This window comes from Corynebacterium sp. LaCa_205, assembly GCF_057458085.1.
Map to the genome: position 1 here is coordinate 1,822,773 of NZ_CP190931.1, position 114,615 is coordinate 1,937,387.

Annotated in this window: 109 protein-coding genes (1 of these 109 cut by a window edge); 33 read left to right on the forward strand and 76 right to left on the reverse strand. The window is 59.9% G+C overall.

Going from position 1 to position 114,615, the window contains the following annotated elements; genetic code table 11:
• Together ACP8J1_RS08815 and ACP8J1_RS08820 are read right to left on the reverse strand one after the other, a co-directional pair.
• On the reverse strand, positions 1–489 hold the 5' portion of the coding sequence (locus ACP8J1_RS08815) for an ABC transporter ATP-binding protein (RefSeq protein ID WP_023021005.1). 153 nt of this gene lie to the left of the window's left edge; only the first 489 of its 642 coding nucleotides appear in the window; it begins with the start codon at positions 487–489; its stop codon lies off the left edge, out of view.
• A gap of 133 nt (positions 490–622) precedes the next feature.
• On the reverse strand, positions 623–1,210 hold the full coding sequence (locus tag ACP8J1_RS08820) for a YdcF family protein (protein ID WP_023021004.1): 588 nt from the start codon (positions 1,208–1,210) through the stop codon (positions 623–625).
• Between the two features lie 54 nt (positions 1,211–1,264).
• Between ACP8J1_RS08820 and ACP8J1_RS08825 the strand changes: the two genes are divergently transcribed.
• Positions 1,265–3,289 carry a TPM domain-containing protein gene (locus ACP8J1_RS08825; protein ID WP_034655472.1) on the forward strand — a complete coding sequence of 675 codons (2,025 nt, stop codon included), beginning with the start codon at positions 1,265–1,267 and terminating at the stop codon, positions 3,287–3,289.
• A gap of 60 nt (positions 3,290–3,349) precedes the next feature.
• Here the strand turns inward: ACP8J1_RS08825 and ACP8J1_RS08830 are convergent, their stop codons facing one another.
• Genes ACP8J1_RS08830 through ACP8J1_RS08840 form a run of 3 tightly spaced genes read right to left on the reverse strand, consistent with a single transcriptional unit; the run spans position 3,350 to position 5,681 of the window.
• Positions 3,350–3,790: a hypothetical protein gene (locus tag ACP8J1_RS08830; protein ID WP_005326457.1), complete on the reverse strand. Its 441-nt coding sequence runs from the start codon at positions 3,788–3,790 to the stop codon at positions 3,350–3,352.
• Positions 3,790–4,299, reverse strand: a complete 510-nt coding sequence (locus tag ACP8J1_RS08835; RefSeq protein ID WP_005326456.1) for a hypothetical protein — start codon at positions 4,297–4,299, stop codon at positions 3,790–3,792. The genes ACP8J1_RS08830 and ACP8J1_RS08835 overlap by 1 nt, the downstream gene beginning before the upstream one ends.
• Positions 4,300–4,301: 2 nt before the next feature.
• On the reverse strand, positions 4,302–5,681 hold the full coding sequence (locus tag ACP8J1_RS08840; RefSeq protein WP_005326454.1) for a glycine--tRNA ligase: 1,380 nt from the start codon (positions 5,679–5,681) through the stop codon (positions 4,302–4,304).
• A gap of 184 nt (positions 5,682–5,865) precedes the next feature.
• On the opposite strand from ACP8J1_RS08840, the gene ACP8J1_RS08845 reads away from it, so the two are divergent.
• Entirely contained in the window at positions 5,866–6,156 is a 291-nt protein-coding gene (locus tag ACP8J1_RS08845) for an ArsR/SmtB family transcription factor (RefSeq protein ID WP_005324221.1), read from the forward strand.
• A 70-nt stretch (positions 6,157–6,226) separates the two neighbouring features.
• On the forward strand, positions 6,227–6,646 hold the full coding sequence (locus ACP8J1_RS08850; protein WP_005326453.1) for a Fur family transcriptional regulator: 420 nt from the start codon (positions 6,227–6,229) through the stop codon (positions 6,644–6,646).
• An 80-nt stretch (positions 6,647–6,726) separates the two neighbouring features.
• Here the strand turns inward: ACP8J1_RS08850 and ACP8J1_RS08855 are convergent, their stop codons facing one another.
• Genes ACP8J1_RS08855 through era form a run of 3 tightly spaced genes read right to left on the reverse strand, consistent with a single transcriptional unit; the run spans position 6,727 to position 9,253 of the window.
• Positions 6,727–7,482, reverse strand: a complete 756-nt coding sequence (locus ACP8J1_RS08855; protein ID WP_005326452.1) for an isoprenyl transferase — start codon at positions 7,480–7,482, stop codon at positions 6,727–6,729.
• A gap of 10 nt (positions 7,483–7,492) precedes the next feature.
• Positions 7,493–8,209, reverse strand: coding sequence for a DNA repair protein RecO (recO, locus tag ACP8J1_RS08860; RefSeq protein WP_005326451.1), 717 nt, complete (start codon positions 8,207–8,209; stop codon positions 7,493–7,495).
• Between the two features lie 6 nt (positions 8,210–8,215).
• Positions 8,216–9,253 carry a GTPase Era gene (gene era, locus ACP8J1_RS08865; RefSeq protein ID WP_005326450.1) on the reverse strand — a complete coding sequence of 346 codons (1,038 nt, stop codon included), beginning with the start codon at positions 9,251–9,253 and terminating at the stop codon, positions 8,216–8,218.
• A gap of 326 nt (positions 9,254–9,579) precedes the next feature.
• Between era and ACP8J1_RS08870 the strand changes: the two genes are divergently transcribed.
• The gene (locus ACP8J1_RS08870) at positions 9,580–9,969 is read left to right on the forward strand and encodes a hypothetical protein (RefSeq protein WP_005324208.1); all 390 of its coding nucleotides are present in this window, start codon (positions 9,580–9,582) and stop codon (positions 9,967–9,969) included.
• 82 nt (positions 9,970–10,051) lie between these two features.
• Here ACP8J1_RS08870 and ACP8J1_RS08875 read toward each other — a convergent pair whose 3' ends face one another.
• The 9 genes from ACP8J1_RS08875 to hemW all read right to left on the reverse strand — a co-directional run bounded on the left by ACP8J1_RS08875 (position 10,052) and on the right by hemW (position 18,525).
• Complete coding sequence (locus ACP8J1_RS08875) at positions 10,052–11,068, reverse strand: formamidase (protein ID WP_005326447.1); 1,017 nt, start codon at positions 11,066–11,068, stop codon at positions 10,052–10,054.
• A 371-nt stretch (positions 11,069–11,439) separates the two neighbouring features.
• On the reverse strand, positions 11,440–12,288 hold the full coding sequence (pdxY, locus tag ACP8J1_RS08880) for a pyridoxal kinase PdxY (RefSeq protein ID WP_005326446.1): 849 nt from the start codon (positions 12,286–12,288) through the stop codon (positions 11,440–11,442).
• A 52-nt stretch (positions 12,289–12,340) separates the two neighbouring features.
• Positions 12,341–12,958 carry an rRNA maturation RNase YbeY gene (ybeY, locus tag ACP8J1_RS08885; RefSeq protein ID WP_005326445.1) on the reverse strand — a complete coding sequence of 206 codons (618 nt, stop codon included), beginning with the start codon at positions 12,956–12,958 and terminating at the stop codon, positions 12,341–12,343.
• Positions 12,955–13,935 (reverse strand): PhoH family protein, encoded by a 981-nt coding sequence (locus ACP8J1_RS08890; RefSeq protein WP_005326444.1) that lies wholly within the window; start codon positions 13,933–13,935, stop codon positions 12,955–12,957. Before ACP8J1_RS08890 ends, ybeY begins: the two co-directional genes overlap by 4 nt.
• Before the next feature lie 23 nt (positions 13,936–13,958).
• Complete coding sequence (locus ACP8J1_RS08895) at positions 13,959–14,717, reverse strand: 16S rRNA (uracil(1498)-N(3))-methyltransferase (protein WP_023021001.1); 759 nt, start codon at positions 14,715–14,717, stop codon at positions 13,959–13,961.
• Positions 14,717–15,868 (reverse strand): molecular chaperone DnaJ, encoded by a 1,152-nt coding sequence (gene dnaJ, locus ACP8J1_RS08900; protein WP_023021000.1) that lies wholly within the window; start codon positions 15,866–15,868, stop codon positions 14,717–14,719. The genes ACP8J1_RS08895 and dnaJ overlap by 1 nt, the downstream gene beginning before the upstream one ends.
• A gap of 69 nt (positions 15,869–15,937) precedes the next feature.
• A complete protein-coding gene (gene hrcA / locus ACP8J1_RS08905; RefSeq protein ID WP_023020999.1) occupies positions 15,938–16,987 on the reverse strand; it encodes a heat-inducible transcriptional repressor HrcA in 1,050 nt (349 codons plus the stop codon).
• 10 nt (positions 16,988–16,997) lie between these two features.
• Positions 16,998–17,276, reverse strand: a complete 279-nt coding sequence (locus tag ACP8J1_RS08910) for a hypothetical protein (protein ID WP_232212607.1) — start codon at positions 17,274–17,276, stop codon at positions 16,998–17,000.
• A gap of 109 nt (positions 17,277–17,385) precedes the next feature.
• A complete protein-coding gene (gene hemW / locus ACP8J1_RS08915; protein ID WP_023020997.1) occupies positions 17,386–18,525 on the reverse strand; it encodes a radical SAM family heme chaperone HemW in 1,140 nt (379 codons plus the stop codon).
• 147 nt (positions 18,526–18,672) lie between these two features.
• On the opposite strand from hemW, the gene ACP8J1_RS08920 reads away from it, so the two are divergent.
• From ACP8J1_RS08920 to ACP8J1_RS08930, 3 genes are all read left to right on the forward strand, one after another.
• Positions 18,673–20,067: a hemolysin family protein gene (locus ACP8J1_RS08920; RefSeq protein ID WP_023020996.1), complete on the forward strand. Its 1,395-nt coding sequence runs from the start codon at positions 18,673–18,675 to the stop codon at positions 20,065–20,067.
• The gene (locus tag ACP8J1_RS08925; protein WP_023020995.1) at positions 20,067–21,125 is read left to right on the forward strand and encodes a CNNM domain-containing protein; all 1,059 of its coding nucleotides are present in this window, start codon (positions 20,067–20,069) and stop codon (positions 21,123–21,125) included. The genes ACP8J1_RS08920 and ACP8J1_RS08925 overlap by 1 nt, the downstream gene beginning before the upstream one ends.
• A gap of 220 nt (positions 21,126–21,345) precedes the next feature.
• Positions 21,346–22,218 carry a hypothetical protein gene (locus ACP8J1_RS08930; protein WP_023020994.1) on the forward strand — a complete coding sequence of 291 codons (873 nt, stop codon included), beginning with the start codon at positions 21,346–21,348 and terminating at the stop codon, positions 22,216–22,218.
• Between the two features lie 241 nt (positions 22,219–22,459).
• Here the strand turns inward: ACP8J1_RS08930 and ACP8J1_RS08935 are convergent, their stop codons facing one another.
• From ACP8J1_RS08935 to ACP8J1_RS08945, 3 genes are all read right to left on the reverse strand, one after another.
• On the reverse strand, positions 22,460–23,809 hold the full coding sequence (locus ACP8J1_RS08935) for a hypothetical protein (protein ID WP_486696580.1): 1,350 nt from the start codon (positions 23,807–23,809) through the stop codon (positions 22,460–22,462).
• Between the two features lie 365 nt (positions 23,810–24,174).
• Positions 24,175–24,855, reverse strand: coding sequence for a hypothetical protein (locus ACP8J1_RS08940; protein WP_023020992.1), 681 nt, complete (start codon positions 24,853–24,855; stop codon positions 24,175–24,177).
• Between the two features lie 251 nt (positions 24,856–25,106).
• Positions 25,107–26,939, reverse strand: a complete 1,833-nt coding sequence (locus ACP8J1_RS08945) for an AMP-dependent synthetase/ligase (protein ID WP_023020991.1) — start codon at positions 26,937–26,939, stop codon at positions 25,107–25,109.
• Between the two features lie 94 nt (positions 26,940–27,033).
• Here ACP8J1_RS08945 and malQ point away from each other — a divergent pair, with 94 nt between their 5' ends.
• Positions 27,034–29,157, forward strand: coding sequence for a 4-alpha-glucanotransferase (malQ, locus tag ACP8J1_RS08950; RefSeq protein WP_034655940.1), 2,124 nt, complete (start codon positions 27,034–27,036; stop codon positions 29,155–29,157).
• Positions 29,158–29,192: 35 nt separating this feature from the next.
• Here malQ and ACP8J1_RS08955 read toward each other — a convergent pair whose 3' ends face one another.
• A complete protein-coding gene (locus ACP8J1_RS08955) occupies positions 29,193–29,432 on the reverse strand; it encodes a hypothetical protein (RefSeq protein ID WP_023020989.1) in 240 nt (79 codons plus the stop codon).
• A complete protein-coding gene (locus ACP8J1_RS08960) occupies positions 29,425–29,640 on the reverse strand; it encodes a hypothetical protein (RefSeq protein WP_023020988.1) in 216 nt (71 codons plus the stop codon). The genes ACP8J1_RS08955 and ACP8J1_RS08960 overlap by 8 nt, the downstream gene beginning before the upstream one ends.
• Positions 29,641–29,678: 38 nt before the next feature.
• Between ACP8J1_RS08960 and ACP8J1_RS08965 the strand changes: the two genes are divergently transcribed.
• Positions 29,679–30,983 carry a carboxylesterase family protein gene (locus ACP8J1_RS08965; protein WP_302517991.1) on the forward strand — a complete coding sequence of 435 codons (1,305 nt, stop codon included), beginning with the start codon at positions 29,679–29,681 and terminating at the stop codon, positions 30,981–30,983.
• Positions 30,984–30,996: 13 nt separating this feature from the next.
• Here ACP8J1_RS08965 and idi read toward each other — a convergent pair whose 3' ends face one another.
• Positions 30,997–31,533: an isopentenyl-diphosphate Delta-isomerase gene (gene idi, locus ACP8J1_RS08970; protein WP_023020986.1), complete on the reverse strand. Its 537-nt coding sequence runs from the start codon at positions 31,531–31,533 to the stop codon at positions 30,997–30,999.
• Positions 31,530–32,078 (reverse strand): hypothetical protein, encoded by a 549-nt coding sequence (locus tag ACP8J1_RS08975; RefSeq protein ID WP_005324173.1) that lies wholly within the window; start codon positions 32,076–32,078, stop codon positions 31,530–31,532. The genes idi and ACP8J1_RS08975 overlap by 4 nt, the downstream gene beginning before the upstream one ends.
• A gap of 190 nt (positions 32,079–32,268) precedes the next feature.
• Between ACP8J1_RS08975 and ACP8J1_RS08980 the strand changes: the two genes are divergently transcribed.
• From ACP8J1_RS08980 to ACP8J1_RS08995, 4 genes are all read left to right on the forward strand, one after another.
• The gene (locus tag ACP8J1_RS08980) at positions 32,269–34,179 is read left to right on the forward strand and encodes an ABC transporter ATP-binding protein (protein ID WP_023020985.1); all 1,911 of its coding nucleotides are present in this window, start codon (positions 32,269–32,271) and stop codon (positions 34,177–34,179) included.
• 52 nt (positions 34,180–34,231) lie between these two features.
• Positions 34,232–35,362 (forward strand): MalY/PatB family protein, encoded by a 1,131-nt coding sequence (locus ACP8J1_RS08985; RefSeq protein ID WP_034655943.1) that lies wholly within the window; start codon positions 34,232–34,234, stop codon positions 35,360–35,362.
• A gap of 203 nt (positions 35,363–35,565) precedes the next feature.
• Positions 35,566–36,966, forward strand: a complete 1,401-nt coding sequence (gene brnQ / locus ACP8J1_RS08990) for a branched-chain amino acid transport system II carrier protein (protein WP_023020983.1) — start codon at positions 35,566–35,568, stop codon at positions 36,964–36,966.
• A gap of 197 nt (positions 36,967–37,163) precedes the next feature.
• Positions 37,164–38,183: an LLM class flavin-dependent oxidoreductase gene (locus ACP8J1_RS08995; protein ID WP_023020982.1), complete on the forward strand. Its 1,020-nt coding sequence runs from the start codon at positions 37,164–37,166 to the stop codon at positions 38,181–38,183.
• Here ACP8J1_RS08995 and ACP8J1_RS09000 read toward each other — a convergent pair.
• Positions 38,180–38,716 (reverse strand): hypothetical protein, encoded by a 537-nt coding sequence (locus ACP8J1_RS09000; RefSeq protein ID WP_023020981.1) that lies wholly within the window; start codon positions 38,714–38,716, stop codon positions 38,180–38,182. The genes ACP8J1_RS08995 and ACP8J1_RS09000 overlap by 4 nt on opposite strands.
• A gap of 202 nt (positions 38,717–38,918) precedes the next feature.
• Here ACP8J1_RS09000 and ACP8J1_RS09005 point away from each other — a divergent pair, with 202 nt between their 5' ends.
• From ACP8J1_RS09005 to ACP8J1_RS09030, 6 genes are all read left to right on the forward strand, one after another.
• Complete coding sequence (locus tag ACP8J1_RS09005) at positions 38,919–39,683, forward strand: GntR family transcriptional regulator (RefSeq protein ID WP_023020980.1); 765 nt, start codon at positions 38,919–38,921, stop codon at positions 39,681–39,683.
• 39 nt (positions 39,684–39,722) lie between these two features.
• Positions 39,723–41,303, forward strand: a complete 1,581-nt coding sequence (locus ACP8J1_RS09010; RefSeq protein ID WP_232212608.1) for an ABC transporter substrate-binding protein — start codon at positions 39,723–39,725, stop codon at positions 41,301–41,303.
• Positions 41,300–42,268 (forward strand): ABC transporter permease, encoded by a 969-nt coding sequence (locus ACP8J1_RS09015; RefSeq protein ID WP_023020978.1) that lies wholly within the window; start codon positions 41,300–41,302, stop codon positions 42,266–42,268. The genes ACP8J1_RS09010 and ACP8J1_RS09015 overlap by 4 nt, the downstream gene beginning before the upstream one ends.
• Complete coding sequence (locus ACP8J1_RS09020) at positions 42,268–43,089, forward strand: ABC transporter permease (protein ID WP_023020977.1); 822 nt, start codon at positions 42,268–42,270, stop codon at positions 43,087–43,089. The genes ACP8J1_RS09015 and ACP8J1_RS09020 overlap by 1 nt, the downstream gene beginning before the upstream one ends.
• Entirely contained in the window at positions 43,086–44,543 is a 1,458-nt protein-coding gene (locus ACP8J1_RS09025) for an ATP-binding cassette domain-containing protein (protein ID WP_302517980.1), read from the forward strand. Before ACP8J1_RS09020 ends, ACP8J1_RS09025 begins: the two co-directional genes overlap by 4 nt.
• 67 nt (positions 44,544–44,610) lie before the next feature.
• Positions 44,611–46,302 (forward strand): FUSC family protein, encoded by a 1,692-nt coding sequence (locus tag ACP8J1_RS09030; protein WP_023020975.1) that lies wholly within the window; start codon positions 44,611–44,613, stop codon positions 46,300–46,302.
• On the opposite strand, the gene thpR is transcribed toward ACP8J1_RS09030, so the two are convergent.
• From thpR to ACP8J1_RS09045, 3 genes are all read right to left on the reverse strand, one after another.
• The gene (gene thpR, locus ACP8J1_RS09035) at positions 46,299–46,841 is read right to left on the reverse strand and encodes an RNA 2',3'-cyclic phosphodiesterase (RefSeq protein WP_023020974.1); all 543 of its coding nucleotides are present in this window, start codon (positions 46,839–46,841) and stop codon (positions 46,299–46,301) included. The two genes, ACP8J1_RS09030 and thpR, sit on opposite strands and share 4 nt — an antisense overlap.
• Positions 46,842–46,844: 3 nt before the next feature.
• Entirely contained in the window at positions 46,845–46,967 is a 123-nt protein-coding gene (locus ACP8J1_RS09040) for a hypothetical protein (RefSeq protein ID WP_255342548.1), read from the reverse strand.
• A gap of 85 nt (positions 46,968–47,052) precedes the next feature.
• A complete protein-coding gene (locus ACP8J1_RS09045) occupies positions 47,053–48,447 on the reverse strand; it encodes a YeeE/YedE thiosulfate transporter family protein (RefSeq protein WP_023020972.1) in 1,395 nt (464 codons plus the stop codon).
• 173 nt (positions 48,448–48,620) lie between these two features.
• Here ACP8J1_RS09045 and ACP8J1_RS09050 point away from each other — a divergent pair, with 173 nt between their 5' ends.
• Complete coding sequence (locus ACP8J1_RS09050) at positions 48,621–49,001, forward strand: hypothetical protein (RefSeq protein ID WP_023020971.1); 381 nt, start codon at positions 48,621–48,623, stop codon at positions 48,999–49,001.
• 24 nt (positions 49,002–49,025) lie between these two features.
• Here the strand turns inward: ACP8J1_RS09050 and ACP8J1_RS09055 are convergent, their stop codons facing one another.
• From ACP8J1_RS09055 to ACP8J1_RS09080, 6 genes are all read right to left on the reverse strand, one after another.
• On the reverse strand, positions 49,026–49,679 hold the full coding sequence (locus ACP8J1_RS09055; protein WP_023020970.1) for a response regulator: 654 nt from the start codon (positions 49,677–49,679) through the stop codon (positions 49,026–49,028).
• Entirely contained in the window at positions 49,676–50,887 is a 1,212-nt protein-coding gene (locus ACP8J1_RS09060) for a sensor histidine kinase (protein WP_023027889.1), read from the reverse strand. Before ACP8J1_RS09060 ends, ACP8J1_RS09055 begins: the two co-directional genes overlap by 4 nt.
• Positions 50,888–50,953: 66 nt before the next feature.
• Complete coding sequence (locus ACP8J1_RS09065; protein ID WP_023020968.1) at positions 50,954–51,619, reverse strand: response regulator; 666 nt, start codon at positions 51,617–51,619, stop codon at positions 50,954–50,956.
• Positions 51,616–52,227: a hypothetical protein gene (locus ACP8J1_RS09070; RefSeq protein ID WP_023020967.1), complete on the reverse strand. Its 612-nt coding sequence runs from the start codon at positions 52,225–52,227 to the stop codon at positions 51,616–51,618. Before ACP8J1_RS09070 ends, ACP8J1_RS09065 begins: the two co-directional genes overlap by 4 nt.
• Positions 52,224–53,444, reverse strand: coding sequence for a sensor histidine kinase (locus tag ACP8J1_RS09075; RefSeq protein ID WP_023020966.1), 1,221 nt, complete (start codon positions 53,442–53,444; stop codon positions 52,224–52,226). The genes ACP8J1_RS09070 and ACP8J1_RS09075 overlap by 4 nt, the downstream gene beginning before the upstream one ends.
• A 42-nt stretch (positions 53,445–53,486) precedes the next feature.
• A complete protein-coding gene (locus ACP8J1_RS09080; protein WP_023020965.1) occupies positions 53,487–54,863 on the reverse strand; it encodes a M20 metallopeptidase family protein in 1,377 nt (458 codons plus the stop codon).
• Positions 54,864–55,020: 157 nt separating this feature from the next.
• Between ACP8J1_RS09080 and ACP8J1_RS09085 the strand changes: the two genes are divergently transcribed.
• Positions 55,021–56,010 (forward strand): HNH endonuclease signature motif containing protein, encoded by a 990-nt coding sequence (locus tag ACP8J1_RS09085; RefSeq protein WP_034655946.1) that lies wholly within the window; start codon positions 55,021–55,023, stop codon positions 56,008–56,010.
• Between the two features lie 79 nt (positions 56,011–56,089).
• Here the strand turns inward: ACP8J1_RS09085 and efeB are convergent, their stop codons facing one another.
• The 4 genes from efeB to lepA form a co-directional block, all read right to left on the reverse strand.
• Positions 56,090–57,370, reverse strand: a complete 1,281-nt coding sequence (efeB, locus tag ACP8J1_RS09090; protein ID WP_023020963.1) for an iron uptake transporter deferrochelatase/peroxidase subunit — start codon at positions 57,368–57,370, stop codon at positions 56,090–56,092.
• Positions 57,370–58,533, reverse strand: coding sequence for an EfeM/EfeO family lipoprotein (locus tag ACP8J1_RS09095; RefSeq protein WP_023020962.1), 1,164 nt, complete (start codon positions 58,531–58,533; stop codon positions 57,370–57,372). The genes efeB and ACP8J1_RS09095 overlap by 1 nt, the downstream gene beginning before the upstream one ends.
• 3 nt (positions 58,534–58,536) lie before the next feature.
• Complete coding sequence (locus ACP8J1_RS09100) at positions 58,537–60,501, reverse strand: phospholipase C (protein WP_023020961.1); 1,965 nt, start codon at positions 60,499–60,501, stop codon at positions 58,537–58,539.
• Positions 60,502–60,760: 259 nt separating this feature from the next.
• On the reverse strand, positions 60,761–62,611 hold the full coding sequence (gene lepA, locus ACP8J1_RS09105) for a translation elongation factor 4 (RefSeq protein WP_023020960.1): 1,851 nt from the start codon (positions 62,609–62,611) through the stop codon (positions 60,761–60,763).
• Positions 62,612–62,629: 18 nt separating this feature from the next.
• On the opposite strand from lepA, the gene ACP8J1_RS09110 reads away from it, so the two are divergent.
• Together ACP8J1_RS09110 and rpsT are read left to right on the forward strand one after the other, a co-directional pair.
• Complete coding sequence (locus ACP8J1_RS09110) at positions 62,630–63,166, forward strand: type II toxin-antitoxin system PemK/MazF family toxin (RefSeq protein ID WP_023031165.1); 537 nt, start codon at positions 62,630–62,632, stop codon at positions 63,164–63,166.
• A gap of 228 nt (positions 63,167–63,394) precedes the next feature.
• Positions 63,395–63,658 carry a 30S ribosomal protein S20 gene (gene rpsT / locus ACP8J1_RS09115; RefSeq protein ID WP_023020958.1) on the forward strand — a complete coding sequence of 88 codons (264 nt, stop codon included), beginning with the start codon at positions 63,395–63,397 and terminating at the stop codon, positions 63,656–63,658.
• Positions 63,659–63,741: 83 nt separating this feature from the next.
• Here rpsT and ACP8J1_RS09120 read toward each other — a convergent pair whose 3' ends face one another.
• Complete coding sequence (locus tag ACP8J1_RS09120) at positions 63,742–64,320, reverse strand: TetR/AcrR family transcriptional regulator (RefSeq protein WP_023020957.1); 579 nt, start codon at positions 64,318–64,320, stop codon at positions 63,742–63,744.
• 331 nt (positions 64,321–64,651) lie between these two features.
• Between ACP8J1_RS09120 and ACP8J1_RS09125 the strand changes: the two genes are divergently transcribed.
• A complete protein-coding gene (locus ACP8J1_RS09125; RefSeq protein ID WP_023020956.1) occupies positions 64,652–65,494 on the forward strand; it encodes a DNA adenine methylase in 843 nt (280 codons plus the stop codon).
• The gene (locus ACP8J1_RS09130; RefSeq protein WP_023020955.1) at positions 65,487–66,839 is read left to right on the forward strand and encodes a type II restriction enzyme; all 1,353 of its coding nucleotides are present in this window, start codon (positions 65,487–65,489) and stop codon (positions 66,837–66,839) included. The genes ACP8J1_RS09125 and ACP8J1_RS09130 overlap by 8 nt, the downstream gene beginning before the upstream one ends.
• Here ACP8J1_RS09130 and ACP8J1_RS09135 read toward each other — a convergent pair.
• The 22 genes from ACP8J1_RS09135 to ACP8J1_RS09240 form a co-directional block, all read right to left on the reverse strand.
• A complete protein-coding gene (locus ACP8J1_RS09135) occupies positions 66,836–67,483 on the reverse strand; it encodes a LysE family translocator (protein ID WP_023020954.1) in 648 nt (215 codons plus the stop codon). The genes ACP8J1_RS09130 and ACP8J1_RS09135 overlap by 4 nt on opposite strands.
• Complete coding sequence (locus ACP8J1_RS09140) at positions 67,480–67,869, reverse strand: ankyrin repeat domain-containing protein (RefSeq protein WP_023020953.1); 390 nt, start codon at positions 67,867–67,869, stop codon at positions 67,480–67,482. The genes ACP8J1_RS09135 and ACP8J1_RS09140 overlap by 4 nt, the downstream gene beginning before the upstream one ends.
• 10 nt (positions 67,870–67,879) lie before the next feature.
• On the reverse strand, positions 67,880–68,857 hold the full coding sequence (gene holA, locus ACP8J1_RS09145) for a DNA polymerase III subunit delta (RefSeq protein ID WP_486696588.1): 978 nt from the start codon (positions 68,855–68,857) through the stop codon (positions 67,880–67,882).
• Position 68,858: 1 nt separating this feature from the next.
• A complete protein-coding gene (locus tag ACP8J1_RS09150) occupies positions 68,859–70,271 on the reverse strand; it encodes a ComEC/Rec2 family competence protein (protein WP_023020951.1) in 1,413 nt (470 codons plus the stop codon).
• Between the two features lie 18 nt (positions 70,272–70,289).
• Complete coding sequence (locus tag ACP8J1_RS09155) at positions 70,290–71,000, reverse strand: ComEA family DNA-binding protein (protein WP_023020950.1); 711 nt, start codon at positions 70,998–71,000, stop codon at positions 70,290–70,292.
• A 99-nt stretch (positions 71,001–71,099) separates the two neighbouring features.
• Positions 71,100–71,975: a DegV family protein gene (locus ACP8J1_RS09160; RefSeq protein WP_023020949.1), complete on the reverse strand. Its 876-nt coding sequence runs from the start codon at positions 71,973–71,975 to the stop codon at positions 71,100–71,102.
• Positions 71,975–72,673 (reverse strand): histidine phosphatase family protein, encoded by a 699-nt coding sequence (locus ACP8J1_RS09165; protein ID WP_023020948.1) that lies wholly within the window; start codon positions 72,671–72,673, stop codon positions 71,975–71,977. Before ACP8J1_RS09165 ends, ACP8J1_RS09160 begins: the two co-directional genes overlap by 1 nt.
• A 6-nt stretch (positions 72,674–72,679) precedes the next feature.
• Complete coding sequence (rsfS, locus tag ACP8J1_RS09170; protein ID WP_179387589.1) at positions 72,680–73,123, reverse strand: ribosome silencing factor; 444 nt, start codon at positions 73,121–73,123, stop codon at positions 72,680–72,682.
• Between the two features lie 146 nt (positions 73,124–73,269).
• Positions 73,270–73,887: a nicotinate-nucleotide adenylyltransferase gene (gene nadD / locus ACP8J1_RS09175; protein WP_023020946.1), complete on the reverse strand. Its 618-nt coding sequence runs from the start codon at positions 73,885–73,887 to the stop codon at positions 73,270–73,272.
• Between the two features lie 9 nt (positions 73,888–73,896).
• Positions 73,897–74,844, reverse strand: a complete 948-nt coding sequence (locus ACP8J1_RS09180) for a cutinase family protein (RefSeq protein WP_023020945.1) — start codon at positions 74,842–74,844, stop codon at positions 73,897–73,899.
• An 11-nt stretch (positions 74,845–74,855) separates the two neighbouring features.
• The gene (locus tag ACP8J1_RS09185; RefSeq protein WP_023020944.1) at positions 74,856–76,124 is read right to left on the reverse strand and encodes a glutamate-5-semialdehyde dehydrogenase; all 1,269 of its coding nucleotides are present in this window, start codon (positions 76,122–76,124) and stop codon (positions 74,856–74,858) included.
• A gap of 72 nt (positions 76,125–76,196) precedes the next feature.
• The gene (locus ACP8J1_RS09190) at positions 76,197–76,532 is read right to left on the reverse strand and encodes a hypothetical protein (protein WP_023020943.1); all 336 of its coding nucleotides are present in this window, start codon (positions 76,530–76,532) and stop codon (positions 76,197–76,199) included.
• On the reverse strand, positions 76,532–77,437 hold the full coding sequence (locus ACP8J1_RS09195; protein ID WP_023020942.1) for a D-isomer specific 2-hydroxyacid dehydrogenase family protein: 906 nt from the start codon (positions 77,435–77,437) through the stop codon (positions 76,532–76,534). The genes ACP8J1_RS09190 and ACP8J1_RS09195 overlap by 1 nt, the downstream gene beginning before the upstream one ends.
• The gene (locus tag ACP8J1_RS09200; RefSeq protein WP_023020941.1) at positions 77,437–78,366 is read right to left on the reverse strand and encodes a D-isomer specific 2-hydroxyacid dehydrogenase family protein; all 930 of its coding nucleotides are present in this window, start codon (positions 78,364–78,366) and stop codon (positions 77,437–77,439) included. Before ACP8J1_RS09200 ends, ACP8J1_RS09195 begins: the two co-directional genes overlap by 1 nt.
• Positions 78,367–78,399: 33 nt before the next feature.
• Positions 78,400–79,632 (reverse strand): glutamate 5-kinase, encoded by a 1,233-nt coding sequence (gene proB, locus ACP8J1_RS09205; protein WP_034660157.1) that lies wholly within the window; start codon positions 79,630–79,632, stop codon positions 78,400–78,402.
• Positions 79,633–79,692: 60 nt separating this feature from the next.
• Positions 79,693–81,225 carry a GTPase ObgE gene (obgE, locus tag ACP8J1_RS09210; protein ID WP_023020939.1) on the reverse strand — a complete coding sequence of 511 codons (1,533 nt, stop codon included), beginning with the start codon at positions 81,223–81,225 and terminating at the stop codon, positions 79,693–79,695.
• A 1,802-nt stretch (positions 81,226–83,027) separates the two neighbouring features.
• Complete coding sequence (locus ACP8J1_RS09215; RefSeq protein WP_023020938.1) at positions 83,028–83,162, reverse strand: hypothetical protein; 135 nt, start codon at positions 83,160–83,162, stop codon at positions 83,028–83,030.
• A gap of 36 nt (positions 83,163–83,198) precedes the next feature.
• The gene (locus ACP8J1_RS09220) at positions 83,199–83,378 is read right to left on the reverse strand and encodes a hypothetical protein (RefSeq protein ID WP_023020937.1); all 180 of its coding nucleotides are present in this window, start codon (positions 83,376–83,378) and stop codon (positions 83,199–83,201) included.
• Positions 83,379–84,798: 1,420 nt separating this feature from the next.
• Positions 84,799–84,858, reverse strand: a complete 60-nt coding sequence (locus ACP8J1_RS09225; protein ID WP_232212622.1) for a hypothetical protein — start codon at positions 84,856–84,858, stop codon at positions 84,799–84,801.
• 775 nt (positions 84,859–85,633) lie between these two features.
• Positions 85,634–85,912 (reverse strand): 50S ribosomal protein L27, encoded by a 279-nt coding sequence (rpmA, locus tag ACP8J1_RS09230; RefSeq protein WP_005324079.1) that lies wholly within the window; start codon positions 85,910–85,912, stop codon positions 85,634–85,636.
• A gap of 42 nt (positions 85,913–85,954) precedes the next feature.
• Complete coding sequence (gene rplU / locus ACP8J1_RS09235) at positions 85,955–86,260, reverse strand: 50S ribosomal protein L21 (protein ID WP_005324077.1); 306 nt, start codon at positions 86,258–86,260, stop codon at positions 85,955–85,957.
• A gap of 226 nt (positions 86,261–86,486) precedes the next feature.
• A complete protein-coding gene (locus ACP8J1_RS09240) occupies positions 86,487–90,323 on the reverse strand; it encodes a translation initiation factor IF-2 N-terminal domain-containing protein (protein WP_023020936.1) in 3,837 nt (1,278 codons plus the stop codon).
• A gap of 202 nt (positions 90,324–90,525) precedes the next feature.
• Here ACP8J1_RS09240 and ACP8J1_RS09245 point away from each other — a divergent pair, with 202 nt between their 5' ends.
• Positions 90,526–91,293 carry a hypothetical protein gene (locus ACP8J1_RS09245; protein ID WP_034655483.1) on the forward strand — a complete coding sequence of 256 codons (768 nt, stop codon included), beginning with the start codon at positions 90,526–90,528 and terminating at the stop codon, positions 91,291–91,293.
• Here ACP8J1_RS09245 and arsB read toward each other — a convergent pair.
• The gene (gene arsB, locus ACP8J1_RS09250; RefSeq protein WP_023020934.1) at positions 91,290–92,354 is read right to left on the reverse strand and encodes an ACR3 family arsenite efflux transporter; all 1,065 of its coding nucleotides are present in this window, start codon (positions 92,352–92,354) and stop codon (positions 91,290–91,292) included. The genes ACP8J1_RS09245 and arsB overlap by 4 nt on opposite strands.
• 109 nt (positions 92,355–92,463) lie before the next feature.
• On the opposite strand from arsB, the gene ACP8J1_RS09255 reads away from it, so the two are divergent.
• Positions 92,464–92,814, forward strand: a complete 351-nt coding sequence (locus ACP8J1_RS09255; protein WP_023020933.1) for an ArsR/SmtB family transcription factor — start codon at positions 92,464–92,466, stop codon at positions 92,812–92,814.
• A 13-nt stretch (positions 92,815–92,827) separates the two neighbouring features.
• On the opposite strand, the gene ACP8J1_RS09260 is transcribed toward ACP8J1_RS09255, so the two are convergent.
• The 7 genes from ACP8J1_RS09260 to ACP8J1_RS09290 all read right to left on the reverse strand — a co-directional run bounded on the left by ACP8J1_RS09260 (position 92,828) and on the right by ACP8J1_RS09290 (position 100,945).
• The gene (locus tag ACP8J1_RS09260) at positions 92,828–94,132 is read right to left on the reverse strand and encodes an exonuclease domain-containing protein (protein WP_023020932.1); all 1,305 of its coding nucleotides are present in this window, start codon (positions 94,130–94,132) and stop codon (positions 92,828–92,830) included.
• A gap of 161 nt (positions 94,133–94,293) precedes the next feature.
• The gene (gene ndk, locus ACP8J1_RS09265) at positions 94,294–94,704 is read right to left on the reverse strand and encodes a nucleoside-diphosphate kinase (protein WP_005324068.1); all 411 of its coding nucleotides are present in this window, start codon (positions 94,702–94,704) and stop codon (positions 94,294–94,296) included.
• Between the two features lie 78 nt (positions 94,705–94,782).
• Complete coding sequence (locus ACP8J1_RS09270) at positions 94,783–95,094, reverse strand: hypothetical protein (protein ID WP_023020931.1); 312 nt, start codon at positions 95,092–95,094, stop codon at positions 94,783–94,785.
• 55 nt (positions 95,095–95,149) lie between these two features.
• Positions 95,150–95,662, reverse strand: coding sequence for a DUF4233 domain-containing protein (locus ACP8J1_RS09275; RefSeq protein WP_023020930.1), 513 nt, complete (start codon positions 95,660–95,662; stop codon positions 95,150–95,152).
• The gene (gene folC / locus ACP8J1_RS09280) at positions 95,659–97,194 is read right to left on the reverse strand and encodes a bifunctional tetrahydrofolate synthase/dihydrofolate synthase (RefSeq protein WP_023020929.1); all 1,536 of its coding nucleotides are present in this window, start codon (positions 97,192–97,194) and stop codon (positions 95,659–95,661) included. Before folC ends, ACP8J1_RS09275 begins: the two co-directional genes overlap by 4 nt.
• Positions 97,194–99,914 carry a valine--tRNA ligase gene (locus ACP8J1_RS09285; RefSeq protein WP_034655486.1) on the reverse strand — a complete coding sequence of 907 codons (2,721 nt, stop codon included), beginning with the start codon at positions 99,912–99,914 and terminating at the stop codon, positions 97,194–97,196. Before ACP8J1_RS09285 ends, folC begins: the two co-directional genes overlap by 1 nt.
• Positions 99,915–99,994: 80 nt before the next feature.
• Positions 99,995–100,945 (reverse strand): malate dehydrogenase, encoded by a 951-nt coding sequence (locus ACP8J1_RS09290; protein WP_023020927.1) that lies wholly within the window; start codon positions 100,943–100,945, stop codon positions 99,995–99,997.
• Positions 100,946–101,314: 369 nt separating this feature from the next.
• Between ACP8J1_RS09290 and ACP8J1_RS09295 the strand changes: the two genes are divergently transcribed.
• On the forward strand, positions 101,315–102,079 hold the full coding sequence (locus ACP8J1_RS09295; protein ID WP_023020926.1) for a TetR/AcrR family transcriptional regulator: 765 nt from the start codon (positions 101,315–101,317) through the stop codon (positions 102,077–102,079).
• Positions 102,080–102,095: 16 nt separating this feature from the next.
• Here ACP8J1_RS09295 and clpX read toward each other — a convergent pair whose 3' ends face one another.
• The gene (gene clpX, locus ACP8J1_RS09300; RefSeq protein WP_023020925.1) at positions 102,096–103,391 is read right to left on the reverse strand and encodes an ATP-dependent Clp protease ATP-binding subunit ClpX; all 1,296 of its coding nucleotides are present in this window, start codon (positions 103,389–103,391) and stop codon (positions 102,096–102,098) included.
• Positions 103,392–103,617: 226 nt separating this feature from the next.
• Here clpX and fabG point away from each other — a divergent pair, with 226 nt between their 5' ends.
• Complete coding sequence (gene fabG / locus ACP8J1_RS09305) at positions 103,618–104,385, forward strand: 3-oxoacyl-ACP reductase FabG (protein WP_023020924.1); 768 nt, start codon at positions 103,618–103,620, stop codon at positions 104,383–104,385.
• Between the two features lie 98 nt (positions 104,386–104,483).
• Here fabG and ACP8J1_RS09310 read toward each other — a convergent pair whose 3' ends face one another.
• From ACP8J1_RS09310 to ACP8J1_RS09335, 6 genes are all read right to left on the reverse strand, one after another.
• Positions 104,484–104,738 (reverse strand): hypothetical protein, encoded by a 255-nt coding sequence (locus tag ACP8J1_RS09310; protein ID WP_023020923.1) that lies wholly within the window; start codon positions 104,736–104,738, stop codon positions 104,484–104,486.
• 170 nt (positions 104,739–104,908) lie between these two features.
• Positions 104,909–105,199 carry a hypothetical protein gene (locus tag ACP8J1_RS09315; protein ID WP_023020922.1) on the reverse strand — a complete coding sequence of 97 codons (291 nt, stop codon included), beginning with the start codon at positions 105,197–105,199 and terminating at the stop codon, positions 104,909–104,911.
• A gap of 3 nt (positions 105,200–105,202) precedes the next feature.
• A complete protein-coding gene (locus tag ACP8J1_RS09320; RefSeq protein ID WP_023020921.1) occupies positions 105,203–106,501 on the reverse strand; it encodes an inorganic phosphate transporter in 1,299 nt (432 codons plus the stop codon).
• Between the two features lie 320 nt (positions 106,502–106,821).
• Positions 106,822–108,324: a peptide MFS transporter gene (locus ACP8J1_RS09325; protein ID WP_023020920.1), complete on the reverse strand. Its 1,503-nt coding sequence runs from the start codon at positions 108,322–108,324 to the stop codon at positions 106,822–106,824.
• 237 nt (positions 108,325–108,561) lie between these two features.
• Complete coding sequence (locus tag ACP8J1_RS09330; protein ID WP_005324052.1) at positions 108,562–109,185, reverse strand: ATP-dependent Clp protease proteolytic subunit; 624 nt, start codon at positions 109,183–109,185, stop codon at positions 108,562–108,564.
• Positions 109,186–109,205: 20 nt separating this feature from the next.
• Positions 109,206–109,805, reverse strand: a complete 600-nt coding sequence (locus ACP8J1_RS09335) for an ATP-dependent Clp protease proteolytic subunit (RefSeq protein ID WP_005324051.1) — start codon at positions 109,803–109,805, stop codon at positions 109,206–109,208.
• A 138-nt stretch (positions 109,806–109,943) separates the two neighbouring features.
• On the opposite strand from ACP8J1_RS09335, the gene ACP8J1_RS09340 reads away from it, so the two are divergent.
• The 4 genes from ACP8J1_RS09340 (at position 109,944) to nrdF (ending at position 114,531) form a co-directional block, all read left to right on the forward strand.
• Entirely contained in the window at positions 109,944–110,624 is a 681-nt protein-coding gene (locus tag ACP8J1_RS09340; protein ID WP_302517940.1) for a metal-dependent transcriptional regulator, read from the forward strand.
• A gap of 115 nt (positions 110,625–110,739) precedes the next feature.
• The gene (gene nrdI / locus ACP8J1_RS09345) at positions 110,740–111,207 is read left to right on the forward strand and encodes a class Ib ribonucleoside-diphosphate reductase assembly flavoprotein NrdI (protein WP_005324049.1); all 468 of its coding nucleotides are present in this window, start codon (positions 110,740–110,742) and stop codon (positions 111,205–111,207) included.
• 50 nt (positions 111,208–111,257) lie between these two features.
• Complete coding sequence (gene nrdE / locus ACP8J1_RS09350; protein WP_005324048.1) at positions 111,258–113,453, forward strand: class 1b ribonucleoside-diphosphate reductase subunit alpha; 2,196 nt, start codon at positions 111,258–111,260, stop codon at positions 113,451–113,453.
• A 52-nt stretch (positions 113,454–113,505) separates the two neighbouring features.
• Complete coding sequence (nrdF, locus tag ACP8J1_RS09355) at positions 113,506–114,531, forward strand: class 1b ribonucleoside-diphosphate reductase subunit beta (protein ID WP_023020918.1); 1,026 nt, start codon at positions 113,506–113,508, stop codon at positions 114,529–114,531.
• The last annotated feature ends 84 nt before the right edge of the window (positions 114,532–114,615 follow it).

Genomic DNA, 114,615 nt, shown 5'->3' on the forward strand with positions numbered 1-114,615 from the left:
CGGTTCGTCTGCGAAAACGAGTTGGGGCTTTTTGGACATTGCAGTTGCTATGGCCGCGCGTTGGCGTTGTCCCCCTGAAAGCTCGTGCGGTAGAGAGGCTCCGTATTCACTCATATTGAGTTGAGCTAGCAAAGAGCTATTAGCGTCCGAGTCCGCAGTGGCTCCGCTTAGCCCTTGTGCGAAGGAAAGGTTTTCGTCGATTGTCAAACAGGGCACTACGCCGGAATCTTGAAACACTATTCCCATCGATTTAGCTCGAAGCCTATCTCTATTTCGAGCAGAAGAGCTCCATAAATCATGTCCGAAAATACTGACGGTTCCTGATGTTGGCTTCTGGAGTCCAGAGATAACGCGAAGCAGCGTGGATTTGCCGGACCCAGAGGCGCCTCGAATCCAAGTGAGGGTACCTGGCTCATGCACAGAGTCGATAGAGAATAGCGGGCTACTTTTCCTGCTTAGCTTTACAGACAGGTTCTCCAGTTTTAACACGCTTTCCTCCTGAGGCTTCGTAGCATTTCAGCGCTGACCAACATGGCTCGGTGTTATTTCCTGATGTAGTGGAAAAGAAACCCTTCTCCCCTAGAAATGCATCGGCAGCTTAAAAAATATCATGCGATGCTTCTTATCGCCGGGGAAAAGAATCCCTATCTTCCTGCTCAATCGTCTGATGCCGCAGCTTCTGATTCGGGCGCAACACCCGCTCCACGCGGTAGAACCCATTGCGCAGTGCGGCGGCACCGCGCGGGGGCAAAAGTTCTGCTACCAGCGCGTAGGCCACGCCACCGGTTTCGTGGGCAAGATAGCGCCACCAGGGTGTGGAAAAGCGTGCGGCAGGGTAATACGGCGTGCCGGATACGGTGGCTTTTAGTCCTTCCTGGCGGGCGATGAGTGCGGTGCGCAGGCGGTGGAGGGGATCGGTGATGATGGTGGCGTCGGCAAGCGCGAAGGCTTCCTTGACCGCCTTCAGGGAGCTGCGGGTATCCATCCCCTCCTCCACCGCGTGGACGGTCAGGTGCGGGAAATGCTCGCGCAGAAAGGTGCGGCCGACGCCGGCCTCGGTAAACCTATCGCCGGGCAGCTTGCCGCCCACGGTAATGACTTCCAGGCCCTCGGCCGTGGCTAGCTCGCCGGCGTGGCGCAGGCGTCCGGCAAGGATGCGGGAGGGCCGGCCGTCATATTGGGCGGTGCCTAAAACAATTACGTACTTCACTGCCCCATCACACTACCCGCCGAAGAGCTAAGTGGAGCCGGTAAAGTGGTGGGCATGAATTTGAGTGCACGTTTGGGCCGCGCGGCCATCGCCGCTTTCATCTTGGGCTGCACCTCCATCGGTGCGGGGCCTGCCTTTGCCGCTGAAAACACCATCGTGGCGCAAGGCACCGGTACGGCCACCCTCACGGAGAAGGTTACCGATGACGCGGGCGTTTTAAGCACCCAAGAAAAGGCTGAGCTGAGAGAAAAGATTGGCCAGCTGCAAAAGGATGAGCACCGGGTCCTCTTTGTCTACATCACCAATAAGCTAGATACGGATCCGGAAAGCTATGCCGCCCAAGTGGTCAAGGACAAGGGGGAAAACTCTGCGGTGTATGTCCTGTCCGTCGATGACCGCAAAATGGGCGTGCAGACCGGCAAAGCTTGGCCCAAAGGCCGGCTCGACCAGATGTATGACGCTGCCTATGACAAGCTGACCAGCGATGAGTACGGTGCTTCCGCCCTCGCGCTTGCCGACGCCGCCCTGGGCAACACCAGCAGCTCCAACTCTTCCGATTCTTCCGGCCTAGCGTGGCTGGGCGGTGGCGCGGCCGCCATTGTCGCCGCCGGTGGCGGAATCATGTACTACTCCCGCCGCAATACTAAGAAGAATAAGGCGCAAACGCTCGAGTCGGCCCGCGAAATCGCCCCGGGCGATACCGATCAGCTCAACCGTTTGTCACTTGAGACCTTGGACCAGTTGGCGCAGGAAGAGTTGGTCTCGACCGATGAGTCCATTCGCCGCGGCAAGGAGGAGCTCAATATCGCGCTTTCGGAGTTTGGTCCAGAGCGCGTGCGCCCGTTTACCAAGGCGATGAACCACTCTACTTCTACCCTGCAAAAGGCCTTCCACCTACGCCAGCGCCTCGATGATGCCGTTCCGGAGTCCCCGGCCGAACGGCGCCAGATGCTCGTGGACATCGTCTCTTCCTGTGGTCAGGCCGATGATGCCCTGGATGCGCAGGCCGCGGAATTTGCCCAGATGCGCGACCTACTTATCCACTCCGATGAGAAACTGGACGAGCTCACCCAGCGCACTGTGGGCCTGCGCGCCCGCCTACCGGAGGCCGAATCCACGTTGGCTCGGTTGAAAGGCAACTATGACGAGCACGTTTTGTCCTCCATTGCCGATAACCCGGAGCTTGCCGCCGCTTCGCTTGATGAAGCAGAAAAACTGCTAGAAAAGGCCCGCGGGGTCCAGGCCCAGCCGGCCGGTCAGCAGGGCCCGCTGGTGGGGCTCATCCGCGATAGTGAACATGCCTGCGCGATGACGGATCGCCTAATTTCCGGCGTGGAAAACGCGGAGGAGAATATCGCCACCGCCCGCGGCAACCTCGAGTCCCTCATTGCCGAAGTCGAAGGCGAAATCGACGAGGCCCGCGAGCTCGAGCGCCAAGGCAAGGCGCAGGGAACCACGGCGGATTGGAACGCGCTCGAGGAACTGCTCGGTCGCGCTGGCTCCGCAGTCACTGAGGCCAAGGCCCAAGGCCAGCAGGATCCATTGGGCCAGCACACCGCACTTACTTCTATTGACACGCAGCTGGATGAGGCGCTTGACCGCGTGCGGGAAAAGACCTCCACCCACGCGCGCCAACTTGATCTCTTCCGCCAGCAGATTTCCGTGGCGGAATCTAATATCCAGGCTGCGGAGGACCTCATTTCCTCCCGCGGGCGCATCATCGGCTCGGGCGCACGCACCGCGCTTGCCGACGCCAAACGTCTCCACGCCCAAGCCCTCCACACCGAGCGCAGCGATATCCGCGCCGCCCTGCAGTCCTCCCGCGAAGCGGTAGCCGCGGCCCAGGCAGCGCTGCAGCGCGCCAAGGATGACATCGACGAACACCGTCGCCGCCAGCAGCGCCAGCAGATGGGCAACGCGGCCGGCAATATCGTCACCGGTATGGTCCTGGGCCAAATGCTCGGCGGCGGCCGCGGCTTTGGTGGCGGTTTCGGAGGCGGCGGCTTTGGTGGAGGCAGCTTTGGCGGCGGAGACTTCGGCGGCGGCGACGGAGGCGGCTTCCGCGGCGGCTCCTTCTAGCCGAGCAAAGGCCGCCCCGTCTCACTCTCCGTGGGCGGCGCCTTCGTTGATTGCGCCGGACTAGGTGCGGAGGGAGCGCGGGGTGGCGTCGAGAAGCGCGCAGGCGTAGCTCAAGAACATGGCGTCGAGCTCCGGCAGCTCGCCCACGCTCACGCGCAGGCCATCGCCGGCCGGCGCGGTGCTGGCAACCTCGGCGCCTGTGCCGCGGGCCACGATGCGGCGCTCGCGGCGGAAGGGGTTGCGGCGCTCGAGAAGGTACTCGCGGTCGGCGCAGGTCGCGCGCAGGCGGGTGACGGTAATCCCGGCCTGGGTGACCGAGAAGTCCTCGCCCGCGGCGGTCTGCGCGCGCAGGAAGAACCGCGGGGAGGAAGAATCCAGCGAGGATTCTAAGGTGAGGCGCTCGCCGGCCGTGGTGGCAAGCACACCGTCGCGCACGGAGGCAAGCTCGTGCCCCTCGGCGTTGGTGAGAGCGCCCGCGCGCCAGGTCCACTGGATAGGCATTAGAGGACGAATAGCGCGACGAGGGCGACGATGGACGCCAGGACCAAGGTGATGATCCACGCCCAGGCTTTGCCCTGGGTATTGGCATCCAGGATGACGCGGGTAAACCAGCTCAGACCGGCGATTTCCGCGGTGGTCAGGCCCTCGGCATCGTGCTCGAATTCGAGGATGGCCTTGCGCACGCCGGAATTGCGGGCGGTGAACTGCCCTACCTTTTCATCATCGACGTCATCGATGATCCAGTCGCCGCTGTTTTCGTTGATGAAGGTGAAGGTACGGCCGTTGAGCGATGCCTCTAGGCGCTTATCGCGGCCGGGGCGGCCGGCGAGGCGGTAAATGGAGCCGTCGGCAAGTGTGGCAGAGGCGCCAAGGTCACTGACCTCGGTACGCCAGAAGTGGCCGTCCACCTCCGCGGAATGCTCCGAGAATACGCCCAGCTGCTCCGGGCCTTCCTCGGCCAAGAGCACGGGCTTTGCGCGGTCGGAGCGATCCCAGCTGGTGTAATGCATTACTAGCACCCAATCAGGCGGGCGGCGAGGTAAGCCTCGAGGTCATCGAGCTTCACGCGCTCCTGCTCCATGGTGTCGCGCTCGCGCACGGTCACGGCATCGTCCTCGAGGGTGTCGAAGTCGAAGGTGACGCAGAACGGGGTGCCGATCTCATCCTGGCGGCGGTAGCGGCGGCCGATGGCGCCGGAGACGTCAAAGTCCACGTTCCAGTGTGCGCGCAGCTTATCGGCCAGCTTACGGGCGGGCTCAGAGAGCTCTTCCTTCTTGGACAGCGGCAGTACGGCCACCTTGATCGGTGCCAGGCGGCGGTCCAGGCGCAGGACGACGCGCTTATCGGTGCCGCCCTTGGCGTTCGGAGCCTCTTCCTCGTCGTAGGCATCCACCAGGAAGGCCATCATAGAACGGCCCAGGCCGGCGGCCGGCTCGATGACGTACGGAATCCAGCGCTCGTCATTGGCCTGGTCGTAGTAGGACAGGTCCTCGCCCGAGCCCTTGGCGTGGACGGACAGGTCATAGTCCGTGCGGTTGGCCACGCCTTCCAGCTCGCCCCACTTGGAGCCCTTGAAGCCAAAGGCGTACTCCACGTCCACGGTGCGCTTGGAGTAGTGGGAGAGCTTTTCCTTCGGGTGCTCGTACAGGCGCAGGTTTTCTTCCTTGATGCCCAGGTCCACGTACCAGTTGTAGCGGTCATCAATCCAGTACTGGTGCCACTCTTCGTCCTCGCCCGGCTTGACGAAGAACTCCATTTCCATCTGCTCGAACTCGCGGGTACGGAAGATAAAGTTGCCTGGGGTGATCTCGTTGCGGAAGGACTTGCCGATGTTCGCGATGCCAAACGGCGGCTTCATGCGCGAGGAGGTCATCACGTTCTTGAAGTTAACGAAGATGCCCTGTGCGGTTTCCGGACGCAGGTAGTGCAGGCCTTGCTCATCGTCCACCGGGCCCAGGAAGGTCTTGAGCAGACCGGAGAAGGCCTTCGGTTCGGTCCAGTCACCCGGCTGGCCGGTTTCTGGGTCATTGATATCTGCCAGGCCGTTTTCTGGCTCGTGGCCGTGCTTTTCCTCGTAGGCCTCAATAAGGTCGTCGGCACGGTAGCGCTTGCCGGTGTGGCGGGATTCCACCAGCGGGTCAGAAAAGACCTCGACGTGACCGGAGGATACCCAGACCTGACGCGGCTGGATGACGGAGGTATCTACGCCCACGACGTCTGCGCGGGACTGCACCATGTGGCGCCACCACTGGCGCTTGATGTTTTCCTTGAGCTCTACACCAAGAGGGCCGTAGTCCCACGCGGAGCGGGAACCGCCGTAAATTTCACCTGCCTGGTAGACCAAGCCGCGGCGCTTACACAGGTTTACAACGGTATCGATGACGGATGCCATAAGTTTTCGGACTCCTCTGGTAGGGGACAGTCTTGACAATCTCGTTCAGTCTAACCCGAAGCGCTTCCCGGCGGTGGGATTGGGGCATGAATTTAATCTGAAATAAATACAACGTATTGCAAGTATCGGGTAATATAAGGGTAACCGACAGGTAATAGGTATTTAATTGAAGGTGACATTCCCTATGACGACCACTTACAAGGCCCCAAATACTTCTGCGGCTGCCGGCGTTATCGCTGCCCTTGATTCGCCCCTACGCATCGCAATCATCTCCCGCTTGGCCGAGCGCGATCACTTTGTCCATGAGCTGGTCAAGGCCACCGGCAAGTCCCAGCCCCTTATCAGCCAGCACCTGCGCGTGCTCAAGCAGGCAGGCATCGTGGACTCCGAGCGCAGCGGCCGCGAGGTAACCTACTCGCTCATTGCGCCGCGGGTTTTGGACCTGCTTGCCGACGCCGCCAAGATCGCCTCCTAGCCCCTCCCCTCCTGCATAAAAAGCCGCCTGACTGTGCAGTTATTGAAAAAGCACTGATAATATTGAGGGCATGGCTTTACACGACAGTATTCCCAAGCTAGGCGCGCGCAATACCAAACAGCGCACCGCAGTGGTTGAGGTACTGCGGGAAATGGAGAAATTCGCCTCCGCCAAGGAGATCTACCACGAGCTCCAGGAGCGCGAGGAAAAGGTGGGCCTGACCACCGTGTACCGCACCCTGCAGTCCCTGACCGATATCGATGCAGTGGATGCCCTCCACATGCCCAATGGCGAAACCCTGTACCGCCATTGCGATACCGACGCCCACCACCACCACTTGGTGTGCACCAAGTGCGGCCGCACCGAGGAAATCGACGGCGGCCCCATTGAAAAGTGGGCCACCTCCGTGGCCAAGGAGTACGGCTTCGAGCTCACCGGCCACGATGCCGAGGTCTTTGGCATCTGCAGCGACTGCGCCGCCTCCGCCTAAACGGCCGCACGCCCTCGCGCGCAGCCACTCCCCCTCACCTCAGCCTCCAGTTTCCGGCGGCTGAGGTTTTTCTTTTTGCGCTACTTCTTCACGCCACCGAAGCGGCGGTCGCGCCGCGCATACTCCTCGATGGCGGCGAAGAGGTCCTCCGGAGTGAAGTCCGGGAAGAGTTTGTCTTGGTAAATCATCTCCGCGTAGGCGGACTGCCAGAGCAGGAAGTTTGAGGTGCGCTTCTCACCGGACGGGCGCAGGAAGAGATCCACGTCCGGCATGCTCGGGTCATAAAGATGCTGCGCGATGGTTTCTTCCTTGATATCGCGCGGGTTGAGCTCGCCTGCGGCCACCTGCTTGGCGATGTCCCTAAAGCCATCCACCAGTTCTGCCCTACCGCCATAGTTCACGCACATGGCCAAGGTCATCTTGGTATTGTCCTTGGTCAGCTCCTGGGCGGCCTCGAGCTCCTTAATAACCGAGCGCCACAAGCGCGGGCGGCGGCCGGCCCACACCACGCGCACGCCGCGCTCATTGAGCCACTCGCGCTGGCGGCGCAGCACGTCGCGGTTAAAGCCCATGAGGAAGCGGACCTCTTCAGGGCTGCGGCGCCAATTCTCGGTGGAGAAAGCATAGGCCGAAAGGTAGGGAACGCCGGCGGCAAGGCAGGCATCGACGACGTCAAGAAGCACGGCTTCTCCGCGCCTATGCCCCTCGGTGCGCTTCATACCTTTCTCCTGGGCCCAGCGGCCGTTGCCGTCCATGACCAGCGCAATATGGCGCGGCATGAACTCATCCGGAATATTCGGCGGGGTCAAAGTGCGGTTCGGGTCTGGCGTAATCACGGGCTATATTCTACTGCTCCATAACCTGCAATGCGGAAACATTGCGCTCCATGTGCCACTGCAGGTGCGCCCGCGCTAGGCGGTGCCCCTCCTGCTTCTGCGCATTCGTCGGATTCGTCGGGTGATTATGCGCCAAAAGCCACAGGTGGTGCAGGGTTTCCGGGTCTACCTCCGCAGCACCTGGCGGCCGACATTCGTGGCACGCCGCGCCGCCGGCAGCCGGGTGGAAAGCGTGGTGCGGGCCGGGCCGGTTGCACTGGGCGCAGTTGAAGAGGCTCGGCGCCCAACCGGCATGCGCCATCGCCTGGAGCAAGAAGGCATCCAGCGCCATGGTCGGATCCGCGGTTTGCAGCTGCTCCAAGGTCGCGGTGACGGATTCGTAGAGGTAGGGGTCATGGGCGGCGTCGGCAAACGCAAGGCGCTCGGCCGATTCCAGCACCGCGCACGCGGCCGTGTAGCGCTCATAGTCCTCGATGAGGCGCGCGCCAAAGTAGTCGACCGTATCCGCCTGAGAAATGGTGGCTAGATTCTTGCCCACATACAGCTGGACATCAAGGTTGACGAAGAGCTGCAGGCGCGAACCAAAGCGTGATTTTGCCCGGCGCACGCCTTTGGCCACCGCGCGCACGAGGCCGTGATCGCGGGTAAGCAGGACGATGACGCGATCGGCCTCACCAAAGTCGTAGGTGCGGATGACCACTGCGCGGTCACGATAGTTCTCGCGCATAGTGGTTTAGAACCCGAGTCTACCCAGCGACTTCGGGTCAGACTGCCAATTCTTCAGCACCTTGATGCGCAGATCCAGATACACGTTGTGGCCGAGCAGCTCGATGATCTCCTTGCGGGCATTGCCCACAATGCGACGGAAGCGCAGGCCATCCTTGCCCTCAATAATGCGCTTTTGGCCGGGGCGCTCCAGGTACAAAATGGCATGGATATCCAGCACGCCCTCACGGGTGCGCGACGGCAGCATCTCATCCACCTGCACCGCCACCGAGTGCGGCAGCTCCGCCTTCAAGCCAGACAGGGCGGCTTCACGAATGAGTTCCTCGATGCGCTTTTCCTGGCCCTCATCGGTGATGTGGTCATCCGGGTAGAACTTCGGGCCTTCCGGCAGGTGATCCACGATGACCTGCACTAGCTCATCCAGTTGCACACCCTCCTTGGAGGAAACCGGGATGACTACCGCATTCGGGTCATCCTGGGAGAGCAGCTCGTGCAGGGCCAGCAGCTGCGCGCCAACCTGATCTTTGCTGGCCTTATCCAGCTTGGTGACGATACCGATGATCGGGGTCTTTGGCGCGATGCTGCGCACGTTTTCCAGGATCCAACGGTCACCCGGGCCAATCTTTTCATCAGCCGGGATGGTCAGGCCGATTACATCCACATCGGCATAGGTGTCTTTGACTACCTCGTTGAGGCGCTCGCCCAGAAGGGTCCGCGGGCGGTGCAGGCCCGGCGTATCCACGACGATGACCTGGGCATCATCGCGGTGTACCAAACCGCGAATGGTGTGGCGGGTGGTCTCCGGCTGGTCCGCGGTGATCGCAATCTTCTGCCCCACCAGGGCATTGGTCAGGGTGGACTTGCCGGTATTCGGACGCCCAACAAAGGATACGAAGCCTGAGCGGAATCCCTCCGGGGTATCGGTGTATTGCGAATAATCAAGCGGGACTGCCGTATTCTCGGCGCCTTCCGGCACGGCATCATCGGGGTCTTCTGGCAGACCCTCGAATGCCGCATCAAACTGTGCATCAAAATCAGAACTCATTACCCGCAATAATAGCCCACAGAGTCAAGATCTCCGATTAGTTCGCGGCCAATTCGCACCGGTGAAGCGGCATAGGACTAATCTATGGAGAAACCTCTTCTCTCCAGCGCATACCGCGCTCACTCTCCGAAAGGCTCCTCATGCCCCGCAAATCCCCTGCCCTACTTTTGGGCGCTGCCCTTACTCTCATCCTTTCCGCATGCTCCTCGCCTAATTCCGAGTCACCCGCCGAGACGAGTACTAGTTCTTCGGCTACCTCTTCTTCATCCGCCACCAGTTCTTCAAGTACGGCCTCTTCTGCCGCTACCATCAGCAGCGAAGAGAGCATGGCGGAAGAACCTGCAAAAAGCGCCGCTCCTGAGCCGGAGACCCAGCCTCAAACCGCGGCTGCCGAGCCGGAGCTGCTGTATTGCGATCCGGGAAATTTGACCATCATCGGTACATTTTCCGACGGCACGCAAAGGCCCACAGAGCTATGCGATACTCCCGCTCATCGCCGATCTGCACGCGCAGAAGGAGTGTGCGGCAGTCTAGACGGACGATATAAGTACCCCGAAGAATGGGCCGAGCTGTGCAATGGAGGCCTTCCGCCTTCAGATTCAGATTCGTTGAATGACTATGGCGACGTAGATGCTGGATACACGCCAGAGTCCGACGCAGTGTTAGATACGCCAGCCGATGCCGATACTGGTGCGGTAGAAGGCTACGAGTATTAGCGGGAAAGACCGCACGCTGGACAACGCCAAAGCCCTGCGCCCGTCGAAACGGGTGCAGGGCTTGCCGCTAAATTAGTGAAGCTTACTTAAACTCATCCGGCAGCGGTCCAAGCTGCGGGCCGTCCGGGTAGTACTTCCAGCCATCCTTGATGCGGACGTCGTCAGCCCACGGCAGCTTATACTTGCCCTTAGCCAAGTCCTCGACCCAGGTGAGATAGTTGTCGGTCTTGCCGCCGGGGTAGCCCACGTATCCGCGGTTGCCCAGGTTGAAGATGTTGTTTTCTAGGCCCCAATTGATACGGGCCTTGTCAGCCAACTCTGGGAAGATTTCGGCGGTGACGATCTCGCCGGGATTGCGGTGGCCCTCAGAAATCATGTGGCCGTCGTAATTGCAGACGTTACCTTCACCGAAGTAGTAGAAGGTGTTGTCGTAGCCAGCCAAGTTTACGGATGCGGTGTACATCAGGTTCTGGAAGGCATTCGTCTTATTGGTCATGATCCACTGATCCTGGGTCTGTGTGGAGTAGCCAGAGATGCGGATATAAACGTTGGCGCCCTTGTATGCAGCCTCGCGAGCAAGCTCAGGGAACATGCCATCGTGGCAAATGTTCACGGCAAGCTTGGAGCCCTTCGGGCCGTCGCAAACCGGCATGCCCAGATCGCCCGGGTACCACGGTTCGATAGGAGTCCACGGCTGGAGCTTGCGGTAGTGCAGCGCAATTTCACCATCGGAGTTGATGATGATGGCGGTATTAAATGGCGGCTTTCCTTCCTCATGGTTTGGTTCCATGATGGAGAAGACGCCCCACACGTCATTTTCCTTACAAGCCTGCTTGAACTGATCTACCTTGGGATCATCGAGTCCAATGAGGAATTCATCATAGGACCAAATCTTGGTGTTGAGACCGGAGGAAGAATATTCCGGGAAAACAATAAGGTCGAGGTCTGGGTAACCGGCCTTGGTGGAACCCACCATGCGGCAGATTTCGTCCACGCTAGCCTGGACGTCTTCCGGGGTATTGACCACCGGAACGGGATACTGAATGAGGGCCATCAACAGGCCGTCGGGGGATGCACTGATGCTGCCGGTGCTGGACATGGTGGACTCCTATCGCAAAGTAGATGATGTGACGGGAGCCATATTACTGGCGTTTTGGTAGTACGTCACACTATTCGCCCTGAGAAGTAGTCTCGTATATGAGACTCATCGTGAGCCGCCTTTGATGAAATAAGAGAGCCGAACTGAGGGGAAGGTTTACTCAGCTCGGCCGAAACTCGATAGACCTAGGGGGCGTAGGTGCGGGTTCTTAAGGGAGCAGAGGAGAAAAGTCCAAGGTGATCGGGCCGAATTGAGGGCGAAAAGGCCGATCTGAGGGGTACTTTCCCTCAGATCAGCTCGATCAGAATGGACCTAGCTTTAGTAGGCCAAACTTCACGGAGCCCAACGCGCGAGAGCGGGCCCCGCAGGGTTTAAAGCTCCTCGGCGTCGAACTGCATGCGCGGGTGAGCGAAGACGTCCTGCGCCTGAATGAGGCGGAGCTCGGCAGACTCGGCCTCATAGGTGTTTTCCAGCAGGTCATAGACGGAGGAGGCGGTGCGGCGCAGGGACTCCTTGACGTCGCTGGTCTCGGTGTAGTGGCCGGTAAACAAGGCGGCGGTGACGTCGCCGGAACCATTGCGCTTAAACGGCAATAGAGGCGTGGACACGAGGAAGGCGCGGTCGCCGTCGACGGCAAGCATCTCCACCTGGTCTTCAGGGGTCTCAGGGCGCTTAACGGAGGTAACCAGCACGGTCTTCGGTCCGATTTCCTGCGCCTTCTTTACTGCGGCGAGGGTCTGATCAAGTGTGCCGACCTCGGAATCGGTGAGGTAGCCCAGCTCAAACTGGTTGGGGGTGATGATATCGGCGACGGGCACGACGCGGTCGCGCAAAAGCGGCGGGATCTCATCGGAGACGAAGCAGCCGGACTTGGCATTGCCCATTACAGGGTCGCAGGCGTAGAGGGCTTTGGGGTTGGCAGCCTTGATGCGGCGGACGGTTTCCACGATGGCGTCGGCAATGTCGGCGCCGCCCTGGTAGCCCGAAAGGATGGCGTCGATCTGCGGGAAGGCGCCGCGCTTTTCAATGCCATCGATGATGGAGGTAACGTCGCTGGCTGGAATCATCGGTCCGCCCCAGTCGCCGTAGCCGGTGTGGTTAGAGAAATTCACCGTGTGGACCGGCCATACCTCATGGCCGGCGCGCTGCAGGGGAAAGACGGCCGCGGAGTTGCCAACGTGGCCGTAGGTGACGTGGGACTGGATGGAAAGGATAGTCATAGCTACCCATTGTGCTACGCTGCCCGCGCGCTCACCAAGGAAAAGACAAAAATTATTCCTCGGGGCGATCTTGTGGCTCGCCCACCGCAGGGATTCCGCCGCCGGGAACCTGCTTGTCTAGGTTGGCGCGCTCGGCAGCGTCAGGAAAAGCCTTCGGGCCAGAAGGCTTGGGCTGATAGGAAACGCCGCGCTCGGCTGCGTCGTCGTACCAATCCGCGAGCAGCTCGTTTTGGCGGCCAAACATTTCCTTCTCCTCGGCCGGGGTGGAGTGGTCATAGCCCAGCAGGTGCAGGCAACCATGGACGGTAAGCAGGGCCAGCTCGTGGCCTAGGGAGTGGCCGGCGGCCTCCGCCTGGCGCAGGGCAAACTCGGGGCACAGGACGATATCGCCCAGCATGGCCGGGCCCGGGTCGGCGGCATCGGGGCGGCCGCCACCGGCGATGGCGCCAGGGGTGAGCTCATCCATGGGGAAGCTCATGACATCGGTGGGGCCTTCCAGATCCATCCAGCGCACGTGGAGATCCTCAATGGTCTTCAAATCCACGCAGGTGATTGTGCACTCGGCATCGGGGTTGATGTCCATCGCGCCGAAGGCATAAGAGGCGACGTCAATCAGCATCTCCTCGTTGACGCCTTCGAAGCCGGATTCATTGAGAAACTCGATACTCATTCCATTCCCTCGTATTCAGCGGCTTTCTTATTATCAAAGGTCTCGTACGCATTGACGATGCGCCCGACCAGCTGGTGGCGCACCACGTCCTTGGAGCCCAGGTCCGCGAAGTGGATATCATCCACGTTGCGTAGGATGCGGCGCACGATGCGCAGGCCCGAGACCTGGCCGTGTGGAAGGTCTACCTGCGAGATATCGCCGGTGACCACAATTTTGGAGCCAAAGCCCAGGCGGGTGAGGAACATCTTCATCTGCGCGGGCGTGGTGTTTTGGGCCTCGTCAAGGATGACAAAGGCATCATTGAGCGTTCGGCCGCGCATATAGGCCAGCGGGGCGACCTCGATGATGCCGGCTTCCATGAGCTTAGGAATCATTTCTGGGTCGAGCATGTCCCGCAGGGCGTCGTACAGCGGGCGCAGGTACGGGTCAATCTTGTCATTGAGCGTGCCCGGCAAGAAGCCGAGCTTCTCCCCTGCCTCCACGGCCGGGCGGGTGAGGATAATGCGCGAGACCTGCTTGGTCTGCAGGGCCTGCACGGCCTTGGCCACCGCCAGGTAGGTCTTGCCGGAACCGGCCGGTCCAATACCAAAGACCACCGTATTATCGTCGATGGCCTGCACGTATTCAGACTGGCCCACCGTCTTCGGGCGGACGGCCTTGCCGCGGCGCTTAACGATGTCCGCCGCCAGCGCCGCAGAGACCGACTGCGGCGCCTCCACGGCCACCATGTCCATGGTGTGCTTGACCGTATCGGTGGACACGGCGTGGCCGCGGCGGGCAATGGCCTCGAGCTCATCGAGGATCTTGGCGGCACGGGCCACCTCATAGTCGGGACCGGTGACGGTAACGACATTGCCGCGGGCAAAAAGGTCCGCATCCAGGCGGTTATTGAGCACGCGCAGGTTATCGTCCGCACTACCCAGCACGCTGCTGACGTAGGCGGAATCTAGCTCACATTTCTTCGTGATGATAGGCACGTGCTTTAGGCTACCAGCGCCTGCTACCAACGCTCGGTGCGCATGCCGATTGCCGCGAGCGCCACCATTGCCGCACTCGCCGTGCGCAGCACTTCCGGGCCGAGCTTGATGGGTGTGGCACCGGCTTCTTTGAGGCGATCGAGCTCGGCGTCGCCAATGCCGCCCTCGGGGCCGACGAGCAGGACGACGTCCTCTGTGAGCGGCACGTCTTTGATGGAGGCGGTAGCCTCTTCGTGCAATACGAGCACTGTGGGTGCGTTGGAGGAAGCGCCGTCGCGGCGACCGGTGAGCTCTTGAACGAGCTGCGGGGTGGTCAGCGGGCCGCGCACCTGCGGGATGCGGGCGCGGCGGGATTGTTTGGCCGCGGAATCGGCGGCCGCCTGCCATTTGGCCACCGCCTTCGGCGCCTTCTTACCGTCCCATTTAGCCACGCAGCGATCCGCCTGCCAGGCGATGATCTCATCGGCGCCGGCTTGGGTGGCAAGATCCACCGCGAGCTCGGCGCGCTCGGACTTCGGGATAGCCTGCACCACGCTCACCCGCGGGGTGGGCTCGGGCGCGGTGTCAATGGAGTCGACCGTGCCCTCCAGGGAGTCCTTGCCCGAGGTAGCGGTGATGGTGAGGGTAAGGCGGGTACCGGTGCCGTCGATAAGCTCGAGGCGCTCGCCCTCCCCCATGCGCTTGACCGTCACGGCATGGCGGGCCTCCGGGCCGGAGAAGCTGAAAGCCTCGCCGGTGCGCGCGGCGGAAAGATCCGGGTGGATGAAGACGGGCAGCGACATTAGCGGCGGAACTTATCGCGGAGGCGGCTGAAGAAGGATTCCTCTTGGCCGTCGCCGGTGGTGCGCACGCGCGCGCCTTCGTCGCGGGAATTGCGGATCTTCTCCAGGGCCTCGCGGGTCTTGCGGTCCAGGTCCTTCGGCACAACGACGTCCACGTGGGCAAAGAGGTTGCCGTAGCCATCGGTGCGCAGGCGCGGCATGCCGGCGCCGTCGACCTTGATGGACTCGCCCGGCTGGGTGCCCGGCTCGATGTCGATGGTGAGCTCTTCGCCATTGAGCTGGTCGATGGTGAAGTTGGTACCCAAGGCGGCGTCAATCATCGGCACGCGCACGGTGAGGTTCAGGTCATCGGCGTTGCGCTGGAAGACGGGGTGCTCCTCCGTGTGGACCTCAACGTAGAGGTCGCCGGCTGGGCCGCCGCCGTGGCCGACCTCGCCCTGGGAGGCCATACGAATGCGCATGCCATCATTGATGCCGGCCGGGATATTCACGGTGAGATCGCGGCGCTTCTTCACGCGGCCATCGCCGGCGCAGTGGTTGCACGGATCAGTAATGACCTCGCCGAAGCCCTGGCACTTCGGGCACGGGCGGGTGGTCATGACGTTGCCCAAGAAGCTGCGCTGCATCTCCTGGATTTCACCCATGCCATTGCAGTTATCACAGGTAACCGGCTTGGCCTTGGACTCGGAGCCGGTGCCGCCGCAGCTATCGCACAGCACCGCGGTATCCACGGTGACCTTCTTCTTCAGGCCGGTGTAGGCCTCCTCCAAAGTGATGCGGGTGCGCAGCAGGGCATCGTTGCCCGGCTGGACGCGGGACTTCGGGCCGCGGGAACCGCCGGCACCGCCGCCGAAGAACTCGGCGAAGATATCGCCGAGGCCGCCGCCACCGAAGCCGCCAAAGCCACCGGCGCCGGCACCGCCGCCACCCTGCTCCATGGGGTCGCCGCCCATGTCCACGATCTGGCGCTTTTGCGGATCCAGCAGGACCTCCTGGGCCAGCGCGGCATCGCGGAACTTTTCCGCGGCAGCGTCATCATCCGGGTTCAGATCCGGGTGATACTTGCGGGCCATTTTGCGGTAGGCCTTCTTAATCTCCTGGTCAGTTGCGTTTTTATCAACACCGAGGATGCCGTAATAGTCACGAGCCACTGTAAGAGATATTCCTTCTAATTCGTCTTGTTGGGGTTAACTTGAAAAAATAATGCGCGGCCAGCCAGTTTACTCGCACTGCTCGCCGGCCAAAATTTCGCTCACATACCGTGCAACGGCAGAGACCTTAGAAATTGTTCCCGAGTAATCCATAAAGGTAGGCCCCACCACGCCAAGGCCGCCGAGTGTGGCCACCTCATCGCCGGTGCCGAGGCCATAGCCCGTGGCTACCACGGAGGCTTGGCGCAGCTGGTCTTCCTCGTTTTCCTCGCCGATGACCACGGAGACGTTGCCGAGATCCGGCACGCGGGCGAGCAGCTTGAGGACGACGACCTGTTCCTCTAGCGCCTCAATAATCTTGGGTAAACCTTCTGGAAACTCGCGCGCCACGCGCGTGAGATTGGAGGCGCCGGCCATAATCAGCCGGTCGGAGGGCTGCTCCACCAGGGTCTCGATGAGCGTGGTGGCCACCTTGAGCACGTGGTGGCGGATATCCAAGGGGGCGTCGTCGACGAGGTGGGCAAGTTCCACGGAGGCGTCGCTAAGCGTCTTGCCCACCAGCGCACTATTGACGATGTCGCGCAGGCGGAAGGTCTGGTCTTGGTCGATGATTTCATCGAGCTCCACATTGCGCTGGTCCACGCGGCCGTTATCGGTGATAAGCACCAGCAGAAGGCGCACCGGGGATAGCGCCACTACCTCACAGTGCTTAACACGCGAGACCTTGAGGTTGGGCAGCTGGACGACGGCCGCCTGCTTTGTTACCTGCGCCAATAACTGCACCGAGCGGCGCAGCACGTCCTCCAAGTCGACGCCGCCTTCCAAGAAGTTGAGCATCGCGCGGCGCTCCGGGGCCGAAAGGGGCTTGACCTCGTGGAGGGAATCGACAAAGTGGCGGTAGCCCTGCTGGGTGGGCACGCGGCCGGAGCTGGCGTGCTGCTGGGAGATAAGGCCCTGGGATTCGAGCACGGCCATGTCATTGCGGATGGTGGCCGAGGAGACGCCCAATTGGTAGCGCTCCAAGAGCGACTTAGAGCCAACTGGTTCCTGGGAGGCAATATAGTCCGCCACGATGGCGCGCAGGACTTCCTTGCGGCGGGCATCGGTTGAGGTAGACAATATGGCGCTCCTATTCGCTTCGGCGAATGATAAATTCTTTAAAGTTCGGGACGGTGTACCTGACTTTACCGTGCTCAGGGGAATAAATGAGACCTTTGTTTATGAGCTTAGCCCGCACCGGACCAAGAGCTTTATTATCCTTCCCCAGACGTTCACCGATTTCTTTCGTTTCCGCTGAACCATCGCCTAAGGCTGCCATGGCACTGAGATAGTCTCTTTCAGCTGGCGTAGCTCGATCCCAGCGAGCTTGGAAGAAGCTTGCGCCTGAAGGAACCAGTCCGCCAGTCACGGCAAAAGACTAACAAGAAAATAGCGGAATAACAGGTTTCTCATCGACTGAGTCAAAACTAACTGGTTTGGTTTCTACTGGACTAAGTCTAAAGGTCTGGGAACGAGGATTAGGTTTCTTCGGCGACGAGGAGATCGGTGATGATGCCATCGGCTAGCAGGCGGCCGGGCTTGGTGATGCGTACGCGATCGTCGGCGCGCTCGAGCAGGCCGCGGCCGATAAAGCGCTCGAGGGCGGGGGCGGCGTGGGCATCGAGCCAGGCCTCCGGGATGCCCTCGCGCAGGCGCAGGCCGAGCATGATTTTCTCCATGTGGCGGTCGGCGTCGGTAAGCGTCTCGGTTTCTTTGATGGGCAGCTCGTCGCGACCAAGGGCGTCGATATAGCGCGAGGGATGCTTAACGTTAAAGAAGCGCTCATTGCCCAAATGCGAGTGGGCGCCTGGGCCTGCACCCCACCAATTGCCGTCTACCCAGTAGATGCGGTTGTGCTCGCACTCGCCGCCGGGCTTGGACCAGTTGGAGACCTCGTACCACTCGAAGCCTTCTGACTCGAGGGTGGAGGAAATCATCTCATAGCGCCGTGCCAGCACGTCCTCATCGGGGGTGGGCAGGATACCTTTATTGACCTTGCGCGCCATGCGGGTGCCGTCTTCCACGATGAGCGAATAAGCGCTGACGTGGTCCACGCCCGTCTCTAGCACTCGGTCGAGCGTTTCGCGCACATTGTCATCCGTTTCGGTGGGCGTGCCATAAATCATGTCCAGGTTGACGTGCTCGAAGCCAGCGGCGCGTGCCTCGCGAGCGGCGGCGAAGGCGCGTCCAGGGGTGTGGGCGCGTTCTAGGACTTGGAGAACGCCGGGGGAGGCGGACTGCATGCCGAGGCTGATGCGGGTATAGCCGGCGTCGGCAAGCTGGGCAAAATACTCCGGTGAGGTGGACTCCGGGTTGGATTCGGTGGTGACCTCCGCCCCAGGTTCCAGGCCGAAGGTGGAACGGACGGTGTTCAGGATGCGGCTCAGGCCCTGCCCTCCCAGCAGCGAGGGCGTGCCGCCGCCAATGAAGACGGTCTCGGCCGGGCGGCCCACGCGCGCGGCCGCCAATTCCAGCTCGCGGTCCAAGGCATCCAGGTAGGGCCCGGTGAGATCGCGCGAGCTGCCAAGCTCGCCCGGGGTATAGGTATTGAAATCGCAATACCCGCAACGAGTGGCACAGAAAGGAACGTGGATATACAGCCCGAAGGGTTCAGTCATGGATAAAACCCTAATAGGCCGGGAACAAAATGGCCGAAAGCGGGGTTGAGCATGTAGTATGTTTCCATCTTCCCAAGTAGAAAGGCACCCTCAGTGGAACCTCCGAGTCGATGTCCCTACCTCCTTCTAGGCGGTGGGGAGTAAATCATGTTATCGGCTATTGTGATGATCCTGGCCGGCTTCGTAGTCATTGGCCTCATCATCGTCGCGAACGCATACTTCGTGGCCCAAGAATTTTCCTTTATGTCCGTGGACCGCACGCAACTGCGGACCCAGGCTGCTGAGGGGGATAAGACAGCCCAACGCGCGCTGGCTATTACCCAGCAGACCTCCTTCATGCTCTCCGGCGCGCAGCTCGGTATTACGATTACCGGCCTGCTCATCGGCTATGTGGCCGAGCCGCTCGTAGGCCAAGGACTAGGTACGTTACTCGGCGGCGTCGGTATTCCGTCCGCGGTGTCTGTCACCGTGGGCACCATCGCGGCGCTTTTCATCTCCACGATTGCGACGATGCTGTTTGCAGAGCTCTTCCCTAAGAACTACACCATCGCCGCCCCCATGAAGACGGCGCGCTGGCTGGCCGCATCCACGCAGCTCTACCTGCGACTATTTGGCTGGCTCATCCACTTCTTCGAGTACTCTTCCAATGCCATCCTCAAGGTCTTTGGCATCGAACCGGTGGAAGACGTCGATTCCTCTGCCACCGCCGATGACCTGGAATCCATCGTGGATTCCTCCCACGAGGCTGGCGATCTGGATGAAAATACCTACATGGTGCTCGACCGCCTGCTGGACTTCCCCGAGCACGACGTTGAGCACGCCATGATCCCACGCTCCCGCGTGGACGTCATTGATCCGGACACCACCCTCGGTGAGGTCCGCGAGATGATGTCTACCGACCACACGCGCTACCCCGTCATCGACGATGAGCACAATCCAGTCGGCGTGGTGCATCTTATCGACGTCCTGGGAAGCGACCTTCCCGCCGCCACCAAGGCCACCAGTATCATGCAGGAACCCGTGGTGGTCCCTGAGCTAATGCCGCTGCCGGATGTGGTGGACGAGCTGCGCGATAGTGACCAGAAGATGGCCTGTGTCATCGATGAATACGGTGGCTTCGTAGGCATCGTGACCATGGAGGACTTGGCCGAGGAAATCTTGGGCGATGTCACCGATGAGCACGATATCGAAGAAACCGAGGAAATCACCGAGCAGGACGATTCCCACTGGTTAGTCGACGGCGATACGCCAATTGATGAGATCGAGCGCGCCATCGGCCACGACCTGCCTGAGGGCGACTTCGAGACCGTCGCCGGCCTCATCATCGCCCACTCCGGTGCGCTGCCCGAGGTAGGCGAGGAACACACCATCCAGCTCGAAGCCGAGCCCGATGACTGGGTGGACCACGATGAGGCGCCCGTTCGCTCCATCCGCCTGCGGGTGCAAGAGGTGGACCGCCACGTGCCGTCCGTCCTTGCCATCGAGCTGGTGGAGGATTACTCCGACCACTCCGATGATGACGATGAGAAGGAGGATGCATAATGACCGAATCTTGGTGGTTTAACCTCCTTGTTACCCTGCTCATCATCGCCGCTTCCGGCTTCTTTGTGATTATCGAGTTCTCCTTGATGGGCGCTCGCCGCAACCGTTTGGAAGAGGATGCGGAAAACTCCCGCACCGCCCGCGCCGGCCTGCGCTCGCTCAATGAGCTGACCATCATGCTCGCCGGCGCGCAGCTGGGCATTACCGCCGCCACCTTTGTGCTCGGTGCTGTAACCAAGCCCTGGGTGCACCACCTGCTCATGGCGCCGCTGGAGGCCGCGGGCCTGCCGCTGGGCATTGCCGACGTCGTCAGTTTCCTCCTCGCCCTCTTCATCGTCACCTTCCTCCACCTCGTACTCGGTGAGATGGCGCCGAAGTCCTGGGCGATTACCCACCCGGAGACCGCCCTGCAGTTCATCGCGGTCCCCGCACGTGGCTTCGTGTGGATCTTCCGCCCGCTGCTGAAGTGGATCAACGTCATGGCCAACAAGCTCGTGGCCATGGCGGGCGAAGAGCCCGTCGATCGTGCCGGTGCGGCCGGCTACGATGCCGAGACCCTGCGTACCTTGGTCGAGCATTCCCGCGAAACCGGCGCATTGGATGATGACTCCGCCAACCAGATTTCCGATGTCATCGAGTTGGAAAACTCCACCGTTGGCGCCATGGCCCGCGCCCATGGCTCCGAGGTAGTGCCCCTGCCTTCCGACGCCACCGTGGACGATCTCCAGGACCTCGTCGTGCGCAAGAACATCATGCGCGTACTGGTCTTTCCTAAGGACTCCCGCGTTCCCCGCGTAGTCCACGTGCGCGATACCTTGCTGGCAGCTCCGGAGACCCCGGTCCTCGAGTTCTCCCGCCCCGCCCTGTCCGTGTCTTCTTCTACTACCGTGCAAAAGACCTTGGACCATATGCGGGCCCGCAACGAGCAGCTCGTCATGGTGGGTAAGGCCGATAAGGACAATGCCGTGTGGATCCTTACCTGGGACGACATCATGGGCCAGCTGTGGCCGCAGATTACCGAGCAGCTAGACAAGGTCACCCCTCCCCCGGCCGTCTAAGTCCCGCTCGTCCCCGCCCGCGCCCGCCCCTTTTTGCCGGCGCGGGCTTTCCTATTTCCCGCCCTCGCGCAAGTCCATCCTCTCCTCCTTGTGGACAAGTTCGCCCACGGCTTGCCTCAGCTGCCACTTTGAGCACTTGCCCATCGCAGCCTCCCCGTTATCCACAAGCCCGGCCGTTACTTCCTCGCGCCGGCCAGAAGCGTGCCCTTTGCTTAAAGGCATGACAACACCACTGACCAATATCGATTCCATCCGCGCCAACCACCCCACCTTTTGGACCGACCTGAAAAACGGCACCTACCTTAAGCTCGCACCGCGCATCGCTGTCCGGCGCGATCACTATCATTGCCTCGATTTCCCGTCCCAACTGCGCCTGCGCGCCATCGCCGCCGCTCGCAGCGCTTATACCGCAGTACTCATCTCCAAATCCGCCGCCCGAGTACATGGCCTGTGGGTCATCGCCACGGCCGAGGAACAGATTGAGATGGCACTTCCCACCAATACGCTCCCCCACAAAGACCGCCGCCGCCCCGAGCGCATCTACCGCAAGGCTTCCCTGCCTGAACCTGTCCTCGTGGACGGCACCCGCTGTGTTTCCAAAGCCCGGGCGGTTATCGATATCGCCCGCTACCACGGCTTCCGCGATGGCCTCATCGCTGCGGACTCGGCGCTACGCGCCGGGGTAAGCCGGGAAGAACTCACTCAAGAATTCGCCGGCATGGGAAGGGTGCGCAATAGCCGCATCGTTCGCGCTGTGATCCACCACGCCTCTGAGCTTTCCCGTTCTCCGTATGAGTCCTTTGCCCGCGCCCTTATCATTGAGGCTGATTTCCCGTGGCCTATTTTCTTCAAAGCACAGTTCAAAGCTCTTCCCGGCATCACGCCCGCTCTGTGTATCAACAACGCCTATCTCGTTGACATCGTCTCTGCGAAGGCGCTGCCCCACCAACGCGAGCGTCACCAGCTCCTACGAAAGGCGGGATTCACCGTCCTTTGTTATTCCCCGAGACAGCTCGTCGACCACCCCGACCGTTTTCTGTCCGACCTCACCGCCACCGTCTCCGCTGGGCAGAAGGCCGCCCGTTCCGCTTAAGTCCGCGGTTTCTACCTGCCGCCACATCTGACTTCCTCTCCCCTATCTTTCCCTCCCCTGCCATTCGCGCTCACCGGCAGCACTTTCGCGACGAAATCTGCCGCGCCGGTGAGCGCGAAGGGAGGGTGCGAGAATATTTCTCGGGATGCGACGCAACAATGACTACAGATCGAAAGAGCCTCCCCGAGAACATGCTCGTGGAGGCTTTACCGATTCCAGCTAAAGACCTAAGAGAATGGTCTTACTGGTTGATGCGCCATGGGACGCTGTTCTTCGGCAGCATGCCATGGGTGTAGAGGTAGTCAACGGCAGACAGAATGCCCAGTACCGTGCCGCCACCTACCAGGGCTGCAAGGAAGGAGAAGCCGGCCACGGAAGATAGGTCCGCGTCCTTGCCATCCTTGCCGTTGATACCGTCGCGACCATCGCGTCCGTCACGGCCGTCGCGACCGTCGCGGCCGTCCTGGCCATCTACGCCATCCTGGCCATCCTTGCCGGGAACAACGACAGCCTCGCTGGTAGAAGGCTCGGTGGACTCCTCAGGAGTGGTTTCCTCGGAGGAAGGTTCCTCGGAAGGATCGACCTCAGCAGGCTGATCCTTGGTCTTCTTGCCGTTGAGCATATCGGAGCACAGCTGGCCGGCCGGAGCGTTGACGGCTGCCAGGTCGGAGGCCGCCGTAGAGATATTGTTCAGGGAGTCTTCGATGCTCTTCTGCTGATCCTTGCTCAGCTTCAGGTCGCCAGCGACGTTCGCACCTGGAACCAAGCCGGCGATGGTAACGGCTGCATTAAAGAGCTTCAAGATAACCTTGGTTCCCTTGCCAAAGGTACCGTCTGCGAACTTGAGCAGGCCGGATACGGTCTTCTTAGCGGCATCCGGGTTGTTCATATCAACATCGGCATCGGCATTATCGATACGTCCGATGGCCATGCCTTGGGCACGGGAAAGGTCCCAGGTAACGGTCTTGTCTTTCTCGCCTTCCTTGACCAGCTTGGCAATGCCATCCCAGGTCTTACCGGAAATCTTATCGATGAAATCGGCCGGAACCAGGTCACCGACTACCGGGATGATTTCCCAGACGGTCTTGATAATCTTCTCGCCGCCATCGTAGAAGGCCTTAGCTAGGGCAAGCTTGAGGTCGAGCAGGTTGCCTTCCTTTTCAGGGGCATCAGTCACCTCACAGACCAGCTGGTCCTTCTTTTCGTCTTTAACCACCTTGACGTTCACGTCGCCATTGGAGGCCTCGGTCTGTGCGAGCTCATCAAGAGAGGTCGGCTTTGCAGGCTTCTCGGGGGCCGGAGTCTCGGTGGCTTCCTCGGCACCATCTACAGCATATGGGGTGATGGAATCGGCGGCATCGTCTTCCGCGTCGAGTTCTTTCATCGCCTTATCGCCGGCGTTGTTTTTCTCGAGCAGATTGCCTTCTTCATCGAATTCGATGCCATTGAGGCTTACGGTATCGTCGGTGGTCTTTTCTTCGACGAAGGTAGTGTCCTCGGCAGCGACGGCGGTAGGAACAACGGTAATCGAAGAGAAGGTGGCTACGGCCACTGCGCTGGCAATGAGGCGAGAAGTTCGGCGTGCGCCCATGGTTTGACTCCCTGTAGATATGGTTGAAGAATTTAATTGCGCGCGCCGCGTGTGGATGATGCTAGGGCACGGCGTTCGCGTGGACGGAAAATACCTTACAGCGCACTAAGAGTATTTTCTACTTAAATTTTAAGGGTGACCTAGCAACAACATCGCTGGCCACAGGACCAACCAGCTGAACAGGCATAACGTGGACCATCTGAAACGGCTGTTAACCTAAAATTCTCCTAAATGCCTACCCGAATTGGGGCAGATCCCTCCGGAAATCCACGCATAAATCCACTGGAAACTTCAACGGCCACCGAGAGAGGGAATCTCGGTGGCCGTGAACATCCCCTTGTCTAAAACAAGGAAGCCTCAATAATTTATGCAGTTGTAGCCCGGCGAGCCGCCTCGCGCTTGGCGCGAACCTTTTCCACCACCGCCGCTACGCGGGCACGCTCCTCCAAGAACTGCGGCGGGTTATGCCCTCGCATCGTGCGCACATAGGCCGGGTGGGTATCAAGCACCGTGTGCTTCCACGCTTGCACCGCGATGAGGGCGGACTCGCCGGTGCACTTGTACAGGTGCGGCAGGGAGACCATGTCGAGGTTGCGGGCCACGGCGTCGGTTTGCGCAAGCACGTACTCGACTACCTCGCGCAGGTAATCCGCCACGGCCTGGGTACGGTAACGCAGGGACTGGGCCAGCTCGTGCACCACAATGGGCTTGGAGATGGGGAATCGCTCATCCAGCAGCCGCGGGGTGAGTTGTTCCGGCTCTTCCACGTCGTTCACACCGGAAGAAGCGGCGGAAATCGTGCCGGAGCGCACGCCGGAAACCAATGCTTGGCGCAGGCCCATCAGCTCGCCTACACACCGGCCGGAATCAACGCGAGCATCTTCGACGATATCGCCCAGCTCAGCCAGGCAATCCATGCACAGCTCTTCGTCCCAATCCTCGATGGCTTCAATGAGGTGCTCGAGATATTCTGCGACTTCGTCGCCGATATTATAAATCTCTTGCGTAAGCTCGCGGTGGCGCAGCTCGGCGGCGATTTTGTGCATTGGCTTCGAGCCACTCCTTCCACGGTCCCATTTCTAACCTCTAGTAGAGGTTGAGGTTTGCTGTAACGCTTCACGACTCTATGCGAGATCCACCGCCACGGGCGCGCGACACTCCGAAGCCATTCACAGGTTTATGGCAGGTTCGCCCGCCCAGAGCAGAGGGCGGCGGGGTGAGCTGCACAAGGGGCGTCGCCAAGCAGGGCAAAAAGAAACACCCGAGGACATGTCCTCGGGTGTACCCATCGCGCAGACTAGCGCTTGTACAAATGCTCAATGGCCGCGGCATAACGCTGCGCTACCACGTTGCGCTTGACCTTCATGGTGGGGGTCAGCTCATTTTCTTCCTCAGTAAGGTCAGACTCAAGGATGTAGAACTTCTTGATGCCCTCCGCGTGGGAGACGGTGGCATTGACTTGGTTGATGGCGTCCTGCAACTCCGCGCGCAGGGTGGGGTCGGTGGCTAGCTCACGCATCGAGCGGTTTTCCGGAATATTGTGGTCCAGCTTCCAGCGCTTCAAAATATCCGGATCCAGGGTCAGCAGCACGCCGACAAAAGGCTTGCCATCGCCTACCACCATGGCCTGGGAGATAAGCGGGTGCCCGCGCAGGATATCCTCCATTGGGCCGGGCGAAACATTCTTGCCGCCGGCCGTTACAATCAGATCCTTCTTGCGGCCGGTAATAACGAGCTTGCCGTCCTCATCGATCTCGCCCAAGTCACCGGTGTTGTACCAACCATCCTCGAGGGCTTCGGCCGTTGCCTCAGGATTATTCCAGTAACCGTGGAAGACGATATCGCCCTTGATGCAGATTTCGCCTTCATCGTTAATGCGGAAGGTCACGCCGCCCATGGGCGGGCCGACGGTGCCGATGGACTGGTCCACAAAGTCCACCGCGGCCGCGGCGGCAACCTCGGTGAGGCCGTAGCCCTCATAGACCGGGATACCGATGCCGCGGTACCAGTGCAGCAGGTCGTGGCCCATGGCGGAGCCGCCGGTAATGCAGTAGCTCACGTTGCCGCCCACGCCCTTACGGATGGTGGAATAGACCAGCTTGTCAAAGAGCTTGTGCTTGGCCTTCAGCAGGCGATCCGGGCCCTCCGGCTTGTCCAAAGCCTTGGAGTATTCGATGGCAACCTTCTCGGACTGCTCAAAGAGAAGGGTCTTAATGCCAGAATCGGCCGCCTTAGCAGCAGCGGAATTGCGCACCTTTTCAAAGACGCGTGGCACACCCAAAATGACGTTCGGGCGGGAGCGGGCGAACTCGATGGAAATGGTGGAAAAGTCCGACCAGTGGTTCTGGGAGGCACCGCGCATGGCCACCGCAATGGATACCGCGCGGGCAAAGACGTGCGCCAGCGGCAGGAAGGTCAAGGTATGGCTGCCCGGGACGGCAAAGATACCAATGGGATTGGTGCACAGGCCGCGGGTCTGGGCCAGCCAATTGCGGTGGGTGAGGATGCAGCCCTTGGGGCGGCCGGTGGTACCCGAGGTATAAACCAGGGAGGCCAGGTCATCGGTGGAGGTCGCCTTGATGCGGGCGTAGACCTCGTCGGCGGCCACGCCGCGGCCCTCGAACTTGAGGGTGTCAATGGCAGAGGAGTTGATTTCCAATACGCGGCGCAGCTGCGATGGGGAGCCCTTGAGGTTGGGTTCGCCGTCTTCCTGCAGCACCAGGTTTTCTACCAGCTCGGAGTGCTCGCGGGTTTCCGTAATGGCGAGCACGGCGCCGGAGTCCTCGATGATCCAACGCACCTGGGAGGCGGACGAGGACGGGTAGACCGGCACGGAGGCGGCACCGGCGGCCCAGATGGCAAAGTCCAGCAGGGACCACTCATAGCGGGTGGCAGAGATGAGGGCGACGCGATCCCCCTGCTGCACGCCTAGGGCGATAAGTCCCTGGGCTACTTCAAAGACCTCATCGATGAATTCTTTACCCGTGACGTTGACCCACTCGTAGTTAGCCGGGCGGGTGAACATGACGCCGTGAGGGCGCTTCTTCGCGGTGTCCATGAGGGCGGTCAGGCAGGTTTCGCCCGGCTCGATAGTAAATTGCGCCGGGGTATGCACTTCTTGCAGGGTCACGCGGTGTCCTTTCGAACAGCTAATTATTAATCTTCGCCTACTGTACCAATCTGTTCCCCAGCAGGTGCGTTGTCCCCGTGGCACAATGTGGCCTGTGACTACCCGCGACTTGCTTGAAGAACTCGCTCAGCGCCACGGCGTGGCCACCAGCTATACCTCCCAGTCTGGTTTCCCCGTCCACGTCGCTGAAGACACTATTGCCTATACCCTGCGCGCCTTGGGCGTGGCCATCGATGACAATCCGGACGATGCGGCGCTCACGCAGCTGCTTTACGACGACTACCTGGACCGCTCCTCCCAGCCCCTCCCCCACTGCGTTGTCGCACCCCAAGGCCAAGAGCGCGGGTTCGTGGTCCACGTGCACGCGGGCGATGCCGCCAACATACACATTGAGTTGGAGGAAGGAGGCACCCGCGAGGTCTACCAAGACCCCAATGACGCCCCGGATGCTGACGTTGATGGCACCCTGTGGGGCGAGGCGAGCTTCCACATCCCCGGCGATCTGCCCATGGGGTACCACGAGTTGGTGTTGGAGTCTGGGGGCATCGGCAAGCATGCCTGCCCGCTAATTATCACCCCGGCGCGCCTTTCTACGGCCGATGAGTTTGTGGAGCGCCCCATTAGCGGCGTGATGGCGCAGCTGTATTCGGTGCGCTCGGAGTCCTCCTGGGGCATCGGCGATTTCCAGGATTTGGGGCAGTTGGCAGAAACGTTGGCCCCGCACGCGGATTTCTTGCTGGTCAACCCGCTGCATGCGGCCGAGCCGCTTCCGCCGGTGGAGGACTCGCCGTACCTGCCCACCACGCGGCGCTTTATCAACCCGCTCTACCTGCACATCGAATCCATCCCGGAGCTCAAGCTCCTGCCGGAGGACCTGCAGGATGATGTGCGCGAGCTGGCCGAGGAGTTTCGCCAGCGCAATCGCAGCGCCGAGGAGATTGACCGCGACACCATTTTTGAGGCCAAGCTGCAGGTGCTGCGCGAGCTCTTTAACTACCAGCCCTCCCCGGAGCGCGAAGAGGCCTTCGTGCGCTACGCCCGCGAGGAAGGCCGCGGCCTGCGCGATTTTGCGTATTGGTGCGCGCAACAAGACGCCGCCGCACAGTCGGGCCAGCGCCATGCCGAAGGCCTGGACATGGACACGCTCACGCGCTTTTATTCCTGGCTGCAGTTCCTGTGCGATGAGCAGCTGGCCGCCGCGCAGCAGCGCGCGCTCGATGCCGGCATGCGCCTGGGCCTGGTGACTGATCTTGCCGTGGGTGTGCACCCAGGCGGCGCCGATGCCGTGAACCTCACTGAGTATTTGGCGCCGCAGTGCTCGGTAGGCGCCCCGCCGGATGACTATAACCAGCAGGGCCAGGATTGGTCGCAGCCGCCGTGGCACCCGCAGCGCCTGGCCGCCGCGGGCTATGCCCCGTGGCGCGAGATGCTCTCCACCGTGCTCCGCCATGCTGGCGGCGTGCGCGTGGACCATATCTTGGGCCTTTTCCGCCTGTACTGGATCCCGCGCATGGCCAGCCCGCTGACGGGCACCTATGTCTCCTATGACTTTGAAGCCATGGTGGGCATCTTGGCACTAGAGGCGCAGCGCGCCGGTGCGGTGGTCATCGGTGAGGACCTCGGCACCGTCGAGCCGTGGGTACAAGACGTGCTCGCGCAGAAGGCGGTGCTGGGTACCTCCATCGTGTGGTTTGAGCGCGACGATGATGACTACTCCCCGCTGCCGCAGGACAAGTACCGCCAGCTGGCGCTGTCCTCGGTTAATACGCACGATCTGCCGCCGACCTTGGCGTACCTGCGCGGCGATCATATTTCGCTCCGCGCGCGCTTAGGCGTGCTGACCCGCTCGGTCGAGGACGAGCAGCGCGATGACATCGAGTGGCAGGCCCGCGTATTGGGCGCGGTAGCGGACCGAGGCCTTCTGCCGCAGCGCGATTACCTCGTGGATCCGGCCGAGCGTGCCTCCCGCGGCGCCGAGGAAGACATCTCTGTGGCGTTGCACCGCTATATTGCGGGCACGCCTTCAGCACTTGCCTGCACCAGCTTGGTGGACATGGTGGGCGATGTGCGTGCGCAGAATCAGCCGGGCACCACGCACGAGCTTTATCCCAATTGGTGCGTGCCGCTGTGCGATACCAACGGCACCGCCTTGCTCATCGAGGATCTTCCTAGTCTGGAGTTCTTCCAGCGCTTAGCAGCAACCAGCCGTAAGGACTAGCGTTGGGCCTGGGCCTCGCCGGCCGGTGGACGCGCCTAGGTCCACAGGCCGATGAGGGCAACGACGATGACCAACGCGATCATCGTCCACAGTGTGAGAGAGACGCGGGACTTGGGTAGGGCGCGCTTGCGCTTTGCCGGCTGGGCACCGGGCGTGGTTGCCGGGGCGGAAGGCTGGCTGGTGCGCTTGGCTTCGGGGTCCCACAGACCCTCGCGGGGGTTGGCGCGCAGCTCAGCGCGCTCTTGCCGTGCGCGCTCGTTATTTTCCTCAGCCATGGTGGTCTACTTTAGTGCTGCGGCTGCGTTGCTGGGAAATCACTCCGGCGGCCCGATTGGCCACGCTGTCAACCGCCCACATCAGGCACCAGGCTATAACCACCATGAGTGGCACGGCGATGGCCACCACGATGACCATTTGAATCCACACGGGCGCCTGCACCAACAATTGCGATAGCGTGCTGCCCAAGCTCGTCAACCACTCCATGGCTACTTATTCTACTTGCTCGCGGTAATCTGGCTGACATGTCGAGCGCCCAGATTCCCGTTACCGTCGCCACCGCCTCCGGCCGAATCACCGGCGTGCGCCGCGATGGCCTGCATTATTTCCATTCGGTGCGCTATAGCACCATCCCCAGCCCCTACTCGCCTGCCGAGCCGCTCCAAGGCACTCGCGACCAGGATGCCCGCGAGCCGCGCCCAAATGACATTGCGCTGAGCATTACCGCGCCTGCCGACGCCGCCGAGTGCCCCGTCGTGGTCTATATTCACGGCGGCCGCTTTGAGCACGGCTCGCACGAGGACCCACGGCTTACGGGAACGAAGAATGCCCGTCATGGGGTAGTCCAGGTCAACGTGGGTTACCGGGTGGGCTTGGCCGGCTTTGCGCGCTTCGACGGCGACGAGGCGGACCGCTACCGCGGCATCGATGATTGCCTCTTGGCCTTGGAGTGGCTGCAGGACAATATCGAAGCCTTTGGCGGCGATAAGACCAATATCACCCTGGTGGGCCAATCCGCCGGGGCGGCGATTAGCCTGTGGCTGACGCGTCGCGATCACTTCCGGGGCGGTTTCCGCCGCGTGCTGGCGCTCTCGCCGGCCTTCCCGCGCGACCGCTTTGAGCATCGCATCACCGACCTGCGCCGCGCCCTCGGCGTGCCGGTAACGCGCCAGGCGCTGGAAAAGATGGATCCTGAATCACTGGCCAAGGGCTATGCCAAATTCCGCAAGAAGTACCGCTTCGACGTCGCCTTGGGCCCCGCACCACTGCGCGCCGAAGAACTAGCGGATATCCCTATCGTGGTGACCTCCACCCGCGATGAGTTCTACACCATGCCCGCGGCCGAGCGCATAGACAAGATGGCGTTTGCCGGCTTTATTACCAGCTACCTCTCGCCCAAGTTCGGGATGTCACACGATCGTTTCAAACAGTGGCAGCAGCTAGCGCACTACGTCGATCCGCAGCGGCCAATGGGCCGGCTCATTGGTGATGCCGCCGTGCGCCGCTGGACCGCGCAGGTAGCCGAGGAGGCTCCAGGCCCGACCTGGATGATGGAATTTACCCGGACCGAAGCCCCCGCGGTGCACTGCGCCGAGTTAGACCCGCTCTTTGGCGGCAGCGGAGGCGAGGAGACCGACGCTTCCCCGGCCGGTGAGCTCAACGAGTGGCTGCGCCACTATGCCACCACGGGCGAGCCCGGTTTCCCCGGCTACGGCGATGACCACCAGGTGTTGGAATTCAACCTGGATACGGGAGAGCGTCGGCTAGCCTATGCCACCTTGGACTATGTGGCCGCGGCCTTCTACAACGACGACGAACTTGGGGTGTAGCGGGCGCCGAAAATTACAACGCGGCGCGCAGCGCGCTATCCGCGAGCTCGTCAATCATCCACGGGCTAAAAACACCAGGCATGGCATCGGCGGCGGCGAAGAGGTTTGCTGGCTCGACCCATTGGTAGGAATCTACCTCGTCAGGGTTGGGCTCCCAGGTGGCGTCGGCAGCAAGCTCAACGGTATATACCGGGCAGATTTCATTTTCTACCGTGCCGGAGGAATCCACCGCGCGATAGGAAAAGTCCGGCAGAATAAGCCGCGGGGCGGACAGATCCGCCGGCGCAATGCCCAGCTCAAAGGAAGCGCGGCGCAGCACCGCATCCGCGGTCTCCTCGCCGGGTGCGGGGTGGCCGCAAAAGGCATTGGTCCACACGCCGGGCCAGGTGCGCTTGCTCAGGGCGCGGCGGGTGACCAGCACCTTGCCACCGCAGGTCAACCAGGCAGAAAAGGCGAAGTGCAGCGGGGTATCAGTGGTATGAACTTCGGCCTTGGGAGCGGTGCCGATGGGTTCGCCCTCGGCAGAGGCCAAGACTACAAGTTCCGTCATAGATTAAGGTCTCCTACCCAGGTCACGTTGCCAATGTGCAAGCGCGCATTCCACAGGTTGCCAGGCGTCACGTCAAAGCGGTACTGCAGGTTGACCGAAGCGCCTGCACCCAGCGGGAGATCGAGTCCCGGGGGCTCCACGTCTGGGGCAGATTCCTTGTCATAGGGCAAGGAGTTGATCTTGGCCCAGCCGCCGTTGCCGTCGGCACGCTCCAGGGTGGGGTCTTCAAAGGCGTCGACAGGCAGGGGCACATCATTTTTATTCTTGAGCAGAATGGTCACTACGGTGCCACCGGTGTTGCTATCGGTATACACACCCTGCAACTCCCAGCTCACACCCAGGCCCTTATCCTCTACCGGCTCGGCCAGGTTAGAGGTGACTTCCTTATCGTCGGTGTCCTTGGCCTCGTACGGGGCCTCTTCGGAGCTGGAGACGGTGATATGGTCCCCCAGCCCGGTTTCTTCCGGCTGGAGAACGCTACATCCGGTCAGGGTCACGGCGAGTACGCTGACTACGCCCGCGCCGAGTGTGTGGGAAATTTTCACCGTGGATGGATCCTTTGCACGCGAAGATTGTTGTATTTCTGCACAAGTACCTTAGCCTAAACCTCCCTGAACTTAAGTATTTACGCTCGTTAACGCCGCATGTGGCATACTGGGCAGTCGCTTAAATCTCTCCCTCCTTTTCCCTAATTCCGCGCACTAACCGCCGTTTCGAAGTGAGTGTGGTCTACTTATGAATTCCATTTTGCGCATTACCCGCAGTGCCTCCGCCCTGTGGCCCTTTTACCTGGGCGTGCTGCTGACCGCCACGATCACTGCGGTCGTTGCACTAGTCTCGCCGTTTTTGACGCGCGAAGCCACCGATACCATCGTGGACGCCCTGCAGAACGACGCCCCACTGGGCGATGCGCTGCGCACGGTGCTGTTGCTGGCGGTGGCGCTTTTTCTTGCCGACGCCGCCAATGCCCTCTTCCGCAATATCGGCGGCTACATCGGCGATGTCATGGTCTCGCGGCTGCGCGAGATTTTGTCAACGCGCTACTTTGCCAAGCTGCTGGCCCTCCCGCAGGGCTATTACGATAACCAGGTCACCGGCACGATCATCGCCCGGCTGGATCGCTCGATTGCCAATATCACGCAGTTCGTGCAGTCCTTTGCCAATAACTTCTTTACGATGATCATCCAGACCCTCGCGGTGCTGGCCATTACCGCGTGGTATTACTGGCCGCTGGCCATCCTGCTCGCGCTGCTCTTCCCGGTCTATATGTGGCTTACCGCGCTCACCTCGAAGCGCTGGCAGAAGTTTGAGGCGGTCAAGAACGAGAATATTGACGTCGCCAACGGCCGCTTCGCGGAGGTCATTGGCCAGGTCAAGGTGGCTAAATCCTTCGTGAGCGAAACCCGCGAGCTTTCCCACTTTGCCAAGCGTTACCGCACCGTGGTCGATACCACCAAGCCGCAGTCGCGCTGGTGGCACATGATGGATACCTTCCGTGGCCTAGCCATGGCCATTATCTTCCTCGGCATTTACGGCGTAATTTTCTGGCGCACGCTCGAGGGGCATTTCTCCTTGGGCGATATGGTCATGTTGCTGCAGATGGTCTCCAGTGCGAAGCAGCCGGTCTTTATGATGAGTTGGATTGTCGATACCGCCCAGCGCGCCATCGCCGGTTCCAAGGACTACTTCAAGGTCATGGAAGAAGAGCTCGAGCCCACCGCCCCGCGCGAGCTGGTTGCGGCCACCACCGGTTCGCATACCCCGCAGCTCGACCTCACCCCGGTCAGCCCGCTGGAGCCCACACCCGGCGCGCCGGTCTTCTCCTTTGATCACGTCTCCTTCGCCTACGAGGAGGGCAAGCCCGTGGTGGAGGATATTTCCTTCGCCGCCTCTGAGGGCCACAAGGTGGCGCTCGTGGGCGAGTCCGGCGGCGGCAAGTCCACGTTGGTCAACCTCTTGCTAGGCCTTTACCATCCCTCGGCCGGACACCTGGATGTACTGGGGCACCGAGTAGACGATCTCACCGCCTCACGCCTGCGCGCCTCAGTGGGCGTGGTCTTCCAGGAGTCCTACCTCTTTTCCGGCACCATTCGCGAGAACATCGCTTATGGCAAGCCGGGGGCGACGGAGGAGGAAATCGTGGACGTCGCCAAGCGGGCCAATGCCCATGAGTTCATCCAAGCCTTCCCGGACGGCTATGACACGGTCATTGGCGAGCGCGGTCTGAAGCTTTCCGGCGGGCAGAAGCAGCGCGTTTCCGTGGCGCGCGCCATGCTCAAGGACGCGCCCATCCTGGTCCTGGATGAGGCCACCTCGGCGCTGGATACCAAGTCCGAGCGCGCCGTGCAGGCCGGCCTAGATGAGCTGATGAAGGACCGCACCACGCTCATTATTGCCCACCGCCTGTCCACCATCGCGGATGTGGATACCATCATCACCCTGGATCGCGGCCGCATAGATGAAATGGGCTCGCCGGCCGAACTGGCGCAATCCGGTGGCATTTATGCCGAGCTACTCAAGCTCACCCAATCCACCTCGGCCGCGGACCGCCGCCGGTTGAAGAAGTATGGCTTTGTCTCCGGCCCTGCCTCCGAATCCGAAGACGAGGAGGAGGACTCCCGGTGGGCCGACAAGGCAGATGAATAAAAGCGCATAAAAGCGCTGGGGTGGCCGCGGGCTTCGCGTTATGGTTATGGCCATGGAGTTTCCTAGCCTAGAAGAGTTGCAAGCCCGCGGAACCCGCAAGTGGACCGTCTTCGAGGAAGACGTCCTGCCGCTGTGGATCGCGGAGTCCGATTTCCCCACCGCGCCCGCCGTAAAGAAGGCACTGGAAGACATGGTGGATAAGGAATCCTTTGGCTATACCCCAGCGCCCAAGGCCTCGGGGCTGCGCGAAGCGGTGGCCGATTTCTACAACGACCGCTACGGCTGGCGCCCCAACTCCGACCATATTTTCTGGATCGGCGATGTAGTGCGCGGCCTATTGCTCGGCGTGCAGTACTTCACCCACGAGGACTCCCCCGTGATCGTGCCAGTTCCTTCCTACCCACCGCTTTTGGAGCTACCACGCACTGCGGGCCGCGAGAAGATCGAGACCAGCTTGGAGCTCGACGATATTGAGCGCGCCTTCCAAGCGGGCGCGGGCTCTATTTTGCTGGCCAATCCCTATAATCCGCTCGGCTGCGTCTTGGACGAGGACTACCTCACCGGCCTGGTAGAACTGGCGGAAAAGTATGACGCGCGCATCTTGGCCGATGAAATCCACGCCCCGCTGGTCTATGAGGGGCGGCATATCCCGGTGGCGTCGCTTAGCGCGGCGTCCGCAGAGCACACCATCACGGTAACCGCCACCTCCAAGGCTTTTAATATTGCCGGGCTCAAGTGCGCGCAGATCATTTTCTCCAACACGGCCGATGTACACACGTGGAATGGCCTTACAGGCGTGGCCAAGGATGGCACGGGCACTCTAGGCGTGCTTGCTGCGGAGACTGCCTACCGCGAGTGCGGCGACTTCCTCGATGAAGAAATAGCGTACCTGCGGCAGACCCGCGATTGGTTGGTGGAGGAGCTGCCTCAGCGCATCCCAGGCCTCAAGACCAGCAAGCCGGATGCCACCTACCTGCTGTGGTTGGATTTTGCCGATACCGCTATCGGCGGCAACCCGCAGCCGGCCAAGTGGTTGCGGGAGAATGCGAAGGTAGCGCTTAATGAGGGCGATACCTTTGGCACCGGCGGCCCGGGCCATGCACGGTTGAATTTCTCTACCTCACGCGAGATCTTAGAAGAGGCACTCGACCGCATGGAGCGTGCCTTCGCGGCCCTCGATTAGGCCGGCCCTGCTGGGCCACCATGTATTCTGCGTCACCCCCACACTTTGATTTCTCACCATGTGGGCGGTAATGTCTCATTACACGAACAGGCGTGACCCGCCACCTCGGACCGTGAAGAGGCACCCCGCCTCCGCCACCACCCTCGGCGGAATGGGGAAGCTTCCTCGCATTCTAGCTGTACATGGAAAATTAAGGAGCCACAATGGCTACCCCAGTTGCGTCAAACACCTCTAAGCCCGGCGCCACCATCGTAATCGCGTCGCTGATGCTGTTTTCGATGTTCTTCGGCGCCGGCAACCTCATCTTCCCGCCCATGGTGGGCGTTTCGGCCGGCACCAACTTTTGGCCCGCCGTCCTCGGCTTCTTGGCCGCCGGCGTGCTCCTTCCGGTCCTAGCTATTATTGCCGTTGCCATTTCTGGCCGCTCCGTGCGCGATTTGAGCTCCAACGGCGGCGCCCTCTTCGGCCTGGTCTTTTCCGTGATGGCCTACCTGGCCATCGGTGCTTTCTACGCCCTGCCGCGTACCGGCGCCGTTTCTATGGAAACCGCCATCACCCCGCTTCTGGGCTGGGAAGGAACGATGGCCAATGGCATCTTCAATATCATCTTCTTCCTTATCGCTTTAGTGCTGGCCTGGAGCCCAAACACCATCATCGATACCTTGGGCAAGTTCCTTACCCCAGCCCTAGTAGCGCTGCTGATCGTCCTTATCACTTTGGCCGCTTTTAGCAACGGTCGCGATCCCCAGGCCCCTACTGAGGATTACTCTTCTTCCCCCATGGTCACCGGCCTGTTCGAGGGCTATAACACCATGGACGCGATTGCCGGCTTGGCCTTTTCCATCGTGATTGTCGCTTCCTTGCGCTCCAAGGGTTTTAAGACCCGCAAGTCCCTGGTCAACGGCACCATCACCGCCGCACTTGTGGCCGGCGGCCTATTGGCCGCCATCTACCTCGGTCTGGCTTGGGTAGGCCAAACCATTCCTAATGGCCAGTCCTATGAGTCGGGAGCGCCCCTGCTTGCCGACGCCGCCAATCTCACCATGGGCACCATCGGCCAAGCCGTCTTCTCTGCCATCGTCATCTTGGCCTGCATGACCACCGCGGTGGGCCTTATCACCTCCACCTCGGCCTTCTTTGAGATGCTCATGCCCAAGGTCAAGTACCACGTATGGGCGTGCCTATTTACCGCGCTGTCCATCCTCTTTGCCTTCCAGGGCCTGGATACGGTGCTGTCTATCGCGGTTCCGTTCATCACCTTCTTGTACCCACCGGCCATCTCCCTCATCGCTCTCACTCTGATCCAGCCGATGGTGAAAAAGTCCGTCGTCTTTTACTGGACCTACCGGCTGGCGCTGTGGGTATCGGTGCTGTGGTCGGCTCTGTCCGTCATCGCCGCCCAGGGTTGGGGTGCCGACGCACTTGATCCCCTCTTGAGCCTGGCGCCCGGCCAGTCCGTGGACTTGGGCTGGATTGTTCCTACCGCTATCGCGGCAGTCATCGGCCTCGTTGTCGATATCGCTACCAAGGCCGGCGAGAAGCACGCCGCCGCCAACCCACAAGCGGAAGAACCGGCCGAGGCTGAGGCCCTCGCAGAGGCCTAGTCGCCTTTCGCTTCCTCCACACTCCCCTCCCCTCTCTCCGCTGCCCCGCAGCGCCGAGGCGGAGGGGAGTTTTCTGTGCGTCTCTAGCTCCCCACGCAGCCTTGCTGTATGGCCCCGCCCGGAATAGTCGGGTGGCGCGTACCGTTGGAAGGAGAAAACTTATAGAGCATCCACCGAAGCAAAGGAAGGCCCTCCCCGTGACCGAACGCGCGCATCTTTCCGTCTTGGACTTCTGCACCATCTATGAGGGCGAAACCCCGGCCCAGTCCATTGCCCGCTCCGTGCAATTGGCACAGGAAGCAGAAAAACTGGGGTACTCCCGCATGTGGTACACCGAGCACCACAATATGAAGTCCATCATGTCCTCTTCCCCGGCCGTGCTCATCGCCCACATCGGTGCGAAGACCGAGCGCATCCGCTTGGGCTCCGGCGGCGTGATGCTGCCCAACCACTCGCCTTATGTCATCGCCGAGCAATTCGGCACCTTGGAGGAGATGTACCCCGAGCGCATTGACTTGGGCGTGGGCCGCGCCCCCGGTACGGACATGAATACCCTGGGCCGCGCGCTGCGCCGTGACGCCCACTCTGCCGAGCGCTTCCCCGAGGACGTCAAGGAGCTCAACTCCTACCTCGAGGGCAAGTCCTATATCCCTGGGGTCAGCGCCATTCCTGGTGCGAATACCAACGTGCCAATCTATATTTTGGGCTCGTCCATGTTCGGCGCCTCGCTGGCCGCCAAGCTCGGCCTGCCTTATGCCTTTGCCTCCCACTTTGCCCCGCAGCACCTCGAGCAGGCCACCACCTACTACCGCGAGCACTTCCAGCCCTCCGAGCGTTTTAGCAAACCCTATGTCATCGCCGGCGTCAACGTCACCGCCGCCGATACCACCCAAGAGGCACAGGAAGAATACGAGCGCGTGTGCTTCAACCGCGTCAAGGCCTTCGCCGGCCGCGGCAAGCACCTCACCGATGAGCAGGTAGAGCAGATCGTCGGCTCGTACCAGGGCCAGCAGATCCTAGACATGCTGAAGTACTCCGCCGTCGGCACCGCCGACGAGGTGGCCGCCTACCTCGATACCTTCCAAGAGCACGCCAAGGCCGATGAGCTCATGGTCTCGCTACAGTCCAGCTCGCACGAGGAAGTAATCAAGAATATGCAGCTGCTCGCGCAGGGCTGGCAGCTCGATCCGGCACGCGTAGCCGGCACCCCGAGCTAGTCTTCGGCCCGCACTTGGCCCAGGTGGTCGATGGGAATGCCGGGAAACCTTTCCCGGAGCTTTCCCTCGAGTTCCCGCGGACCCAGGTTCGCCTGCTCCGGCAGGCGGGCCGAATACCGCTGGGCTTCTGCCAAGGTAGAAACGTGCACCCCGCCTGGGATTAGCGCAAGAAAATTCTGATCCGACTCGAGCGAATAGAACTGCACGCGCTCTAGCTCGGAGGCGACGAAACTGGTCCGCTGGTGGGGCAAGGAAATCTCCTCACCGATGCGCAGCACCGGACGCGTCCTGCGCCGCCCTGAGGCCACCACCGCCAACATGGCGCACAACGCCCCGCCTAGGGGCATGAGCGCGGCAATGAGATAAACGAAGTGCAGGCGCGTACCAGCCGGTTCCTGCAGCGCCGAGTAAATAAGCACCCCACCGATTACAAGCAGGGCAACGGCGATGATGACCGCCACCGTTACCGCCTTGCCTAGGCGCACGCTGCCGCTGGCCGCGCGTACTTCAATCGTTTCGGTGCTCTCGTCCACGGACACTTAGCCTAGCGTGCTCGCCTACTAACTCGGCGCTGGTCGGACGGCGCGTGGCCTTTTCCTTTGCTTTCCCCTCGACCGGGCGGGGCTCGCATGCTCGGTAGCTTCATTGCATTAGCGCGCCTTTGCAAAATGGAATAGCATTACTGTGTTTCGCTCCGCTGGGAAAGGCCCCGGAGAAACTAAGGACAAAGGTTGAATGAGCCCACGCGATAAACAGCAACATAAAAAGATCGCGGACTACCTGCGAGAACAGATCCGCTCTGGCGTGCTGCAACCAGGCCATTTTCTACCTAGCGAAGCAGATTTATGCGAGAAGTTTTCTTCTTCCCGCGGACCCGTGCGCCAAGCGGTAGCGGCTTTGCGGGCCGAAGGGCTGGTGTCCTCTGGCCGCGGGCGCCGCTCTACCGTTTTGGCCTCCACCCAGGCCGAGCTTTTTGAGTCCATCTATTCCATTTCCAGTTGGCTAAGCGAATATGACGTGAATCCGCAGCAGCACACCCTGTGGCTGGCTCGCCGCCGCGCGCCGCGGGATATCAGCCGCTTTCTGCGCGTAGACCCAGAACAAAATGTCGTATTTGTCCACCGCGTGCGCTATACCGAGGACCACCCCATTGCCATCGAGCGGATGTATTTCCCCATGGTGGTGGGAAAGCACATCCTAGATTTCGATGCGGATGCCGGCTCCATTCATGCGCGCCTGCGCGATTGCGGCGTGGACTTTGATAATGTGCGCCGCGAACTCACACTGGAGGAAGCCAATGCCGAAGACGCCGAAGCGCTTGGCGTGACTACGGGTACCCCGCTGTGGCGGCTGCAGATGGAGATTTCCAACCACTCCGGCGAGCCGGTGGAATTGGCGGTCTATCTCTACCGAGCGGACCGCATGAAGCTGGCGATGAATAGCGTGCGCGGGGGCGTTTCACCCCTAGAAGTTATCCCCACACCTGGAAATTTTGCATAAGTTTCACGGCAGCTATACCCACCGGCTACCCTACTTTCTATGAGAAGATTTTGCGCCAGTAGGGCGCTGTGCAGTCTCGCCATGGCGGCCGCTGTAGGAACACTATCGGCATGTTCCGCGGGCCATACCGCGGTGGTTGATACCACCCAGGCAGGCAGCGACACCGCACCTTCTGCCCTCACCGTGGCCTCTACATCGGCCGCCACCTCGCTGGATTTCACCACCACCGGTGGCGCCGCCATTCCCGCAGTGCTTATGGATAACGTCTACGAGACCCTCGTGCGCATCGATGAAGACGGCTCCATTACCCCAGGACTTGCCACTTCGTGGGATATTAGTGACGATGCCCGTACCTATACTTTCCACCTGCGCGAGGGCGTCACCTTTTCCAACGGCGATGCCTTTAACGCTGAGACCGCCGCCTTTTCCATTAACTACGTGCGCGAGAAATGGACCAACGGAATCGCCGCCGCCATGGATCCGGTAGACAAGGTCACCGCAGCCGAGGATCACACGCTAAAAGTGCACCTCAAGCAGCCGTCCAATGGCTGGCTATGGTCCATGGGAACGGCCACCGGCGCGATGATGACGCCACACGGCATGGATAACCTCGCCGCGCAGCCAGTGGGAACCGGCCCCTATGAGGTGTCCCGCTTTGCGCCTTCGGAATTCGTAGAGCTGCACGTTCGCGACGAATATTGGGGAAAGCCCGCCGCGCGGGATGTCACGGTGCGCTATTTCCCGGATACCATCTCCTCGGTCAATGCACTGCAGGCCGGCGGCGTAGACGTGGTCTTGGGCGTGCAAAACCCGGAGCTTCTTGATGACGTCAAAGAGGGCATCGCTACCGAGGTCGGCACCACCAATGGTGAGGTGCTGTTGTCCATGAATAATGCCCGCGCGCCTTTCGACGATCCACGGGTGCGCCAGGCCGTGGCCTATGCCGTGGACCGCTCGGCGGCCAATGACATTTTGTGGAATGGCATGGCCAAGGACACCGGCGGCGCACCGATCCCGCCCACAGATCCGTGGTTCGAGGGCAAGCACTACTACAACTACGACCCAGATAAGGCCCGCCAGCTGCTCACGGAGGCCGGCGCGAAAGGCGCCGAAATCACACTGACCACGCCGACGCGACCCTACGCCCAGACCGTCGCCGAGCTGCTGTACTCGCAGCTTACTGAGGTTGGTTTTAAGGTGACGCTGGAATCCGCCGAATTCCCGGCCGTGTGGCTAGGCCAGGTGATAGGGGCTAAGGACTATCAGATGTCGCTCATCTCCCACGTGGAGCCGCGCGATGTGCCCACCTTGTTCGGCGATCCGGATTATTACCTCAACTACGATTCCCCGCGCACCCGCGAGCTTTTGGCCCAAGCCGATTCCGCACCCGAAAAGGACTACCCCAAGCTCATGGCGCAGGCCGTGGACCAGATCATGGCGGATGCTGGCGCGCTGACGTTAATGAATATGCCCAATATCGTGCTCACCCGCGCTGGTGTGCGCGGATTACATCCGAATCAGGTCACCGACGCGCTCATCCTGCGCGACCTGACTTCTGCCGGCGCGGACGCGGACGCCAAAGCTGCCGCCGCCGATAACACCGAAAAGGAGGCCCGATGAGTTCCCTTCCTACCACGGGGCGCGCCATCGTACGCCCGCTGCTGCGCTTTGCGTTAACGCTCTTTGTAGCCTCCATCATCATCTTCGCGCTCATGCGCGCGGTGCCGGGCAACCCGGCACGGGTGGCGCTGGGGGTGAATGCGACAGAAGAGGCCGTCGACGAGCTCAGCTCTGCGCTGGGCCTGGATCGCCCGCTGCTTACCCAATATTGGGAGTGGATAAAAGGCCTATTTACCGGCAGTTTTGGGCAGTCTTTGTCCTCGCAGCAGGATATTACGCCGCTAGTGCTAGACCGCGCCCAGGTCACGCTCATCCTCATTGGCCTAGCGATGCTGCTTGCGCTGGCCGGGGCCATCCCGGTGGGTATGTGGTTGGCACTGCGCAACCGTACCCGCGGCGCGGATGTGGTTTCGGCCGGCACGCAGCTGGGCATTGCGGTGCCCAGCTTCCTCCTCGGCATCATTCTGGTGGCTATCTTTGCCGTCCATCTGGGCTGGCTGCCGGCCAATGGGTGGGTGCCGCCCAACCAGGGCGCAGGCGAGTTTATTCGCCACCTTATTTTGCCGGTCATTGCGCTGGCCGTGGTGCAAGGCGCAATGCTGACGCGCTACGTGCGCTCGGCGGTGCTTGATGTACTGAATCAAGACTATATCCGCACCGCTCGTGCGCTCGGCCAGTCCCCGTGGGAGGCGCTAAAGCGCCATGGCCTGCGCAATGCGGCGCTGCCGGTGCTTACCGTGGCCGGCGTGCAGCTAACCACAATGGTCGTGGGTGCGGTGGTGATCGAATCCGTCTTTGTCATCCCCGGTATTGGTTCCATGCTTTTGGACGCGGTATCGGTGCGCGATCTAACCACGGTGCAAACCCTGGTCATGCTGCTCGTTGCCTTCGCCTTGGTGGTCAATGCCTTAACGGATGTGGCCTACCGATTCATCGATCCTCGCATCACGGCAGGTGAGAAATAATGAAGCTGCGTTTTTCTGGCTGGCTGGGCGCCTTCCTCGTTGCCGCCACGGTGCTGGTGGCGCTACTTTCGCTGGTGTGGACGCCCTATGACCCGACGCTGGCGCACCCGGATGTGCGCCTTGCCGGTCCCAGCGCCGAGCACCTCCTGGGCACGGACCGCTTTGGGCGCGATACCGCCTCCCGCATCATGGCGGGAGCCCAGATTACGGTCTTTGTCGGTCTGGTGGCGGTGGGCATCGCCGCCCTCGTGGGCGTGCCCTTGGGCATCCTGGCCGGCATGCGCCGCGGCACATGGGTAGATGCCCTGGTGATGCGCGGCGCGGATCTGTTGCTTGCCTTCCCCGCGCTGTTGTTGGCGATTATTGCCGGCGCGGTGTGGGGCCCTTCGACGCTGACTGCCATGGTTGCCATCGGCATCGCCGGCATTCCCTCCTTCGCCCGCGTGGCGCGTTCAGGCACGCTGCAGGTTATCACGCAGGACTTTATTTCCTCCGCGCGCATTTCCGCGGTGCCGGGTTGGAAGGTGGCGCTGCGCCATATCCTTCCCAACCTCACCGGGCTGCTCATCGTGCAGGCCTCCGTCTATTTCGCCCTTGCCATCCTGGCCGAGGCCGGCCTGTCCTACCTCGGCCTGGGCACCGCCCCACCGGCGGCCTCTTGGGGCCGCATGCTGCAAGATTCCCAGTCGCTGCTGGGCACCGCTCCCCTGCAGGCCTTCTGGCCGGGGCTGGCCATTGCTGCCACGGTGCTGGGCTTTAACCTGCTTGGCGACGCCCTCCGTGACCTCCTCGATCCCCGCCTGAAAGGATCCGCGCGATGAGCCTGCTCCACGTAGATGACCTGACGGTTACCGCCACCGGGTCCACCACTGCCCTGCTAGGCCCCATTAACGTCGAGCTCGCGGCCGGCGAGAAGCTCGGCATCATTGGTGAATCCGGCTCCGGCAAGTCCCTCACGGCGCTATCCATCATGGGCCTTCTGCCCGATGGGGTGCGCGCCAACGGCTCCGTGACCGTGGATGGGACCGAGGTGATCGGCGCGCGCGATGCCCGCATCCGCCCCTTGCGCGGGTCCACCATGGCGATGGTCTTCCAAGAGCCGATGAGCGCGCTGGATCCGCTCATGCGCATAGGCACGCAGCTCTCCCAGGCCGGGGTGCGCGATTGCGCGGCCGCGCTTGACGAGGTGGACCTAGCCGCCGATGTCGCCTCCCGGTTCCCGCATCAGCTCTCCGGCGGGCAGCGCCAGCGCGTGCTCATCGCCATGGCCATGGCCGGGCGCCCCGACCTCCTCATCTGCGATGAACCAACCACCGCGCTGGATGCCACCACCCAAGATGGCGTGCTGCGCGTTATCGAGCGGGTGACCAAGGCCCACGGCACCGCTCTGATCTTTATCACCCATGACCTGGGCGTTATTCGCCGCATGTGCCCCAACGTCCTAGTCATGCACCAGGGCGCGGTGGTGGAATCCGGTCCCACCGAGCGCGTGCTTGTCCACCCCGAGCATCCCTATACCCGCACGCTCATCGCCTCCTCGCGGCCGCCGGAGCTGAGCCTTTCTCCTGCCACGGCGGAGGAGGATGCGCTGGTGACGCTACGCGGGGTCAGCAAGGTCCACGCCGCACATACCGCACTGGATGGCATCGACCTGCGCGTGCACCACGGCGAGCGCCTCGGCATCGTGGGCGGCTCCGGCTCGGGCAAGACCAGCCTGCTCAAGCTCATCGCCGGGCTCGACCAGCCCACGAGCGGTGACATCGACGTCCGCGGCCGCGTGCAGATGGTCTTCCAAGACCCGCAGGGCTCGCTTAACCCGCGGCTGAAAGTCTGGAAATCCATCGCAGAGGCCATCCCCGGCAGTCCCAGCAAGGCCGACAAGCGCGCTCGCGCCGCGGCCGCGCTTGAGGAGGTCGGCCTGCCGGCCGAGAGCCTCGATCGCTTCCCGCACGAGTTCTCCGGTGGCCAGCGCCAACGCATTTCCATCGCCCGCGCACTGTGCGGCGAGCCGGATATCTTGCTGGCCGATGAAGCTGTCTCTGCCCTCGATATGTCGGTGCGCGCCCAGGTGCTGGAGCTTTTGGCGGGGGTCATCGCCAAGCGCAAGCTCACCCTGCTCTTTGTCACCCACGATCTCGCGGTGGTGCGCCACCTATGCGATAGCGTCGCGTTCCTGGACCGCGGCCGGCTCATCGAGCACGGAGCGACCGACTCCGTATGGTCCTCGCCCAGCACGGACTACACGCGCCGGCTCATCGCGGCCGCCGACATGTAAAGCGGGTGGCTTCGGGCGTAAGGTAGTCGGGTCAGATAACTCCGCCGAGAAAGGATCCTGCTGCTCCGTGGCCACCCAGCTTGACTATCCCATCCCGCAGCGCCCCAGCACCACCCAGTTACTCACCACGTTTAATAGCGCCTCGGTGCGCTGGCCCAGTGCCCTGCGCGCGGGCTTGGCGATTCTCATTCCCGGCGCCATCGCGCTGCTGACCGGCCACGACTACGCCATCCTGCTCATTTCCACCGGCGCGTTCACCGTCATCTTTGGCGAGGGCCACCCTTATCGCACCCGCCCCCGCGTCATGCTCACCGCCGGCACCGCACTCATTACCGTCGCGGCCGTGGGCGTGCTAGTAGGCCACCTCATCTTTGCGCCTGGCCACGGCCATTGGTGGCTGCTGCTGGCAGGCTTATACACCACGGCATTGGCCGCCGTGTGCGGCTTTGCCCAAAATGCCCTGCGCTTGCCGCCGCCGGGCACCTTCTTCTTGGTCATGGTCGGCGGCGGTTCGGTGATGCTTGCGCGCACCGATGTCACCGTGGGCCAGCTGCTCTTTTGGGCGCTGACCGGCATGGTAGCCAGCCTCGTGCTCGGCATGGCGCCGGCGCTTATTGACTCCCACGGCCCCGAGCGCCGCGCGGTCGCCGCACTGGAAAAGGCCGCGGCCGCATTCAAAGATGACCGCGACGATTCCTTGGCCCGCCACCACCAGGCGCAGACCGCGCTCTTTGCTGCCTGGCAGGCGCTTTCCGACGCCCGCATTATCCGCGGCGGCCGCATCATCGACTCCCAGGGCGCCCACCTAGTAGAGCGCACCCTCGCGGCCCAGCACACCATCGTGGCGCATAATCGCGCCTTGGATTTGGGCGCCGACTCCGATCAGCTCACCGATAATGTCACCGACGTCGATCCGGATCGCACTGCCATCCCGCACACCCGCCCCACCGGCCGCTACCGGTTGTATCGCGCCGCGGTCCGGGATTCGCACGCCATGGTCACGACACAAAAGGTGGTCCTTTCCGCGGCCATTACCGTGCTGGTGGGCCTAACCCTCGGCTTCGACCGCCCGGACTGGGGCGTGGTCTCTGCCTTCCTCATGCTGCAATGGGGACCCGATCACGTGCCGGGCACTGTCCGCGGCATCCACCGCATGCTCGGCTCTGTCGTCGGCGTACTGCTGTTTTCTATCCTCCATTACTTTGGCATTCAAGGGTGGACGCTCCTGCTCGCGCTGGCCGCGTGCCAATTCTGCGCCGAAATCTTCGTGGCCAAGAACTACGCCATCTGCGTTATCTTCTCCACCCCGCTCGCCCTCCTCATGGGCAATTCCGCCACCCGTCCCCTGTGGCCGACCATCCAGGCCCGCTGCGGCGAAATCATCTTGTCCATCCTCATCGCCACCGCGGTGCTATGGCTGTGGCAGCGCAGCGCCCCCGTGCGCAATCAGGCTCGCCTGCAGGTCCGCGCGATGGAGTCCATGGCCACCCTGCTCGGCCTGCTCTTTGTCAATACCCCAGATGCCGTACTGTCCGCGCGCCGCGACCTGCAATACGAGCTGCTCTCGGAGCGCCGCGCCATCCAGTCCCTCGCCGTGGATAACCCGGATGCCGTGCGCCAATTCTGGGCCCGGCACATTGCCATACAACATGCCGGTTACTTCCTGCTAGATTTCTGCACCACCCACCCGGACCGCACGGCCACCCGCGCGGAGCTTGATTCCCTCGTCCGCGAAATCCGCACCGCCCGCGCCGCTTAAAACAGCGGATACTCCTCTATAACTTCGTAGCGTGGGCCACCGCCGCGGCCCTCACCGAGGTGCGATTGCATCAGGCATACCCTGTCCGCGCGAAAATCCGGCCCCCGATACACCGATAAAGCACGCACATAATCCGCCAGCGCCCACAGCTCACGGGTCCGCCGACCAGCGCGCGCGACGGTGAGGTGGGGGCGGTGGTGGCTAAAGGGGACGTCGGCAAGCTGGCACTGCGCCATCAACTCCCGCACACCGCGCGCCTGCCCGCCGACGCCCACCCACAACGTGCGCTGCTCAAAGCTCCCCGCTCCGCTCAGGTGCACATCCAACGCCCCGCGCCCAGCCACCGCGTGGGCTAGGTGCTCGCGCACCGCCGCGGCATCATTGGGCTGATCGCCATAAAAGGCCATGGTCACATGCCAATTATCCGGATCCGTCCAGCGCAGCTCATTAGTAGTTGCCGCATGGATGGGCCGCAGCGTATGCACCAAATGCTCGCGCGCGGCGGCCGAGGGCGATAACGCAGCAAAGACGCGAATCATGGCCTAGCTGGCATAGACGTTGAGGCGCAGTTCCGCGTCCAGCAGGTGTTCTTCCTCGCGCTCAAAGACGGCGAAGGCATGCAAAATATCCGCAACAGCGGTGGAATTATCATCAAACTCGGGCATGCGATAACTTCTTTCAAACCACAAAGGAGACACAAGAATCACGCTCGATTCTTCTGCCTCCACATAGTAGCTGACAATGATGTAATTAGCCGCCCTTGACCACCGTGACCTGCCAGCCAGCATCCCCCGAGCGATGGAAATCACGAATCTCATGGCCCTCATCAGCCGCCCACTGCGGAATGGATTCGGTGGCCTGGGTGCAGTCGAAGTCAATAACCAGTGCCTCGCCAGTCTCCAGCTCCGCCATGACCTGCTTGGCCTCGATCAACGGGAACGGGCACACCGCGCCGAGGGTATCGAGCGCATAGCGCCCGCCGCCCAGCGCGCGGGCCTTGTTCTTCGCCTGCGGCTTAGTCTTGAGCGCTACCGCTCCGGTGGCAGTGGCAAAGCTCGGCAGTACCTTATCCTCGGCGGAAGCCACCTTGTTATCCACGGATTCCTCGGTGGAGTAGGTCTGCGGCTGCTGCGGCTCACGGCTCTGCGCGTTCTTCGGCTTGAGCCACAGGCGCGCACCCGCACCGACGCCCAAGGCCATAAAGAACAGCGATACCCAGCCCTGGAAGCTAAACAGGGAGGTCTCCACCATGCCATTGCCCACGGTGCAGCCGCCGGCCAGCGACGCGCCTACGCCCATCATGATGCCGCCCCAAATAGCGCGGGTCGCGGTCTGCGCATCGGGCACGCGCACGCGGAACTCACCAGCGGACTTGGCGGCGATAAACGCGCCTACCAATAGGCCGATAACCAACAGGGTGCCCCAGTTCATACGGGCGGAATCGCCGGTGGCGGTCCAGCGAACGATGTCCGCGGTCGGCGTGGTGATGCCGAGGCCGCCATTGCGGCCAGCGTCGGCCGAGAGCACAAAGCCCACCGTGCCAATGATGCCAACGAGCACGGCCGCGATATTCATGTTCAGCGGCTTGGCGTACCACGGCTGTCCCAGGTCCACCTTGGGGCGGCCGGCGTCTTTGGCGCGATAGTGGCGCCACAGCAGGAAGGTCACGACCCACAGGACCGCCACCAGGATCCACGGTGAGATATGCAGCGCGCCGTGGATGGTGGTAACTGGGAGGCTCCACTGCTTGAACCAATCATTGGCACCGGACAGCGGGCCGGACTTCATGGCCGCGGCCGAAAGCCCATAAAACAGCAGTGCAATCCACGAGCCGACGAGTCCCTCAGCCGAGCGGTACCACGTGCCGGACGCACAACCGCCGGACAAGATAATGCCGAGGCCAAAGATGAAGCCGCCCACGATGACGGCTACCGGCTTAAAATCACTAATCTCCGGCGAAAGCACGCCCGTGCCTGTCAACAGAGTCAGGCCAAAGGCATGCACGGAAATCAAAATGAGCAGGGCGGTAAAGCCGCGCCAGGTCTTATTGAGGAAAATATCGCGCAGCATACCGGTTACGCAGAAGCGCCCGCGCTGCAACACAGCACCGAAGGCGATGCCTGTGAGAAGTCCGGTAATACTCACACTGTCTCCTTGCATCGAGTCAAGGGTTTCAGACTACGCCCTCTAAGACAGAATTGTCTATAATTGACGTACAACCCGGTTCTAGGGTGGCAGATTTCCGCGTTTCCGTCGGCCTTCCCTATGCCACCTCAGGCGCCCCAGCCGCTCCGGGCACAATTAAGGAGAATTAACCTATGGGAATCCCAGACGACGTTGTCCTCGATGGATATACCCTCATCGAGCAACACGCAATCGACCACGAGTTCCTGCTGCGCGGCTCTCCGCTGGGCACCGAAACTCCCCTCCTATTCGCCCTGACCATTGCGGGCGTACTGCTGGTTGCGGCGAGCTTCTTCCTCCGCGGAGGCAGCCGCGTCGCCGCCGGCTTGGTGGGCGCCATCCTGGCGCTAACCAAGCTGTGGTGGATGCCCTTCGCGCTATGGCAGCAGTTCGATGACGGCCAAGTATTCGGCTACACGCTCAAGTACTTCCCGCAGTACTGGCCGGTGGCGTCCCTTATCGTCGGCGTCATCGCGCTGGTGGGCCTAGCCTCCGCCATTTTCCGCCGGCCTTAGTTGCCCAGGCCAGCCCAGCCGCGACTAGCCGCCGAGCACCGCAATTGCGATGTGTACCCGGTTGGTGCCATCGATCTTGGCCAGGATGTGCTTCATGTGCGTCTTGACCGTGGTCAGGGAGATGAATAGCTGCTCGGCAATCTCGGCGTTGCTCAGTCCTTGGGCCACCAGCTGGGCGATTTCATTTTCGCGCTCGCTCAGCTCGGCCAGCCCGCTGGGCTGAATCATCTCTTGTTCCGGCTGCGGCGGCGTGGCCGCCAGCCCCACCAGGTTTTCTAGCACCTTCGGGCTGAGCTGTTGCTGGCCTTGGGACGCCGCTCTTACCGACGCCACCAGCGCCTCCGGCGCCGTCGTCTTCAACAAAAAGCCCACGGCACCTGCGCGCAGGGCGTGCAGGATGAATTCGTCGGTATCAAAGGCGGTAAGCATCACCACCGGGATATCCCGTGCGCCGGCCAGCGAATGCAGCTGCGCCGTCGCCTCGATGCCGTCCATGACCGGCATGCGAATATCCATCAACACCACGTCCGGCTCCTCGGCCAGGATGAGCTCGACTCCCTCCTTGCCGTTTCCGGCCTCGCCAATGACGCTAATGCCCGGCGCGCCTTCCAAGATCATGCGCAGCCCGTGGCGCAGCAGCGGCTCATCGTCGACGAGCACTACCCGAATCTCACTCACTTTTCTTCCTTCCTAGGCAGGCGCAGAGTCCACGAGAAGCGTCCTTCCTCGTCCTGTACCTGTAATGATCCACCCACAACGCTAGCGCGCTCGCGCATGCCGACGATCCCGTACCCGCCACTGTTCCCACTCCCCTTCTTCCCAGCTGGGGCGACGGGGTTGGACATGGTGATTATGAGGGCGTCGGCAAGCGCGGCGATGGTGATGGTCACTGGCTCGCCCGGCGCGTGCTTGCGGGCGTTAGTCAGGCCCTCCTGCACCGCGCGGTTGAGCGCGTGGCCACCCATGGTGCTAAGCTCCGCCAGCGACTGCGGCCCCGCGCCCTGCTTGTAGCGCACCTCCACATCCATGCCCGCCCGGCGGGAACGCTCCACCAGCGATTCCACGCCCTCGCGCGGATCGATGCGCCCCTCGCTACGCAGCGAGTGCAGCGCCTCACGCAGATCCCCCACGGCGGCCTCGGCTTCATCGCGAATCGTGCGCGCGGACTTCCGCGTCTCTTCCGGATCTAGGTCTTTGCGGTAGGCCAACCCGCCGGCGTAGACCGCAATCATGCTCAGCCGATGCGAGAGCGTATCGTGCATATCCCGCGCAATCCGGTCGCGTTCCTCCTGCCGCGCAAAATTCTCCCGAGTGGTCATTTCCTCATGCGTGAGCTCCGCCTGCGCCTGCAGCGCAATCGTGCGCTCTTTTTGGTTCGAGCGAACCAACCCGACGACTAAAACCACTACTGCTGGGAGGATGATGGCAATGAAAAATCCCAGCTTCCCGGGAGCATTAAGCCCTTCGCTTCGAGATAAATCGAGAGTGACTAACTCCGAGGCCACCATGGCCGCACATACCGTCGCCATCCACAACCGGCTGCGGCGCGAGGCCGCAGAAAATGCCGCTATATATACCGAGGGGCGGGACTCAGCAATCGACACCGTTGCGGAAATGATCGTCGCCGCTACCAACGCGCTGCGCGGGCCGGGCTGTGCGCTGCGCGGGTCACGCTCCCGCGCAGCATGCCGGAGAGCAAACGGCAATAAGATCCACGTTCCGATCGTCGCCGCGAAAAAAATAAACAGCCTTTCGGGCGATCCGTCGCTCTCGCTAAACCGGACGGAAAAGACGGCAAAATCGCCTATCACTGCCACCGCCGCAATGATGAGCTTCTGCCACAGCGGGCGCTGGAGCATCTCGTCGGATTTTCGGAACAACTTCATAACGCGCACCAGTCTAAGCCGACCCGCCGCCAGCGCGGTATCCCCCGCAGGGAGGATTCTCCGTCCTCAGCCACGCGCCTCTAAGACCACAATGGCGATGTGCACGCGGCTGGTACCGCCGATCTTTTTCAAAATATGCTGCATATGCGACTTCACCGTCGCCAGGGACACCACCAGTTGGTCGGCGATGTCTTGATTATTCAAGCCTTGGGCTACCAACCCGGCGATCTCCCGCTCGCGCGAGCTCAAAGTGGAAAGCCGGGTGCGAGCGGTGCGGGTGTGGTGGGATTGGGCGTCGGAAAGCGCGGGGCCTTGCATGCCTACCAGCTTGTCGACGACCTGCGGGCTCAACAACGGCTGCCCCGCCGCGGCCGCACGCACGGCCGCCATGAGCGATTCCGGCGGCGTCGACTTGAGCAAGAACCCGGCCGCCCCGGCGCGCAGGGCCCGCAGGATAAAGGAATCGGTATCGAAGGCCGTAAGCATGATTATCGGCACAGCGTGGACCGACAGAATCTTCTCCACGGCCGCGATGCCATCCATGACCGGCATGCGAATATCCATTAGCACCACATCGGGCTGTGCGTCGAGGACGGTAGCCACCGCGTCTCGGCCATTGCTCGCCTCGGCCACGACCTCGATATCGGGCGCGTTGGATAGCAGCAGGCGCAGGCCGCTGCGGACTAGAGCCTCGTCATCGACGAGCACTACGCGCAGGGCATCGGCCATCATGCTCCCTTTCCTACTGGTTGATTCCACCGCGCCCGCCAAAACGTCGACGCAACGGGCGTATATGCCACTGTAAGTGCCATGAACATTGCCAGTGCTACCGGCACTATCTTGGCGTGGCCCACCACTACGCCGTTGAGGAACGAGGGAACGAGAATATCGTTTAGTTTTTCGAAGAATCTGGGGAAAAATTCGATGACTAGCGTGGCCGCAATGAATGTCAGAGCCGTCTGCAAGAGCAACGTCCATAAATTCACCCGATGCAGGCGCTTATCGACGTCCACCTTCCCCACCGCCGCAAACATCACCCTCGCACCTTGCCCGCGAAACTCCGGCACGACGTAACCGCGGCGCTCCACCAGCTCGATGCGGTCTGTGTCTTCGGGCGCGTTATCGTCGCGGTGCCCGCGCAGGAATTCCAGGCTATAGGCCGAGTCATCGGTATCGGTATAGCTGAGCTTGCGCGAAGTTCCGTCAACGGTGGAGGTAAAAAGACTGCGCTTAAAGTCTAAGTATTTTCCCGTCCACCCCTCACGATCCGTGGTTTCTTCTAGGTCGATGCGCATGAGCCCGTATTCGGGATGGCGCAACTGCCAGCTCATCTCACTCATTGTGTGGCCTCCTTGTGCGCTAGCGGTAAACGGATACTCCATCCAAATTCCTCGCATTCTTCGCCGACGTGGACATTCATGCGCCCGCCGGATAGCTCCACGCGCTCGCGCAGGCCCACCAGCCCGTAGCCGCCGGCGCTACTGCCCGCGCGATCATCGGCCTTAGCCGCCGGGAGCGGGTTGCGCATCTCGATGTCCACCGCGCCGCTCGTCTCACGCACCGTGATGCTTACCGTCTGGCTGGGCGCGTGCTTGCGTGCGTTCGTCAGGCCCTCTTGTACTGCGCGGTGCACGGTGTGCTGGGTCATCGTGGGCAACCCGGCAAAAACGTCCGGGCCGGCACCGTCCGCGTAGGTCACCGTCACTTCCGTGCCGGCCTCGCGCGCGGCCGCGACCATCTCCTCTAGACCAGTGCGTGGGTCCTGGGAAAGATCTTCACGCAAAGCACTTAAAACGGTGCGCAAATCCTCGACCGCGTTCTGGGCCTCCGTGCGGATGGTGCGCGCTGCATCTGTGAACTCGGCCGGCACGCCCTCGCGCGGATAGCTCAGCGCACCCGCATGAATAGCCACAAGGCTCAACCGATGCGAGAGCGAATCGTGCATATCCCGCGCGATGCTCTCGCGCTCCTCTTGCCGCGCGCGTTCTACCTTGGCGCGCATCTCTTCCCGGTTCATCCGGGCTTGTTGTTCCACTCGCCACCGCGTTTCGCGCAGATTGGCGCGCTTTTGGCCCACCAATAACCCCGCGACCATCACGACCACGACGAAGATGGCACCAAACCACCCGATCTCGTCCCAGCTCATATAGGGGTTGAAGATGGTATCAATCGCAAATGCCGCCACGAAGCACGCCACTGCGGCCACCGAGCGCGAGGTCGAGCGCCGCGAGACCATGGAAATAAAAGCCACGACTCCGCTCACCGCGCCAAAATAAGAGCTTGACCCCAGCAATACGATGCACCCAGCGATGAAGCTGCGGGTGGAGCCGGCATAGTCGACGTCGGAAAGCTCGCGCGGCTGATGCTCCAGGGCAAAGGGCAGGGCGAAAATACCCAGCACGCCCACCGCAAAGCTGGTGCAGATATAGGGCCCATACTCCGCAAACGACGGCGAATACTCCTCAATGTCGAGGTTCATCAGCACCATGCCGATGAGCCAATTCGCCACCGCGCAGGCGGCCACAATGCCCGCCGTATTCCACTTCGTTCTGACCATGGCCTCAAGCTTAAGCCAGCGGCCATAATCCCTAGGGATGAATTATTTTTGCACCCCGGCCGCATCGCGCATGGCCTTCGTCTGCGCGGACGGGTGCTCGTTTTCGGTGGCCAAGCGCTCAAATGCGACGGCCGCCAGTGCCGCGGACTGCATTCCCAGCACCGAGTCATCAAAGCGCATCATCGGCGAGTGGTTCCACTCGCGCTCATTTTCGGGCTTGTCTGGATTGGCCGTGCCCATCCACATAAACGTGCCCGGCACTTGCGCGAGGACGTAGCCGAAGTCTTCGGAGGCCATCATCGGGGCATCGAAAGGCTGGACGTTTTCGGTGCCAAACATCTGGCTCCACAAGGTAGCAGCGAACTGATTTTCCCGCGGATTCGTCTTGGTGGTGGGGTACAAGACCTCGAAATCCACCTGTGCGGTGCACCTGTGCGAAGCAGCGACGGAGCTGGAGACCTCCGTAATCATCTGCCGCACGGCGTCGATCTTCTCATCCCGCAGCACGCGCACCGTAGCGCCCAAAGCTGCGCGCTCCGGGATGGCGTTATACGCGCCATCACCCGCCCACAGGTTAGTCACGGTAATAACGATGGGCTCGAGCGCATCGAAGCGGCGGGTCAGTGCGGTCTGCAAAGACATTTGAATCTCCGCCAGCGCCGCTACCGGGTCAATAGCATCGTGCGGGCGGGAGCCATGCCCGCCCTTGCCCAGCACCGTAATGGTCAGGTTGGAAGAGCTAGCCATCATCGGGCCTGGCACATAGTGGAAGGTACCGCGGTCCTGCGGGCCAACGTGGAGGCCGTAGGCAGCAATGGGGCGTCGGCCAGCGGCGTCGAGCACGCCCTCTTCAATCATCGGCAACGCGCCGCCTGGGCCTTCTTCCCCGGGCTGGAACATAAACGTGACATCGCCGTGCAGCTCCTCCCGATGCTCACACAGAATCCGCGCCGCGCCCACTAGGCCGGCGGTGTGCAGGTCGTGTCCGCAGGCGTGCATATACCCATTCGTCGAGGCAAACGGGCTGCCGGTCTGCTCGCGTACCTCGAGGGCGTCCATGTCCGCACGCAAAAGCACAGACACCGGCCGCTCGCCGCGCTGGCCGCCGCGCAACACGGCCACCACTGAGCTCAGATCCTGGCCCACGTGAATCTCCAGCGGCAGGCCTTCGAGCGCTTCCAAGACCTTCTTTTGCGTGCGCGGGAGATCCAGGCCAATCTCTGGGTTGCGGTGCAGATCGCGGCGGAAGTTCTGCAACTCCTCGAGCATCCCCTCGCCCATTTCCTGGAAAACCTCGGTGGCCATCCGCTCGCCAATGCGCGCCCGAGTCACCGGCAGGGGCGGCAGCTGCTGGGCCTGGCGTGGGGCAGCCAGGCGTCCGGGGTTGGTAGGACGGATTCGCTTGGTCGGGTCAGACATGGGGAGCTCCTTTTCTCGCTTTCGCATTCGAGGGTACCGCAGGTTATCCACAGGCTGCCGGGTGGGTTCGGGGGCGGTGTGACGGGAGAGGCGAGTTATCCACAAGCTCACGCGGGGGCGCTGCTGCGGCCTTGCGGGGTGTCTTATGCTCACGGGCATGACCCGCTTGCAAGACTACGCCCGCCAACTTGCCTCGCCGATGGAGCTTCTCGGCGAGGTCCCCGGCGTGCGCGAGGCGGATCTGCGTCGGCTGGGCCTGCCCCGGCAGGAAGCTCGTAGCCTGCTCGCGCTTGCCGACGTCTACTTTGGCCCCACCTCCTTCACCCGCCGGCAGCGCTCGTGCCGGGCCACCACGCATTGCCTGGCCACGTTGAAGCTCATTGAAAAATACGTCTCCCGCACGAAATCCAAGCGGGACGCGTGGGCGCTGCGGTCGGAGTTGTGTGCCACAGACCGGGATGTGGAGCATCTTGCCCGCACGCGGTTGAAGGAGATGTATCCGCCGCGGCAGCCGGAGAAGGGGGTGCGGATGACGCGGCGCAAGGGCGGGCCGTCGACGCTTTCGATTACCGGTGATTCCGATTTCATCGCTGACCTGCACGCCAGCATCAGCGAAGAGAAACCCTTGGATTCCGTGGAGAATATTTTCTTCCGCGGCGGGGCCACGGCTCGCCCTGCCGCGATGACGAATATCATCATCCAGCTCGATGAATTAGATGAAATCCTCGACGGTGGAGGCGAGGAAATTACGCTGCGGTTGACCAATGGGGCCGAAATCAGCGGTGCCAAACTGGTGGAAAAGCGCCTTGCCGACTGCGGACTTGTCACGCTCGTCCATCCCTATGAGGGACCGGTGAACCTGTATCGCACCTCGCGGCATGCCTCGGACAAGCAGCGGCTGATGGCGAGCGCGGAAAACCCCACGTGCCCGTGGGCCGAGTGCAATTATCCGGCAGATAAGTGCCAGATTCATCATCTGCGGGCGTGGAAACACGGCGGCGAGACCAATATGGCGAATCTCAGTGTGGCGTGTCCGTACCACAACGGCGTCAATGACGATGACCCGAACGCCCCGCCGGTGCGCGGCCGGTTAGCGCGGCGGCGGGGCCGAATAGTCTGGGTCCCGCCGTGGGCCAATTCAAGCTGAAGACCCTGCCCTCATTTTTTGGGCGGACGCTTCCCAGATCACACGGCTTTCCCGCACAGTGCGAGTCGGTGAAGCATTTCTAGGCTTGGAGGAGGGAGCGGCCGAAAAAGTCGGAGTCATCAGCGACGCCGGGCAAAGCATAAAAATAGCCACCACCATAGGGTCGGATATAGTCCGCTAGGGGTTCACCTTCGAGGCGCTTTTGCACCGTAATGAACTGACGCTCCAAGTCCTGCTGGAAGCAGATAAAGACGAGACCGACATCGAGGGTGCCGTTATCGCGCACGCCATTGTCGTAGTTATAGGCGCGGCGCAGCATGAGCTGGTCCGCGGTTTCTGGCGTACGCGGATTCGCCAGGCGAATATGCGCGTCGGTGGGAATGACATCGCCGGTGGCATCGTCGAGGTAGTTGGGCTCGGCATATTCGTCGCCACCGGAAAGCGGGCCACCGGTTGCACGGTCGCGGCCGAAGATTTGCTCCTGCTCAGCAATGGAGATGCGATCCCAGAATTCCGTATACATAGCGATGAAGCGAACCACCATATAGCTGCCGCCGGCGGCCCAGTCCGGCTCGTCCGTACCGGCCCAAACCAGCTTGTCCTGATCCTTTTCGGCTGGATTGACGATGCCGTCTTTAAACCCAAGGTGGTTGCGCTGGGTGCCAGACGGCCGCGGTTCATTCATATAACCGTTTTGGCGCCAACGCACGGCCACATCTCCACGGGTGTGCCGCAAGATATCGCGCAGCGCGTGAATGACGGTGTCGTGCTGGTCGGCGCAAATCTGCAGGGCGAGGTCGCCGTGGCATAGCTCCTCCTCCAACGTGTCATCGGCGAAAGCCTGCATGGAACTTAAGTGGACGGGTTTGTGGGGTTTAAGACCGAAGCGGTCGTCGAAAAGCGAATTGCCCACGGCGAGGGTAATGGACAAACTATCGGTGGGAAGCTGCGGTCCTAGCTCCCCGGAATCGCCGGCGGGATAGGCAATGCCATCGGCCGCAGTAGCGCCGCCGGAGGTGAGAATGCGGGCGCGCTCAGTCACGGTGCGAAGCAACTTCTCTAAGCGCGATTTCTCGGTGAACTGTACATCGAGGGCGACGACCTCGGAATACTTTTGGGCTGGGGTCACGATCCCCTGCTGGTGCTCGCCGTGGAAAGGAAGTTCGAGCGGAGCGTCCGCCTCGGTGCGCGGCGATGGAGAAGCATGGTCAGCAGCGCCTTCGCTTCGCTTAGAGGAACCAAAGGAAGAGCCCGCGAGGCTGGACTGCGCATTGGCAGCTGCTGCCGGGCCAGAAAGCGCGGCGGTGGCCGCGAGCCCAGAGAGGAACGAGCGGCGGGAAAAATTAAACGGGCAGGGCACTAATCCATCCTTCTGACTACGGTCATCGTGGCGACAGGGGCAAGCAGTTCATTGGCACGCGCGACGGCGGACTGCACACGCATCCGGTCCTTCTGGGACCACTTATCAAAAGCGGTGTCATATTTTTTATCGAACTCTGCGGCGAGCTTGTCAAGCTCATCCAGCTGCTCATAGATGGGCGAGGTATCGAGCCCACGGCCCTCGACAAGGGAGCGGACGGCATCCAGCGTCAGCCGGGTTGAAATGACATCGCCACGCAGCACGGTGGGCAGGGCATGGGCGCCGAAATCGCGTTCGCCGCGCATATCGAAGCGCTCGAATTCCTCCATTACTTCATGGGTGCGCAGCCCGTAGTCGGGGGCGGGAATGGCGAAATGGGAGGTATCGAGGGCGCGGGCGGTTTTATCGACGGCGTCGGCAAGCGCGCGGGCAGGCTTCGCCGCATCCTTGACGGGGCGCCTGGACCACAGCAGCTTTTCGACGTCCATGTATCCCTCCAAGCCGGGCCCCGGCCACATCTCGCTGGAATCGTCGAAGGATCGGTAGGTCTCGAGGTAGTCAAGGTAGGCCGCTTGGGCAGCGCGGCGATCTTTCGAGGTGGCTTTAGCAAGAGCGTGGGCTTTCTTCTGTAGCTCGGGCACACGCTTTTTCTGCCTGTCCGCTTGCTGAATGGCCACGGCCGCGACCTCGCGGTCAGTAATGGGGACCATCTTGGGAGCATCGGTGATGGTGGAACCGGTGACCGCAAAATCATCAGATTTCACGGCCGAATCATTGTGGAAAACGCAGGTGAGGTGGTATGTCCCGTCCTGCAGTTTCGGGGCCCAGGCGCGCTTGGCTGGGGTGCCTACACGCTCGAGGACCTGGTAGGCGTTGCCCGCATCATCTGCCACGTAGACGGTGAGCGCAAGCCCCGAGGTGTTATAGACCTTCCACGATGCCTGCCCCTGTACCTTCTCCGGCGTAGGACATGAATACACGTCGCGCACATTCAGCTGTGGTTCTTTCGGCTTCGTGCTTTTGCTTGTCGACGCCGCCGGCCGCGAGTCTCGCGAGCTAGACGAGCTAGAACCGAGAGAGCTCAAGGAGCTTTGGGCGACGGCAGTAGGAGCTATGGCCGCGATGGCAAGCACCGCGGCGGTGGCAAAATGGAAGGTTTTCATTGATTAAAACGGGAGGTTGGGCAATGGCGGGAGCTTAAAATCTTGCAGCTTCTTCAGATCTAGGCCGGGGTGGCCATTCATGTACCAAGCAACAACCCCTGCGCCGACGCCCAGAGCCGTAAGGATAGCCGCAATGATACCGCCCTTAGAAGAACCAGCGGAAGAACTGGAACTCGAATTATCGGGCTTATTCGCACCGGGCTGTGGCTTCGCATCTTGGTGCAGCTTGGTGATGTCGGGAACGCCCTGTTCGGTGACCTTGGGGTCGTCCATGCCCTCGACGACGTCCTTGAGGTTGGTGCCGGCGCGGGAGGAATTATCCACCTTTTCAATGGAGGCGTAGTCCTTGGCCACGGTACCGTCGGTCTCGTTCAAGAAAAGCTTCGGGGCCTTGTGGGCGGCGTTGAAGTCAAACATGTTGTTGAGCTCGCCGGCGCGCTCGTCAAAGGCAATGCCCCCTAGACGGCCGAGTCCCCAATTGTCCTGAATGAACTTGGTGACGGAAGTCTGCTCGGTGTAAGTGGAGTCGATGTGGTTAGTCTTCGCGTATGGGGAGATAACCAGCAAAGGCTGGCGGGTACCCGGCCCGCACTGGCCGTCCTTTCCGCCGGCAACGCCTACTTTTGCTGCGGCGGCGGTGCAGATTTCTTTGTCCTGGTGCGGGTCATTGGAACCATTGCGGATTTCTGGGGCCTTGTGGTCGTACCAGCCATCGGAGTCATCGTAGGCGATAACGACCGCGGTGGAATCCCACTCTGGGGAATTTTGCAGCTCATTGATGTAATGGGTGATGAAGGCCTGCTCGTCTAGCGGGTTGGAGTAACCGGCGTGTCCGTCTTGGTAGTTGGCAGCCTTCAGGAAGGACACGGCCGGCAGGTTGCCCTGCTCCAGAGCGGTATCGAAGTCCTGCAGATCGTACTGGTGATTGGCGCGGTCAGTCTTGCCGATCATGTCATCGCTCGACGGCGCCAAGTGGTGCGGATTCGCGGTGGAAGCGTAGTACTGGAACGGCTGGTGGTGCGGGTTATAGTCCGTCTTGTTCTGGCCGGTCAGCGTGGTGTGGGAGGCGCCGCAGCGTGCGCGAGCGTCGTCTGTAGCTTCCTCGGTTGGCCGGAAGCCGCCTTGGAACCAGCCCCAAGTGACGTCCTTGTCATTGAGCTGGTCACCGATGTTCTTGGAGTGCATCGCGGTGACCTGGTTGGTGCCGGCGGAAGAGTTATTCGAGCAGTCGTCGTAAAGCGGATCTGGGTCGCCGACAACAGTGGCGGTCTTGCCATCTTCGGATACCCCAGCGAGGGCGTGGTTCTTGCCAGGTTCGATCTTCTTCTGCTCGCCCGTGGCTGGGTCATGCATGGTCCCGCCGGCCACGGTTCCGGAAATCAGATTCAGCGCGCCTGGGGTGGATGGGCCGAAGATAGTGGAGTAACTATTGTCGTTCATCGCAAAGTTTTGCGCGTAGTTCCACATTCCGGTGACGGTATTGCCGTCGTAATAGCCCATAGTCATGCCTGGAACGGCATAATAGCCGTTGGAAGACTTATCGATGTCGGTGGATACAGTCTCCGGGAACTTGTCCATCTTGCCGCCGTTGTATGCGGCCTGCTCATCGCCGTAGTGGTGATTCTGGTCCGTAGTTACTGCATGGTCTGGCCCGATGCGGAAAGGCTTGACGGAGTTGGGGTTCTTGTTCCCCATTACGCCATCATTTTCGAGGTTTTTCGCCTTGGGGGTGTCTTTCTTGGCGGTAAATTTTGGGGCGTCCTTGTCGCTGCCCTGCAGCTTTTCGCCGTCCTTATTCAGGGCGTTTGGGTAGGTGCCAAAGTAGTGGTCGAAGGAAATATTCTCCGAGTAAATGACAACGACGTGTTCAATTGGGGTCGTGGTGGCTGCCTGGGCAACGCCGGGGACAAGGGACGTAGTGGCGGCTGCGGCGGCGCAAAGGGCCACAGCGCGAGAGCGAAGCTTCATTAAAAATCCAACCTTGGTCAAGAATTTGCGGGGCAGGTCGAAAGTGGCTGTGGCTCACCAGGCGAGTCATCGGTCGCTTTCGAATCGAAATTTAACGCCGCCAAAACACCGACTGCAACTAGATTAAAAGGGCGTCCCCGGCCGTGGGGACGCCCTATAGAAGCAGCTCACTTTGAACTTTTGCCGGCCGCACCCCGGGAGCCGTTAACGAAATGTTAAGAATCTATTCGGCTCCACTTTGCCAATAGGGGGTACGGGGTTAATCGTCGGCGTCGGTAGACAGCGCAGCCACGAAAGCCTCTTGCGGCACCGAGACGGAGCCCAGCGTCTTCATGCGCTTCTTACCGGCCTTCTGCTTCTCCAGCAGCTTGCGCTTACGGGAGATATCGCCGCCGTAGCACTTGGCCAGCACGTCCTTGCGCATGGCCCGGATGTTCTCGCGGGCAATGATCTTCGAACCAATGGCCGCTTGCACCGGCACCTCGAACTGCTGGCGCGGGATGAGCTCTTTAAGCTTCTTGGTCATCTTATTGCCGTACCACTGGGCGGAATCGCGGTGGACGATGGCGGAGAAGGCGTCGACCGGGTCGCCGTTGAGCAGGATATCGACCTTGACCAAGTCCGCGAGCTGCTCGCCGGCCTCTTCATAGTTCAACGAGGCGTAGCCCTTGGTGCGGGACTTGAGCATATCGAAGAAGTCGAAGATGATTTCACCAAGCGGCATGGTGTAGCGCAGTTCCACGCGGTCCTCGGAAAGGTAATCCATGCCGCCCATCTGGCCGCGCTTGGACTGGCAGAGCTCCATGGTGGGGCCGACGAATTGCTCGGGCACGATGACGGTCATCTTCACCACCGGCTCGTAGACCTCGTTAAGCTTTCCTTCCGGCCAGTCCGACGGGTTGTGAACCCACTTTTCTTCGCCGTCTTCGGCCACCACGCGGTAGGTCACCGACGGCGCGGTGGAAATTAGGTCGAGACCGAACTCGCGCTCCAAGCGGTCGCGGGTAATTTCCATATGCAATAGGCCCAAGAACCCGCAGCGGAAACCAAAGCCGAGGGCGACGGAGGTTTCGGGCTCGAAGGTCAAGGAGGCGTCGTTAAGCTGCAGCTTTTCCAAAGCATCGCGCAAGTCTGGGAAATCGGCCTGGGAGATGGGGAAAAGGCCGGAATAGACCATTGGGTCCGGGTCCTTATAGCCCTTAAGCGGAGTTTCGGCGCCGCCGTTGGACCAAGTGACGGTATCGCCCACCTTGGTCTCGCGCACGTCCTTTACGCCGGTAATGAGGTAGCCCACCTCGCCGGGGCCCAAGCCTTCACACTTTTGCATCGTGGGGGACACGATGCCGATTTCGAGCAGCTCGTGGTTAGCGTTGGTCGACATCATGGTGACCTTCTGGCGCGGGGTGAGCTTGCCATCGACCATGCGGATATAGGTGACAACGCCGCGGTAGGTGTCATAGACGGAGTCAAAAATCATGGCGCGGGCCGGCGCATCCGCGTCGAACTCGGAGGACGGCGGCGGCACCAACTCGCAGACCTTGTCCAGCAGCTCGACCACACCCTCGCCGGTCTTGCCGGATACGCGCAGGACCTCTTCTGGCTCGCAGCCGATGATATTGGCGATTTCCAGCGCGTACTTTTCCGGGTCGGCGGCCGGCAGGTCGATTTTATTGAGGACCGGGATGATTTCCAGGTCGTTTTCCATCGCCAGGTACAGGTTGGCAAGGGTTTGGGCTTCGATGCCCTGGGCGGCGTCGACAAGCAAGATGGCACCCTCACACGCCTCGAGGGCGCGGGAGACCTCGTAGGTAAAGTCCACGTGGCCGGGGGTATCGATCATCTGGAGGACGATCTGCTCCCCTTCGTCCGGACCGGACTGGGGTACCCAGGGCAGGCGTACGTTCTGCGCCTTAATGGTGATACCGCGTTCGCGTTCGATGTCCATATTATCGAGGAACTGGTCACGCATATCGCGCTCCGCAACCACCTTGGATAGCTGCAGGATGCGGTCCGCCAGCGTCGACTTGCCGTGGTCGATGTGAGCAATAATGCAGAAGTTTCGGATTCGGGCGGGATCCGTAAACGTCGTGGCCGCAAAGTTTTCAGACATACGTCTACAATAGTCGACATGAAAAGCGCCATGCTCACCCGACTGCGCCAAGCGCTGGGAATCAGCGAGCGCGAGCCTATAGACACCGGCCTGACCCGCATTAATTCCCGGTTGGGGCTGGATAGGTCGGACGAGTTCCACGAGCCGCGTAAGGCCGCTGATATCCGAGTCGAGGCCACCGCCTCTCACCCCCGCTCCATATTTTTCTCCCCCGATATGGATGGCCAGGCTGATTCCGGCGAGGTGGTCTGGGTATGGGCCCCGGCCGAAGGCAAGCAGGCCCCGCCGCGTGAGCGCGCCATCCTGGTTGTCGGCCGCACGCGCACCACGGTGATGGGTTTGCTTATCTCCCCCAACCCGAAGCATGCGCTTGACGACGCCTGGCTGGAAATCGGCGCCGGCGAGTGGGACGAATCCGGGTGCGATTGCTGGGTGCGCCTCGACCGCTTGCTGGAGGTTTCCGAAGAGCAGGTGCGCCGACAAGGCACACTTTTTCCCGAACGCCGGTTCGAAAGAATCGCGAATAGGTTACGCGCGCGCTACCACTGGGCCTAACCAGTCGCACAGACGGCGACCATGCTGAGAGTTTTGGCAGGTCGGGTTCGGTACTGCTATTGTATGTTGGTTACTTACTTGCCGGGCGCGTTGGTCGGGGCGGGCAGGACCTTGGGTTCGCTCTTCGAATACCAGCGCCGAGCGTGCCAGCGATTGCTGGCCGCGGGAATAGTCCGAGCAGGTCGGTTTCTATGTCAATCACTTTCGATTACTAAGAGGTATCTTTTCATGGCAAATATCAAGTCCAAGCAGAAGCGCGTTATCACCAACGAGAAGGCACGCCGCCGCAACAAGGGCGTTCGCTCCGCCGTCCGTACCGAGATCCGCAAGTTCCGCGAGGCCGTTGCCACTGGCGACAAGGCTGCAGCTGAGAAGCAGCTGCGCGTGGCATCTCGCGCCCTGGACAAGTCCGTGTCCAAGGGTGTCTTCCACCGCAACACTGCAGCCAACAAGAAGTCCGGCATGGCTTCCGCGTTCAATAAGATGGACTAAGAGCCATTGCACTGACAATCCCCCGGTCGCACTCTACGGAGCGCACCGGGGGATTTTCTTAGCGTAGACCCGAGCAGTGAGGCTTAGGCCAGTTCGTCGTTGAAATAATCTTCGAAGATGGCGCCGGCGTTGCGGAAGGCTTCACTAAGCGACGTTCCTCCACGGGTTTCCACAAAAATCTCGAAGGCGGTCAGAAACTGGGTGTGGATGATGTTGACGGTCGGCGTGAGGCGCGGATCGGAGGATTTCCAACCCTCACGGGCCTGCACGGCTTGGCGGAGGCGCTCAATAGTGCGGCTATTGCGCTGGTAATACAGGGCACGCAGCTTCGTATCCTTAGCTAGTGCCTTGGCCGTCAGCTGGGAAATTTCGGGGAAGAACTCATCACCCACGGCGCGGTCAAATACGGCTTTGGCCACGATTTCAGAATCTTCGCGCAGGCTTCCGGTGGGCAGTCCGGCGGCGAAATTCTGAAATTGGTGCTCTAGTTCCTCCGAAAATTCGGGACCTAAAACTGCCGATTCTTTGTCTTTTATGTAATTAAAAAGGGTACGGCGGGAAACGCCTACCTTTTGGGCGAGTTCCTCCATAGTAAACCCGCCGTATCCGGCTTCGATGACGAGGTTGAGCGCAGCGACTCGGATTTGTGATATACGCGGCATAAATGCCCCTTTCTGTCCCGACGCTCTAAGGGCCTTACTTTCGTTTTCTAAACCCTTAAATCTTTAGGTGAAAATGGTATTTCCCTACAAACTAAGGCGGTTGGGGTGATTTTATTACCTAATATTCGACTATGGAAACAGCCGTGCGCACGGGAAGAATTTACTACCGGCATGGCCGTACGTTTAGGCCCGTCATAGAACTATTTAACAAAGCTGTGATGTTAGACAACCAAAGTACCTGTACGGCCAGCCCTCCGCTCCAGTTATCCGCCCGCACGTTCGAAAGCCCAATGGTGCTCGTGTCGGGTAGGGCCGCTAAGATGAGTCAACGATGAAAAACGTTAAGCCACTGGTGAAATGGGCGGGCGGAAAGCGCCAGCTCTTGCCACATATCCACGCCGCCCTACCGGCGGATGTCCCGCGGCGGTTTTATGAGCCCTTCATCGGTGGCGGCGCGGTGCTTTTCTCGCTCCAACCAGCAAGCGCACGGGTCAATGATCTCAATGCTGAGCTCATCAACCTATATGAGGTGGTACGCGGCGGCGTCGACGAGCTCATTGCAGAACTCGTGAGCTATCCCAATGAGGCGGAGTTCTTCTATGCGCTGCGCGCAGTGGACAGGGATGCGAAGCGGTTTGCCGCCCTCTCCCCCATCGAGCGTGCTGCACGAACGCTGTATCTCAACCGCACCTGCTATAACGGTCTGTATCGCGTGAATACGGCAGGTCAATTTAATGCGCCGTTCGGGCGCTATAAGAATCCCACCATTTGCGATGAAGACACGCTGCGTGCGGTGCACCGCTATTTTGCGGAAAATGAGGTGATCTTTTCCCAAGGCGATTTCGCCGCAGCGGTGGCAGAAGCAGGCGAAGGCGATTTTGTCTATTTCGACCCGCCCTATGACCCAGTCAATGTGACGAGCTCGTTTACCGGCTATCAAAAGGGCGGCTTTGACCGCGCGGAGCAAGAACGGCTCAAAGAGGTCTGCGATGAGTTGGACGAACGCGGGGCAAAGTTTCTGCTGTCGAATTCGGCCACCGAGTTCATCCGAGAGCTCTATGCGGATTATGAGGTAGGCATCGTGGGGGCAACGCGGGCGATCAATTCCGTCGCTTCGAAGCGCGGCAAGGTCGATGAGGTACTGGTGCGCAATTATGAGGTCAGCGGTGACTAGCGGGCCGAAGGCGCACGCGGGGCGGGAGCTGCAGGAGGAGCTGCGGGCACGTTTTGGCGTTCCGGAGTCGGTGAAGCTAGGCGTTAATGACTGGGGTTGGCTGCGCATCTTGGCGGCTGGCTACGGCGAAGAATTGGAACGGCGCGGGTATTTTTTCATCAGCGCGCGGGAAGTAGAGAGGATCTCTGCTCGGCAGCCACGGTTGATGGCCAAGCATGATTTTTCCACCTCGCGGCCTTGGATCTTTCAGCGCCTGCAGCTCGGCATCGTGCCGGTAAGCCGCAGCGAATACTTGGTGGGCCGGTTCAACCTCTACGAGAAGTTTCCGCAGGCACAGCGAGGGGAGGTACGTACGCTGCAGCTGCCAGCGGGTCTAGATACCCTCTCGTTGGAGGGGGTGAGCTCGGAGGCGGTGGCGTTAAATGGGGCGTCGGCAAGCGGGATGCTAGAAGACTTTCTGGCCTGCGGGCCTTTGCAAGCTACGGTGGCAGGCCGCATGTCCACGCGCGAGATGCAGGTGCGGCTACCGGACCTGGGCGTGGAGGTGGCGGTGGACCGCGCACAGATGGAAATCGACGGCGGTTTTGAATCGCTCGAGCATCTAGTGCTGGTGGAGGCGAAAAATCACCTCTCGGATGATTTCAATATCCGGCAGCTATATTTTCCCTACCGGCGCTTCCAACAGCGCCTGGCAAAGGAAGTGGTGCCGGTCTACCTGGTGTATTCCAATGGCATTTTCCATTTATACCGCTATGAATTTAGGGATCCGGCCGATTTTCGCAGCATTGCGCTGGTCGATAGCGCCCGCTACGCACTGTCGGCCTCGCACCTGGATGCGCAGGCGGCGCTGGATATCGTTCGGGCGGTGGAGCCTGAGGCCGAGCCGGAGGTGCCCTTTCCGCAGGCCAATAACTTTGAGCGGGTGGTCAACCTCTTGGAGCTCATGGCGCTGCAGCCGCTGAGTAAGGCAGAGATTACTCAGCGCTATGATTTCGATCCGCGGCAGGCGGACTATTATGCCAACGCCGCGCGCTACCTGGGGTTGGCGGTGCCGGTGGATGAGGCCTGGGAGCCCACCGAGCGCGGGAGGAGAATTATCGAGCAGCCGCAGCGCGATGCCCGAAATGCGGCGCTTATACGGACGTTGGCGGCGCGGCGGGTATTTCGCGAGGTGCTCGAACTCAGCTTGGCGCGGGGCGCGGTCGCCAGCACCGCGGAGATTATTGCGGCGATGGAGGAATTGGGGCTGAGCTTGGCGACGTCCCGGCGGCGCGCCTCCACCGTCGCCCGCTGGACCCAGTGGGTGCTCGACACGGTGGCGGAGGGAATGCCGCGGCTGTTTTAGTGCAGGAGGTTCTGCGCGCCGGAGACAATAAGGACGATGCCGGCGATAATGAAAAACAGGCCCGAGCCGATATCGATCCACGGACCTGCGGCGATGAGTTTGCGGCGCACGGCGTTGGTGGAAATTACCGTGGCAACGACGAGGAAAAAGAGGAAGGCCGAAAGCGATAAGGACAGCGTCAACCCGATGGCCAACCAGATGGGAGGGCTGGCGGGAAGCAGCGGAGCGATCATCGCGGCGAGGAAAAGCACGATTTTCGGGTTGGACATATTCGTGGCTAATCCGACCTTGAAGGCAGAGCGTAGGCGCCCGAGTTGCGCGGCGGCGTCTTCCAGATCCACCGGCGGGTTGGCGCGCTGGGCGATGCCGCTGCGCAAGGCGCGCGAACCCATAAACACCAGGAAGCAGCCGCCAACGGCCTGAACCGCTCCCAAAATTTCCGGAAAAGCCGTCAGCAGCGCTGCGGCGCCGAAAACGGTGGCGGTGCACCAAAAGAGCACGCCGATTTGGATGCCGGCGGCTGCGGCTATGGCGTGGCGCCGCGAGCGGGTGGCGTAGCGGGTCACCAAAATAATGTCGGGTCCGGGCGAAGCAACGCCCACCAGATTCATCAACAAGAGGGTGAAAAAGGACGTCCAGGTCACTCCCCTGCCTCGCTTTCTAGGCGCGGGATGAGGTCCTCGCGGCCAAATATGCGGGCAGACTCCAGCGCGGAGGGATGGCCGGCGGCAGGGTCGGCGTGGGCGGCCAAGAGGGCGTCGATGACCGCATCTTCCTTTTTGAAAATGGCACCGGCCAGGGGTGATTGACCGCGGTCATTGAGCAGATTAACGTCCGCGCCGACGCGAGCAAGTGCGGTAACCAGCTCGGCGTGGCCGTGATAGGCCGCGAGCATGAGGAAGGACTGGCCGTCCTGGTTCACGAGGTCAATATTTACGCCGTGGTCGATATAGGCCAGGAGGTCCAAGCTGCCCTCGCGTGCCATGTCAAAGAGCCGACCGGCGAATTCCTGCACTTGCGTCTCAGACATAGCTTCTAGCTTATCGCGCCAGTTCCGCGACTCGTTTGACGGTCGCCTCTATGGCGAATTCGGGCTCACCGCCTTGGCCTTTGACGGCGGCATCGAGTTCCGAGACGAGGATGACGGCCTTGGTGACATTATCGGCGGACCAGCGGCGAGCCACCGGCTGGGTCATCTTGACCACGTAGGGCGCTAGGCCGGTTTGGCTAGCTAAAGAATACTGGTCCCCGCGGGCGGAATACAGGCGGGCTACGGCTCCGACCTTATTGGCTAGCGCTGCGGCAATCGCCACGGGGCTGGCGCCAAGCTGCAGGGCGCGGCGGCAGGTGGACACGGCGGCTTCGACGCGGCCGGCAACGGCGGCATCGGCAATATCCCAATTGGCAACCTCGGCCACGCCGACGTAGTAGTTCTGCACGGCCTCGCGGGTGACGTTGCCGCCGGTATCGGACACCAACTGGGAGATGGTAGAGGCCAGCTCGCGAAGGTCAGAGCCCACGCCTTCGAGCACGGCATGGATGACGTCCGGGGTCGGGCGCACACCGTGGGAGGAGAATTCGCGGGTGGCCCACTGCCCCAGCTCATTGGGATAGAGCGAGAAGACTTCGTGAACCTCGGCAATCTTGCGCAGCTTGGCCACCAGTTCAGGTTGCTTCTTCTTTTTCTTTAGGGTCTTGGCCGTCACGGAGTAAATGATGACCATGGTCATGCCCGGCGCGGGGTTCGCGCAGGCACGCAGGATGATATCGACTACTTCCTTGCCGGCTCGCTCGCAGTCACTGATGACGATGACGCGGCTATCTCCAAAAAGAGAGGGGCTAGTGGCCTCGAGGATTTCGCCCTCGGAGACTTCGGAAGCTTTAAGCTTGGTCAGCTCGGGGCGAGCACCGGTTGGGCCGCTCTCCTCGGCCGCGGCACGCTGAATCTGCAGGCGGGCGCGTTCGGTGAGGAATTCATCGTCGCCAAGGATGAGATGTACTGGAGGCATGCCCGCCATTCTAACCTGCCGCCACACCGAGCCAGGCGATGCCCGCTAGCGTCAGCGCCAGAGTCAGCCAGGGGCGGTGATAGAGGAGGCCGGCAATGATCCAGGCGTAGGCAAGCAGCGTAAAAAGCGGGCTAGCGGGGATGGTGACCACCGGAAGGTGGGCCACGCCGTGGGCGATGGTATTAATCCACCACGAAAAGGGTTCTATGAGGCGCAGCAAGCCCGCACCTAGCACATCGAGTGGACCGAGCTGGGCGAAGACGGCGGCGATAAGCCCCACGATGGTAATCGGCACGGTGGCGGGCTCAACCAGGATATTGGCCAACACGGAGACCACGGAGACCTCGCCGGACATGAGTGCGACTAGCGGGAGGGTAACGATATCGGCGGCAATGGCCACAGCGACCGCGCGCAGAAAAATGGCGGGCCAGCCGGTTGTGGCCAAGTGTTTATAAATGAGCGGGCTAAGCGCCACGATGCCGAGCGTCGCCGCGCAAGAAAGTGCGAAACCAAAGTGCACGGCGAGGTCGGAATCCACGAAGAGCAGGGCAATGATGCCGAGGCTAAGAGCATGAATCGGCTCCATGCGCGTGGAATTAAGCACGGCCAGCAGCCCCACCAGCCCAGCCACGGCCGCGCGCTGGACGGAGGGCTCAAAACCCACGAGCACAACATAGGTGGCCAAAGCACACAGAGAGGCAGCCACGCGGGCGCGTGGCCCCAGCGCGAAGGCGGCGCAGACCATGGCTGCGGCGGAGCACACGATGGCGACATTTGCACCGGAAACTGCGCTTAAGTGTGAAAGGCCGGTGATGATATACAGGTCGCGCTCTGAAGAGCTTTGCAGGCTAGTATCGCCGAGCACCATGCCAGGAATCAGGCCCTGGCTGGAAGGACCGAGGGTATCTACAACCAGCGCGCGAAATGTGTCGGACACGTGGGCCGCCCAGCCGGCTAGGCCTTCGGGCTCACCGGTTACCTGCACGTCTGTGGCAGTGGCGCTGAGCTTTCCGACGCCCGCCCTATCCGACTCCCTCACCTCCACCCTGGCCGTGAGTTCGGCGCCCGCAGCGGCCGGGACCGGTTCCGAGCTAAAGACCGGCAGTTGAGTCGGGTAGCCCGGCACCTTAAGCCGCAGCAGCCAGCCGCCCGTGCTGGTCTGCGTCGGCGCGGTGGTCAGGCGGCCGGTAACCTCGGTGCCGAGGTCGAACGCAGCGGCACGGGCCTGGCGCACCGCGGCAACCAGCGCCGCGGCTGTCGCGACCATTCCGGAAAATAGCGCTTGGCCCCATTGGCGGGCGATCAGGCAGCACCCGACGACCGCCGCAATGATAAAGACTGCCCAGCCACGGCCGCCTAGCAGCACAGCAATGACAGCCAGCCAAGCGGTGGCCGCGCCGGGGACGAGCCGCAGTTCTCGCATCGCGTGCTCGTACTCAGCTTAGAGCTGGACCTGGTCTTTAAGCTGCGCTAGCTTCGCCGGTCCGATGCCGGTGACCTCGAGTAATTCCTCAATATCTTGGAAGCCGCCATGTTCCTCGCGGTACGCCACGATAGCTTGCGCGGTGACCTCACCAACGCCCTTGAGTTCTGTAAGTTCCTCCGCGGTGGCGTTATTCAGGCTCACGCCGCTGGCACCGCTCCCGCTGTTGCCGCTCTCGCTGATGCCGTTGCCGTCGGCTGGGGCTGGTTCGCCGGGTGCGGGAGGTGGGGCGGCGCCGGAGGGAAGGATGTGGAGCTGCTGGCCGTCGGAAAGCCGCTGGGCATGGTTGAGCGCGATTGTGTCTGCACCGGGAAGGGGTTGAGCGGCGTCGAGGGCATCGGCGACGCGCGCGCCGGGCTCGAGGGTCTGCAAGCCGGGCTCGGCCACCTCGCCAATGACAGAGACGATGATTTCACTGGGCTCTGCACTGGGTGCAGTGCCAGAATCACCGCTTATTGCCGCAGGCTCGGGCATGCCCGAGGATTCATCGGAGCGGGCGTTGATGCCAAGCCACGCCACCACGCCGACGACGAGAATGACCGCCACGGCGCAGGCTTGCCACGGGCTAATGCGCAGACGCGGGCGAGGATAATCGACGGCGAGGAGCTCTTCCTCACCGGTGGGTTGGGTAAATTCGCGGAGTCGTTCGCTAATCTTGGGTGCCGCCATGGCGCTGAGAATAAAGGCGTGGGCGCTAAGGCAGTAGGTACAGCGAAGGCGGGCTGTGGATAACTTGTTGGGGACGTCAACGAACCCGGCGCACTGGGCCTAGTTATCCACAGAACGGCGCGGTGGGAAGGCGCGTGGTCGACCACGCGTGTGAGGATGCGCTGGATCGGCGGGAGGCTCCGAGCTAAACACCGCAGATACGCCGATGGCGGAGGGGCCGACGTGGACGGAGAGGACGTCGTTAAGCGGGGTGCAGATAAAGGACGAGCCCTGCGGCAGGGCCGCTTCAAGCAGCGCCTCCAGCTTGGCGGCCGCGCCTTCGGCGTGGTTGTGCTGGATGGCGACGAAGACCGGCTTCCCGTTGGCGCGGGAGGCAATGAGGTCTACTAGCTTGGTAAAAGCCTTGGTCTGGGTGCGGGTTTTTCCCACCAGCTCCAGCTTGCCGCGGTTAATCGACATGATCGGCTTGGTGGCCAAAAGCGCCGTAGATAACACGGCTGTGGCCGGCGAAAGGCGGCCGGAGCGGCGCAGATCCTCCGTGGAATGCAGGTACACCCAGGTAGCCGCGCGCTTGAGGGTGTCCATGGCCGCAGCGTAGCACTCCTCCAAGCCGGCTCCGCGGGAGGCGACCTTGGCTGCGGACATGGCGGCCGCACCCATCGCCATGCCGGCCGACCCGGAATCAATCACCCGCACCGTGTGCGGGAAAACGCCCGAAGCAGTCACTGCGGCGGAGTAGGTGGAAGAAAGCTCTTTGGATAGGTGTATGGCCACCACGCCATCATCCTGAGAGCGCTCCATTTCGCGGCCATAGGCGGCTGCCAGCTCCAGCGCGCTTAATCCCGAAGTAGATTGCTCCAAGCCATCCTTGCCGTGGCGTTCCATGAGGTGGAGGTCAATGACGGTGATGGATAGCTGCTCCGCCAGCTCCCGGGGCAGGCCCGCAGCGGAATCCGTAATGACGCGAACCGCCACTAGATATCCGCCCCGCCGTCCCCGGTGACCTCGCCGCCCATATTCCAGCCGTCGAAGTACCACTGGGCATTGCCCACATTGTCGGGGGTGAATTCTAGCGAGGACAGCGGCGTTCCCGGGTTAAAGTCCGGGCGAGCAGTCAGCTGTGACCAGTGGGTATTCTTCAACCCCGAAAGGATCCCGTACTGCGCGTGGTCAAGGCCAAGCAGGTGGCAGGTAAGCGCCGAGATGGCTCCGCCATGGGCCACAATGAGGACTGGTCCGGCGTCCCAGCCGGCAAAGTCTTCCATGAGCTCATCGATGACGGGGCGGGCACGCTCGGCCACATCCACGCGAGATTCGCCCTCCGGCGGCGCCCAAGTGGGGTCGTGGCGCCAAATGGCGCGCGCGCCTGGAAACTCGGCGTCTACCTCGGCAGAGGTTCTGCCCTGCCACTGGCCCAAGTGAGTTTCGCGCAGGCGGGCATCCGTGCTGAAGTCCACGCCGAGGGCTTCGGCGACGACGCGGGCGGTTTCCTTCGCACGAATGAGATCGGAGGCAACGATTTTGGACACGCCCTGATCCTGGAGCAGGCGCGCGGCAGCGCGGGCCTGCTCATAGCCCAGCTCAGACAGCTCGGTATCCAAGTGGCCTTGCATGCGGCCGGTGGCGTTATAGGTAGTTTGTCCGTGGCGGATCAGGATCAGGCGGCGACTCATATGGGTTTAAAGCTCCTCGTCCTCACCTGGGACCTTATCGGCCAGTGGGAGCTCGTCGATGGAATCTACCTCACGCGGGTTGACGCCATTGGTCCATTCGCCCGGACGCTCCGGGGCTTCGATGCCCTCAATCTCCAGTGCCGGGCAATCATGGTAAAGGCGGTCCAAGCCGTAGAACTCGCGCTGGTCATTGCGCTGGACATGGACGACGATATTGCCGTAATCCAGCAGCACCCAGCGATTTTCGCGGTTACCTTCACGGCGCTGCGGTTCAAAGCCCTGCTTGGTCATCTCATCTTCGACTTCATCCACAATGGAGCCCACCTGGCGCTCGTTATCTGCAGAAGCCAGCACGAAGACCTCAGTAATTGCGAGGACATCGGAGACATCAATAGCCGCGATATTGGTGGCTAACTTTTCTTGCGCCGCGTGTGCCGCGGTTTCTGCCATGCTGCGGGCGAGATCAGAAGTAGACAATGTGTATAAATTCCCTTTTCGCGTCTGAGTGCATTCGAAATGAACTATCTCTAGTGAGAATCTATTCTTGCACGTTTAGCAGGCCCGTGCCCAAAATCTGGGAAAGGCCGTGAAAGTTTCTACAGGGGCTTGTCCGGGTTGGGACCGTAGAGATTGTTTTTGGTGATGTACTGCACCACTCCATCCGGTACGAGGTACCACACGGGCTGGCCTTGGGCAGAGCGCTCGCGGCACGCGGTGGAGGAAATGGCCATGGCGGGGATATCGATGAGGTCAATATCCTCTTGCGCATCGGCAGGCAGCATATCAGCGCTTAATTCGTATCCTGGGCGGGTAACCCCCACGAAGTGCGCCATCTCCAGCATCTCTTCCCAGTTATGCCAGCTCATAATGGAGGCCAGTGAATCGGCGCCGGTAATGAAATAGAACTCCGCTTCTGGGAAAAGCTTACGCAGATCCCGCAGCGTATCGATGGTATAGGTAGGCCCCTCGCGGTCAATATCTACACGCGAGACGGTAAAGCGCGGATTAGATGCGGTAGCCACCATTGTCATCAAGTAGCGGTGCTCGGCCGCAGTGACCTCGCGGTGAGACTTCTGCCAAGGCTGACCTGTGGGCACAAAAATGACGCTATCGAGGGCAAAGCGATGCGCGGCCTCACTGGCGGCTACCAAGTGACCATTGTGAATGGGGTCAAAGGTGCCACCCATGATGCCGATGCGCTGTGGGCTAGTCATGGGTGGTGATTATAGTCCCCCAGCCGAGGAGGGAGTAAGCAAAGTGGCGAGGGAGTCGGCAAAAGCGGCGTCGCCAAGCGAGGGCTCTACAAAATAAGAAGCATGGCGAGCCGCCTTGGTAGCCAACGCGTCGTGGGCGGAGGCGAGGTTCAGGTCGCAAACGAAGTCTCCGTCCAGGCAATAGTTAAGCCGGCGCGAGTCCGGCAATGCCGCAGGTTGTAAGAGCAAACGCTGCGGTAGCCAGCCCGCCATACCGTGGGGACGGCTGAGGGGATTGCCCAGGTAAACTGCCCCCGCGAGCTTGCCTCGTTGTGCAAGGTAGCGCTCCGCGCTGGTAGCGACAATGGCGCCTTGGGAGTAGCCAGCCGTAATATAGCGCGGCTGGCAGCCTGTTTCGCGCTCATACTTTTCCACCACGCGCGGAGCGTTGGCCATGCCGGTGCGCAAACTATGTACAAAACCAACGGTGACCGAATACGCCAGCTCGTGCAACGGATGCTCCATCACTACCCCACCGAGGCGGCGAATAAGCTGGAGCGGATTCAACTGCTCACCTTCCTGCGCCAGCGGCGGCAGGTTCATTGACGCCGGGTATGCCTGGGGGTCAAGGGCGAGGACATGGACTTTATCCATCGTGCCGGGATGGCGTTTTTCCACTAGATGAAAAAGCGCGGAGAGGTTTGCCCCTTCATAGCCATTCGACGGCGCGGCATGCGGCGAATACTGCTGCGGTCCGAAATACTCGCCGTATTCCTCATTCTGGTCGGAGCCACGAGCAGCCAAAACAACGAACTCGGGACACCCAGCAGGCTGCGGCGATGGGGCGGATTGTGCTGCTGCCTGGGGCACGACCGGGGCAGCATTCGCGGTGGCGGCAGCGGCGGGGGCTATAGAAACGGCAAGCGCCGCCGAGGCGCTTAGGGCGACGGCGGCACGGAAGAAAGCAGATCGAATCATGGCGGGGAGAATTATGGACGGGTCTGACCTGTACCCTGCAGGATCCACTTAGAAGAGGTGAGCTCCGGCAGCGCCATTGGGCCACGGGCGTGCAGCTTCTGGGTGGAAATGCCGATTTCGGCGCCCATGCCGTAGACCTCGCCATCGGTGAAGGCGGTAGAGGCATTGAGCATCACCGCGGCGGCATCCACCTCGTTGCCGAATTTCACTAGGACATCGGCGTCTTGCGCGGCGATGGCCTCGGTGTGGCCAGTGGTGAACTCGGTGATATGCGCGATGGCGCCATCTACGCCGTCGACCACCTTGGCGCAGATATCCATAGATAGTGACTCCTCGCGCCAGTCTTCATCGGTGGCCTGCACGGCATCCTTGACGCCGAAGGCCTCGAGCTCGGCGACGTCGCCGTGGATGGTCACGCCAGCATCCTGCAGCGCGGCGATGATGCGGAGCTTGACGGAGTCATCCAAAGCGGCGTCGATAAGCATGCACTCCGTGGAGTTGCACACGGAGGTGCGGCGGGTCTTGCCGTTGATGACCATGTCGATGGCCTTATCAATGTCTGCAGAGGCATCCACGTAGAAGTGGCAATTGCCGGTGCCGGTCTCAATGGCGGGGACGGTGGCGCCGGTAACGACGGCCTCAATAAGCTTTGCGCCACCACGCGGAATAACCAGGTCCACCAGACCACGGGCGGTAATGAGGTCCTGGACGGAATCGTGCGTCTCGCACGGCAAAAGCTGCACGGCCTCGCGCGGCAGGTCAAACTCAACGAGGGTATCCTGCAAGATTTCTACCAGCTTGGTGTTGGAGTTGCGGGCGGATTTGGAGCCACGCAATAGCGGCACATTGCCGGACTTGATGGCCAAACCGAAGGCGTCCACGGTGACGTTCGGGCGGGCCTCATAGACCATGCCCATGACACCGAGCGGCACGCGCACCTGCTTCATCTGGATTCCGTTATCCATGGTGCGACCCTGCAGGATCTCCCCTACCGGGTCCTGCAGGCCAGCTACCTGGCGCAGGCCGCCGGCAATGCCTTCCACGCGCGCGGAGTCGAGAGACAGGCGGTCAATAAGGGACTCGGACATGCCGCGTTCGCGGCCGGCATCGATATCCTGCTTATTGGCGGCGAGAATGGCTTCGGTGTGGGCAATGAGGTTGTCGGCTGCGCGCTGCAAGATCTCATTCTTGCGCGGCGTGGACAGCTGCGCCACGACGGGCGCGACTTCCTTGGCAGCACGGGCTTTGGACAGAACTTCTTCGCGTTCAGTGTTGCTCATGTCATACCAGCCTAACGAAAGGCCGCGCGCTTTTCAGCCAGTTGGGCGGCAAGCACCCGCACGGTGGTGTCCTTATTGGCCGAGCTCGCGGCTCCGCTTGTCGGATGCCCGGCGGCGGCGCTTCTCGTCCTTCCGCTCGAACATGAGGTATTCCTCTTCGTAATAGCTCAAGTTATAAACGTGGCGGGCTCCGGCCGAGCATATAAAACAGATAATCGGGATAACCCAAAAATAGGACCAGTGGAAGAAGAAATAGCCGAGCACAACGGAAAGGATGGTGGCCGCCCAGGCAGCATAATCGACCGCCTGTACCTTCTTCCGGCGCTCCTTCATATCCGCGACCTCGGCTTCGGTGGGATTAAAAGAGCTCCCTTGATAAGAACCGTCTTGTGAGGCGGCATTGTCCATTAATAACCCGCCTGAATATCGACTTCCGTGGGGATTGCTTCACCTGCGGAGTAGCGCTCCATGACCTGTACTGTATGCGAGCCGATGCGCCGGCGCACCGAATAGGGAGGGTTGGCCAGGTGCGGGGTGATGACCACGTTAGGCATGTCCCACAGTGGGTGCCCATCGGGCAGCGGCTCAGGGTCGGTGACATCCAAGCCAGCGCCGGCGATGTCTCCTGCCCGCAAGGCTTCGACTAGAGCATCGGTGTCCACCAGTGGTCCGCGGCCAACGTTAATAATCACGGCGTGATCGGGCATGGCACGGAAGGCAGCGGCATTAAAAAGCCGGTGGGTCTCGTCCGTTAGCGGCGCAAGCGCCACGAAATAATCGGCGGCTGGCCAGACGCGCTCAATATCGGCGGTGGCGAAGGTTTCATCGGCACCCTCGACTGGGTTGCCGGAGCGATTGACCGCGATTATGCGTGGTCCGAAGCCTTCCAGCATACGAATAAGCCGCTTGCCGATGCCCCCGGCGCCCACCACCGCTACCGTCTTATCTTCAAAAAGGAAGCTGGTATGAGCCTCAACCTCATCGCGGTTAGACCAGCTAGTCCCCACGCGCTTATGCGCATGCAAGTGGGCGAGCAGGAGCGCAATGGTAGATTCCGCCACGGTGGCGTCATACAGGCCGGCGGCATTAGACCAGCGGGCGGTGGTATCACGCATGACGTCGAGCAGGTGATCCACCCCAGCGAAGGGGACCTGCACCAGGCCCACGCTCGGTGGCAGGGGCCGTGGGAAATCATCTGGGCCGCCGTTGAAGATGAGAACCTCGGCATCTTCCAGTGGGGCGCGCTCGTGACCCGCTGCATCGAGTGCCTGCAGGGTTTCCTCCCACGGGGTGGGTAGCATCGCGTACTTCATTAGTAGCCGGCCTCCACATCGACGCGGGTAGGCATCGCCTCTCCCCTCTCCCACGCCGCGGCATTGGCGTTGAAGATAGCGCCCAGGTGGTACTGCGCCACGTGCGCGGAAGCAGCCATGTGCGGCGTCATGGTGCAATTGGGCAGGTCGTATAGCGGATGGCCATCAGGCAGTGGCTCGGGATCCATAACTTCCAGCCCGGCGCCGGCGATCTCACCATCGCGCAGGGCCGCCACTAGATCGTCGGTTACTACGGTGCTGCCACGGCCGACGTTGATAAAGATGGCGGAGGATTTCATCGCGCGGAAAGTGGCGGCATCAATGAGCCCCTCGGTGTCCGAGGTCGCAGGCAGGATACAGAAAATGAAATCGGCCTCGCCCCACACGTGATCGGCCTTATCCATGGGCACGACCTCATCGGCGCCTTCCACCGAGCGGCCGGAGCGATTGACCGCGGTAATGTGCACGCCAAACGGTTTCAGCAGCTTAATAAGCTGCTTGCCGATGCCCCCAGCGCCGAAGATGGCTACCCTCTTCGGCCCTCGCTGGTTATAAAGCCACGCCTGGGACTCGTCCAGCTCCTGTGCTACCGACCACGAAGCGGCCTGGGCGAAAGCTTTGTGGTGGTGCGCCTGTGACAGGGCCAGGCCAAGTGCAGATTCGGCTACCGGCTGGGCAAAAGCGCCGGCGGAGTTGCACCATGGCACGCCGTCTGGGGTGATGACCCCGGCATCAATGAGCTGATTTACGCCGGTAAAACAATGCTGCACCCAACCGATGTTCTCCGGCATCTCGGGGATGCGGCGCGGGTTGGGCGCATTGTTGATGTAGACCTCGGCATCTTCAAGGCTATTTACGCGTTCGTGCCCGGCAGCCTCGATATCTTCTACCATCGGCTGCCAGGCGTCCGGACCCATGAAATATTTCATGCCCCAACCATACGGGGAATCAGGGACTTGGGTTTAAATACGGGAGGCGAAGTTGGAGAGGTAATCGGCGTGAACAACTGAGCGGCGCTGCTCCTCAGGAAGTTCTTCCATCTTCTTTCCCTTAATACCGTGCAGTTCCTCGGAGTCGAAACGGACTTCGCCACGTCCGATGACCTCGCCATTCGGACCGAGGATATCGATGATTTCGCCCTTGGTGAACTCGCCTTGCACATCGGTAATGCCCACGGCCAGCAGTGAATTACCGCCCTCGGTCACGGCTTGTTTAGCGCCTTCATCGAGGCGGACGGCTCCGCCGGTATCTGCGCAGTAAAGTGCCCAGAACTTCCAGGCGGAAAGCTGGCGTTCCTCGCGGGTGTGGAAGACGGTGCCCACAGAGGCGTCGGCAAGTGCGGGGCCAATATTATCCGTGGAGGTCAACAGCACCGGAATGCCGCCGCGGGTTGCCAGGCGGGCTGCAGAGACCTTGGTGGCCATACCACCGGTGCCCACCTTGCCGCCATCGCCAGCTACAACGCCCTTCAAGTCCTTGCCGGTGCGCACTTCATCGATGAACTTAGCGTCCGGCTCGGCCGGGTTCTTGTCATACAGGCCATCTACATCGGAGAAGAGGAAGAGCGCATCAGCACCCACCAGGTTGGCCACCAGCGCGGAGAGGCGATCGTTATCGCCAAAGTGCATCTCCGAGGTAGCCACGGCATCATTCTCGTTGACGATAGGAATGGTACGCAGCTGGCGCAGGCGATCAATGGTGCGCTGCGCGTTGCGGGCGCGATCGCGGTGACCAGTATCTGACGCAGTCAACAAAACCTGGCCGATGGTGCGCTGATAGCGAGCAAAGGACTGGCCCCACACATAGGCCAAGTGCACCTGGCCTACAGAAGCGGAGGCCTGCTTGGTAGCCAGATCGGTGGGACGCTGGTGCAGCCCGAGCGGCCCCATGCCGGCGGCGACCGCACCAGAAGAAACGATAATGACATCGGAGCGGCCCATGCGCGCATGAACGGCATCGACGATGTGATCAATCTTTTCCTGTGAAACACGGAAATTCTCATCCGTGAGAGAAGAGGAACCAATCTTGACCACGACGCGCTTGGCGTGCGCGATCTCGTGGCGAAGTTCAGATTCAAAACCGGACGCTACCGGGTTCTCATCGAGCGGTTCTGGAAAGGGAGTATCGGCGGTAGGCCCGTCAAAAGGCTCTACCGGAAGTGGAAGGATGGGCTCTTTCTGTTGATCAGAAGACATGCCAACCGAGTCTACAAAGCGCCCCCTCTTATACACCCCAAGAAGAGGGGGCCTACCGAGCTAGCCTTGCCACCTATCCCGATTAGCACCCTCGCGAGTGACCTCTTCGTCGGTGCCGTAATCGTATTCATCGATAAGACCACGGCGTGCCTGAGAGGCACGCTTGCGCTCGGCGGCGGAAACGCGGCTAGTGCCCTTCAAACGGGCGTCCTCGCCGCGGCTGGCCATCGTCGGATCACCGCCAGTCATCGGCTCCCACTCGAAGGTAATGCCGCCGATCGTCACCGGACAGCCTTCCACAGCGCCCTGCTCGCGCAGCTCTTCCTCCACGCCGGCCTTGGCCAAGCGGTCCGCCAAGAAGCCCACTGCCTCATCATTTTCAAAATCAGTTTGGGTAATCCAGCGATCAATCTTCTTGCCCTCAACAATGAAGCCACCCTCGACCTCAGGATCGGCCTTCACGGTGAAATCAGCAAATACACCGGTATGCTTCTTATGGCCCTGGGCCTTGGGATGGATAACGGTGTGGTTCTTATCCTTCTTTGGCAATGGCTGGGCCTTGCGATGCTCGGTCACCATATCCATGAGCCGGAACTTCAGCGGATCCAGGCCCTTGCGAGCGACGGCCGAAATAATAAAGACAGGCCAGCCAAACTTCTCTTCCAGATCATCCTTGACAAATTCCGCCAGCTCTTCGGCCTCAGGCACATCTGCTTTATTCAAGATGATGACGCGGGGGCGCTCACGCAGATCCCCTAAACCAGTATCTTCCTGCAAAGCCCCTTGGTATTTTGCCAGCTCACTTTCCATCGCCTCAATATCGGAAACGGGATCACGGCCGGGCTCAATGGTGGCAGTATCGACCACATGGGCAAGCACCGCCGTGCGTTCAATGTGGCGCAAGAAATCCAGGCCTAGGCCTTTGCCATCGGCCGCGCCTGGGATAAGCCCCGGCACGTCCGCGATAGTAAAGGAGCTATCTCCCATATCCACCACGCCCAGGTTCGGCTGCAGCGTAGTAAAGGGGTAATCACCGATCTTGGGCTTCGCGGCCGACAAAACCGAGATAAGCGAGGACTTACCAGCCGATGGAAAGCCCACCAGCCCTACATCCGCCATGGACTTCAGCTCGAGGATAAGATCATGGGCTTGGCCCGGCTCACCCTGGAGAGCAAAACCCGGTGCCTTGCGGTTCTTTGAGGCCAATGCCGCATTGCCTAGTCCGCCGAAGCCGCCTTCTGCGGCCACAAACCGCGTTCCCGGAACGGTAAGGTCCGCCAAGGTTTCGCCCTTTTCAGTGCGGACCACCGTGCCCGCCGGGACCTCCAAAATCAGGTCCTCGCCGCGAGCACCATTGCGCATATCGCCGGCTCCATTGCCGCCGCGTTGCGCCTTAATATGCGGGCGGTAATGGAAATCCATAAGCGTATGGATTTGTTCAGAGACCTCGAGGATGATGTCACCGCCGTGGCCACCATTGCCGCCATCCGGGCCACCCAATGGCTTAAACTTCTCGCGGTGGACAGACACACAGCCGTGTCCACCGTCACCTGCTTGCAGGTGCAGGACAACGCGGTCAATAAAACGTGCCATGGTCAAATCCTCCGTGCATTGAATAGTTGTCCTACTCAGTGTAATGCGTATCTTGGGCTGGACTCCAACCGTTTAACATAATGTGAATATTGAATATTCTTATTAGGAGGACTTGGATTTTGCTAGGTAGACACCTAGTACCCCGCTTGGTGGAGAAGAAATGAACTGTACCACCATGCCTAAATACTCCGAACAACTCAAACGTGGTGCTATGGTCCGCTCAGAGTGCATTGAAGTCGCCTGCTTCCTTCAGCTTCAGCGAGGTTTGTTGAAAACGTTCCCGCCTTTATTTTCAGGCCCACTAACACGGCACCAGCAAACGTTCCGGCACTAGAGCTTTGCGCGATATTGCCTATGGGTGAGGGCCAATTTCGAGCGAATCCGCCAGGTAGAAAATCATAGAGTTGCACGAACAACAAGATATTTTGCAAAAGGCCGCAAATTCTTTTGAGCAAAGAGACATGTGGACAATAGAGAGTGTCTGATGGTTTGTAGGCAGATTCCCAACCTGCATGAAGAGTTAGACCAGAATGACTACTGCGACACGACCAGATCTAAGCTTATAAGACCACGACTCATGCAATTGATAAGAAACTTCTTGCCAACCCAAAAATTGCGAAACACATTGACACCTAAAACAGCAACCACGGCTGCCAATAACCTAGTTCGACGCACGTTACAAACCGCAATGACCAGAGACTAAAACTGCCGCCGAAACCGACAATTACCGCAACGAGCCGTACAAAGACAGCGGACAGTAACTACAGCCCAGCCACATTGATATCCCTATGAGATTACCACTCGTTTAGTGGACCCTATTCGTACGGATTTTGTGCCCGTAGGAGAAAATGATCATTGTGAGCTAACAGCGCAAGAAGTACACGCCGGAATATCGGCGCAAAGCCACGAACCTAGTATTCGAGTAAGAGCGCCCGGTATCTTATGTGGCTAAGGAAATCGGTGTTTCCGCCGAGCTTTAGACCAGCGGGGCATACTCGAGCGTGAACAAACCTCCCGGCTGATGCGCTTGGCCGACAATTCTGGCAAGGCAAAGGACGCTCACCTATAACAACGCGCAAGCCCAACGCGCCAAATTTGCGCCAAACCTAGCCAACCATGAGTTTAAACTCCAATGCCCCTACAAACTGTGGATGACCGACATAACAACCGCGCGCACAAAGAAAGGCTTTGTGTACACCGCGATTGTCACTTATACGTTTACTCAACACATTGCCGGATCGTCGTAATCAAAATCCATGCGCACCGAAGCATTGCCGCTGCATGCTTTCAACCCAGTGATCTTATCCGCCAAAGAAAAACAGGTTCGGTGCACCATTCCTACCCCGGCTTGCTGTAAGACTACGTTGTCTACAACAAACAGCTTCCCCGGCAAGGAATCACTCCTTCCACCGGAACTGTCGGGAACTCTTACGACAATGCTCTAGCCGAAAAATTTTAATGGTTCCTACAACCATGAACTCATCCATACTCACAGTATGTGATAATGCTGCCGATGCGGAACCTCCAAAACCCAAATGGTGTCGTGATGGAACAAAACCAAGCTCCACGAAAAATTTAAGACACCCAGACCCAGCCGAGACGGAAACCGAATTATCCAAACCAGAACCCACCACAGGAAATAATAAAACCCCAAGGCAAAAGCCAGGAACAAAACTCGGGCCACTTCAGTACCGAAAAATTTACCCCACTTGCCCTAAGCAACATTGCTAGTCAGGCAAATGGGGTAAATACGCAGTAGACCAAGTATCCTTTTGACACCTGCGGTCTACTTTGGCAGGTTCTTAAACGAACATACCAATGAGCTGGGAAGCGCCGTCAGCAATATTTACAAACGGCTCAACAATAGCCTTAACAACCTCTACGACTGTATTGGAAACGCTGGATAGCTCGGACACAACGCTGGATAGCTCGGACATTTTGACTCCTTCAGGAATTAGGATACTTGAATTATTTTATTCGGACTCGGACAGCGGGTTGATCACATCAACAGCATTTTCAAGATTCTTGCCAGAGAAGATCTCGGTCACGCCGGACAGAATCTTGTACCAACCTTCTTGGGTGTTGACGAAGTTGTCCAAGTGAAGCTGGATGGTGGATAGGTAATCCTGGATGGTCGACAGGTCAAAGTTCATACTCATACTCCTCGGTATCCTCTGGAGAACTTTCAGCCCAGATAGGGTTCGATTGCAGGACCGCTCTCACGTCCCACTAAAGGTATTCTGCCATAAGGTGACAATTCCGCAACAGAAATTCTGCTCCACAAACTAATTGCACCCCCTTTCAACTAGGAAATCATAATGCTAACCCAGCCTCAGTTAAGCCTATACTCATCTTTTGGGAATTCAACAGCGATTATGTAGCCCGCCTTTCAATTAAATTGAAGGATAGGTTAAAAGAGATAAACGCGTAGGTTAACTATCCGCGTTCTAATTTAAAAGTCTTTATTTTTACCTAGCGCCCAGGCACCCCTAATACCCCCCTTATAGGGGGTTAATCTGTACGCTTTATTCCACTGAACAGTTGGCTCTTCTTAATAGCTTCTCTTCCGATTATGTTCCTGCGGGCCTTTTACACGTTGGCAAATCAGCTTTTTATCCTTTCTGACGTGCCGCAAATCCCCAACTGAGCGACCGCTCTCTACAGAAATCAGTGGAGATCCCTTAAGACAACAAGGGTTTCCCTTGCGACACACTATACGTAGGGATATTTTTATTTGATTCCATCTGCTGGCCTACAACCCGTCAGGTGTAGACCACATCCTTCACCAAGTCTGCATTGGCGCCACCTACACGGCAGCTGCTCCATACCTACCATGCACTGCACGTCATGAGCATCGCTCCCCGTTAAGATCCTACTTATATGCCAACAGCCTACACAGAAATATAAGAGTATGTTACGAGATCTAGCGGCCACATATACCGCAAGTCTCTCTTGCTAACCTCCTTCAGACCGCTACCATCTGACTCAGACGTCAAAGGGAACGAGCTACCCCAGCTACAACAACGCTGTCCTACAACAAGGTGGTGCAATAATCTTCTGAACTCAAGATAGCAATTGTTTTAGTAAACCCTTTGTTTACTTCGGAGGCACTACATAGCGTATGGTTCGCTCTACTTGAGCGCCCATTTGCAGACTGGTTATCAACACCTAGGATGAGATCAGCTACACAAAGACCTGGTACCGCCCAGTCGGAAATCATGACCGTAGGATCGACATACCGCTTGCGGGCGCGCTTCGCGTGCCACGAGGTCGACGTTGCGCGTGATCTCGACGTAGTGCAGCAGCGACTTCTTTTTCGACTCGTATTTAGCCTGGGAAAACAAAGGTTGATAGATCCTTTCAGGACACACGTACGTAGCCTCATCACCGGGATAGCAACTACGCAACCACCCGCACATCTGCTGCGGCGAGTACCTATCTTTCACCATCGCCCAGACCGTCTCACGCAAACGTGGATTGGCATCAATCCTGCGCTTCCGGCGTAAACGTACTCGACGCCGATTTACGGTGCGCATATGTGGGAAGATACACCCCAAACTCGTCCCGGTTACGCTAAAGCTTCTTGCTGATAGTGCTAGCAGAGTACTGAAAACGCCGAGCTGTCTCACACACGCTTTTACCCTGCCGGTCAAGATCAAAGATGAGCTCACGCCTTCTACCGACAGGTAACGCGAAGAAATACGCCTATCAATACGCTCTTGTGGAATAGCCGGGCCAAGGACTGCTTGGCGGCCAACGACATACGGGATTACCTACATAAGCTTGTTATACAGCGCCAAATCCGGGCCAGCCGGGACAAAAGCACATGCCCAGTGGAAATTTTAATAACGCCTGGTCCATATCAGCAACATCACGCGGATGAATTCCACAATCTAAAGCTACATCTTTGAGACCTACACATTCACGCAGCTGCATATAACCACACCGGCGAGTAGTTGCGCATCTTCGCGAGCATGCGGATTGCGCTTCCACAACCCAAGCTCATTACCAGTCCCATAAACCGGACTAGAGCTTATAGAAAGCGGACTCGCAAAATGAATCGGTGTCACACCTTCAAGCCGCAATCAGGCTATCGCCTGACTGTCACACAGCTAGTACGCCTGCGATGATTGCGCGGCAAGTCCAACTCACCAGCAGGCCGATAAGCCACAGACTTTGCTAAACCATCCACACCAGCAGCCACTCAGAATGAACCACCAACCTGATCAACGCTGCAAACGGCGACATAATAGGAGAAACTGGACCCAATTCGACTCCATACAATAACCCCACCGACAACAGGTGTTCCCCGAGAAGCAGAATCCGAGAGCCCTTTTACAACAGAAAATCCCCAAGCCCTTCACACTGGTGTGGGACGGACTCGAGGATTAGCCTAATCGGCCTGAAGTTAGGCAGTCGCTTCTGCAGCAACCTCTTCAGCCGGGACGATGTTGACCATACGACGGCCACGCTTGATACCGAACTCAACGGAGCCAGCTGCAAGCGCAAACAGGGTATCGTCGCCGCCGCGGCCTACGTTCTCACCTGGGTGGAACTTGGTACCGCGCTGACGCACGATGATCTCGCCGGCATTAACCTGCTGACCACCGAAGCGCTTGACGCCGAGACGCTTAGACTCGGAATCGCGACCGTTGCTGGAGCTGGAAGCACCCTTCTTGTGTGCCATGTGGTTTTCCCTCCTTCAGGGATAATTACAGCCGGTTAAGGCTTACTTGATACCGGTGATCTTCAAGGTGGTCACAGGCTGACGGTGGCCCTGACGCTTCTTGTAACCAGTCTTGTTCTTGTACTTCAGGATATCGACCTTCGGGCCCTTACCCTGCTCAACGATTTCTGCGGAAACAGAAACCTTCTCCAAGTCGGAAGCCTTGGACTTAACATCGGCGCCATCGACGAGCAGAACCGGGGTGAGAGCTACGGCAGAGCCTGGCTCACCCTCGATCTTCTCGACCTTGACGAGGTCACCTTCAGCAACCTTGTACTGCTTGCCGCCGGTCTTGACGATCGCGTACATAGAGGGTTACCCCTTATCTAAACTCGCTCGGAAGCAACCGGGGAGGCCGCGTTCCGAATGGACACTTACATATTGCGTTTAGTTCCCGCGCGAACATGCCCGTACAACTCACTGAGTGAGTGTCGGACTGATCCAGCGCTGTGAGTACTAAACAGCGACTGTCAAAGACTACCCCGTAGCGGGCACAAAATACAAACCACGCTTTTCGTGCCCGCGTGGCGTAGCCCTAAGACTTGCTTCGCCGTGCTACGCGGCGCCGCCCGCGCCCAGATTTAGCTGAGGCTTTTTCTGGGTGGACTCCGCTCGCCGCAGGCTGCTTCTGCTCGTCGTTACCCTGTGCTTTTGGGGCCCTCGCTCTTGCCGACGTCCTCTTCTTGCGCACCGCCCTCTTCTTGCCACGGCGCAAGACCTTGGAATCGCTCGAGCCCGCCCGGTTCCCAGAACCGGTGCGCTCCGGCGAGCCTTCCTGTCGCGTAGAACGGCCCGACTCGGCCTTCGTTGCCTTCGGGTTCTCTGCTACGGCTTTCTTAGGGGAAGCCTGACGCACGGCACGGCGACGCCCGCGGCCCTTGCCACCGGTGCGCCCCGCACGTGTGGTGCCAACGGCCTTTTCATGACGCTGCTCGGCCGAGCCGCCCGCCTGCTCGTGCTCCTGCGTCTTCTCCTTTACCTCGTGTGGCAGGCGCGAGGAAACACGGCTTTGGGCTTGTTGAGTGCGCACCGTGCGACGGCGACCACGCCGGCGGCCCTTTCGCTCCCCGCGCGAGTCCTTCTGCCCCTGTTGTGCTGCGGCCTCGCTTGCGTTACCGCCATCGGATGCGGGTACCGCGTGATCGGCCTTGGGTACGGCAGACTCCTGTTCACCGGCAACTGCGAATTCCTGCGGCTGTGGACGCCTATCAGAACGCGAATTGCCGCGTGTGCGGCGCTTGCGGCGCGGGGAAGCTTCAAACTCAGCTACGGCTTCCTCATAGGTCTTGCCTGCTGCAGACTCCGGGGCTTTCTGCTCGCTGCCTGCGCCAGCGCGTGTGGCCTTAGCGCGGCGCGTCGCCCGGCGCGGCTTCTTGCCACGTTTGGGGCCCGCCCCAGCATCTGGGTGGGCCTTAGCGATGGCACCCGAGTCCGCGTCCGTATCCGCATCGGGGACGTAGGAATTAAATTCCTGTACCTCGTCGCTTTCCGCAGCATTATCCGCCGCAGCGTATGCGATGGCCTCGATATCGGATACTTCAGTCTGGGTGTGCTTGCGAGCCCGTCGGCGCCCACGGCCGCGTCCGCGCTCCTTAGCGCTGTCTCGGTCTCCGCTGTGCGTGTTCTGATCAGCGTGCGGCTCGTCCGCACCGCGCTCATCCACAACGACGTTAGCTACGAGATCCTCCAGCGACGTCTTTGCGGATTCCCGTGCGGCGTCTTCGCTCTCGGTGCCGTAGACCGGCGCCTGCGTTTTCTTAAAGCGCTTGGGCTTGGAATCGCTTTCAGGGGCGTCATCAAGCTCGTGCTTATGCATCGCCACCGCAGCCGGGTGCTGCTGCGGATCATGAGTCTGCTTTTTGTGCGACTTGGACTTGCGCCCAGAGTGCTTCGCGCGCGAATCGTCCTCAGCCTCGTCCACTGGGTACTGGTGAATGATGATCCCGCGGCCATGGCAGCACTCGCACTCGGTAGAGAAGGTCTCCACCAGCCCGGTGCCAAGGCGCTTACGGGTCATTTGCACCAAGCCCAGAGAGGTAACCTCAGAAACCTGGTGGCGGGTGCGGTCGCGGCCTAAGGCCTCCTTCAAGCGGCGCAGGACCAAGTCCTGGTTTTCTGGCAGGACCATATCGATAAAGTCCACCACGATCATGCCGCCCAAATCGCGCAGGCGCATCTGGCGCACGATTTCTTCGGCCGCTTCGAGGTTATTGCGGGTTACCGTTTCTTCTAGGTTGCCGCCAGAACCGGTGAACTTGCCGGTATTTACGTCGATGACGGTCATGGCTTCGGTGCGGTCAATCACCAGCGTGCCGCCGGATGGCAGCCATACCTTGCGCGAGAGGGCCTTATGCAGCTGCTCGTCAATGCGGTGGGCCTCGAAGGCATCCTGCCCGCCGTGGTCCTTAGCGCGGAAGCGCACCACGCGATCCGCAAGGTCAGGCGCCATGGAATCGACGTAGGCGCGGACGGTATTGAACGAACGCTTGCCATCGACGACGAGCTCGGTGAAGTCCTCGTTGAAGAGATCGCGCACCACTTTGATGAGCATGTTCGGCTCTTCGTACATGGTCACCGGCTTAGCGCCCTTGGAAGACTTTTCCTTCTTGGCGTGGGCGATGATGTCCTCCCACCGGCTGTGCAGGCGGTTGACGTCGGTAGCGATCGCCTCTTCCGAGACATTTTCGGCAGCGGTGCGGATAATCGCTCCCCCATCGCCCGGCACCACGCGGCCCAGGATATCCTTCAAGCGCTTGCGCTCTGGGGCGGGCAACTTGCGGGAAATGCCCGCGCTGCGGCCGCCTGGCACATAGACCAGGTAGCGGCCGGCAAGGGAAATCTGGGTGGTCAGGCGCGCGCCCTTGTGACCAATTGGGTCCTTGGCCACCTGAACCAATACCTGATCGCCGGACTTCAGAGCATTTTCTACCTTGCGGGCGCGCCCATGCAGCTTGGTCTTGCGCCAATCGATTTCACCGGCGTAGAGCACGCCATTTCGGCCCTGTCCGATATCTACGAAGGCCGCCTCCATCGACGGCAGGACGTTTTGGACGCGTCCTAGGTAAATATTGCCAATCAGCGAAGCCTGGGACTCGGTGGTAACGAAGTGCTCGACCAGCAGGTCATCTTCTAGCACGCCCACCTGCGTGATGATTCCGGCACCATCCTCGCGCTCCTTATCGCGCACCACCATGGTGCGCTCCACGGCTTCGCGGCGGGCAAGAAACTCTGCCTGGGAAACAATGTGCTGGCGGGTGCGGCCCTTTGCGCGCAGTTCCGCGCGGCGGCGCTTTTGGGCCTCGATGCGCGTGGAGCCACGGATGGCCTTCGGCTCGTCAATGTATTCGGGCTCGGTAGCCTGATCCTCACGGTTCGAGCTAGCGCCGCGTCCGCGGGAGGCGCCGCGGCGACCTCGACGGCGAGCCTCGGATTTACCAGAACTACGGCCGGAGTCCGGCTGCTCACTCACTTCCTCGGCAGCATCGTCGCTTTCGGAGTCATCGCCGGAGAAATCTTCCTCCGCAGCGTCTGCAACTAGTGCGAAGGCCGCTGCATCATCTTGCTGTGGGGCCATGAAGATCGGCGCAAAGTCATAGTGCCCGGATTCTTCCTCAGATTCAGCGCGCGGGACAATGTGCGGGGCGTAGTAGTCATCCTCGAAATCCTCGCCGGCCTCCGCAAGCGCTTCGTGCAGCTTCGCCGCATCAACTGTGCCGTTATCGAGTGCACTCGCCGGCGCTTCTTCCACCTCATCCGCGGATTCCGCCGCTGCGGCGTCTTCGGCAGCTGAGTCGGTATCGGCTGCGGCCTTGGCGAGTGACTCTTCTACCTTGTCTTCGATTTGGGAGATCTCATTATCCACGTTCTTGCGCACGCGGTGGCGCAAGCGTTCTTCGTCTTCCGCGGGCTGCACCCCCGCTGCGTCGGTCTCGGCCGAGTCTTCGGACACTGGGGCTGCGGATTTGCGAGTGGCCTTGCGTGCGCGCTTGGCGCGCTTCTTCGCCGGCTTCTTCTCGGGTTGCTTGCCTGAATTATCTTCCTGCGGTACAGCAGCATTGTCTGCGGACTCCGTGTCCGGTGCGGCGGTGGAGGCTTCGCTGGTATCGCCAGAGGGGGCATCGCCAAGCGCCGCGGCTTGAGCCACAGCATCGAGCACCTGGCCTGCTTCCTCACGGGTAAGGGAGCTTTGCGCGCTCTTTTTTAGCCCCATCTCTTTCAGCTGCGCCACCAGATCGCGCGAAGCAAGCCCCAGCTGCTTGGCAAGGGCATAAACGCGGACCTTGTCTTTGAGCTGGCCACGATCCAAGTTCTGGGCCAAAGACGCCGCCGCCTTGAGGTTTTCAGTTGTTTCTTGAGAGTTCTGTGCCACCATGTTCGGGCTTACTCCTGTACATCGTCTGTTTCAGGCGCTACCTCGGGCGCAGGCACAGCCATGGACTGTACCGCCGCCGCGCGAGGCATTCTGCGCGCTATAAAAGTTTGTGGGTATTAAGTTATTACGCGTCTCGTACGCGCTAATTACCATTGTGTCACAGAAACGCAGCCAGGCTGGCAGGCGGTGTTATGTTGACAGGGTGGCAGAACTAGCACGAATCCCCGCCCGCGAGCTGGCGCAGTATCGGCAGCGCAATGAAATCCCTGTACGCTCGGCGCTTTACTTCGGCGTACCGGCCGGCTTTGCCATTGGATTCGCCAACACCGGCGTGGATTATATGCTGGTAGGAGCCGGTATTTTTGCCATCTGTGCGGTGCTGGGGTTAGTGCACCTCATCCGCAACTACCCACGCGGCATCAACGCCGCGCGGGAGGAGTATCGCGAGGGCGACTATCCCACCATTGCCTATATCGCCCCGCTTATCCCCATCGCCGCGCCGCTGGCCATGGCTCCACTAAGTGCAGCCGGGCTAGTGCCGGAGGTAGAACTTGCCCCGCCCATTGCCGGTGTCCTGTCAGGGGCGTGGTGGGCGTGCGGCTTGCCTTTGGGGCTGTGGGCAGTGTTTTCTCAATCCTTTCGGATTGGCCGGCGGCGCATCAATAAGATCCTGGAAAAAGATCCGCTCGAAGGAGTAACCGAGGCTCGCCTAGAGCTTGCCGACGCCCACGTGGACACCCTCACCGCCCTCATAGCCGCCGGCGCGGTGCAGGGAAATACGGTCTCCGCTAAGGCCCTGTCCACATTCATGCAGGTCGATCTCGACCTAGTATGCGAGAACCTTGATGAATTGGCACAGGCGGGCCTAGTGAAACTTGACCGCATCGCCCTGCGCTCTGCGCCCAAGGACTGGAAAAACACCGTCACACCGACCGGGGTTCGTTGCCTCTACCAATTGGGCAAGCGTTAACGCGGCAAGCTTTCGTCTCCTGGAAATAGCTTCGGCCCTATCCAGAGCATGACGTACACGAGTCCCACGAGCACGGGAATCTCAATGAGAGGTCCGATGGTGCCGGCGAGCGCCTGTGCAGACGCCGCTCCAAAAGTGCCAATGGAAACCGCGATGGCTAGTTCGAAATTATTACCAGCTGCGGTAAACGCAACGGAAGCGGATTGCGCGTAGTTCATTCCCACGACCTTTGCCACACCCAAAGCTAGGAAAAACATTCCAACGAAGTAAATGACCAACGGAATCGCAACCTTGATCACCGCCGTGGGCTGCGCTACCAACTGTTCTCCCTGGAGGGAGAATAGCAACACAATGGTATATAGCAAGCCGATCATCGCCAAGGGAGATACTGCCGGAAGGAAGCGGTTTTCAAACCATTCGCGGCCTTTGGCTTTCTCACCCCAGACCCGTGAGAGGACACCAAGCAGCAGTGGCACTCCCAAAAATACGAGAACCGCCGTGACGATGGACCAGAAAGAAAAATCAGCAGAGGTGGTATCCAGGCCTAGCCAACCAGGAAGAACCTGCAGGTAAAACCAGCCCATAACGCCAAACATAGCTACTTGGAAAACGGAATTAATAGCCACGAGAACAGCGGTGGCCTCGCGGTCGGCGCAGGAGAGATCGGACCACACTAGGACCATTGCGATACAGCGGGCTAACCCAACAATAATCAGGCCGGTTCGCAGCTCGGGCTGGTCGGCAAGAAATATCCACGCCAGGGTGAACATCAATGCAGGCCCCACCAGCCAGTTCAACACAATCGATACCACCATCAATCGGCCGTCGGCAGCAATGTCTCGGGTCTTTTCGTAGCGGACCTTAGCCAGGGGCGGATACATCATGACTAGCAGACCCAGTGCAATCGGAAGAGAAATACCGCCTACCTCTAGGGCAGATAGTGCTTCTCCAATACCTGGCAGGAAGTGTCCGATCAATAGCCCCACGGCCATGGCCATGATGATCCAGACGGGCAGGAATCTATCGAGAAATGACAATTTTGGGCGTTGCGGAATGGCCATAGCTCTCCTTGCGCGACGAGGAATTCACATTTCAAGGCAGTACTTTAATCACCCATATTGATACTCGTCAATATAACGGAGTAGGAAGCAGCCTCCTTATACTGTGTGCATGGACTCCTCCCCTAGCAATGCTGATAACACCCCCGACGGGCAGTGCTGCTCCCTGAGCAGTGGCCCGCTCAGCCAGAGCGATTCCTTGCGCTTTTCCCAGCAATTTAAAGTACTTGCTGACCCAGCCCGGCTTCGCCTGCTGTCCATATTGTGTGATGAGGGCTGCGGCCCGATGAGTGTTACGCAGTTGACCGAGCTCTCCGGGCTTAGCCAACCGACGGTATCTCATCACCTCGGCAAGTTGAGGGAATCCGGCCTTTTAATCAAGCAGCAATCGGGCCGTACCGTTACCCATCGAGTGCAAAAGGAAGCCTTCAGCACGCTGCGCCAATTACTCTCCTTCGATTAGGAGAGCTCCAGTCCTAGTCTGCGAAGTGAATGACCTCACGGGCGACGTCTTCCGCAACGATGGGAATGCCATACTGCTTCGCTTTCTTGGCTTTGCCCGATTGCGAGTCCGGGTCACCGGCGATGAGCACCTTGGTCTTTTTGGCTAGGCCGCCAATCTCCACGCCGTGCGCGGCAAAATACTCTTCCCATTCCGCAGTCGAGTAGGCCTTAGCTCCGGTAATGGTTACTCGCTCGCCAGCGCTCACCACAATGCCGCCCATGCTGGCGAGTCCGCCAATACTGCCGGCCTTTTCAGAACCTTGCGGCGCCTCTTCACTAGGGGTACCATGCCGACCTTCTGCCTGTGGAGCGGTGTCGGGGTCTACGGCAGCCTCGATATCAGAAGCCGGGATCCCCAAGGCGCGGCCGACAGAAGCCAGGATGTCGCGTTCCTCAGCCGTGACAACACCATCAGCCCAGGCTTCTTCAATCAGCAGCGTGATATAGGCTTCATGCAGCTCGCGCAGACCATGTTCATCGAGCCCATGTGCTTGAGCAAAGACCAGCAATTGGGTTTGCTCGGTGGCAGAGAGGCGGCGGTCGAGCAAGGCGGCATCGAGAAGCTTGAAATAGTCTTCCGCAGCCGTATTCGATGGCGTCTCACGTTGTGCGACGAGCCCGGCGAACCAGCCGCCGTACTGTGCCGCTTGCTTGGCGGATTCCGCAGCTGCGCGGCTGAGAAGTGCCGGCTCCACCCAACCCGGGTGGGGTGCCAGGCTGCGATACAGCTGTTGCTCAGCCAAGCGCTCACTCATATAGTTCTCTTGGGCTGCCGGGGTATTGGCCAGGAAATGCTGGAATAGTTGCGCCGTGGCCATCGCATCCGCCAATGCGGAGTGTGCCAACTCATTATGAATTCCCAGATGGGCGCAGCAATCCCCCAGCTTCACCTTGGGAAGACCAAGATACCTGCGTGCCAATACGGCCGTATCGATCGCCGGCAACGCCTCTTCAGAACAGGCGCGACAAGCCAGCAGCTCGGACTGAATAAAGGTCCGATCGAATCCCGCATTGTGAGCAACGAATATGCGGTCTTCGAGAGAATTAGCCAGCTTGTCCGCTACTTGCGCAAAGGTGGGCGCGCCTAGAACATCAGAGGCGGAAATGCCATGAATTTCCGTGGCCGCGATATGGCGTTGCGGGTTAATGAGCGTTTCCCAGGAATCCTGCACTGCTCCTTCCGGCGATAGCTCCACGACGCCAATTTCAACGATGCGGTGCCCGTGCTTATAGGAAAATCCGGTGGTCTCAATGTCTACGACCGCGTAGCCGCGCATATGCGCCTCCCTACGTCTTGTTGAAAATAGTTCTTAGCCGCACCAGTGTAGGCGTGTTGTGCTCCTGCTCGCTGCCCATATAACGAGGGACCAGGTGACGCTATGAATAAAGCCCGAGCCGGTGGCTCGGGCTTAAGTGCGTACGAAACGCTATAAAGGCTTTAAAGGTTCGGGAACCAGATAGCGATTTCGCGCTCTGCGGACTCTGGGGAGTCAGAGCCGTGCACGATGTTCTCGCCAACGGTCAGAGCGAAGTCGCCGCGGATGGTGCCCGGGGTGGCCTTGGAAACTGGGTCGGTGCCACCGGCCAGCTGACGCCATGCCTCGATGGCACGCTCGCCCTCGACAACACCAGCGATAAGCGGTGCGGAGGTGATGAACTCGACGAGGTCACCGAAGAATGGCTTATCCTTGTGCTCCTCGTAGTGCTTCTCCGCGGTCTCGCGGTCAGCAACGCGCAAATCGAGCTCGGCCAGCTTCAGGCCCTTGCGCTCGATGCGGGAGATGATTTCGCCTACGTGGCCGTTCTTTACGCCGTCCGGCTTGATGAGAATCAGTGTACGTTCAGTCATGCCCCACACTGTACCGAAACCGCACGCATGCGTCGCGCGCTGGGGTATTCCTTTGGGGTAAAAGTGTGGGGTCCAGGGCTATGCGAGTTGTTTAACTATCTCTTCGGCGCGCCCCTGCGAAGTCCCCCTGAACCACAGGCGTACCTGGCCTACTGCGGCGCCAAACTGTCCATTAGCCAACAGGCGTTGCAGCTCCGCTCGCTGTTCCTTATCCAAATCCTCGAAGGTGGCTTCTTTGGCCGGTTCGAAGTTGCTCCGCAGGGCCAAAACCAGAAAAACGCCGCCAATAATGAGGGCGACTAGCGGCAGCCACGGCGTTCCCGTAGCGGCACGGGCTACCACCGCGGCAACACAAGCGAGTGCGGCAAGGACGAGATAGAGAGTGCGCATGGCCGCCAGTCTATCGCGTCTTGGCCACTCGCCGAAGGCCGTCAAGGCTACCGTGCTATTTCTCGTTGAGGTGCTGCGTGGTGAGGTAGCCACGCTTCATGCGGGCGATGAGGTTACTGCGCAGGTAAACGGCCAGGAGCCACTCCAAGCCGAAGATGATGAAGATGGCGGCTACGGCCCAGTGGACCATAAAGCCCAAGATGACGCACAGCAGCTGCACCCACACGATGACGGTTAGCGCCCACTTCTTATTCATGAACGCGATCATCACTAGGTGAAAGACAATGGCGGCAAGGACAAAGCAATAGTTAAAAGGCGTCCACAGGGTGCCGTCATACAGCTTGTACAGCATCGGCAGTGCGAAGGATAGGGCGAGCGCCTCCATGGTCAGGGAGCTGGCAATGACCATCCCGTTGAAGCTTTTAAGTGGGTCCTTGACTGGGGCTTGGCCCATGCCTAGGGGTCCGATCTCGCTTTCAGGGATATGTTCCTCGCGGCCGCGGGCACGGCTGCTGCGGGGCGGGCGGGGTTGGCGCTCTCCGCCTGGGTGGTGATTGTCGCGGCTCATGCAGGTTCCTTTCCAAACATCGCGCGGGCATCACCAGCGGTGACGACCGAGCCGGTGATGATGATGCCGGAGCCGGACTGGACCTCGGCGTCTTCGGCAAGTTCAACGGCCTGGGCATAAGCGCCGGGAAGATCCTCGGCAACGTGGACGCGCTCTTCGCCGTATATATCGCGGGCGGTCTCTGCCAAGTCGTAGGCATCGAGGGCGCGCGGCGAGGAATTTTGGGTGATGACAACCTCAGTCAGATACGGCTCCAACGCGGTGAGAATGCCGGTTGCGTCCTTATCCGCAAAGATGGACAACACACCGATGAGACGGGCGAAGTCGAAATCGCGGTCCAACGCTGCGCCTAAAGCCTTGGCACCGTGGGGGTTATGCGCGGCATCAATAAACGTCGTGGGCGAGGTACGTACGCGCTCGAGGCGGCCGGGCGAAATGGCCTGGGCGAAGCCATTACGCACGGTAGCAACGTCCAATGGGTGGCCGGCCGAAGCACCAAAGAAGGCCTCTACTGCTGCAAGGGCCACGGCAGCGTTCTTGGCTTGGTGCTCGCCATGGAGGGGAAGGAAAATGTCCTCATACAGGCCGCCGAGGCCTTGGATATTCACCTGCTGGCCGCCAACGGCAATGCGGGATTCGAGGGCCGCAAATTCGGAACCGGAGCGGGCCACGCCCGCCTCGACATCGACGGCCTGCTGCAAGATGACGCGCATGGCTTCTGGGTCCTGCTCCGCGATAACCACAATATTTTCATTCGGGGTCAACGGATCATCGGCATCCTCGCGCGGCTTAATAATGCCAGCTTTTTCACCTGCGATTTCGGTGATCGTATCGCCCAAATAATCCGTATGGTCCATGCCCACTGGGGTGATGACGGAGACGTCTGCAGTGACCACATTGGTGGCGTCCCAACGTCCGCCGAGTCCGACTTCGACGACAGCGACATCTACGGGGGCGTCGGCAAACGCAGCATAGGACAGGCCGACAAGGACCTCGAACTTAGACATAGGCACGTCCGATTGGGCATCGACCATTTCCACAAACGGCTTGATCTCGTGCCAAATACGCACATAATCGCGCGGGTGAATGGGCTGGCCATCGATGCCGATGCGCTCAGTAACGCGCTGCAGGTGTGGGCTAGTTACCAAGCCCACTCGGCGGTGGAAGGCACGCAGGAGCGAATCAACCATGCGTGCGGTAGAGGACTTACCATTGGTGCCAGCGATGTGGATGACATCAAAAGAACGCTCCGGGTGACCGAGCAGATCCATAAGCAGCTCGATGCGATCGAGGGAAGGCTCAATCTTGGTTTCGGGCCACCGCTCATTGAGTTCTTCTTCAACCTCCGCGAGGGCGCGTAGCTCCGCGGCGGAAACCTCCTGTGGGGCGGCCTCGTTGTACTCATCCTCGCCGCCCATGCCCAGATTGAGCGTCAGGCCGGACTCGGTGATTTCCACCGGACCGCCGTCGGTTCCTTCTTTGAGGGCATCGACGATCTCAAAATCCTCTGTGCCCTTGTCCTTTTCCGCCACTACTTCAGGCCTTCCAAACGGCTGGTAATGCGTTCAACCTCTTCGCGAGCGATCTGCTGGCGCTGCTTAATTTTATTAACCACTTCTTCCGGCGCCTTGGACAGGAAGTTCTCATTGCCAAGCTTCTTGCCGGTTTGCTCCAATTCCTTATTGGCTTTGGCCAAGTCCTTCTCTAGGCGCTTGCGCTCAGCCTCCACGTCTACAGCGCCGTGGGTATCTAGGGTGACCTCCACGGTGGCCTGGGAAAGGCGTACCTCAATGGAGGCGGAAGGATCGAAGTCTTCGGCCGGAGCGGTGGTATTAGCCAGGTTGCGCACCAGCTCTTCCTGGTTCGACAAGTCAGCAGCGGCAAAGTCGAGGCGGCCCGGGACCTTCTGAGAAGGCTTGACACCCTGGTCAGAGCGGAAGCGGCGCAGCTCGGTAATGAGCTTATCCGCGTCTGCAATGCGACGGGCGGCCACCTCATCCTTGGTAGCGCCACCATTGGTATCGGCAACGGTGGGCCACGGTGCCACGACGATAGACTCGCCGCCGGTCAAAGCCTTCCAAAGCACCTCGGTCACGAAAGGCATGGTTGGGTGCAGCAGGCGCAGGACAACGTCTAGGACGCGTCCCAGGACAATCTGGGTATTGCGGCCCTGTTCACTGACACCATCCCGCGGGATCTGGGTCTTTGCAATCTCCAGGTACCAGTCACACAGCTCGTCCCAAGTGAAGTGGTAGAGCAGCTCGTTTGCCTTAGCGAACTGGTAATCATCCAGGTATGCATCCACCTTGGCGCGGACCTCTTCGGCGCGGTCGAGGATCCACCGGTCGGCGTCGCTAAGCTCGTCGCGGTTGGGCAACGTAGCTACGCCGGCACCATTCATGAGGGCAAACTTGGTGGCGTTGAAAAGCTTGGTGGCGAAGTTACGGGCGGCCGCTGCAGCATCAGAGCCCAAAGGCAGGTCCACACCCGGGTTGGCACCGCGAGCAAGGGTAAAGCGCAGGGCGTCTGCGCCGTAGTCACGCACCCAATCCATCGGGTCAATGCCGTTGCCCAAAGACTTAGACATCTTGCGGCCCTGCTCATCGCGAACCAAGCCGTGCAGGTAAAGATCCTTAAATGGAACCTGCGGGCGACCATCGGTGCCCTCCCCCAAAAGCTCTGGGGTATGGGAGCCAGCGAAGGTACCAAACATCATCATGCGGGCCACCCAGAAGAACAAAATGTCATAGGCGGTGACCAGCACGTTGGTGGGATAGAACTTCTCCAGATCCGGGGTCTTTTCCGGCCAGCCGAGGGTGGAAAATGGCCACAGCGCGGAGGAGAACCACGTATCCAGCACATCAGGATCCTGCTCGTAGCCTGCTGGGGGCTCTTCATCGGGGCCGACGCAGACAATGTCTCGCTGGCCATCTTCGCCTTCCGGCCCGTACCAAATAGGGATGCGGTGACCCCACCACAGCTGCCGAGAGATGCACCAATCGTGCATATCATCGACCCACTCAAAGTAGCGCGGCTCCAGCGACTGCGGATGTAAGGTGGTATCTCCCTCGCGCACAGCAGCACCAGAGTCCTTGGCCATCTTTGATACGTCTACGAACCACTGCAGGGACAGGCGCGGCTCGATGGGTTCCCCAGAGCGCTCGGAGTGTCCCACGGAGTGGACATAAGGACGGATTTCCTTGACAATACGGCCCTGCTCACGCAGTGCCTCGCGGATTTCCACACGGGCTTCTTCGCGGGTCAGGCCGTCGAAGCGGGTGCCAGTATTGGCAATATGGCCGGTGGTATCCATGACGGTAGGCATGTCCAAGTTGTGGCGGGTGCCCATCGCGTAGTCATTCGGATCGTGCGCCGGGGTGATTTTCACCGCGCCGGTACCAAACTCCATATCGACGTAATCATCAGCGATGATCTTGAGCTTGAGGTCATCGCGGAATGGGTGTGGCAGCTCCTTGCCCACAAGATCGGCATAGCGTTCATCGTCTGGGTGAACGGCAATGGCAACGTCACCCAGCATGGTCTCTACACGGGTGGTGGCCACGATGAGGTGCGGTTCATCATCATTAAGCGAGCCATAGCGAATGGAAACCAGCTCGCCCTCGACGTCCTTGTAGACAACCTCGATATCAGAGACGGCGGTCTCCAGCACCGGCGACCAATTGACCAGACGGTTAGCCTGGTAAATCATGCCCTCATCATAAAGGTTCTTAAAAATGGTCTGCACAGCGCGCGAGAGGCCATCGTCCAAGGTGAAACGCTCGCGAGACCAATCTACGGAGTCACCAATGGCACGCATCTGGTTCTGGATGGTGCCACCGTACTGTTCTTTCCATTCCCAGACCTTGTCAATGAACTCTTCGCGCTCGTAGTCCCAGCGCTTTTTGCCCTCGGTCTCCTTGAGCTTGGCCTCGACCTTGGTCTGGGTGGCAATGCCGGCGTGGTCGGCACCGGGCAGCCACAGCGTGGCGTAGCCCTGCATGCGCTTGCGGCGGATAATGGAATCAATCAGCGTGTGGTCCAAAGCGTGGCCCATATGCAGCTGACCGGTCACATTCGGCGGCGGCAGCACGATGGAATAAGGCTCGGCCTCCGAATGTGCATCCGGGGTGAAGTAGCCCTTTTCTACCCAGCCCTCATAGAGGTCCTTTTCTACGGCCTGCGGCTCCCAAGACTTAGGCAGCGTATCAGCGCGGTTGGTACCAACTAATTGCTCATTATTTTGCTCAGTCACCTGGCCGATTCTACCTTGCACGTCAACCGGCTCATCTAGGCAGGGTGCGCACCGAGTATGTGGTGCGCACCGAGTGGGTTTTAGAGCAGGTCTGCTACGGCTTCGCGCTCCTCACGCAACTCGGCCACAGACGCTGCAATGCGCTCCTTTTGGAACTCGCTAAGCTCCAGCCCCTGCACGATTTCCCACTTTCCATCACGGCAGATGGTGGGGAATCCGCAGATGAGGCCCTTGTCGACGCCGTAGGAACCGTCCGAGGGCACCGCCGCGGTGCGCCAATCCTCGGTGCCATGAATCCAGTCATGCATGTGGTCCACGGCTGCCGACGCCGCCGATGCGGCCGAGGAGCTGCCACGCACCTCAATAATCTCGGCACCGCGCTTCGCTACCTTGGGGATCATCTCTTCGCGGTGCCAATCCTGATCCACCTCGGCATTGGAAAAGGTGATGTCTGGGAACTGGCTTGCGGAGTGATTGCCCCAGACTGCCACCTTGGTGAAATCGGTGGTGAACTTGCCGCTTTTCAGCGCTAGCTGGCTCAAGGTGCGGTTGTGGTCCAAGCGCATCAGAGCATTGAACTGAGAATCGTCCACATCCGGGGCATTATTCGCAGCGATGAGAGCATTGGTATTTGCTGGGTTGCCCACCACAAGCACGCGGACATCGCGCGCGGCATAGTCATTGATGGCCTTGCCTTGCTTGGTGAAGATGGCACCATTGGCTTCCAGCAGATCCGCACGCTCCATACCCTTGCTGCGCGGGCGCGCGCCTACGAGGAAGGCAGCAGAGGTGTTTTCAAAGGCCTCCTTTAGGTCATCAGTTACCGTAATCGAGTTGACCAACGGCAGGGCGGAGTCATTGAGCTCCATGGCCACGCCCTGGGCCTTGCCCACCGCAGCGGGGATTTCCAGCAGCGCTAGATCTACCGGGGTGTCCTTGCCATAAACATCGCCGGCAGCGATGCGCCACAGCAGCGAATAAGCAATATTGCCGGCGGCACCGGTGACAGTGATTTTGACGGGCTGAGTCATGGTTAAAAGCCTCCTCAATGGCTGCGTCAAGGGCGGCACACGCGAGCCAGGCTGCTCGCACCGCCACGGAATGTACCCATCCCCGAGCTTAGCCCCACCGCCGCCTCTCGCGCTGTGAATCTGACCCCCTCTTTTGGAGGGGATATTCGCTGAGGTTGCGCTAAATTACCCCCATTTACCTCCAAATTAACGCCCCCAATGGATAAGAAGCTCCCGCAACGGGTGACTAATCGGGCATGATGGGAAAAGGAAAAGCGGGGCTCTCCCCCACGCCACGCACACAGATTGCATGGGGCCTATCTACTCCCGCACTATTAGATATCAGTTGACCGCGCCACCGCTGCGCCGCAAGGATTAAGGACTTACGCCATGAGCACTGAGAATACTGATGCACTGCAGGCTGCAGGCCAGGCGGATTCTCCTCACGCTGCCCACGCGGAATCCGTCAGCATTGACTCCGTGGTGGACGTAGCAATCAAGCACTTTTCCCGCAGTGGTTTCGCAGAAACCAAGCTGGAGACCATCGCCCAAGAATCGGGCATGTCCAAGCGCATGATCCACTACCACTTTGGCGATAAAAAGGGCTTGTACCTACGTGCACTCAGCACGGCCGCGCAGCGGCTTAATCCGCCGCAGGACGCTCTGGAAATCGATACCGCGGTTCCGGTCGAGGGCGTGCGCAAGTTGGTGGATTGGCTCTTCCGCGAACGCGTGGCCAACCCGGATGCTATTCGCATGCTGGTATGGGAGAGCAATCAGCAGATTGTGGACCCAGCTCAGCAAGCTATTGCCGACGTCGCCGGGGTCGCCCTCCACCTCGACCGCCTGCTGCTCTTGGGCCAAGACGCCGGTGCTTTCCGCCCAGGCATTTCCGCCAATGACATTTTCACCCTGATTTCCTCGTTGACCGTCTACCGCGTAACCAACCAGGTGATGGTGGAAAACATGCTGGGCGTGAACTTCAATACCCAAGAAAATATCGACGGCATGCATAGGCTTACCGTCGATGCTGTGCTGGCGTTTTTGACCGCCAATATTCCAGACTCGGGCCACGAGTCCTACCTCACCTCCTCCTCGTTCGATACGAAAGAGGGAGACGAGGCCTCACCACAGGATATCTACAGCGAGGAGTAGTCGCGCCGGCAGGCGCTTAGGCAGATTCCTTCGCCTCGTCCTTATAGCTAAACTGCGGCTCCGCGCCCTCTGTCACGCACTCTGGGGTGATATGTACCGCGGCGATATCCTCGCGGTCCGGCAGATCATACATAACTGGCACCAGCAGCTCTTCCATGATGGCGCGCAGGCCACGTGCACCTGTCTTACGCTCCAAGGCAAGCTCCGCGATGGCATCCAACGCCGCCGGCTCGAATTCCAATTCGCAGTCATCCATCTCAAATAGGCGACTGTACTGCTTGACCAAGGAGTTCTTTGGCTCGGTAAGCACTTTGACCAAGGATTCACGGTCCAAGTTATCCACCGTGGCCACGACGGGCAGGCGCCCGATGAATTCTGGAATCAGGCCAAACTTCACAAGGTCCTCAGGGCGTACCTGGGAAAAGAGGTCGACCTTTTCGCGCTCATCCTTGGTATCCAAGTTGGCGCCAAAGCCCACGCCCTTTTTGCCCACTCGATCCGCAATAACCTGGTCGAGCCCAGCGAATGCGCCGGCAACGATGAACAAGATATTCGAGGTATCTAGCTGGATGAATTCCTGATTCGGGTGCTTGCGCCCACCCTGCGGTGGAATGGCCGCCACGGTACCTTCTAGGATCTTCAGCAAGGCCTGCTGAACGCCCTCACCGGAGACATCGCGGGTGATGGACGGATTCTCGGACTTGCGGGAGATCTTGTCCACTTCGTCGACATAAATAATGCCGCGCTGGGCACGCTCCACATCAAAGTCTGCGGCTTGCAGCAGCTTTAACAGGATATTTTCCACGTCTTCACCCACGTAGCCGGCCTCGGTGAGGCTAGTGGCATCGGCGATGGCAAAGGGGACGTCGAGAAGCCGGGCCAAGGTCTGTGCCAAGTAGGTCTTGCCGGAACCAGTAGGTCCCAACATTAGGATATTGGACTTAGAGATCTCCACCTCATCGCCCTCGGCCTTTTTGCGCCGTGCTTCCAACGCGGCAGACTCTTCCGCCTTGATGCGCTTGTAGTGGTTGTAGACCGCCACAGATAGCACGCGCTTGGCTTTGTCTTGGCCAATGACGTATTTATCCAGGAAGGCAGAAATCTGCGAGGGCCGAGGCAGGCGCACCTCCGCGTCGGAGGATTCCTGCGCCTGTTCTTGGCCCAGTTCCTCTTCGATGATTTCATTGCATAGCTCGATGCACTCGTCACAGATGTAGACACCGCCGCCGGCGATGAGTTTTTTCACCTGTTTCTGACTCTTGCCACAAAAGGAGCACTTGAGCAGGTCAGCGCTTTCTTGCATACGTGCCATTAAGTTCTTTCACACTCGCTTTTCGTACCGCTATCCACAAATGGAAGGATGATTCTACCCTTCCGAGCGGCTTAATCTTCATCTATTTCTACCTTAGTAAATCAACCCGACAGGCCCTTCATTCATTCCCTTCCGCGTGGCGAATTTCCCCGACTTTTCTTGCTCCTGCGACCTAAGCTAAAAGGTGAAACGACCTTCATTCCGCCCCGTTAGGAACAGGAGAATTATGTTCGATCTCACAGACCACGTAGCCATTGTCACCGGCGGTGCTTCCGGCATTGGCCGCGGCATTGCCGCTTCACTTAGCGAGGCCGGCGCCTCTGTCATCATTGCTGATGTCAACCTTGAGCACGCCACCGCTACCGCAAAAGAGCTAGGTGCCAGTGCGATTCATGTGGATGTCACCGACCGTACTTCCGTACAGGAAATGTACCGTCACGTTGTTGCCACGCATGGCGGGTTCGACATCGTCTGTTCCAATGCCGGCGTCTTTCCCAATTGCCCATTAGCGGAAATGACCGATGAACAGTGGGAGGCCATGTTTGCCATCAATACCCACGGCACCTTTAAGGTGGTCCAGGAAGCACTCCCCTACCTCCAAGAACGCCGCTATGGACGCATCGTAATTACCACGTCCATCACCGGCTCGCACACGGGCTTTCCTGGCTGGGCCCACTACGGCGCCTCCAAATCCGCCCAACAAGGATTTATGCGCTCAGCTGCGCTTGAAGTCGCTCGCGATGGTATCACCATTAACGGTGTTCTTCCCGGCAATATCCTCACTGAGGGCCTCAAGGCCCAAGGCCAAGAGTATCTCGATCAGATGACGCGATCGGTGCCGCTGCATCGTCTCGGCACTCCGCGCGATATCGGCAATGCGGCGGCTTTCCTTGCCTCAGAAGAGGCAGGCTTTATTACCGGTCAGACCCTCATTATTGATGGCGGCCAACTCCTGCCCGAAACCCCGGAGGCCATCTTGCCGCCGCGCGATTAGCCGCGCTTACCGAAGTCCACCGAGTCCGGCAAAGCACGAGGCCCCTTGCTGCACAGTATGCGGCAAGGGGCCTCGTGGGGATTTCATTCAGTAGCTGCTTACTGCAGCCAGTCGAAGTCGAGCAGGAAGAGTTCTGCGTCGAGCATCTCAACTTCATCCGGTGCATGACCGGTGACGGCTTCTAGCGCTTCTGCTACGTCTTTAGTCGTAGCAGGAGTCTTATCAGCGTCAAGCAGGGTTTCTGCCACCAAAGCACGGACCGGAGCTTCCGAAATGGTGTCCAGGCCGGTACCAGTGGTGGAGCCCTTGAACGCATCAGCGATGCCGTCCATCAAAGAACGCATCTTGTTCATTTCTCACACCTCCATGTGGCTTTCTCTCTGTCTGATACAGAAGAATATACGTGACACAGCCCCGTTAGGCAACCCATAGGTCGCTTAAAGTTAACCTTTTGTTAACTTTCGGAGAATGTGCCACGCATCACTTGGAAGGTTGACTTCCCTCTCAGGAAGGGAGGGATAACTTAGAGGTCACCGAACGGCGCGAAGCCGAAGTAATGGTCCAACGTATCGCGAGCAATCCACATGATGGCCACGAGGATAACTACGGCTAGCACTGCGTAAACGGTCCAACCAAGCACCTTCATCTGAGTGCTTGCCGGAGTATCCCCTACGACAACACCGTTGTCATCACGAATGGGGTCACCGGTCATACAACGCATACCCAGGGAGAAAAGGAGCGGAATGCCAGCGCCAAATACCAATGCCAGGCCGGCAACATGGAGAAGAGACTGGAAGATTTCTGCAGCAGTCATGGTTTAGCGCTCCTCTTGAGCAGTAGACGACGCGGAGGTGTCCTCCGCCTGGGTTGCAGCAACTGGGGCGGCGCCGGCAGCAACCGGCTCCTGACGGTTGGACTCAGCTCCCATGGAGGAATCCACGGACTCGGAGTTTGGATCCCAATCGTTGTTCACGTTGGAGGCATCCACTGGGTTCATGCGGGAGCGGATGACGATAAGTCCGGCCATGGCCAGCAGCAAGACAAAGTCAACGATGGCGCCAGTTGCCACGTTAGTAAAGGAGGAAACACCGTGTGCCAACCACCACGTAGCAAAGCCAACAAACGCAGCGCAGGGCAGGGTGATAAGCCACGCGGAAACCATACGCATCGCAACACCCCAGCGAACCTCGGCACCGCGACGGCCCAGGCCGGTACCCAAGATGGAACCGGTGGACACGTGAGTGGTGGACAGCGCCATACCACCGGTAGCGGAGGTCAAAATGATTGCCGCGGAGGTAGCTTCAGCGGCCATACCCTGCGGGGACTCAATCTCCACCAGTCCCTTACCCAGGGTGCGGATAACTCGCCAGCCACCGGACATGGTGCCGGCTGCGATTGCTACGGCACAGCAGACGATGACCCAGGTAGGGATGCGGGAGTCAGCAACCGCATGCCCGGAGGCAACCAGCGCTAGGAAGATAACGCCCATGGTCTTCTGCGCATCGCCAGCACCGTGTGCCAGCGACACCAAGCAAGCGGTGACAATCTGGCCATGGCGGAAGTGCTCATTCTTAGCCTTATTCGGAATGGTGTTGGTAACCCAGTAGACAAGGAAGGTGGCACACGCGGAAACTAGCGCCGCAATAATCGGCGAGGCAACGGCCGGGATAACGATCTTGCCAGCGATGGAGGACCACTCAACGCCGGACGTACCCATCGCCGCGAAAGCAGCGCCGATAAGGCCACCGAACAGCGCGTGGGAGGAACTCGACGGCATACCCAGCAACCAAGTGAAAAGGTTCCAAATAATGCCGCCGATAAGACCGGTAAAAACCACCATCAGCAGTGCTTGGCTGTCAGTGTCTGCTGCGGCGCCGGACAAGTCATAGGAATCGAGGTTAACAATGCCTTTCGCTACGGTCGCAGCAACATTGACCGAAAGGAAGGCACCAACCAGGTTAAGGACTGCGGAGATTGCCACCGCAGTAAATGGCTTCAAAGCACCGGTGGCAATGGACGTAGCCATCGCGTTGGCAGTGTCATGAAATCCGTTCGTAAAGTCAAAGGCAAGGGCGGTAACCACCACAATGCCGAGGATGATCAGAGTCGCTGTCACAGCGTTGGCCCCTTGGAAAGAAAAAGATGAACACGGTACGTATCTACGGCGCCTTCACGCGTCGCGGACGAAATGCAGAATACTCCAGCCCCGGACCATAGACAATTGCTTTTCTTTAACGTTTTCTTTGGTTAACCTTTAGTTAACCTACCGCAGCATAGAACCGTGCCTTTTGGGGTTTCCACCGGCTTAGAAATGCCCTGCTTAGAATACTTATATTCTTTTACCCCCACCGCTTAGCTTGAGTGATAAAAACCACTAAGGGAGGCATGTCGCAGTTGAATCGACATACCTCCCGTTTCGGGGTGCTTTAACTTCCCTTAGCGGAAGCTAGAGAACTTCTTTACTACCCAGCGGCTGAGGACAAGCAAGATGCCGCCCAACACGATAGATACAACGCCAAGGGAGATAAAGAAGGTATTCTCCGCGCCTGCATCATCTGGGTTGTAGAAACTAGCCAAAGAGCCAGCCAGGGATGTGCCCATTGCCACTGCCATCATCCATACCGCCATCATGCGGGATGGGAATGCCTCTGGCGCCACCTTGGTAGCCAGGGCATTGCCCACCGGCGAAAGGAGGAGCTCCGCCATGGTGAAAAGGAAGAGAATGAAAATGATGACATACATCGGGGTGGAGTTCGCTTCCGCACCCGAGAAAGGAAGGAAGAAGAACAAGGAGATGCCGATGACGATATTGGCAGCGCCAAACTTTACCGGGGTGGACCACTGCCTATCCCCTAGCTTCGTCCACATCGTTGCAAAGACCGCGGAGAAAATAACAATGAAGACTGGATTAATGGACTGGACGAGTGATGGAGGAATTTCCCAACCAAATACGTGGCGGTCCAAGCGCACATCCGAGTAAATCGTCATAACGGTGAACTGCTGCTGGAAGATACCAAAGAACAAAACACCGGAAATGAACATCGGGATAAAGCCCAGCAGGCGGTTCTTTTCTTCGCGGGTTACCAACTTCGAGGTATACATCTGAACCCACAGATAAACTGCAGCCAGAAGTGCCACCGCGGTAACAATATTAGAAAGCCAATCAACCTGAATAGCGCCGGTTGCCAGTGCCACTACCATGACCACAATGATGGCCACTACCGCCAACACGCCCATAAGCAATTGCTTGGGGCTCACCGGGTTTGGAACCTCATGCCCCGCGTCTTTAATGGTGGTCTTGCGCATGAGCGAATACTGAATCAGGCCGAGCGCCATGCCGATTGCTGCGATACCAAAGCCCCAGTGGAAACCCTGCCAGCCCCACAGGGCAGTGGTGAGCAGTGGACCAACGAGAGCGCCGATATTAACGCCCATATAGAAGATGGAGAAGCCACCATCGCGGCGCGGATCATCGCGACTGTACATGGCACCAAGCACAACCTGCGCGGTGGTCTTAACACCGCCGGAGCCGATGGCGATAAGAACGAGGCCAATGGCCAAACCAGTTATTGCGGGAATAAACGCCAAAGCAATGTGGCCAAGCATCACCATGCTAGCCGAGTAAAACAGTGTGCGTTCTGCGCCTAAGACACGGTCAGCAACAAGAGAAGCCAACAAGCAGGCCATGTAGACCAAGCCGCCGTAGGCACCCACGATAGACGTCGCGTCCGCTCGGTCCAGGCCAAGGCCACCATCGGTAGTGGCGTAATACATGTACAGCAAGACAAGGGCTTGCATGCCATAGAAGCTAAAGCGCTCCCACATTTCCACGCCGAAGAGGTTGGCCAATCCCCAAGGGTGCCCAAAGAATGTGCGTTCGCCGCTCTGCGGCGTGGGCGCAGCGGCCTGAGCTGCCGCGTCGGATGTGTGTTTCTCCATAAAAAATATACGACCACTTAGAGGTCTAAATCACAAATCGACCATTATAGGTTTAGTGTCGCACGATAGAAATTCACCTAACGACCTGCAGATATTGCGCAGAGAGACTTACCCCATTCGGGTGCAGCAAGAATTACCGGGCATTGCCCCTTCCCTGCCCCACAATGCTGAAAGCCCCTGCCTCACAACCGGAACTCGGTTGAGCGGCAGGGGCTACCTAGAATGAGTTATTCCAAATTAAGCGTTGAGCTTGCGGTAATCAAAGACCGTATCGATGATGCCGTATTCAACGGCTTCCTGAGCGGTCAGAATCTTATCGCGATCCGTATCAATGCGGATCTGCTCAGCGGTACGACCGGTGTGCTCAGACAGGGTGGTTTCCATCAGCTTGCGCATGCGCTCAATCTCGGCGGCCTGGATCTCTAGATCAGAAACCTGACCCTGAGTACCCTGAGTTGCCGGCTGGTGAATGAGCACGCGGGAGTTCGGCAAAGCTGCACGCTTGCCCGGCGCACCGGCGGCAAGCAGCACAGCTGCCGCCGAAGCGGCCTGGCCCAAGCACACGGTCTGCACGTCCGGGCGGACGTAGCGCATGGTGTCATAGATGGCCATCAGCGCGGTAAAGGAGCCGCCCGGGGAGTTGATGTACATCGTGATATCGCGGTCTGGGTCCTGGGACTCCAGGACCAGCAGCTGCGCCATGATGTCGTTAGCGGAGGTGTCATCGACCTGGGTGCCCAGGAAGATGATGCGCTCCTCAAACAGCTTGGAGTACGGGTTGGTTTCCTTAGTGCCCTGTGCGGACTGCTCAATGAAGGACGGCAGAACGTAGCGGGAACTTGGCATCTGGGACTGATTCATAGTGATTTTCTCCTTATTCCCTAGTTGCTCAGCGGGCCGTTAACGGACTCAATGACGTGGTCAACAATGCCGTAGTCCTTGGCCTGTTGGGCGGTCATCCAACGGTCACGGTCGGAGTCCTTGGTGATCTGCTCAAAGGTCTGGCCGGTGTGCTCGGCAATGAGCTCCGCCATCTCCCGCTTGGTCTGAGCAAATTGCTCAGCCTGGATGGCGATGTCCGCAGCGGTACCACCGACACCAGCGGAAGGCTGGTGCATCATAATGCGCGCGTGCGGCAGAGCGTAGCGCTTGCCCTTGGTGCCGCCGGAAAGCAGGAACTGACCCATGGAGGCAGCCAGGCCCATGCCGTACGTGGCAATATCGCACGGCGAGTACTTCATGGTGTCATAAATAGCCATGCCCGCAGTGACAGAGCCACCCGGGGAGTTGATGTAGAGCGAAATGTCGCGAGTGGGGTCCTCGGCGGACAGCAGGAGGATCTGGGCGCACAGCTTGTTCGCAATCTCATCATCGACCTGGGTTCCCAGGAAGATAATGCGCTCGCGCAACAGGCGCTCGTACACGCTATCGCTCAGATTCATACCCGTAGACGACGAGTTCATTGAAATCTTCTCAGACATTAGTGGTTCTCCTTCAAGTGAAGAATGCTTTAACTGGCCCCACCTTACCGGCATTCCTCTCAAACTTGGCCTCTGTTCGCTATGAGCGTTGGGCCACAGCACCAAAGGCGCACACGGAAGCTGGGTTAACATTTACTCATGTCTGTTTCCGATCTGTCCACCAGTACCCAGAACTATTTGAAAGCTATCTGGGGGCTAAAGGAATGGTCATCCGAGCCCGTTACCGCCACGCTTATAGCGAAACAGCTGGGACTCAAGCTCTCCTCGGTTTCCGATGCAGTGCGCAAAATGGCGAAGCAAGGGCTCGTGTCACACACGCCCTATGGCTCTGTGGAGTTAACCGAACTTGGCAGGCAGTACGCATTGGTCATGGTGCGCCGTCACCGATTGCTTGAGTCTTTTTTGGTTCAAGCATTGGGCTACACCTGGGACGAAGTCCATAATGAAGCCGAAGATCTCGAACACGCGGTGTCTGACATGCTCATAGAACGTGTGGATAAGTTCCTTGATTACCCCACTAGGGATCCGCACGGCGATCCTATCCCTACGGTTGATGGACAGATCACCATCCCCAGTGCGCATCGCCTCACCGACAGCAGTGCACAATCGCAGGTGCCCGTGGAACGCATTTCTGATTCCGACCCACAACTGCTGAAGTTCCTTGAAGAGCGCGGCATTGTCACTGGGGCTGTTCTTAGCACGCGCGAGGGAGCGCCCTTTTCAGATTCTCTCGAAATACAGGTGGCCGGCGGCACTCAGTGGGTAGTACTTGGACGCCCAGCTACCGACGCAGTGTTTGTAGCACACCACAACCTTTAGACATTCCCCTTTGCATTAATCCTGCTCTCACCTGCCCTTTTCAAAACTACGTTAGACCGTAGTTGCAACTACGGCATTGCGTAGTTAGTCTTTTCGAATATCACCTACCCCACTTATGGCTAAGGCCAGGATGAGCAGGATTGCCATGTCAGACTCACCAGATTTGGTGTACTTTTCCAGCGTTTCAGAGAACACGAAAAGATTCGTCGAACGCTTAGATAGACCCGCGGTGCGCATTCCACTGCGCCCCAAGAAAACCGGGATGATCCAGGTTTCACACCCGTACGTACTCATCGTTCCCACCTACGGCGGCGGCTCGCTCAAACGCGCAGTCCCCAAACAGGTCATCGACTTCCTCAATGACCCAATCAACCGCTCCTTTATCCGGGGCGTTATTACCTCAGGGAATACCAACTTCGGAAGTGCTTACTGCGTCGCCGGACGCATCATTTCCGCCAAGTGCCACGTACCGGAGCTGTATCACTTCGAGCTTCTCGGCACCCAGAAGGACATCGCCGCCGTAAAGCAGGGCCTTCAGAAGTTTTGGGAGCAGCAAAAGCAGCTAACGATGACACCCCATTAATCCCCCACAAGATGAAGAACACATCCGCATCACACAGATTGGAAAACACAATGTGGCCTCTTGATGCCACCCCCACACAGACTATTGGCGCTACGCCCCGCACCGCTTCAGCAGACAATGCCGGCGGTGTCGGCAAGCGCAAGAGCTACCACGCACTCAACGCGCAGCTGAACTTGTTCGACGCTTCTGGAAAAATCCAGTTTGACAAGGACATTCAGGCAGCACAAGACTATGTCACGCACCATGTCGCTCCCCGCATGCATCAGTTCGATTCCACCAAGCAACGCTTGGAATGGTTGGTTGATAACGAGTACTACGAGCGGGATTTCCTTGAGCTTTATGATGACGCCTTTCTGTGCGCCATGTACGACAGAGCACATCGAGTTAAGCATCAGTTCCGCACCTTCCTCGGCGCATTTAAGTTCTTCACTTCATATGCACTGAAAACCTTTGATGGCTCCCGATTCCTAGAAGGCTACGAAGAACGCGTCGCCACCACAGCTTTATACCTTGCACAGGGCGACGAAGAGCTCGCAGAAAAGCTGGTGGATGACATCATGACCGGACGCTTCCAGCCCGCCACCCCTACTTTTCTCAACGCAGGCAAAGCCCAGCGCGGCGAAATGGTCTCCTGCTTCCTCCTGCGAATCGAAGACAATTTGGAGAGCATTGGCCGCTGCGTGAACTCTGCACTGCAACTATCAAAGCGCGGTGGTGGAGTGGCCCTGTTGCTGAGCAATCTGCGCGAATCCGGAGCCCCGATCAAAAAGATTGAGAACCAGGCTTCCGGCGTAGTCCCAGTCATGAAGATTCTCGAAGATAGCTTCAGCTATGCCAACCAATTGGGCTCCCGGCAGGGCGCTGGAGCCGTCTACCTGCATGCGCACCATCCAGATATTCTTCGCTTCCTGGATACCAAGCGGGAAAATGCCGATGAGAAAGTCCGCATCAAGACTCTTTCGCTGGGGGTTGTTATTCCAGATATAACCTTCCGTCTGGCCAAAGAGAACAAGGATATGCATCTTTTTAGCCCGTATGACATCGCTCGCGAGTACGGCGTAGCCATGTCTGACATGTCCATCACCGAGTACTACGACGAGCTGGTTGCCAATCCGCGAATCTCTCACACGACCATTAAGGCCCGCGAGTTTTTCACCACGCTGGCTGAGCTTCAGTTTGAATCCGGATACCCCTACATCCTCTTTGAGGATACGGTCAACCGCGCTAATCCCCTCAAAGGACATATCAATATGTCCAACCTGTGTAGCGAAATCCTCCAGGTCAACACGCCATCGACCTACGGAGCTTCGGGTGACTACACCACCGTTGGCCAGGATATTTCCTGCAATCTAGGTTCGCTCAACATTGCGAAGGCTTTTGAATCGCCGGACTTCGGGGAGACCGTCGAAACCGCAGTGCGTGCCCTCACGAAGGTTTCAGACCTGACGAATATCGAAGCTGTTCCCTCCATCGCTCACGGAAATGCTTCCATGCATGCCATTGGTCTGGGCCAAATGAATCTCCACGGCTTCCTTGCTTCACAGCGTATTCCTTATGGCTGCGCCGAGGCACTGGACTTTACAAATATCTATTTCCTCACGGTGACCTACCATGCGCTCCGCGCATCCCATGCACTCGCGGTTGAAAAAGGTCAACGATTCACAGGCTTCGAAGAATCCACCTATGCCACTGGCGCCTACTTTGACAAATACATCGACCAAGACTGGGCGCCAGCCACTGAACACGTAAAACAGCTCTTCCACGAAGCAGGCGTGCAGATCCCTCAACGCGAGGATTGGCTACGGCTCAAGAATCAAGTGATGCAAGACGGCATCTACAACGCCTACTTGCAGGCAGTTCCACCCACTGGATCAATTTCCTACATCAATGACTCCACCGCGTCCATCCACCCAATTGCCTCCAAAATTGAAATACGCAAGGAAGGCCGATTGGGGCGCGTGTACTACCCCGCGCCGGAAATGACCAACGACAACCTGGAGTATTTCGATGACTCCTACGCCGTGGGATACGAAAAAATCATCGACACCTACGCCATGGCCACCCAACACGTGGACCAAGGGCTTTCCCTGACCTTGTTCTTTACCGCTGATACCACCACGCGGGACATCAACAAGGCACAAATCTATGCCTGGAAAGCCGGAATCAAGACCCTCTACTACATCCGTTTACGCCAATCCGCGCTCCAAGGAACCGAGGTCGAAGGCTGCGTCTCCTGTGCTTTGTAGGAGCACGGTCCTCCCCCTTGTCCACAACCATTCACTCAGAAAGAAAGAAGCTATGTCGTCAACATCGAATAGTGCTGAACTAACCAGCATTTCAGTTACTCCGCCGAGCTACCGGCATGATCCTTCAGCCCGCATCCGCGCCATCAATTGGAACCGGGTGAGCGATGACAAGGATCTTGAAGTGTGGAACCGTCTAACCGCCAACTTTTGGTTGCCAGAGAAGGTCCCGCTTTCTAATGATCTCCCGGCGTGGCAGAAGATGACACCCGAGGAACGCAACCTCACCATGCGGGTGTTCACAGGACTCACCACCCTGGATACTGTCCAGGCCACCGTGGGTGAAATCTGTCAGATTCAAGATGCCCGCACCGAACACGAGGAGGCCGTGTATACCAACATCGCCTTCATGCAGTCAGTCCATGCCCGTTCATACTCTTCAGTGTTTTCTACCCTGAGCAGTACAAAGGAAATTGATGAAGCATACCGCTGGGCGGTGAATAACGACCTTCTCCAGGCACGCGCCAAGAAAGTTCTCGCGCACTATTTTGGGCCGGATCCACTCAAACGCAAGGTGTCATCGACGTTGCTTTCCTCGCTGCTTCTCTACGCGGGTTTCTATCTTCCCTTGCACTTTTCTGTCCACGCCACCCTGACAAATACGGCAGACATGATCCGCCTCATTCTGCGTGACAAGGCAGTGCACGGCTACTACTCGGGTTACAAATATCAGCGCGGTCTGGAATCCACGACCCCGCTACGGCAGAAGGAGATGCATGATTTCACCATTTCTTTGCTCGAAGAGCTTTATGCACTAGAGCTGGACTATTCCGGCGAGCTATATGAGCCTTTGGGACTCATGGATGATGTAGCCGTGTTCGTTCGCTATAACGCCAATAAGGCACTCATGAATTTGGGCTACCCGGATTATTTCCCGCCCGAAGAAACGGAAGTGAACCCAGAAATCCTCGCGGCCCTAGCCCCCGGAGCAGATGAGAACCATGACTTCTTCTCCGGATCTGGTTCCTCCTATGTCATTGGTACTGCTGAAGAAACGAGTGATGATGACTGGGATTTCTAAACCTTTTCCGCGACCGGACCAAGGAAGCTGGCTTGAGACCATCGCGCTGTTTGAAGCCATCCGCGAAGGAAACCAACCCGCAGC

Bases quoted from the DNA above. Each gene is read 5' to 3' on its own strand.
- ACP8J1_RS08825 (WP_034655472.1), top strand. From the start codon at position 1,265: ATGAATTTGAGTGCACGTTTGGGCCGCGCGGCCATCGCCGCTTTCATC.
- ACP8J1_RS08830 (WP_005326457.1), bottom strand. From the start codon at position 3,790: ATGCCTATCCAGTGGACCTGGCGCGCGGGCGCTCTCACCAACGCCGAG.
- ACP8J1_RS08835 (WP_005326456.1), bottom strand. From the start codon at position 4,299: ATGCATTACACCAGCTGGGATCGCTCCGACCGCGCAAAGCCCGTGCTC.
- ACP8J1_RS08840 (WP_005326454.1), bottom strand. From the start codon at position 5,681: ATGGCATCCGTCATCGATACCGTTGTAAACCTGTGTAAGCGCCGCGGC.
- ACP8J1_RS08845 (WP_005324221.1), top strand. From the start codon at position 5,866: ATGACGACCACTTACAAGGCCCCAAATACTTCTGCGGCTGCCGGCGTT.
- ACP8J1_RS08850 (WP_005326453.1), top strand. From the start codon at position 6,227: ATGGCTTTACACGACAGTATTCCCAAGCTAGGCGCGCGCAATACCAAA.
- recO (WP_005326451.1), bottom strand. From the start codon at position 8,209: ATGCGCGAGAACTATCGTGACCGCGCAGTGGTCATCCGCACCTACGAC.
- era (WP_005326450.1), bottom strand. From the start codon at position 9,253: ATGAGTTCTGATTTTGATGCACAGTTTGATGCGGCATTCGAGGGTCTG.
- ACP8J1_RS08870 (WP_005324208.1), top strand. From the start codon at position 9,580: ATGGCGGAAGAACCTGCAAAAAGCGCCGCTCCTGAGCCGGAGACCCAG.
- ACP8J1_RS08875 (WP_005326447.1), bottom strand. From the start codon at position 11,068: ATGTCCAGCACCGGCAGCATCAGTGCATCCCCCGACGGCCTGTTGATG.
- pdxY (WP_005326446.1), bottom strand. From the start codon at position 12,288: ATGACTATCCTTTCCATCCAGTCCCACGTCACCTACGGCCACGTTGGC.
- ybeY (WP_005326445.1), bottom strand. From the start codon at position 12,958: ATGAGTATCGAGTTTCTCAATGAATCCGGCTTCGAAGGCGTCAACGAG.
- ACP8J1_RS08895 (WP_023021001.1), bottom strand. From the start codon at position 14,717: ATGTCGCTGCCCGTCTTCATCCACCCGGATCTTTCCGCCGCGCGCACC.
- hemW (WP_023020997.1), bottom strand. From the start codon at position 18,525: ATGACTGAACCCTTCGGGCTGTATATCCACGTTCCTTTCTGTGCCACT.
- ACP8J1_RS08920 (WP_023020996.1), top strand. From the start codon at position 18,673: ATGTTATCGGCTATTGTGATGATCCTGGCCGGCTTCGTAGTCATTGGC.
- ACP8J1_RS08925 (WP_023020995.1), top strand. From the start codon at position 20,067: ATGACCGAATCTTGGTGGTTTAACCTCCTTGTTACCCTGCTCATCATC.
- ACP8J1_RS08930 (WP_023020994.1), top strand. From the start codon at position 21,346: ATGACAACACCACTGACCAATATCGATTCCATCCGCGCCAACCACCCC.
- ACP8J1_RS08935 (WP_486696580.1), bottom strand. From the start codon at position 23,809: ATGGGCGCACGCCGAACTTCTCGCCTCATTGCCAGCGCAGTGGCCGTA.
- ACP8J1_RS08940 (WP_023020992.1), bottom strand. From the start codon at position 24,855: ATGCACAAAATCGCCGCCGAGCTGCGCCACCGCGAGCTTACGCAAGAG.
- ACP8J1_RS08955 (WP_023020989.1), bottom strand. From the start codon at position 29,432: ATGGCTGAGGAAAATAACGAGCGCGCACGGCAAGAGCGCGCTGAGCTG.
- ACP8J1_RS08960 (WP_023020988.1), bottom strand. From the start codon at position 29,640: ATGGAGTGGTTGACGAGCTTGGGCAGCACGCTATCGCAATTGTTGGTG.
- ACP8J1_RS08965 (WP_302517991.1), top strand. From the start codon at position 29,679: ATGTCGAGCGCCCAGATTCCCGTTACCGTCGCCACCGCCTCCGGCCGA.
- idi (WP_023020986.1), bottom strand. From the start codon at position 31,533: ATGACGGAACTTGTAGTCTTGGCCTCTGCCGAGGGCGAACCCATCGGC.
- ACP8J1_RS08980 (WP_023020985.1), top strand. From the start codon at position 32,269: ATGAATTCCATTTTGCGCATTACCCGCAGTGCCTCCGCCCTGTGGCCC.
- ACP8J1_RS08985 (WP_034655943.1), top strand. From the start codon at position 34,232: ATGGAGTTTCCTAGCCTAGAAGAGTTGCAAGCCCGCGGAACCCGCAAG.
- brnQ (WP_023020983.1), top strand. From the start codon at position 35,566: ATGGCTACCCCAGTTGCGTCAAACACCTCTAAGCCCGGCGCCACCATC.
- ACP8J1_RS09005 (WP_023020980.1), top strand. From the start codon at position 38,919: ATGAGCCCACGCGATAAACAGCAACATAAAAAGATCGCGGACTACCTG.
- ACP8J1_RS09010 (WP_232212608.1), top strand. From the start codon at position 39,723: ATGAGAAGATTTTGCGCCAGTAGGGCGCTGTGCAGTCTCGCCATGGCG.
- ACP8J1_RS09015 (WP_023020978.1), top strand. From the start codon at position 41,300: ATGAGTTCCCTTCCTACCACGGGGCGCGCCATCGTACGCCCGCTGCTG.
- ACP8J1_RS09020 (WP_023020977.1), top strand. From the start codon at position 42,268: ATGAAGCTGCGTTTTTCTGGCTGGCTGGGCGCCTTCCTCGTTGCCGCC.
- ACP8J1_RS09025 (WP_302517980.1), top strand. From the start codon at position 43,086: ATGAGCCTGCTCCACGTAGATGACCTGACGGTTACCGCCACCGGGTCC.
- thpR (WP_023020974.1), bottom strand. From the start codon at position 46,841: ATGATTCGCGTCTTTGCTGCGTTATCGCCCTCGGCCGCCGCGCGCGAG.
- ACP8J1_RS09040 (WP_255342548.1), bottom strand. From the start codon at position 46,967: ATGCCCGAGTTTGATGATAATTCCACCGCTGTTGCGGATATTTTGCAT.
- ACP8J1_RS09050 (WP_023020971.1), top strand. From the start codon at position 48,621: ATGGGAATCCCAGACGACGTTGTCCTCGATGGATATACCCTCATCGAG.
- ACP8J1_RS09060 (WP_023027889.1), bottom strand. From the start codon at position 50,887: ATGAAGTTGTTCCGAAAATCCGACGAGATGCTCCAGCGCCCGCTGTGG.
- ACP8J1_RS09065 (WP_023020968.1), bottom strand. From the start codon at position 51,619: ATGATGGCCGATGCCCTGCGCGTAGTGCTCGTCGATGACGAGGCTCTA.
- ACP8J1_RS09070 (WP_023020967.1), bottom strand. From the start codon at position 52,227: ATGAGTGAGATGAGCTGGCAGTTGCGCCATCCCGAATACGGGCTCATG.
- ACP8J1_RS09075 (WP_023020966.1), bottom strand. From the start codon at position 53,444: ATGGTCAGAACGAAGTGGAATACGGCGGGCATTGTGGCCGCCTGCGCG.
- ACP8J1_RS09080 (WP_023020965.1), bottom strand. From the start codon at position 54,863: ATGTCTGACCCGACCAAGCGAATCCGTCCTACCAACCCCGGACGCCTG.
- ACP8J1_RS09085 (WP_034655946.1), top strand. From the start codon at position 55,021: ATGACCCGCTTGCAAGACTACGCCCGCCAACTTGCCTCGCCGATGGAG.
- ACP8J1_RS09095 (WP_023020962.1), bottom strand. From the start codon at position 58,533: ATGAAAACCTTCCATTTTGCCACCGCCGCGGTGCTTGCCATCGCGGCC.
- ACP8J1_RS09100 (WP_023020961.1), bottom strand. From the start codon at position 60,501: ATGAAGCTTCGCTCTCGCGCTGTGGCCCTTTGCGCCGCCGCAGCCGCC.
- lepA (WP_023020960.1), bottom strand. From the start codon at position 62,611: ATGTCTGAAAACTTTGCGGCCACGACGTTTACGGATCCCGCCCGAATC.
- ACP8J1_RS09110 (WP_023031165.1), top strand. From the start codon at position 62,630: ATGAAAAGCGCCATGCTCACCCGACTGCGCCAAGCGCTGGGAATCAGC.
- rpsT (WP_023020958.1), top strand. From the start codon at position 63,395: ATGGCAAATATCAAGTCCAAGCAGAAGCGCGTTATCACCAACGAGAAG.
- ACP8J1_RS09120 (WP_023020957.1), bottom strand. From the start codon at position 64,320: ATGCCGCGTATATCACAAATCCGAGTCGCTGCGCTCAACCTCGTCATC.
- ACP8J1_RS09125 (WP_023020956.1), top strand. From the start codon at position 64,652: ATGAAAAACGTTAAGCCACTGGTGAAATGGGCGGGCGGAAAGCGCCAG.
- ACP8J1_RS09140 (WP_023020953.1), bottom strand. From the start codon at position 67,869: ATGTCTGAGACGCAAGTGCAGGAATTCGCCGGTCGGCTCTTTGACATG.
- holA (WP_486696588.1), bottom strand. From the start codon at position 68,857: ATGGCGGGCATGCCTCCAGTACATCTCATCCTTGGCGACGATGAATTC.
- ACP8J1_RS09150 (WP_023020951.1), bottom strand. From the start codon at position 70,271: ATGCGAGAACTGCGGCTCGTCCCCGGCGCGGCCACCGCTTGGCTGGCT.
- ACP8J1_RS09155 (WP_023020950.1), bottom strand. From the start codon at position 71,000: ATGGCGGCACCCAAGATTAGCGAACGACTCCGCGAATTTACCCAACCC.
- ACP8J1_RS09165 (WP_023020948.1), bottom strand. From the start codon at position 72,673: ATGAGTCGCCGCCTGATCCTGATCCGCCACGGACAAACTACCTATAAC.
- rsfS (WP_179387589.1), bottom strand. From the start codon at position 73,123: ATGGCAGAAACCGCGGCACACGCGGCGCAAGAAAAGTTAGCCACCAAT.
- nadD (WP_023020946.1), bottom strand. From the start codon at position 73,887: ATGACTAGCCCACAGCGCATCGGCATCATGGGTGGCACCTTTGACCCC.
- ACP8J1_RS09180 (WP_023020945.1), bottom strand. From the start codon at position 74,844: ATGATTCGATCTGCTTTCTTCCGTGCCGCCGTCGCCCTAAGCGCCTCG.
- ACP8J1_RS09185 (WP_023020944.1), bottom strand. From the start codon at position 76,124: ATGAGCAACACTGAACGCGAAGAAGTTCTGTCCAAAGCCCGTGCTGCC.
- ACP8J1_RS09190 (WP_023020943.1), bottom strand. From the start codon at position 76,532: ATGGACAATGCCGCCTCACAAGACGGTTCTTATCAAGGGAGCTCTTTT.
- ACP8J1_RS09195 (WP_023020942.1), bottom strand. From the start codon at position 77,437: ATGAAGTACGCGATGCTACCCACCCCGTGGGAGGAAACCCTGCAGGCA.
- ACP8J1_RS09200 (WP_023020941.1), bottom strand. From the start codon at position 78,366: ATGAAATATTTCATGGGTCCGGACGCCTGGCAGCCGATGGTAGAAGAT.
- proB (WP_034660157.1), bottom strand. From the start codon at position 79,632: ATGTCTTCTGATCAACAGAAAGAGCCCATCCTTCCACTTCCGGTAGAG.
- obgE (WP_023020939.1), bottom strand. From the start codon at position 81,225: ATGGCACGTTTTATTGACCGCGTTGTCCTGCACCTGCAAGCAGGTGAC.
- ACP8J1_RS09215 (WP_023020938.1), bottom strand. From the start codon at position 83,162: ATGTCCGAGCTATCCAGCGTTGTGTCCGAGCTATCCAGCGTTTCCAAT.
- ACP8J1_RS09220 (WP_023020937.1), bottom strand. From the start codon at position 83,378: ATGAACTTTGACCTGTCGACCATCCAGGATTACCTATCCACCATCCAG.
- rpmA (WP_005324079.1), bottom strand. From the start codon at position 85,912: ATGGCACACAAGAAGGGTGCTTCCAGCTCCAGCAACGGTCGCGATTCC.
- rplU (WP_005324077.1), bottom strand. From the start codon at position 86,260: ATGTACGCGATCGTCAAGACCGGCGGCAAGCAGTACAAGGTTGCTGAA.
- ACP8J1_RS09240 (WP_023020936.1), bottom strand. From the start codon at position 90,323: ATGGTGGCACAGAACTCTCAAGAAACAACTGAAAACCTCAAGGCGGCG.
- arsB (WP_023020934.1), bottom strand. From the start codon at position 92,354: ATGGCCATTCCGCAACGCCCAAAATTGTCATTTCTCGATAGATTCCTG.
- ACP8J1_RS09255 (WP_023020933.1), top strand. From the start codon at position 92,464: ATGGACTCCTCCCCTAGCAATGCTGATAACACCCCCGACGGGCAGTGC.
- ACP8J1_RS09260 (WP_023020932.1), bottom strand. From the start codon at position 94,132: ATGCGCGGCTACGCGGTCGTAGACATTGAGACCACCGGATTTTCCTAT.
- ndk (WP_005324068.1), bottom strand. From the start codon at position 94,704: ATGACTGAACGTACACTGATTCTCATCAAGCCGGACGGCGTAAAGAAC.
- ACP8J1_RS09270 (WP_023020931.1), bottom strand. From the start codon at position 95,094: ATGCGCACTCTCTATCTCGTCCTTGCCGCACTCGCTTGTGTTGCCGCG.
- ACP8J1_RS09275 (WP_023020930.1), bottom strand. From the start codon at position 95,662: ATGAGCCGCGACAATCACCACCCAGGCGGAGAGCGCCAACCCCGCCCG.
- ACP8J1_RS09290 (WP_023020927.1), bottom strand. From the start codon at position 100,945: ATGACTCAGCCCGTCAAAATCACTGTCACCGGTGCCGCCGGCAATATT.
- ACP8J1_RS09295 (WP_023020926.1), top strand. From the start codon at position 101,315: ATGAGCACTGAGAATACTGATGCACTGCAGGCTGCAGGCCAGGCGGAT.
- clpX (WP_023020925.1), bottom strand. From the start codon at position 103,391: ATGGCACGTATGCAAGAAAGCGCTGACCTGCTCAAGTGCTCCTTTTGT.
- fabG (WP_023020924.1), top strand. From the start codon at position 103,618: ATGTTCGATCTCACAGACCACGTAGCCATTGTCACCGGCGGTGCTTCC.
- ACP8J1_RS09310 (WP_023020923.1), bottom strand. From the start codon at position 104,738: ATGAACAAGATGCGTTCTTTGATGGACGGCATCGCTGATGCGTTCAAG.
- ACP8J1_RS09315 (WP_023020922.1), bottom strand. From the start codon at position 105,199: ATGACTGCTGCAGAAATCTTCCAGTCTCTTCTCCATGTTGCCGGCCTG.
- ACP8J1_RS09325 (WP_023020920.1), bottom strand. From the start codon at position 108,324: ATGGAGAAACACACATCCGACGCGGCAGCTCAGGCCGCTGCGCCCACG.
- ACP8J1_RS09330 (WP_005324052.1), bottom strand. From the start codon at position 109,185: ATGAATCAGTCCCAGATGCCAAGTTCCCGCTACGTTCTGCCGTCCTTC.
- ACP8J1_RS09335 (WP_005324051.1), bottom strand. From the start codon at position 109,805: ATGTCTGAGAAGATTTCAATGAACTCGTCGTCTACGGGTATGAATCTG.
- ACP8J1_RS09340 (WP_302517940.1), top strand. From the start codon at position 109,944: ATGTCTGTTTCCGATCTGTCCACCAGTACCCAGAACTATTTGAAAGCT.
- nrdI (WP_005324049.1), top strand. From the start codon at position 110,740: ATGGCTAAGGCCAGGATGAGCAGGATTGCCATGTCAGACTCACCAGAT.
- nrdE (WP_005324048.1), top strand. From the start codon at position 111,258: ATGTGGCCTCTTGATGCCACCCCCACACAGACTATTGGCGCTACGCCC.
- nrdF (WP_023020918.1), top strand. From the start codon at position 113,506: ATGTCGTCAACATCGAATAGTGCTGAACTAACCAGCATTTCAGTTACT.